The sequence below is a fragment of the Vibrio sp. SCSIO 43140 genome, assembly GCF_023716585.1.
GTDB lineage: Bacteria > Pseudomonadota > Gammaproteobacteria > Enterobacterales > Vibrionaceae > Vibrio > Vibrio maritimus_B.
The window spans coordinates 2236223-2349804 of sequence record NZ_CP071850.1 but is presented as its reverse complement, the minus strand read 5'-3'; the positions used below and the strand labels follow the sequence as shown (position 1 = coordinate 2349804).

Here is a 113582-nt window from a genome sequence, read left to right as displayed (position 1 = left end):
TCTTTTATTTCCGGGATTAATTTCTTCAATGTCTTTTTAAAAACTGCCGTTCCAAAACTACGTGATATACACTTACCTTTTGAATTATTACTTGAGTTTGAAATTAGCAGATGCTCAGAATCAGAATGAGGCCTTTCTAGTTCATAGTAGGTCTTAATTTTAATTAACATTGCTCTAGGTATATACAACGTCCGAGAACTACCTCTCTTGGCGAACAATGAGGGCAAATGATATTCAAACTCTTCACTATAGCTGTCGCGCTTCAATTCCTTCATTAAAGTTAGTATACCTTTGTACTTTCTTCTACCCTCGTAAAAATCGTTAAGAAGAAAGCCCTGATTTTCCGCTGTCCTACATCCTAAATCACCACCATTGCGAAGCACTATTTCCTCAAGTAGTGTCTCTGTATACCTATAAATAAGTTCACGCGTTTCAGGAAGCAAATATTTTACAACCAGTCTCTTCTTGTTGTTATTACGACAAATTTCTCTATTTTCAGAGAAAACGTATATTTCCTTATAGTTATTATTAAGATAGTAGTGAAGCCAGTTATAATAGCTCTTTAACGAATAAACCGCTCTTTCAACGGTAGTTTCCCCTTTACCTTTTTCCTTTATTAAGTAGTCATTTATATACGCGTTAATAACATCACTCGGTAGAGCAGTATGATTTACTAAAGAAATTTGTGAACCTAGTTTATTACGGCTTTCTACCCATTCAAGAAAGAGGCCTAACTGATTCCCTCGGACATACTGCCCTTCTGAACCGATTTCTTCTTCTTCAAAAGAGTGTTCTATTCCGTTTAGTACTCGATCTCTTTTAACACGAAGTTGTATCGAAACACCTCGTTGGTGTGTGTACCTGCTGTAGAGTGAAGGGATGATTAGGGGAATATTTTCATCGGTGAGATAAATCCAATGTCCATTTATGTCTTTGTCATACAGCCTTTGCATGTATCTCTCCTATTCCCAACTGTCACTAGTTGCTAAAGAGAGATTAGTTCATAAATGTAAACTTACAAGTATTGCCTATTTTTTATACCCTAAAGTTGAGTAATAGTGAAAATAACTGTATTGTTGCGGGTAGTTGAATGTGTGGTAGGAAAAGACATATCCATCCTCTCTATCCGAGATCATGTGGTTTATCTTCCAACCATAAGGGCTCGCTTCGGTTGCTACATCGCCTTCAACGCGGCCGTATCGGGTTCTTACTGGATTGGCATAGATTTCTATACCGGGTTGATAATCTTGCCACTGCTGCGTCTGCTCATTAAATACTTGCTTGATTATGGTGTTTGTAGCTGGGCATCCTAAATCAATGTGAGAGAAGCGACTTTTTGTACTGACGTTGCCAGCCAAATCATAGAGGTCGATGCCGATCTCATAATACCCAGCTTCAGGTGCCATTGCTTTATTTGCGGCAACGGACCCACTAATGATCACTTTTGCATCATCTTGATTAAACTGCGCATCACCGTAGACCTTGCTTCCATTAGCCTGTCTTGTCCAATATCGCGCATGAGAAATTCCCACATTGTCAGAGAGTTCCCTTACTTCGAGTTGCTTTGTGGTGCCCGTATGTCCAAAGTTATCGATCGTTGCATGATATGCATTACGAATCAGTACAAAATCACCTCCTATCGCTGGTGGTGTGGTATCCCGCGTAAACTGGTAGGACTCAGTGGTCATGACTTCATTCGATAAGTTGATGTATTCTATCTTTACGATGTATTCGGTATCTCCTTGCGCCGACGCATTAATCGCTATCTGTTTGCCGTAAAAATCCCTGCCATCGATTTCCATTCGATCACTTAAGCCCACGACTCCTGATGTTGTGTTTTCTATCAAAACGTCCTGAGAGAACACTTGAACCCTGATTTTTCGGTCGATACTTGATGAGATCGACAGAGTGATAGGGCTACTTGGATTGACCAAAGAAAAGTCTCGACCGGAATGCGACTTGGTATCACCAGTGGTATCGACATAGGTGAGTTTTTCAATGGCTGCGTGTGACAGGCAAGGTAACGTCAAAGAACACAAAATCGCGAGCGTTTTAATTTTCATGTGCGCATGTCCAAATCAAGAGTGAAGCAGCCGAATCAAAGCTGCAAATATCTCTAACCTAGCGCACTTGAGTAACCAATATCGGTATTAGAGGGACGTATTTCGTTGTTTAACCATATCAATCAGTCAAAACATGGTTTTTACCAATCGAAATGACATTTAGAGCCTTTGAGCAAAAACTTACGTCAGCGCACTTAATCAATTTCAGCCAAACGGCGCTGAATCCGCCTTCACATTTCGATAAGGTCACTCTAACAAGAGTGACGTCTTTGGATTGGCGTACCGCTCGAAGAGTGAGAGTTCTCAAAAGCTTTTTTGAAGGAAGAGCGGTCACTCGCGGTGCGAATCGCTCCCCCTCTCCCTTTGGTAAAAGCGATAATAGAAAAAGAATTCCACATCGAAACAAGGTGAGTAGAGGTTGGTGTCGGTTGTTATTTAATATCTTGAGACGGATCTTCTATTTGTCGTCGGTGCGCACATGCTGCCTCTATAGCGCTTGTCGGTTCCGCGTACAAGAACGGTAAAGGCTCAAACCCCTCCATCCCCACTTGCCATGTGCTTTCTGGTGTTAGTTCAACTCTCGCAAGTGTCGCGCCATTGTCCTTACTTACTGTGTATACCATGTCTGCTTCAGAGTAAGACACTTTGCATGATGACGTCATCTCTGCGCCATACGTAACACTAGATACCATTGCGATACCTAGCAATGTTGACATTCTAAACCTCATATCACACCTCTTTCTAAAAGCGATAAAAATGCCTGTCGTCAAACAGGCATCTTCACAATAAATGGATTCACCCAACCCTTACAGTTTGTGGAGCTATTTCGTTGAATTAAACACTTCGGTATTTGAGGTCAAACCTCACTAATCAGACTAGACAATGCTGTAAGCCTTTATCTCGATTAGTGAGCGATTTTTTGTCAGTTAACCCGTCAATGCGCTCTGGGCTATCTTTTTTATTGCAATTGGGTCTGCGACGCATATCCGAGTGAGTTCAGAAAAGGAGATGTTGGTGATTTGGCAAAACAACTTAGCGTCATCGAGTGACATGGCTTTTTTAATCGATAATGCTTGGTACCCAATCAGCGTCATCAAGTATGTTCTTTGTCGGTCATTCATCCAACGTCGAATCGTAGTCAAAGGAATGATCTTGAACGGACATTGCTCAACATTCGACGCAAGACCGAGTTCGTTATGGAATTTACTGTGAGTTTCAATCGAGAGTTCAGAAGCACAGGCCATGATTTCATCGTAGGTATGAGGCTGCGTGGACCATAACTCGTATGCCGTATCAAACAGTTCCGCCTTCGCGGGGGCTTTCTCCTGCCAGCGCTTTAACGTGTTTAGACCAATAGCACACACATCCGCAATAGCGCTTGGGTCGTGCTTCAGTTGATACGATTTAGTCATAGTCGAGACTCCAAGTTTGCTTCAGACCAGAGTATTTCAATGGCCATCAATGGTTATTGGCTAAATTAATTGACCACTCCACTCTTGCGAATAAATCATTCGAGATGTCTGGCTATTTTAATGCGTCCCTACTGTATTTTTGTACAGTATATTCTGACATACTTTCTAGGAATATCAATCACTGTTCAAAATATGTATATTAATGCTCCTCCGTTCTTGAGTCTTCTCACAACAACGGAATTGTATTACAAGGCGTTTCATAAAACAGTGACGTACGTTTACCCTTTTATCTTGTGTGACTACGCTATCACACAGACTGACATACAAGGATATTACGCCTAGGTGCTTACATCATTTTTTGAACCAAACGCATGTATATCGTACCACCACGAACAATAACCCACCGCTACCAGTGCACTTGTTAACCGCACAACAGACAACATGCGGTACGTTAACTTAACGAATGAGACCTTTCAAAACTGACCGATACAGTTCGTTACATATTGAGAAAGTAGCCTTTGCTTTGCTATCACTGTATGAGTGTAAATCTAATAACATCTTTATCAATATCTATAGTGCAGGTCTTATATTCAAAGTTTCGCAATGCAGCCATAGCAAGAAATGATCGAGGTAATACCCTCTGCTTATTCGACTGCTCTCAAATACAGACAGCATCGACGATTTCCTGTTATTCCAAATAGCCATTTCGAGAGAGCGGCCATCGTGTGATTTGGATTAAACACACTTTGAAAAGCCGTTATCAGCTCCTTTATACAACGTCTCTGGCGTGCATTAAGTAAAAATTGGTGGCGTTTAGAACCAAAAAGGCTCGCCGAAGCGAGCCTTTTCTCCTTGTTTTTTGTTTACCACTGAATGAGGAGTTGTGCTGTATGTGAATCACCCGAATCATCGTAGCCAGTTACAACTGCTAGCTCTGTTTCACCCGGTTGACGAAGTGCTGAAATGCGCGAACCTACGTTATTACGTTCATAGTCCCCTAGTTTCCAGTCGTAACGAACAATCTTACCGTCGACATCCTTACAATCAGCTGATACCTGTGCCGTCTTGTTAATCAGACGGTAGCTAAGCGAACAGACTGGTGGGATGTTAGGTAACACCTCAATTGGTACCGAAGCTTCACTTTCTTGACCAAATTTTGTTGTGACTTTCAGGGTCAATATATGCTCACCTTCATCCAGTTTTTCAAACTTGGCATAAGAGCGCTCGAGTTCAGGTTGCAACTCACCATTTAAGTACCAACGGTAATCCGCTACTCGATCGTCTGGGTGTCCTCCACGGATTGTCGGTCTCAGCATGACATCAAGAGGATAGCGGCGGTATGTATTCGAGAAGTACTCGGTCAAATCCACACTGATTGGCTCAGCCTCAATAACCTCTACATATTCCGTAAACTCATCCCAGTTACCACGGTCATCTGAAGCCACAACACTGATTGGATAGATGCCCGGATTCTTAGCCTTAAATCGAGCCCGGATACCCCAATCTTTTGTTAGCTCAAGTCGACCTCTTCCATCCCAATCGAAGTTCAAGTTTTCACGGAGGTTAGCACCTGCTGGGCGTCGTAACCAAATGGTAATCAACGATGGAGCCACCTTAACATCTTGGGTGTAGGCCATTGTGTATTGCGGGAATTGATATTTCCAGACTTGAACCTGATGGTCGTACTCGTTGTAGGTCATCGCCTTATATCCATCTAACCATGCTCTCATTGTAAATCGATGAACGTCAGCGATGGCTAGGTCTTCTTCCGTAGGGGTGAAATCAAACGTGTCACCAGGAATCACAGTACCATCTGGCAAGACCCACTCGGTCACGATGTCTGTTTCCATCTTGGTATATGGAGCAGTTACCGTAGCCACCAGCGGCAACGTCATCGTCGTTTCGATGTCCTTGTCTGAATTGACACGGATACGCACCGGTTTAGGGATTTGCGTTCTCACCGACTTCTTCTTAATGCCCCACGACTTCTCATCTGATTCGTAACCGATATAAGCGGCTCTCACGACAATCTGATTTGAACCAAGACGGTCTGCTTCATACTCAAACGTTTCAGACCCAGACTCGAAATTCATACCACCATCGGTAGACCACTCGATGAGTAGATTACCAGCATCAGCAAGCTCACCTTGGTCATACACTGTGTATGTGCCTGTCATTCCACTGATTAGGTTTGATGCTCCTTCCAACGTTAATTGAGGCACACGATAGGCCATGACCTGAACTTGGTCTGTATGAGATACCTCTCCGGTGAAGCGGTTGGTAATTTCTGCGCGAACTAGCCATGTTCCTTCCGAACGAGCAACGTAACTAAAGCGCGTACCATCACTGTATTTTTGCCAACTCGCGCCATTGTTATCTGACATATACCAAACCACACCCGCTGATGCTCGCTTGTCATCTGCTGATAAGTAGTCATATCGCACTGACGCAGACAGAGGCAGCGAACCGGTAATACGAATGGTCTTCATATTACCCTCAATCGCAGTACCTTTGAGCACCTTCACTGTTGAGCGCGATGAAATGACTGACGCTTCATATGCCGGATTCGGAGATACAACTCGCGATTGAGCGTAGTAGCGGAGATCACCGATTTCATCGTGGTCAAAATTAATATCAAAGTTATTTTGTCCACTGTCACTCACTGTCTGCCACTCAGTCAGACCGGCTAATTCCTTGTTCTCATCCTGAACTGCAATTCGGACTTGCCATTCACCTAATTTACTGTCTTCGTATACCACATCGCGGTAGAACGAGCTGTATATCCCGAACTTGGTCTTAATACTCAGTTCATCACTGGTCGACATCTCTACTTCGCTTTGCTCTGCAAGGAGTCGCGCTTTTCGTGATGGCACCGTATAAGCGATGATGGAATTGCTCACAACATTCTCAGGCTGTCTTGCATACTTCACTTGAACTTCGTAGACATCCTCTTGCCATAGACGGCGGTTGTTAGCGCTATTTTTGTCATTGATGGTTTTCGAGATGGTATGCTCAGCATAACGTCTAGATTGCGCGATGTTGTAGTCTTCGAGCGTCTGACCATTCTTAAAAATAGTGATATCAAGTGGTGATGACGAGGCCCGAATTCTATAACGGCCGATTGAATAATTGCCAAGTTCTACGGCGTTATACCCAAAGGAGAACATGTCTTTCTCTTCGAATAAGATCTCTGGCGTGATCGGTTCCTTAACGATCAATGTAGTGCTATCAGTCTTAATGAGGTTTGTACGTCCGTAGTAATCATGGACATAGATTTCTGCAGCAATTGTCGCAGCACCCGTCGCGCTGAAGGCACCAATAAGTTTCGGTGTAGAAGTATCCCACGCTTCTTCCAATCCATCTGGAATAAGCGTCCATTTCACAGAACAAGCCATGCGTGAATCATTGTTGATACTCTGAATGGCTAAGCGATCGGAATTGTACAATTTACACGACTTGCCTTTGTTCTGGTCGTAGGTAATGTCTTGGTTTTGAACATGTGCAACTTTTAAGTCGTCGATGTTCTTAAAGATGTAGTCTAGAGGCAAGAATGAGATCGAATGCGTGGTCTCTACATAGTTGTTATTTTTGTCTCTAGCTTGCACAGTAATACTGTGCGCCGTATTGGATTGCCAGTCGACTTTCGTCGTTATGTATTTGGCCTGCGGAAATTCACCCGCAAACTCAACCGGCTCTCCATCGAGCATAATACCTAGGATTTCGTTTTCAGTACTGGTATCGTCTTGAACCGTGATGACCATGTGCTCAATAAAGTTGATTTCGTCACCACTATCGAACTTAGCCCACTTGTTGTACAGGCGTATTTGAGGCGGCAAGCGGTCAAGTTCCATCTCCGCATCTATCAATTCACCTGTGTTAGAAAAGATATCTGACGCTTCCACCTTTGTTAGATATTGACCATCATTCACAGACCCTAAAGGGACGCGATAAACGAAGCTATCCCCTATTTGTTGTGGCTGGCCAAGGCTTCGGATTTCACCGCTCATGCTCGATATTTTCGTATCTTGGAATAGACGCCTAATATCTACGCCATCCAGTGTAATGAAGTCTGAGACTTGCTTAATCTCTTCATCTGCTGTGAAATCAATAGTGACTGATGTTGGTAGCCACCAGCGCTCTTCATAATCAGCACTGTGAGGCGAAGTGATCACGATAACCGCTTCATTATTTGCAAGTTCTAGCGTTTGATTCTCGACGGTGATTACAACCGGACTGTTTTCATCATTGCCTGTTGCTTTGTATGCGAATTGTTCAATAACGGGTGGGCGGTAGTCCCAAGCGTAGCGAAGTTGCTCAACTGGTGTGGAAATGAAGTCATACTTGTCTGTAACTTTAATTGAAGTAAACACCTCTCCTGTAATCGACTTATCTTCAGAAAAACCAATGTCCCCGATATTGAGTTCACATTGGGTTTCTCCTTTCGGTACCGAGCAGGATTGATTGAATTGAGTCAGATGAACCACTTGATCATAAGGTCTCTCCTCGACTTCAACTGTTGCTGTTTTTAAGCGCTCTACCGAGTTGTGCGAAACGTAAACAAGGCCACTTCCTGAACTGGTTGTAGACGTGGTATTCACATCTACCAAAACGGGTGCTGGTGGCTCTAACAACGTATAGGTTACCGAGTCTTCTACAATGGTGACTTTCTCTTTGGATGTGCCCGAAAAATAAGAAATTCGATAGGAGCGAGTATGTTCTCCTGCAGCGCCGAGCGGTCTGCCCTCTGCATTAAAACCATTGGGGAGCCAAGAGTCATCAGTATCGCCTGTCCACTCAAAGAAACACTTTAAATCGCCGCTATCAGTGGTGTAGGAATCTGGTTGATTGGCATGAAGCGTACAGCCAGAATTAGCAAGCTCTTTGGCTATCGCGGTGTACTCTTCCACACCTCGATACATTTCATCAGGGTATACCACCTCAACTTTTGGTGACACACTCTTGATGGAGCCTGATATATAGATACTCTTTGCGTAAATGCTTGTACTCAACATAGCGAGTCCAGCACTTAGCGCAATCTTGGTTAGTTTTTTCATCGCATCCTCGGCACTCGGTAGACCTGTTTTGGATAGCGTATGTAAAATTAGGTAGCAATATCGCAAACAATGGGCTTATTTTTCCCCATTAAGGTGTCAACGATACTTTTTTTAGAATTTTGTCGTGAAGGATTGTGGGTTGGTCAGCAGCATGGTTCCACCCTCAACATTCAGTGGTTCAAGTGTTACAGGTTCCCCTGTGTCACCCATCATATCCATACCAAAAGTCATTGTTGATGACCCATCATTGAAGTGAGTTTGAAAGCTAAGATGGCAGTGATGCAAACTCGGTGTCTTTGCGGGACGTTCACATACTTTTGTTACTAGGGTTAAGTGTTTTACGCCCAGGTGCTCACTAGCAAAGTCAGTCCATATTGTTTTTAGCTCCATGTCTACCTCGCTGCTTAGAGCGTTCTCTTCTCCATAAAGCGCTGAGAAATATTGTTTGGTGAAATCCACATAGCTTCTGACTTCAGATTGCTCTTGAAACGATTGGTAGGTTTGAAACCCAACATAACTTGCTAATAGCACAGTAAGACAACCCATGACGTAAATCACGGGTTTGCTTGACTGGGGAGCCTGTTGTTTTGATTTTGCGCTATTGGACATTGGTACCTGCCATGCCATTATTTGCTTCAAGAACTAGAGCGTAATCTTCAATACCTTTAGACCAACCATTAATATCTTCGCAATTTAAGCTTTGCACAGCATAGTTTTGCAATGAGGTCGCGAGCGGATGACCCACAGCGGTTGCCATGGCCACAAATTGCATTCCTGTAAGCTCAACAGATTGCTCAACAACTCTGTCATAATTTAAGCCACACTGTCTGGCTGCATATGAGGAGAGCTCTTCTATGGTTTTGGCACAGGCAACACCACACGCTTCTTCATACCTTTTAATAAGGTCATTGCTGGCAAGAGCCGGTAGTGTCATAAAACATGCTAGGGCTAAAACAATGCGGGTTTTCATACTCGTTCCTTTTAATGTGTTCTACTGCCAATTTTAAGGATTTGTTTTTGAATTTTATCGATTAGTGGACGTTTTCTGGCTCTCTAATCCAAAACACCTCCCGAAGTATCATGTTGATAAACAGTCAACCTAGAGAGGTGTATTAAAGTTAGGCAACCATGTCTTCTACGTCTTCATCTTCATCATCGTTATCCTTGTTGTCCATGTCAGTCTTAAACGATGAGACCTGCCGATCTTCTAGAATTTTGCTGATGGTCTGGTCGAGGGTATACCCTTCATTCAAGTACCGTTGCATTTCCGCTTTATCAGCAGGGTCCGTTGAGTACATTAAGAGCATCGAAGGCGGTGCATAGAACCTCACGACTTCCTTGATGTCATCCCCGGCCATAAAATAAATTTCCGAGTATTGGTTCTTACGCGTACGAATGGTCTTCAACATATCAAACTGTTGTTCACTCAAGTCAAGCAAACCATCCCGCTTCACCTGCTCAATAGTGTCCGATTTCTGATAGAGGTAACATCGGAACATACTGTTCTGAGCAATCGCTTTACCTGTTTCGGATCCATATAGGTCGGACAACATCTGTGTGATGATCCATGCACTCGCATCCACTTTACGAAAACGCCTGAAGGCACTCTCTAGGAACGACGATACTGGGTTGACTAATTGACCTGGGGATTCTTTCAAAAATTCCCAACATTCGTCTACAATCATACACTTACGACGACGTTTTGATGGGTCACTATTGGCATCACCGAGGAAGAAATGTTGGTAACACAAGTTGATGATTTGCATCAGCACGATACGTTGCAGTTCAGGCTGAGACTTCAACTCTTCAAGTTCACACACGATAAATGCGTTGTTTAGAGACGGTGGCGGCTTTTTCGTCGTAAACATCTCGCCATACATTTCGCCTTCACAGAATGGCTCTAACTGCTTACCGATGTTTTGTACTTCTGGTAGTTCGTGTTCTTTACATAGCTCAGAGAAAAGCGTGACGCTCGAGTCATGCCCGTGTTCATCCCACATCTTATTTAGGATGGTCATCATTGAACGACTTTGAAGGGTGCTCAGCGTACCATTTGGTTCGGCCATGACCTTCAACATCTCCAAGATCATACCGCCTTGACCCTCTGAGCCCTTAAAGTCGACAACTGCTGGGAATGGGTTTAACGAGAAGTCCATATTCTCGCCAAAGCTGATGAATTGCCCATTAAGCGCTTCACACAAACGAAGATAACTGCGACCCACGTCTACTACAAATGCCATTCCGCCATCTTGCTTGGCTTCTACGATACTTCTGGCAACCTTCAGCGCCTCTCTGAACTCTTGGTCGGTAAAGTCCATTTGGTATCGAAGGAAATCAGATGGCACCTTACCACTACCAAGAATACAAGTGACTAAATACTGAACCAGTACGGACTTACCTGAACCGGATTCCGCCACGACGATGCCATTCATCGACCCATCTGTTTCAAATGGATTGAATCCAAACATACTCATATCGCGGGTAACAAAAGGAATGACTGGTGCGTGCGGAGCATTACCCCGACTTGCTGAGATAATAGGCGAAAGGAACGCACAAACGTCAGAAGGTACCTGTAAGTATCGGTCTAATCGCTTGGCTGAATATGGATCTGGGTTAAACGGTAAGCAGTGTAAGAAGAGTGGAGACACTAAGAAGCGGTCTTCTTCCAGCTCAAAGCCTGCTGGTGATGAGGCCACTTTCTTAAATCGAGCAATATCGGTCTCAAGCTGCTCTTCATCGTCACCAAAAACCATGAACTGTAAATACGCGTTCACCATGCGTGACTTTTTATGATCCAGTATTCGAACCGCCTCATCATAATCACGCCGTTGATAGCGAGTCGTATCCGACCAACTTACCAACTTATTGTTGGCTTGCATCGTCATCCATGTTCGCTTCTTTTTAATTCGCGACTCAATCTTTTTGCTATCTGGATAATGCACATTAAGCACGATCATGAAGTTCGACCACGCCGTTGAATGTCCATATTTCCAGTCGGAAAAGATGTTCAGCATGTCCCCAAATCCCAAAGTCGCCGGGTACTCTTTGGGAGTCAATAACGCTATGGGTTTGTCGTCGATGAGGACTCGGCTATCGGTGAACTCTATCGACCCCCCGATTTCCTGAACTTGTGAACGTGGCATCATGCCTTCGTTCTTATTAACTCTGCCAGATCGCCATGTTGAATCAGACTTGCGATTCAACAATCTTTGCATGAAGTGGAGCCAGTCCCACTCATCCATTGGTTGGCAGAATAACCCAACTTTGTTTAGTGACTCTTCCGTATCACTGCGTAGGTTATTAAAATGCTTATATTCTTTTTTGGTCGGCCTACCATTTCGCCCTGATAGTGGCACCTTGACGATAAAGTAACAGTCGAACATCCGAGGTTTGCAGTCACTTCGTGCAAAGCCGTCTTGAGAAGCTTTCGTGAAATGCGAGAGCAAACCTTTAGAAATGGTGTTTAACCTTTCATCGGTTTCATGGTTATCTTGTCGGCCGCCATGATACTGTGTGAAGTTGCTCTTAAATGGCGATAAGTCATCGTTCGCCCAAAACAAGACCTGAATAAACGTATCTTGAGGCCACTCTGCCTTATAAATCTGCTCCAACAATTCTTGTAATTGTTCATTGACCGCAGGCACCGTTTGAATTTTGTACATTAAGCCGATGCAGTTGTCTTCGAGCTCAAAATACTTGTACTTTTTGTTGTAGTCGATAACAGGTAACAGTTGACTGAACTGCTTATCTTGGAATCGTTTGAAGAAATTTGAGATAGCACCCATAACCCTACTCCGTTGTTATTTCAAACTTTGAATTAGGTCAACGGCATTGTTATGACCTTGCTGTTTGATTTCGATGTTCGTTGGATTTGGCTGGCCGTTTCGAGACTCAACACCAATTTCACCTTGATCCGTCACATCGTAACTCTGAGTCTGGCTATCCCGACGCATGTGATAGTTCACGTACTGTGCGTTTTGCATCTTTGCACTACGATCTACTACCCAAGTACGATTTGCCGCTTCAACAAACGAGTAGCCTGGGATCTTCAACGTGTCTTTCTCATCCGTGTAAGGTCTAATCAAGATACGAACGATGTCAGCCGGTTTACGCATAGCAACAGGTTCGGGGGCGGGTAAGAGGAGATGTTGATAAGCCGCATCAGCGTGTTCTTGGGGCCCCATTTGCGCCGCTTTTGCTTGTGATTTGGAGCGTTGATAATCGGAATTAGCTTCTAGTTCAGCTTCACCGTACTTTTCTTTGTACTCTTTGGCGGTAATCAACTCACCATCTTTATCGGTAACCATCACACGAGGATCGCCAGTGGCTTTACCGTAGTCTTCCGCGTTGTTGTACACATTAGTCAATTCGTAGACCTCCTTGACAGATGCACAACTTAGCCCCGATTTAGAGCCCGGACATTCGACTTCTTCCTCTCCGATGACCGTGCAGCCTCCCAATATGCCGACGAAAGAGCCAGCAAGCAGTAATTGTCTAATCATAGGTTTATTCCTCGCATAATTACTTCGGTCAAATATGCTTTTGATTTCGGCATACCAAGAATCGACTCGGTTCCGTTGTTAAAGAAATAAGGGAATCCCAATTGCTGCGGAGCAATCATTGTCAAAGAGGTATAAGTCGCGTTGATCTGTGCAACGGCTTCCCCGCAATTATCGTTAATTCGCTTGGGGTATTGAGCTTCATCAAACTGACCATAGTAGAGAGCTCGAACAGCCTCATCAGGCTTCTCTGAGCATTGAGCGCGAATAGTGTTGCGATAATCATCTTCTGTAAAAATCGGGATCAACGCTGCACGGAATCGCTTATCGGGATGCTCCCTCTCAAGCTGCTCAATAAAGGCTTGGCAATAATCACAATTGGATTGAGATACGAACAACGTACCGCCATAAACTTCGGCATTTGGATTAATATTGAAGCCGACAAATTCTTTCTCTGCGTCGAGATTGAACGTACTCAAGTCAACTTTGGTAGATTGATAGAAATCTTCGACACTGTTGATGTATTTGGTGTGCACCGTGCTAAAGATTGAACCGCCCTTTACCAAGTACTTTCCGTCGCCAGTTGTTAACAGGAGTTCACCCGTTTCTAGCTCCAACATAATCAAATCCTTCGACTTGATACGATGTGAAGCTTTGACTTTGAGATCGCCATTGAGATAACTAGGCAAATCCGTTGATTTGGCATCACCCGCTGCCACACTGCCAAATGATGCAGCGAGCAAGCCGATAGATAGTGCAATTAAGGTCTGTTTTTTCATGGAACCCCCTGTAAGTTCCAATATTTTGAATGATAAGAAGCAGGGAAATCGGAATTAGCGGTGCTTTTTTCGTCCACTAATTTGCAATTTGTATTTATCGAGGGTGTTTTGGTGGGTTGCGCATCCAGATACGTAAATGCAAAGAATTTTGCTAATGGAAGTGACGAACTGCGCCATTTACCTCTTTTGAATATTTATAGCGATAAGATCGATATTAATTTTGACTAGAATGAGCCCTAAGATTGCACAAATAGTAGCTGCATGATATGTCCACCTTGGTCCCTCTAACTCTACGCACCAATATGCGAACACTCCGCCCAAAGCTATCACAGTCCAGGCTATGGCGGTAAAAATCCATACTTGTTTAATCGTCATTGTAATGTTCCTCTAACCTTCGTTCACGCTGCTGTCATTGAAAGACGCTCAAGAGTGGAGTTCAACAAGGGTAGGCTCAATTGTTGATCCGCTAAAATGCATTTCGACGTACCGCTTTGATTATTTCCGTCTTTCAGATCGCCCATTCCGCGCAAAGCTAAGTCAGCTTCCGCAAGAGTAAAACCATCTGCATGCTTAACGAGTAGTTCAAGACGGTCTAATGAGGGTTGTTTCAATGCCTTGGTTGGGAGCATATCAAAATAACCTATACCTCCCTCACGAGATAGCCTTCCACGAATTTGGTGTAAGGTAACCACCCCCAAGTTTTCTGGATTAAGAACCACAGCATAGGACAGCTTTGGGACCGTGATACCTACTTCTACCAATGTCGTTGCGATAAGAATTTGTGCCTCGCCCGATTTCATCGCATTGATGGCATTCTCATTGTCTTGCTTTGACAAACCACCATGGCTTAAGCGTACGAGATCGCCATAAAGTCCGTGCCAATCGTTGTAGAGTTCTTCTGCACTGGCTCTATGCGCCATATTCTCTGACTTATTAACACCTTTCATTGTTGAGATGATCAGCACTTTTTGACCTTGTTCGATCAGAGTTTGCACTTTATCGATAATCTTAACCATCTGACTTGGGTCGTACAGTCGAGTGATAATTTCTCGCTGTTTGTGGTATTTGGTTAACTTAAAGTAAGGTATTAAACCAAAGGACATCATCGCTTGCGTTCGCGGTATACAAGTCGCACTGGAGAGCAAGAGGTGCGTCTTCCCTTCTGTAATGAGCGTTTTTTCCTTGGTTTCTAGCCCAAGTTTTTGCTCTTCATCCACCCACAACAGGTCTATCTCAACATCATTATGATGATGGACTAATGCCGTTGTACCTATAACAACTCTATTCTCAGGAGTCAGTTCTTTAATACAGCGATAGCCTTTTTCTCCAAAATTTTCTTGCTCACTGTCTGACAATAAAAACTCTATGCCTATCTCCGGCCAATAACTATCAATTTCTTTGTAGATTTGTGCCCCGAGGATTAGGTTTGGCACTAGAATGACTGACACTCCACCAGCATCATAAACGTGACGAACGACAATCGCCCCACATATGGTTTTCCCCGTACCCACATCCCCAAATAATACTGATTTGGGCATTTTGTTATTGATTGCATCGAGCACGCCACAGACAGCTGCATCTTGTTCATCGCTAGGAGTAAAAGGAATAGGTGCGTTGAAGTAATCACCCTTTTTCTTAAGGCTAAGTGCTTTATCAATCGAAGGGGCTGCTTCAATGTCAGAGAACAACAAGGTAGCTGCAATGCGTTGCAATATACCATTGCATTCACGAGCCTCTTCAAACGACTCGGGGAAGTGAACTTTGAAGAGAACTTGCTCAAGTGTCAGTCGACGAGCATCAATAAGACGACGCAGTTTTGCGTTATCTAATTGAAGCTTAGCAAGTTCATCACGAATTCTTTTCGCTGTGATAGGGATGAGTTCATCTACATATTTCTCTAGAAGATCAATGTAGGCGAACCCTTTCAGCTTCTTTGTTTTCACATTGTATGTAGGTACCAAGCGTCCAATCAACTTTGATGGAAGCGCTTGCGGGTCATTAATGTATAGGTCATGGCCAACTTGTTTGGTCTTGCAGTACCAGTAGGTTGGCTCACCAATTCGACTAACAACCTCCTGCCCTTTTGCAGAGTCTTTCTTCGCAAAGATGGAAAAGGAACAAGTATGGTTATATCGGTCAACCATCGTGCCTCTGAGCATCGTTGTTCGGTTGTACGTCTCGTTGATATTGTTCGCAGCGCCAAAGAGTACTGTCTTATCGCTGGTCGTTAGGTTTCTGAAGTCATCAACGACACATCGAGTGTCTACGTAATCCATAGGCAAACGTAAAAGCACCTGCCACACAGGCAGTTTGAACGTGTCTTTGATGTACTTGATATCTAGCATTGAATCGCGGGTTTCTCTCCAGATTTTGATGCATCTGTTATACACCATCCGGCGTGGGCTTTAGCGCTTGCTTAGTGCCGGCTCATCTAAATGCAACATAGCCAGAACTTCTCTTTTCGCGTGTTGATAATCCTTAACCGTCACCATCTGATTTTGTGCAATACATCGCTCTTCAAACTCCCTAATTTCTGGAAGGTATTGACACCACGCCTTTAGCGAATTCAGCTGTTGTTCAGTCACTTCATTAAGTGGGAGATGAGTTTTCCCTAACCGTTTCAGCTCATGAATCCGGCTCCAAGCTTCGTATCGGAAATAACCGAACATCAGAAAAATAATGGATAGCAGGATAGAGAGCGCTCTATAGAATCTAAAAATGGATGGTTCCACCTCTAATATTTGCGCAATCGTGGATAGGTAGTACGCTGCGATTAAAGGGATCACCGCCATGAACCCCATCATGAGGGTATAGAACAGTTCTCGCCACCACGCTGTGTTCACAAACTCGGGGGTTTCTGGCTTCAACTCAGTCATCGTTTCGCTTTCCTTTTAACAGTGGTAAATATCGGTGGCCTATTCGTATGAGATCCATCAACGAGAATACTAACTCTGAACTACCGTGGTTCCATCCAAGTGCAATTTCGCTAAGACAACTTTTTTGGCTTGCTGATAATCACCAACCGTCACCATCTCATTTTGAGCAACGCATTTTTGCTCAAACTCCCGTATCTCTGGAAAGTAATCACTCCATGCCTGCATCGCAATTAATTGCTCATTGGACGCTTCATTGAGAGGCAAATGCGTCTTCCCTGTTTTTTGCATTTCCTTTATTCGGACTAAGTTTGAATAGCGCACGTACGCAATCAAACAACTGACGAAGGCAATAACTGACAACGCAAAGTAAAATGATATTCGTTGGCTTTTTGTGAGTCCAACTTCGGCAAATAGAGGATTTAACGTATAAGCAACCAATGGCATCACAAGGGCTATACCTAGCATAAGCAGCAGATTGATTAAGTCATCGTAGAACAACGAATTTAATGGCTTGGGTCGTTCTGGCGTTAATATGCTCATGATTCGGACCCCTCTTTTCTCGTGGCAGGCGTCAGGGTGATCACTCTCGCCGGGTGTTCATCGTCAACAAACAAACGGCGAATCGTTAATTGAACCTTCCCATCGTCTAGCGTCTCAATACGAAATTCTTGAGCTTTCGAACGCGCCAGCACACCGGATTCCGTTTCTACAATGGAAATCGGTAGAGATTTACCATCCAACTCAATCGTCGTATCCGTGATATTCAAGTTCATTTCTAACTCGCCGTCATTGCCTGACCATGAACCAGCGTATTCATGACCGGAGTTTGGTAGCATCGTGAACACTACATAGCCAATCGCGGCAACGGCACCGACGACGCCCATCGCTATACGCTTTTTGTCATATTTCATCGCACTATCCTTGCTGCTCTCGAAGCTTACTCGCGTATCGTTCTGACTTAAGTAATGCTTGGGTGTTGTCTATCCAAATGTCATCGCTAACGCATGACACGCTCTGAGTCATTGCTTCTTGAAATACTGGCAAGCCCTGTGGTGCTACACTGTTCAAAGCCAGCAAAAATCCATATGCTTGTGATTCTTGCAATACGTATTCAAGAGATTCTTGGTTATAAGGAAGGTCACATTGGTCATGCATGGTCTGTAATACGTACTGGCCGACTACCTGACAGTTTGGACACAACGTCTCCATGGCCGACAATGTATCGTTGACCTGCGCCTTTTCTGAGTTCACTGAGCTACACCCCGTCATGGCAATTGCTACCGCAATCAATAGGTTCTGTTTCATGCATGTCTCCCATTCTTCGCATATTTTGGCTGCGCCATTTGGCACATAGACTGATGTACGTTCGTTTATCGCATTAGTAATGACAGTTGTTGTCTGGCGTCATTAAGAGACGCTTTAGACGTGAAATACATGTTGTGTGTTTGGTGTTGGCTGTTTTCATACGGCGCAACATATATTGTTAATCGCCATAGAGAGTCAGCGACCTCTTTATAAGAGAGCTTATAGATAGAATTTGCGGCTATTGAGACTTGTTCTTGAGGCAGATGTACGACCTTTGAATCAGAGATTTCTATGTCATCGTTAATGAGTGATAGTCGGCGCTCAAGTTCAAGTGAGCAGAACGTTCGATATTTGTGCTCATCGCGATATCGTGACGTGGCCATTTTGAGTGCTGATTGTCTGTCACTAATATCTATCGAGTTACAATACGCCTGTTTGAGTTCATCTATTTCATTGCGACACTGAGAAAACTCTACACCTTTCAGATAAATATATGATAGCAGTCCAACCGAATGGATGGGTTCAGATAAAAACCTAACCCCTTCTTCGTGTTGCCTTGCCTGAACCAACTCGTTGCAGTTGATTGTGTCTCCCGCTACGTCGGCTTCGTAATACCTGTCCAGTCGAGTGTGGTTCACAATATCGTTAACTTCGCCGTAGAAGATAGCAATGGCAATGGCAATGCCAATGACAATGGCAATGGCCATGCACAACACACTTATTGCCTTTGTTTGTCTACGTCCTTCCGATAAATCGTCCATATTATTCCTTAGTTCTCTTAGTCCCAAAATGCTGTGCAACTGTGCTTCGGCTTGTCTTTGATGTAATCCCAAGTCTTCATGATGTGATAGAGATAATTGGTTTTGATATTGATTGTCTTTGAGTTATAGCAGCCGACTGCTTCCCAAATATTGCCCTTGGCATATCGCAAACAGTCTTTAAAGATATCAGCACTGATACTGATATTTAGTTCGGGGTCAGTAGCAACATCGACCCAATTTTTTTCTGGGTAGTTTTTCTCTATGTACTCAGCATGAATGGTGTTTATCTGCGCGGGGCCTAGATCCCAGCTCTTGTTGGTGTTTTGCTTCTTGGTACCCATTTTGCCACCTTCACCAACCACCAGCAGGTTTAGAAAGATTCGAGGAACTTTCTTGTCTTGAGAAACCTCGTGCACTATCTCGCATCGGTGCTGATGTGACAGTGCTACTTCGTTCAGTTTCTCGATATTTATATCAGGCTCTAGGAACATGAGTTCACCCGCTTAAACAGTGTTTGTTTGGTTGGTATACACACTCTGAGTGGAAATTTTAATGGGATTTTTGATCGCTTTGACGGATTAGAGGCTCGAATTTCGTCCCTTAATTAAGGTCTGGGCATGACGCTGAAGAAAATTCACTGCTCTTAACGGTCGATTTTTAGCGCTCTAATCTCTAAATCAAACCGCGATCTAATGTATAAAGTTATGGCCCTGGTCGATTTATCATAGAAAGCAAGGACTCAAGATATGAAGATTCCGTTAGTCAGCCGATCAACGCTCATCGTTACTGTCTCCGCTGTATTGTTTGGGTGTAATGACAATTTGATTGAGAACATAGTTACCGAACATACCCCCCCTGCACCAACTGTTTTCTACATGAATCACGGTCAAGAAGTCGATATTGGAGGAGAAGTTACGCAAATCGTTGGCACTGATTTCTGTGATAACGGTTTGGGTGAAGTCTTCGCTTGCTGGCAGTTCTCCCTCACTGAAGGCGATAAACAGGCGGTCCTTTTGGGTAATGGTACCTATGAGCTTTGGACTACAGTATTGAACGACGCTAATTCGTATTCTTTGAAACGCCCTAACGGTGTCATTGTTTCTGCAATCGTTGGTGATGAGGGATGTGACATCGATAGCGCTAGCGGTTCCCTTATGGCAACCCTACTCCCAAAGTCACAGGCACAGTCCTGCCCCCTTAATTAGTCAAGTATTCATAGGGTTATGTTTGATATTATTCACGCAGTTGCGGTATGTTTAATGAGATGTCGAAAAAGCGGGGCTATATGACAGGGAATCACATCGATCTAATAGGGAAACAGTTTACACGACTTCGCGTTCTTAGTCGGGCAAAGACACCCAATGGTGTTACTCATCAAGACCGGGGTTACTGGGATTGCCTGTGTTTTTGTGGCAATCGCATTGTTGTACGAACGGATATGTTAATGTCGCGCAATACCACTAGCTGTGGCTGCTTGCGTGATCAGCATTTAAGTTCACTGAACTTCAAGGACATGACTGGACAGCGATTCGGTTACTTAACCGTTGAATCAAGAGCAGAGAGACCGGCTCATCTCAAGAATCAGTCTGCTTACTGGCAATTGCGCTGTGACTGTGGCAACACGGTAGTTAAAAATGGTGGGACTTTACGAAATGGGCGCTACAAGGACCATTGTGGCTGTCGTGATTGATACCAATGGCATGAGACTCAAGCAATGGGCAGTGAGACTTATATCTACCTCTAGCCGCACCTATTGAGCATTTCAAAGATTTGCTTACCCGTTATGGTGACTTCCACTGATTCAAATTGATTTTTCAGTTCGTCTTCAGCCCTGACTCTGTTATGCGTTGTATTTGCATCATATAGCGAAACGGGTAACGGTATTTGGGGCAATAAAAATTGCTTTACGGCGATTTTTAGTAACTGTTTTGAGTCAGGGAGCAGTTGATAAAGCTCAGAGTCTAAACACAAGTCATCAAAAAGATCTCCCCCAGAGAACCCCCACTTATCAAAAAGGCAGTCACTCCTTAACGTCCATGATTCCTCATACCATTTTGTAAACGGGTCATAGTTTCTAAGCATAAATCCATTATTCCTTTAATGAGATGGTTCTATGTTCGAGAACCACCTCACCTTCTGCGTTAACTGCATGTGCGATGAACACTTTAGGGAGTGGAGGCATTTCTTCCATTGCTTCATAGTCATATTTGAGTACTAGGCTGTTATTTGCTTCTTGAACTAACCAGATTGCAGACAGCACTAACAATGCAGCCAAGATAACCATCACAATACCATTCTTTCCTATTGTTTCTTCAACTACCACGGGTATCTATCCTACTTACATTGAATCTTCGAAACGCGACCAATCATAGGGCTGATTGCCACTTTGTGTTTACTGCCTAACTGTTGAACGATGTCCAATACTGACTCCTTAAAATGCTCTTCTGACTAATTGCTTTTCAACTATTACTCTTGATACTGTTTTATACAACTTGGAGAACCATCTTTAGCAAGGCTGTTTGCTATTGGTTTAGATCAATCCAAGATATGTTGGATGATCCCCAGCGATAATTAGTATCCGTCTCGAACGCGATAATCCCATGTCCAACACGATAGACCATTACTCCTTGGTCTTGGATTGATTTTAGTGTTGCAGATAGAGTGTTATCACCAAGTTCTGCTCCCATCGCGTCATACATTGCTGCCAGTTCTGGTGCGTCATTGTTGATGTTAATAGCTACAAGGTCATTCTGTGACAGCGATGATAAAGCTTCTATTGCACCGCTGGTGGCCCAGTTCGCGATATTAAAACCAAGTTTGACATAGTTGGCATCAGCAAAGCTTCGAACGATTAGTTGGATTTCACCTTCAGGTGCCGTCTCTCTGTCCATCACCAACGTGGGTTCGCATCGTTGAGAGTCATTTGGGGCACAAGCTCTTTGTAGCACATAACGCATATCCTTTGGTGAATTTAGCCATGGTACTTCAATGCTTAACAATGCTGTCGACTCATGCTCGGATACATACTCTATTGGGACGATGGTGCCAGCTTCTAGCAAATTGATACTCACCTCTTGTGTCTCGCCGGGTTTAATTACAGTATCCAGTATTCGCAGATCAGCGACATTACTATAGTTTGAAGACACCAATATTCTGTGAGGACCGGTCGCAGAGTTACCATCACTTGTTTGCACCGGGGGAATTGCGAATGCCGTTACCAGCGTATCGTCAGGCAATCGAATAGCATTTTTTGTTGTCAGTGTTTCTCTATCTTGCTCTAGGGCGTCAGGACTATTCTTAGGAATCACCAACAGATCAAAATGACCGACCTTGTTAGAGGCACGACCATTCGTTGTAAAAAACTCGATATCTGAATGAACGCCATAGTCACTTGTTGTGGCATTAATCCTAAGTTCATTTCTATTGCGATCCAATACCATGAAGCTAGGTAAGTTAGTCGCGTTGATCGATGGTACTTGGAACCCATTGCCGCTAGAAAGTAATGCTAAATCAACTTTCGTTTCTACGTCAGCTTCTACCACTTGAGGCAATGTGAATGGCGCTCCAAGAGCATGAACGTTCATCCCAATTTTTGCATCGGTGTGAAGTCCAGAATTATCAGTTACACGGTAGAAAAAGGATTGGTCACCATCATGATCTGGAGATGGGATATATGTGAACGAGCAAGGGGGAGTCATCGTCACTGTTCCATTGGGTGGCTGTGTCGATATTGAACAAGTATGGGCATCTCCCGTATTGGCGTCCGTCCATGACCCTGAAACTTCTACGGTGTTGCCCTGCGAGATTGTGGCAGATTTGATTTCAGCAATTGGAGGGTAAAGCTGTTCGATACTTTTGTACGTCACCTGGCCCTGCGACCAGTTAAAAAATCCAAATTGAGAAGGTTCGATTTCCAAGTCGGTAATATCAAATATGGTATCGCCATCTATTTTCGCCACAATCCTATTCGGGTATATCTGAAGTTCAAAGTTATACGTCCTTCCATGTACCCAACCAACACCTTCTTTTCGCCCTAGAATAGTATTGTTGGGAACGTCCCTATCATGGACAGCCCAACCATCCGCTTTCATTGCATCGAGTGAACCATCGTAGTAGAGCAGTGTGAATCCGTCCCCACCACCTGTCGCTCCCTTCTTCCAGTCAAATAGGTAGAAACTAGAATCGGGATCGCCAAAAACAAACCCAATGTAGTCGTCATCTCCCGCCCCATCCTTTACTTGAATGCCACCTCTAAATGTCCGGTAAGAATATTTCGTCGTGCTCATGAATGCGGTTGGATGGCCATTGATTGATTGAAACACTGAGTAACCATCGGAGCTGACAGCCCATGTACCGGAAGCTGGATCACCGTATTGCTTCCATGAGTTCAAACTAATTAAGTCAGCAGCATTGGCTGACACTCCAAATGCCAGGGCAACGGCAGTTAAAGCTGGAACAGGATTTGGGAAATGAATGGTCATAGACTTTCTCACGCGATAGGTTAAGTAGCTCAGATAGTGCAACGATTATTAGGTTCACTGTCATCGAATGACGTCCAACATTCGATCACTCAATAGGTCTGTCACACATCAGGCTTTCTACAGTTCTTTCCAGTCTAAATAAGCAAAATGCCGAATTGCGCCAATAAAGGCGGTTTTTTCTTCCTTTAATCGCGCAAAAACCCTTTAAATGATGTTTTAGTTAAGGTGTACCACTTGGCTAGAAGATGGAGAACCTGCCATGGCTTTAAAAATCAACACTAGTCTGCTCAACCTTCGCGTGATGGCAGCAGTCATCCTTGGTATCAGTGCATTCTGGATTTACCAAATGACGCCAACATTTTCGGAGAAAATGGACACGACGATTAATTCCCTGTTCTCGCGCTGCAGCTCAAGTGTTCTTAATAACACTTACGATGAACTAGCCTGCGCTGAACTATTTCAGCATTACGCCAACATCACCCGTAGCGCGACGTACAGTTACATTAGTGATGATGTAATGTTTGAACTGCACAGAAGCATCCAAAACCAAGGTCATATCTTTGATATTGATCAGGCGACGAATGGCTTCCTACAACAGTTGCCTAGCGGCAAATATCACAGCACTCGACGTAATAGCATCATTGATGCCTTTATCAAATCAGACACCACCACATCAACGTCATCAGACGAGCCTGTTATCGTTCAAACCTTGTTTTGACCCAGTGGTTGGTTCTTGAGATTAAAAGCGCCCATTAGTGGCGCTTTTATTTATTTGCAGTTTTAGAAATCAACGACGGCGTAGATCGGTCTATGGTCTGGCTTTCGTTTATTGTCGTTACAATATGAGGCTTCAGGGAACATAATTTCTGAGGTTGCACTCCTGACCTCTCCAGAAAGAAATGCAAAGTCTAAAATGGAGTTGTAACCCTTATGACATCCTGTTTTTATCAAAGTACTCGGCTTAACCCATCGCCAGTCATTGTCAGCTGTAAATAGGTAGTATGACGGGTTCGCTTGACCAGTCTTTACATCTAAATCAAAATTGTAATCACCTAAAGCGATGACAGGCACAGTTTGCCCTTTAACCCACTTTTGTAGCTGTTTGGCTTGCTCTTGTCGATCGCCATTAGTTGGTCCTCTCCCGCGCATGAAATGATTATTGACGACAGCAAAGCTTTTATTCGTTACGGCATCGGTAAACCTAGCGTACACCATCTTTCGTTCGTGCTTATGCACACCAAACGGACGCTCATATGCTTCCTCAACTTTTAACCGTTTCGCATCATAGAAAATCGCCATTGCGTCAGCATTGTCTGAGACATTTTGGTTAATGACGTAATGATAGTTATCACCCAAGTGGGCTGCTATGGCCGTAGACCAACTAGCCGTTAATTCGGTTAGTGCATAGACATGTGTTGCAGGCAGTTGGTCGAGTAAAGATAGGACGGTATCTAGTTCTGCATCGGGTTTATAACCCGCCTCGATGTTATACCCTATGAATGTCACCGAGTTCGAAGAGCCGGCATGCGCACTATCGACTAGCGAAGGTGGGTTGGACTCAAACAGCTTGGCCCCGTGTACATAGAACAATACCAACGCCGCGAAAAGTAAATATTTTTTCATCTTAAGCTCCTTCTTGTGGTCTAACTCCTTTATACAGCTAATAAATCTTTCTTTTAGCGATTAACGAACGAAAAAATGGCGTATCACATAGCAAAAGAACCACGAGTACTAATGCTATGCATACTTTGAATGTCGCTCATTACAATCCATTTAGTCCGATTATCAACCTGATGTTGACCAATTCAGACAGCCTTAACGAATTGGCCTACGGGCAAATAGATCCGTCTTCTATCGCAGATGACGCCACTCGCGTTATGTTCGAGACTTGTTTTGCTCTTCATCACAACAAACAATCCGTTGACCTTAATACCATCAAAGCATTGGTCTTTAAGGAGTATGAGGAAGATGGCGTCAATGCAATCCACCAGCTGGCGATGGAGGCGCTATCGCAGCCAGCAAACATAGATGCTCTTCCTGATTATGTATTTCAAGTGCTCGATGCCCAGCACCTTAAGAGGCTTGAAAAAGAGTTGGTCAGAGTTCAACAGCTGTGTGCATCTAAATCCAGTGATGAAGTCGTGACTGAAATGCACGCCATTGTAGAGACCTATGATGAAGCGGGTTTCACGAATGAGTCTGGTCCAATGTCCTTCAAAGACGCTCTAGAAATTACGTTAGACAACATGGAAGCCAGACATAAAGGTGAAGTGGCGATTTTCCAGACTGGCTTTCAGTTTTTTGAAGATATGGGCGGTTTCCGCCCAGCGGATTACATCATTATAGCCGCTCGGCCGTCGCACGGGAAAACGACCTTGTTGCTTAATCTCATCAAAAACTCATCGAAGGGGAATGACAAGCCATTCCTGTTTTTCTCTTTGGAAATGTCGGCAGATTCGATAGCTGAAAACATGCTGGCCAATCTCTCTGGAGTGCCTATTTCAAGTATTCGGAACGGCGCGATGAGCGGAGATGAGTGGTCGGCAGTCAGCGACGCGCTGCGAGAGTCCGAAGACTATGCTTTCTCCATTGATGATGATTCGATGTCTGTGGAGGAGCTGGCACGACGTGCTCGACGGTTCTACAGGCAAAATGACGGTAAAATATCAGGCATTGGTATCGACTATCTCCAATTGCTTACTTCTGATCGCGTCGGTGGGGATAATCGGAACTTAGAAATAAGCGAAATTTCACGAGTAATAAAAGCACTGGGTAAAGAACTCGGTGTACCAGTAATCGCTTTATCACAGCTAAGTAGAGACGTTGAAAAACGTGCCGATAAGCGTCCAATGAACTCTGATTTGCGCGACAGCGGCTCACTAGAGCAAGACGCTGATATTATTGCGTTTGCCTATCGACCTGAGATGTATAACCCCAATGACGAGCCGGGGGTCGCTCATATCATAATATCGAAAGCTAGGAAGGCAAAGATAGGCGACTATAAGGTGAGCTTTAAAGGTGCCTACGCTCGAGTCGAGGACACATTACATCTCCCTTATGGCAAGAGTTATGCCTCAATGACCGCCCCATCAGACAACTCCAGCACTCCAAACTCAGTGTCCAGCAATGACAACAACAAATCCGGAGATTCAGGTTCTCAATCGGCAATAGAGTTCGTCAACTAGGTAAACCAAAGCGGTCATGACCATGGAGCAGACCACTTATTGGAATTAGAGCGCTTAAAAAGAGCCGTTAATCGATAACTTATCGGCAAAAAGTTTGTTTAATCGTAACAACACAATATGAAAGGAACATGTTATGGCCAGCTCACTCGTAGAAACAAGGTTCAAAGATAAAGCGTGGAATTTTGCGAACAATACATTTCTATCAACTCTCTCCTTCATCGTGGTAGGAGCACTCCTGTCTATAGCTCTATACAAGATTTCAACAGGAGTAGCGTATGTCGCCGCCTATTCGGTTCTCATTATTGCTTACTGGTGGACATTGCTAGGTTTACTCGCGAACCAAATAACGCGGAATACTTGCTCAGCTCTTGCATTAACGCTCATTCTCAACTTTGGATTTGACAGTCTCGTTCACACTTTTTTTGAGCCCGTCACCTTGACTCAGCATGAAAATGTTCAGACAAGTGTCGCTGGTGGATTGTTTACAGACACCTATTACCTCCACCTGCCCGAACTGGTAAAAGTCAATCGCCAAGCTACTAAGATACGTAGTCCTTACATTATCCAAGCTCGCACTAGCGATGGTCTATTTGAGAAGGTTTTCATCTGTCGTACCAAGCAAATAGATTCCAACTGTGGTATGCAGCTGTAGTACTAATTCAACTTTTAAGAGGATGACTAGAGTGATTACATTGTTGAATAAAGGTGTATTTCCATTTGATTTCTATTGGGTGTTGATTTTCGCGGTCGTGCTCTTCGGGTTGGGTGTGTACAAGTCGCATTGGGTGGCAGTGGCTCTTCCCTTATGTACTTCTGTTCTAGCTGCTCTTTCGCCTATGCTAATCAACAGTACAAGGAGCCATGTTGCTTTTCTGGATTGTATGAGTTGGTTGATATTAATCGTTTCCCTCCTCATAAGCTTTAAAGGAATTCATCCACTTTCGGTGCTTTCACTTTGCAAAAAGTATGTTAATGGGGGCCATCAGTAATGAAAAAGCCATCAATCACCGAAAAAGTGGGCTCATGGACTATCCCCATTCCTAAGTACTTTCTAGTTTGGATCGTTTTCTCTCTGTTGATAGCTATCATCAAACACGCTCATCTAACGCTTAGTTGTTAGACCATATGAGAGCCCTTGTATGGCTGCACTCCCCTTGATTTGAAGGTTTTCCCTACCTACCAATATTCGTGACCAATATGCGGCTTACACTGCGTGGCCGCTTTCTCCCACAATGAGCGGTCAAAGCCGGTTTGAATTAGAGGCACTAGAAACTGCTGCTCATTCTTCAATTGGACCTGAAACTTTTCTTCTCGCCATTGGTTATATAGCTTTGCAACTTGATTGTGATATCTGACATACCCAGACGCGTATTCCTTGGCGTCATGGTATGACTTTGTTTGTCTCACCCGCTTCTTGCGATCTCTTAATCGGTACGAGTTGATGATGAAGTAACTGGAAACTGTGTCGTAAACACCTTCGCTGTCTCGCTCGGAAATGATACTCATATCTGCCAATGCTACAAACAAGAAGGCAGGTCGATAGTGCGTTTTCAAATAGATGTCATTTCTCATCGCGATGGCAGTATTCAAGGTATCACAAACGGGCTGCACATCTTTCTTATCGATTTTCAGCTTCAGTTGCCATGAGCCACTTGGAAGTTCACTGAGATTTCTAAATCGATTCTGTTTTGCAGTACTTCTCATATCGTCCTTGTTTGGTGTTCTTGGTAGTTTTAACAATGAGTACTTTGTTGCTCGAACAGGCACATTTTGGCCACAAGTATTATACAAGGAACGATCACGTTAATAACCGTTTTCTATTACACATCTGGCTTATTAAGAATTAATCAAAACATATGTAAGTCGATAACTCTCGTTCGATGTCTATGAGTGACATTGGCGAGTGATGAATAATATATCTTTCTATCAATAACCATTATTTTGTAGAAGAGATCGTAGTTTGACGGCCTAAACGATGAATTAAATGGTGTATATCAATATCTTGATGTTACTACTGACTCAAAGGAATCGAGACCATGAGAAAATTCTTGCACATAACGTTTCTTGCGGCCGGCTACGCTTTTGGCTTCTTAGCCATCATTGATATTGCAGTGAATCCAGAACTACTGCCCATGACATTGAATACAACCCATGATGAGTGGCACTTGAATTTAATCAGAGCCTACTTGCAACCAATACTTGCATTGCTGATGTTTGGCCTTGGGTATTTAGTGGCTCCCCCGAAAAACACCTTGCGCAGCAGTTCGAGGCATTCTCTCTGACTCAACAAGCGCTATTCAGTCACAACGTACGGTAGAGAATAATCAATAAGGAAAAGCATGGTATTTAGTACAATCTTAGAAAAATTTAAACCCCGAAAAGTCACCAAGGATGAGCTGTTTCAGTTGTGGTTAGACAATCCTGTGTCTTGCTTTCATGGACAACATGGCAAAGAAATGAAGTGGCATACTGTTTATGGCCTCGCACCGATGGAAGGGATTTCAGATAGTCATGGTTACAGCATGTTTCCTGACTTAACCGTCGCACCTCAAATTGGAGACACGGCCCTTATCCTTGGGTGGGTTGAACGGATTGCGATGTACAAAGGTGGTACAGTACGTATTAAGCATTTTGCATTAGATCCCTCACAGTCAAGACAAGGTAATGGCAAGATTCTCTTTAATGCAATCCTTGAGTTGTTCAAGGCCCAAAATGCCATACGGGTGGAGTTTCATGAAGATCACAGCTCTAAAATAGCCCATTACGCAAGTTTCTTTCAAAAGATGGGAGTTGAACAAGTATCTGACCGTGTATGGCGTGTAGAGTTTTACCCTGACGGCAACATACCCCAAGACGTCGTAGACTTTCAAAACAGCCTAGTTCGAAAATAGTTTGCCGATGCTTGTGCAGCCAGAAGGATTAAGCCCTCTAATAGAAAAAGGGTAACCTCAGTTAAGGTTACCCTTTTGTATACTCACCTTTTCAATCAATGGCTAGGCAAGTGCACGCTGCCAAGTCGGAGATACTTGCTTGAACATCCCCAGCTTTTGTAGAGCACTGGTTTTGAGTTGTGTATATCGAGCACTCGATACACCAAGATGAGCCACAATCTGCTCCCGAGCTACCGGTTCACCGACGAGTCCAACTTCATTGAATAACACAAGACGTTCATTATCACTCAATGACTTTAACTTGAGCGCCAGGAAACTATTCAGCTTGTTTTGTGTACGCGTGGACATCACTGAACCCAATTCGGAATTATTTTGAGGCTTTATACCATTTTTTTGGCAATGTTCTTCGTTGTACTGATTTCCGTGCAAGCGCCTTGGCAGAAAATCTGAAGCTTTCGCCATTTCACCACTCACCTTTCCAGCATTGATTTCGACAGCTTGTGCATACGCGTTGCTGATGTCTCTATCTGAGACTTTAAGCATCAGGTGATGTTTCATCTCTTTGCGATTGATGGCCGTCTTTACTCGTGCACTAGCGTAGGTATCAAACGCAGCGACGCCATCATTACGATAGCAACGTGCAGCACGGATAATTTCTAACGCCGCCTCTTGAACGCGATCTTCAAGAAAGTCAGGATCAAAGTTATTCTTGTACAATAACTTTCTGTAGCTATTCAATGACTTTAACACCAGCAGATTGATTGTATTAAGAATTTGTTGGTACCCATCCACGGAATGACAACCAGATTCAACTAATCGAATGACAGTCTCGGCGGTTGGTTGAAAATCACTAAGGATAGTAACTTCACAATCTGTTTCAAAGAGCTCTGCAATCGTATTATGTGACTTTGAGTATCCGATGTAGGTCTCTGAACCATCTGATTCAATAAGGCTTCGTACTTTGCTGATCCACTGTTCATCTGATGTGGCGATTTCATGCATAGCGATGTTACATGCACTGCCTAATGATTGGATCAAGTCTGTTTGTGATTGTGAGACTGATTCAAAGGCTCTCGTGATGAGCCCGTGACAATTTGATATTTGGTTCATAGTTCGCTCCAGCGATATAGGTTAGGTAAGTTAAGTATTTCCCTCCCCCACCCAAATAGCAATAGATCTCCCCCCGTTTTGGTCTGAAGCCCAATAAGGAGCGAAAAAAGAGTCCTTATTTCCGATTTGAATGCTGTTTCTCTGCAAGACTAGAGTTTCACTAACACCACCAGCAGCAGGCTCAACATGAAATACAGTGCTTTAAAATTAACGATGGCTCTAGCGATAGGGTCACTATCAGCATTCACCTCAAACGTCATGGCTGAAGAATCAGCTTTAACACAACAAGAGTTCAACCAAATGTTGATTAAGGCGTTTGAAGACAACCCTGAGTTTTTGATTAAAGGGATCGAAAATGTCAGGACATACAGTCAAGAAATGAAGATGAAACGTTTCTCAGATGCCTTATATCACGACGCTGATAGCCCGGTCCTAAATAATGCGGGTGAGATCACGGTTGTTGAGTTCTTCGATTATAATTGTGGCTACTGTAAGCGTAGTTCTGAGGAACTTTCACCACTTATCGGTAAAGACAAAAGGATACGATTCGTGTATAAAGATGTAGCTATTTTGGGGGCAAATTCTACCGAATTGGCTAAGATAGCAATAGCGGTTGGACAAATTTCACCAAACAGTTATCCCGCTTTTCATAAAGAACTTATGTCAATGGATAGAGCGACGCCTGAAAAAGCGATCGGTTTGGCGGAAATGGTCGGTGTCTCCGAAGAAAAAATAAAGTCTTTGATGGAGTCTGGCAAGGTAGATTCTATCTTGGCTAAAAACAACCAGCTCTTTAGAGACTTGGGGTTGACTGGTACCCCTACTTTCTACATTGGAACGAAGAAAGTGGGAGGCGCAATCAGTCGTTCTGCGCTGCAATCAGAGGTCGCAACGCAGCATCAAGCTCTTATGGCTAAGAAAAATTAGCAGGCAGTTTGTAAGAAGTAAGCTTCGATTTGTTGTGGTTCTGTCTTACACGTTTGGTCCTAGCAAAGTCACTCCAGGGAGGGAGTGGAGCTTAATAACTAATGTAGTAAGGCATAACTACTATCACCACATGCTATTGCCCCTAATCAAACCCAAGGGGCATTTTTTTATCTGTTATCAACACCACCTCCGTTCCATTTCTTTGAACGATGCTTAAATATATATCATTTTGTCAGTAATGAATTGTCATCTACATTCTGTCGAATGTCTTTCCATTTCACTTGGTATTATTGATTAAATAAATCTTTCAACTTGATCTCAATCACAAATCTATCAAAAAGGAAAAGCTGCAAAAGGTGAATGATATATCAAGGATTTTATAAACTTCATGATTATTCATTTTCCCAAAGGGAAATGCACATTGACCTAACTAAAACCCCAACCAAACACATTTACATTCAGGCGGTGAATACTTTCTTTTACTGAAGTTCCAGTTGTAGTGTAGAGCCCAGAGGTTGGTCTCCAAAGACAGCTACAATTTGACCACTTTGTAAGTCAAGAACATGTGACCATTCGATGGTGATACTTCCCTTTGCTTCTTCAGGCAACAACTCAATATCAGTGTCTATTGTTTGTATTGTTTTCCCGATCATATTGGAGGCAACTGTAAGTGCATTTTCTAGATGAATTTCACCACCAGCGTAGTCTCGCCCACCGCCAATTGGATAATACTTTTTACCTGCAAATATTAAATATCGAATCATAAGAATCCTTTGTGCAATCCTACTAGACTTTTATCACTGATTTTACGTTGTCAGGATGGACAATCTGCTCGCCTATTGGCTGACCTGTTCGACCATTAAACGATAAATCATCTCCATATATAACAAGTGATGAGGCGTGCTTATGATTGATCGCTCTGACTGTCTTTTCTGTGCCATCAAGGAGGGTTACAAGGTAATCAGAGTACGCTTCTGGCTTAAGTAATTTTCCGCAGGCGGCACAGAAATTCGCTGTCCCCTCATCATCCCAGTGCCAGCCTTTACGGCATCTGAATCGTTTCCAAAGCCAAACCTTAATGCTTATATAAATCATACGCTATCCCAAGATTTTTTCAGTTTTCGAAGTCAATGCTAGACCAATATGCTCAAGACCAACCATTACAAAAAACTCTGGTTTCCCATTTGGATATGAGTCGTAAACTTTTGCCGCACTCGTAACGACAGTGAAGGTCTTTCCTTCAATTTGGCTTTTCAAGTAAGTGACCTTAGTGCCTACTGGATGTAATTCATTGAATTTGTTCGCTTCGTGATTTGCTGATTCGTAGCTATCAAACATCTATTAATCCTTTTATCGTGTTCACCCTAACCGTTTATACACAACTTAGTGTTCAATTAAACAAATGACGCCCGATATCTCAACTCAACTAGCTTAAACTCCTATAAGTACATTCTTGGCAGACATTTCATCTAAGGCTCAACTTGAATCTATACAAATCGACGGTCACTTATTATACTGAAGATGCTTTTTCCAAATCTTTAAAGTTACCTGCATCTTAATGCAGCTATTAAAGTTGGGGTGTTTTTCCCAATGAATTAAAACCAGAACCTAGTTCTGTCACATATTGAAGATGTAAATCTTTCACTAAACGCATCACTGCAGACTGCTTCACATAGCACTCCTAAGTGGATTAGCACCGAGTCTATTTAGGTGTGCTATGTGGTGGTAGCATGTGGTGATAGAGACAGCAAGCCGAGGACTGGCCCTGTCTCGACTAATAAAGGTTGTATCCTGGGAGGACCAACCTGGAACCAAGAAGCCCTGACTACTGTCGGGGCTTTCTTTTATTCGACTTCTCAGGTTCATCATTGAGCGATACTTTACCCGCGACGAGAAATCAACTTCTTTCCTTACTCGTTATGATTCTAGTGTCTACTACTCCATCCTGTTATCTCAGCATAGGCCGGTTCAAAAAGGTACTTTAACAAGGAGTATTGCAACATCGTGCGCACGAGTGTAGCCTATTTGTGTGATTAAAAGTTACACAACGGATGATTCATGACGGACAAAACACCTCAACAGAAAGCCCACGAAAAATACGAAAAAAAGCGAAAGGGGAAACCGCGCTTTGGTGGCTATATTACTGAAAAAGAGAAGAAAAAATTCACTGATACCGTTAATCTTGGTGACTTTGACAGCGAGAAGGAAATGGTACTTGCTGCAGTCAATGAGTTGTATGAAAAGTTGAGCAAAAAGTAAACTGACCACTTGCGGTATCGTTCGCACGATATTACAATAAGTGCATAGGTTGATAATCTGAGGGAACTGAAATGTCGGCACTAAACGCATATCAAACACAGCTAAAACAATTGCTCGTTAAGTCAACAATCACAACCGGTTCTTACTCCCCTTCAGCTTTCGTTAAAACTTGCAAACACATGGCAGTGCTAGTTGATGGTAAACCTGTTTACTTGGCTGGCGAGGCAGATTGTGAAGTTTCTACGCGAGAAGCAAAAATGTTAGCCGCCAGCGAAATATTTAAGCTAGGTCTAAGCAGTATTGGCTTAACCGGTGAACTGAGTCATGGCCCTGTTTCTGGTTCAGATATTAACTGGAAGAGTTCACACAATGCGATTGTAAGGTCAGAAACCGGTGTATTTGAAGACGGTCAAAGCTTAGGTGAGTTGATAGGCATTAACTTAACTGAAAGCGAACCATTGGGTGTATTGATGTGCGTTAACAATAGCCTTGCAAAAATTTTAGACCCTGAATGTCCAGAATTAGATAACGGTTGTGATCTATCACTTTTGGCATCAATTCACTAGGAGTATGGGCTCTAGCTTTGAGCGATGGCTGTGACAGTGAACCCCGCAAAATGATGCTTAAAGACCGGAAATTTCGTTGTATAACGGTATCGTATACAGAAAATTACTTGAGCATTGCATACCTCTTATCAAAGTCGGTTTCGATGAGGTTCTGTGGAAGGAATGCGGTGTAGCTATCTTTGGGGATATGGTGCCATTTGTATGCTGGCTAATGGGTTTCGTACGGGTCACGTTCAGGTTTTCGGCCACAAGTGGGAGTCCTTCAAGAAACGACGTAAATAAGACCTACAAGGGGTAAATAAATGGTCATTCAAACAGCTAAAGAACACCAAAACAAGCTAGTTCGAGTTGAAACGCTGATTGATAAACACAGCCTTAGCAGTGACGAAGAAACAGAGTTAAAGCAGCTTGTCGATGCTATTCAAGCCTACGAGGCCATTCATTACCCTATTGCTCAACTATCGGATACTGTGGTCAGTTCGATCAAATGGAATGATCCCGTAGGCGATGTTCCTAGCGATTGGATCGAAAAATGGACAGTTATCGGCTTTTATACGTTACGTGTTTGGTATTCATTTGGCTATTATGAAGCGTCACTAACTCACAATGAACGTGACGTTCGCTCGAGACTGGACATTGGCGAGCCAGAAGATTTAAAGGCCGCTTGTGAGAGAGCTGCCGAGGTAGCTATTAAATCGATGACCACATCCTTAATTGCTTAACGCAGGGGAAATATTCTCATGGAAAAAATATTTTACATAATGGGTCTTTCAAGTTTAGCAATGGTGTACCTAGTCTTATTCACTACAGCTATTCCTACAAAAGATAACAAGCAAAAATACGTAACAGCGGCCTTTGGATTATTACTTTCGCTTAGCTTATTTTTCGTCTTTCCCACTCTTTTGATTTAATAGGGGTAAAGTTCGTATGTTATCGAGATTTTTTGTTTGGCTTGATAAGCGATTCGTTATCAGCGAGAAAGCGCAACGATGTGCAAGTCTCTCTCAACAAACGGGTGAGTCTTTTGACCAACTTTATGACAACTATAAGTGAGGGGGAATTAGATGAGCAAATACATCGATTGCAACGGGAAGGAAGTTGAATTTAACCCATTTGGAACAGAATCGCACACTCATGAAATTGGAGGTGGCGTTTCAGGCCCTAGCTCAACATACGGACATCTGTTTGATAATGAGGTCGGTTCTATAGCCGTTGATTTTGACACCTTAATCTTAGACGTCAATGAGGATAACAAGCATGTTGTTATTCCATTACTTTTTAAGCTGGCTGTACAAGCTGAGCAAGTGAGCAAAGTACGAGAAATTTGTGAGCGAATTAACTTTGACATTGCTTGCCTTGAACGTGAAGTGAGTCCCAAAACGCTAGGCAATGCATAACCAAGGGGGAAGTTAAATGTTTGAAATATCGCAGTTACCCGACTTAGCATTAACCCTAATTGTTTACTTGGTTCTGGGGTTCAGTGTTGTCGCAATTTTAGTGACTATTGCTTGGCTCCGTCATGTTCCCTATCGAGTGATTATGAAGAATCAGAAGTGGCGACTAGAGCATAGGGAACATCTTTTTGATGATTGGTTGGAGGTCGCTAATTCTGAATCGAAGGGTGAGATCCAACAATTGGCGAGAGAAGCTTTATTTGCTCACTACAAATTTAAAGAGTTTGTATCAGGTGTTGACGTTGAAATAATCCGTGATGCAAAAGTAATCTCAGATAAGTAGGGAAAATTGCCCCTAGCGCTAAACACCACGTCTAGCGTTGTCAGTCAGTTGCCTGTACACAACATATAGGGATTTATCTGATGAACACAGATACAAATTCATACGCGCAACAGCGAAAAAGCCAAGAGATATTTAAACTCGTTCTCTCATTAATATTGCTTGTCGGCGGGTTGGTTGCTGGTTTCTTATCAGCGTTCATAGAGAGCGAACTAGGCTTGCCAGAAAAAGTGATTGGTATCCCTGCTTTGCTTGTCAATCTTCTTGGGGCTTACGGTTTAGTTCAATGGATTTTAATCGGGAAAGAGTACGTTTTTCCCCGAAAGAATACACAATAGGGGAAGTTAGACCTTACCATGTAGATCGGGGTCTGGAAAATCTACCCTGTAGATTATTATCCCGCAATAACCATTAAACTGTATATGCAAACAGTAGTGTGTTATTGTTTGCATATTGAGCTGCTAACCAACAGGTATTCATTATGAAATTCAGAGAAGTTTTTAGAAACGTTCTGACGGAATCTGAGGCCGATATGGTCAAATCAGCCAGTAACAGCGAACTTAACAAGGCCAGAATGCTCATACTTGGGATTATTGCCACTTCGGGTGTTGGTGCATACTTCCTTAGCGGCGTGATTGTTAGCGCTATTGCTACTGCACTTGCGGGGTAAATATGAGCAACATAGTAAATGACGAAACGATGCCATTTTTTCCGATAGTAGAGAATTTGGAAAAAACTCTGAATAGCACAACGGATCTCATGGCACTTATCACCGTGATCGATAAATCACAGTTCCTTGCTCTTAGAAAGTCCATTATAGCTGATTTTCAGATTGGTGATATGCCTGATTTTTCGGGTAAGTTCGGTAAGTCTGTCGAGTTTGGCGATGTCAGTGAGGCGGTTCGAGCTGTTACTTTTTCTCGCTATCCTCAAAGTACAGAAATGGATCAGCCGATTGACCTCGATGAACGCAAAGAATGGTGTAGCGCCATCCTGGAAGCGATGGATAGTGTGGCAAGCTTCTATCATTCAGAGTAACTAAAAATACGCCTAGAACAGATTAAGGGAGAACTAGCATATGTTTGAACGTGCGATAAACGTCATGGCGGTGCTTAGTATTGTTGCTATTCCCATCTTGATTACAATGTATCCCGAACAGATTTTCTCTAAGGTGGTTCTAGAGCAAATAGTTGAGTTTGTCAGTCAATTCACTATCAAAGTAAAGGATTAAGGGGAACTACCCCTTTAAAAAATATTACCAGTTTGAAATTTGCTTAACGATGAAGACTCTGAAAACTCGAACTAAAGGATAAGAAAGTGGAAAACAAATTCAGTAATAACGCGGTTGAAATTATTGCAGCTAAAGAACCTCTTGATAAAAAGTTCCTAGAGCTTGTATATCGAGCTGCCGTAAAAGTGGACTCTGACATAGAGCGTCTTGATTCGATGACGAATGGCAGTGGGTTTAAGGGCGTAGATCCTGCGTCCTCAGTCTACCGCTCAGCAATTGATACGTTGCAGATGTTTAATGACTTGGTTAATGACAGTGAGCCACTAAAAGCGTTATTTGATGATATGTGGGAAGCGGTGTACCAGTTTAAAAGTAAGGTTTAAGGGGGAAGTTCGTTGGAACGCTTACTTGAGGCACTAAAGCTACTTGGAGTTACTGACAACACTCCCTTGCACCTAATCCACAACTTACTTATGCAGGTGTCAGCGTTAGCAGTTATGAATGACGACACGGAGCTTGAGACGGCTTGCGATAAAAAAATGGCCGAAATTCATTCATCACACCGAGCAAAGGGGTAATTATCCATGTCGAACGAAGATACAAAAATCGTTGAAGTAAGGCCGAACGAGTTTGAACCTTTAAGTGAAAGCTTACTTGAACGATGTGATGGTGACACCGAAGTTGCAGGTTTCTTCCATTGCGTTGGTAAAGTTCTAAGCAAAGAGGACAACCATGTTGATTCTAAATACCTAAAATCAAATGTACCTGAGCCAGAAGCTTCTGGCAGTGAAAATTAACGTTAATAAATAACCAGAGAGGGAAGTTATCGTGGTTATATCTGAACAACTAATGAATGAAGCAATTGAGTCTTTACAAATGGTGAGTAACGTTCATCTCTCCACTGCTCAGATGAATGAGCTTATCGCGGGAACTTCGGCGGAAGAGCTTATCGTAAAATGGGAAGAAATTGACACAGAGGTTCGTGAAAAATTAGCTGACTTACTTTGTGAAAAGTTACTAAGTAAAAGTTGGCCTAGCTACAGTGATAATGTTGATACCGACCAGTTTTACAAGGAACTTCAAGAATCCGCGAAAGCCAACGGCTACAAAGTTGGTAGCTAGAGGGGAATTAGCCCCGAATTGCAGTACAGCAACCATGGATGGAGGAAATTGGAATGTCATCAAATCGAAACTGTTCAATCTCAGGTGTTGAGGGAAATATCTCTTCCGAAGAGCACTTAGTCGTGCGTGTGTTCTTGAGCTGTCATGCGGCCATAGTGTCACTCATCGTAGGAGTCTGTCTAATCGCAGTTAGCCAATTAGCACAAGGACTCTTCTTAGATACGCTTCCGCTGTCAGTAAGCAGTCCTTTAGGTCTTATGGGTGTTCTTATCTTAGCATATGGTCTCATAGTGCTTGCCAATTACGATTCGAATTGGGGTAAACTAACTAAGAAGGGAAACAGTTGATGCTGCATTTCATATTAATAATGCTTGGAATGGTTACTACGGGGTTTCTCTTGTCAACAGAGGTCAACGGCTGGTTAATTTACCCACCATCGATAGTCTGGTTTTTTCTTACTGCTACAGGTTGGATGGGAACCTTTCTTGAAACTTCCTTTAATAGCATCAATGCCAAACTAAGTTTATGATTCAGTCTCGTGTTTCAATGTTGATCCTGCCACTCATTTTAGTTGGTTTCTGTACCCACTCCGTTGCCATGCATGTGTTTGGAAAAGTGGATGGAGAAGTACTTTATCCGTTAGCTGCTTTAGTTGCGAATGTCATTCTTTCACTGTATCTGATTTATGACATAAACAAGTTACTCAAGCGTTAGAAGGAGGAGATATGGAACTCGCAACTGAAAAACAATGCAAACATTGCTTTAGTCAAATACATATAGATGCTTCACGTTGCAACCATTGTCGCTCTTGGCAATCAAAAACAGGATTAGTACCCAGGACATCTGAAATATTAGCTTTGTGCATGTTCTGTTTACTTTGTTTTGCTATTGGTGGTGCTATTGCTGTCAATAAGCTCAATGATTTCGCCAGAGATAAGTTAAGTCAATATGACCAATCGGTAGTCACTATCGTGCTCAGTGAATTTCCTGATTATAGAGAGAATGGAAGTGTTATGTTCAGCCTTAATAACATAAACATTATTAATGCTGACAAGGCCATTGGTATAGCTGAGCGTATCAGTGATGAAGTGTCTGAATTGAACCTGTCAGATATCCAATCATGCGTATTTTTAAAGCAAGAAAAGTGTGAAAATTTAGTTGTTCAAGTAAGTAACGAATCAATCATGGTGACAAAGCCTCACAATGCAAAAGACTATGCAGTTAAGTACATTACCAATGAGTTGCGCCAAGGTTTGGGCCGTGGATATAGCCAGTTGATTGCGAGTGACGAAGGGTGGAAGGTATACATTTCAGAATAGTCCAAATTAGCCAAAGCCATTATCTCAAAAACACAAAGTAGGGAAAAAACTTGAGCCGTATTTGTAAAGTGGAAGGATGTGAGAATAAGCATTACTCATTGGGCTACTGTCGCAAACATCATGCGCAGTTTAAAACACACGGGCGCATCACACCTGAGCGTGAGCAAAAGGTTGATTCGACATGTATGGCCCCAGGTTGTGATAGAAAAGCCAGGAGCAAAGGATATTGTTCAAAGCATTATGACCAAATACGTGTCCATGGTCGGCTAACGCCAGAATTAGAACGAACGAGGCATGGCTCTAAGGTCTGTTCTGTGGAAGGTTGCACCAATAAGGCAGTGACGAAGGGATTGTGCAACAAACACTACCTGCAAGTACATAATCACGGTCGTTTAGTCCCCGAGCGTGAACTATATCGACACCTTACATGCAAAGTGGAAGGATGTGCCGGAAAAGGGCCGTACGCTCGAGGCTACTGTCAAAAACACTACGTGCAGATCAAAAATCACGGGCGCATTACCAACAAATAAACCATTTATGTCCATTTTGGCAGCCGAAGATTAATACGCTTGTGGATGAAGCCGGCAAACTATTAAATATCACTCAAGCGTAGTGAAATTGGCATCTTCAATACCAAATGTATCGGCCTGCTGAGAACCCATCGATTTTAATTCGAGACGTAAGTTACTATCTAAAAGCTCCATTGGTGTCAGAGACCTATTGTTTGATTTGGCTATCGATTCAATCAATGCGTTAATCCGAGTCATTATTTGCAAAGACGGTGTTGCCCCTTTAGCTACCGACAATAACTCCTCGTGATAACGTGTGTTGCGGCTGAAGCGATGAATAATGTCGACTTCATTGATTGAAAATAGATCGATATCAAGAGCATCCATCAAATCAGAGAACTGTTGCGATGTGAGCTCTTCCCCGCATAACTCCAAGCCCTTGATCATTTCAAGTTCAGCGCGTATTTGAACTTCTACGCTCGCATAAAGTTTATTCGTAAGCTTACCAAAGTAGTTCGCGATCATTTCAATATCATCGTCAGAGGTGTACTTTGAGAGCTCAAAATTCTTACTGGTAGAATTTGATAAAGGGTATACAACAGAGTATTTCTTGAACTTACGATCGACAAATTTGCCGAATTGTCTGCTTATCTTCTTATTGAGTGTGTCAGCGTAAAGTTCTGAAATCTCATTGTCGATGACTGGAGAACCGGAGTTGTCCCCTGTTCCTGCTTTACAATATTTAAGCATTTCTTCGAGATCGCAAGTCACTGTCAAGTAGTCTTCTTTGAATGACAGTCGTCCATGGTAGCCCCATAGGTTGAATGTATATTCCTGCGAATCTTCACTGTACTTAAACTCCAACCCTTCTTTATTGCGGAAGGTGTCCTTGACCATAAGAAGCTCAAATGAGGACTTCAATAGGTGCTTAAAGTGAGTGAATTTAGATTTATGACTAGCTCCAGTCATACTACTGTGGAGCGAAGACAAAGGAGTGTCGTATTTCTGTTTCGGGCCTTTGCAGCGAGCTCTAAAGCGGAGGTAAAGGGAAAATACGATAGGTGGAACAGTCAATGCACTCTCAGGAAACGCAAATACCTGATCCTCTTCCATCAAAGCTTCAAATACTGTGTCAGGTAAAGAAATAAGGTAAATGGTTGCATCATCACCGAAGCGAAGTTGTTGTTTATCGTCTATCTCTGCCTGTTTGTCAGTTAATGGGGTGAAATACTTGAAATTCTTGTATTCCATTTTTGCATAACCGTGCAGCGTCGAATCCGCCAGTTCAACTTCAGCTAACCCATGAAAATCGAACTGTGTGTCATCGATCGCGTACAGACAATCTCGGATAACCGCATTATTTGGACCACTACGAGCTCGACCAATCATCGCAGAAATTGAATGAATGTGAACTGGCGTTAAATTCTTGGGAAGCGTACCGTTCTGCCTATGTTTTGGTAATGCCTTTTTGTGGTACTGAAAAATCAACGTATAGCAGGCATAGAGTACCTGAAGATCTTCATGGTCCATGATATTCATGTAACTACGTATCTTACATGGTACTTTTACAGTGTTTCCTTCAGCGTTGGAAACGTAAAAATGCCTTGCCTGCTCTCTATCAGGGCTTTTGTTGGTTGGAGCACTTTTGCCTTTTCGTCTGGCTACAGGCTTAACCAATTGCTCTACAGGATGATTACCTAAGTGCCTTACAACGGTCGGTAGGTTGTCTTTTGATACCTTTGGCAACGAATCTAGTTCATGAACAGCTAATAAGCGTGTGTTACGATTTCTAGCAGCTAACAATGCATTATTAGCTTTGTCAGTGTTTTCAGCGATCAGAGGAACTGCATGATTGTCGAGATATGCATTAAGATCTAATACTTCACAAACGGCTTTCGGGGGTGTTTTACTTCCATCACGATATTTAAATGGGAATTTAGTTAGCAGACTTTTAGAACGCAGTGACCTAACTCTGTTTCGAACCGTTTGTAAAGGCCAGCCGGTTTGAGCCACCATTTCCTGTATACTAACTATGGTTACATTACTGTCTTTGATGAACGAGAATAAGCAAGTTAGCATTTCTCGATTGGATACGTTAAAACCAAGTCTTTGAAGATCGAGTTCTTTGTAGAAGGTAGGGATCTTGGATAAATCCAAAACAACTAGGCTTCCATCAGAAGGTTGATGATCGACAATGATGATTTCTTGTTCCATATTAGTGATGTACGTCCATAAATGATCTTCATGAACAATCATAAGCAGCCTAAACCACAAAATCCACTTTTTTTTAGTTTTTCTATTTTGGATTTTTAAAATAACTGATCTATATGATCTTAATCTAGTGATATGTATATAAAGCTATATAGGTATATGACCTATCGATTTCTGTGGGTAACTTCCTAAGTGTTTGTTTTTATTACACCAAGCAACGCTCCTTTTTCAGATCCACATCCCGTCAAGTTAAGATCCAGTTCCCGATAGAATAAAGATCCATATCCCGACAGGAGAAGATCCACATCCCGTAATTCTAAAATCCATATCCCGACATTTACGAAAGCATGATCATGGAATGCCGGAAAGATGATCATGGTTCATTAACAGCTTGTGCACATAGTTATTATTGATTAACCTGCTATTTTTATTGAATTTAATGAAAGTTATCCACTTTATTGTGTGTATCTCAGTTGCAAGTAATTTCCAATTGAGATTTCCCAAGTAATTCTAGAACCACTCCCCTATCATTTAGTTACTGGTGCCCATTTAAAAGTGGATTTTAGGTAGATAGGGCTATGGTTTCAAAGTAGTGTAGACTCCAGATTTGATTTAATATTGTTAATTATCAGTGGTTTAATTGGTTTTCCCGCATGCTGGGTATCTCTGTTCGATTCTATCCCGAAAGGCCGTAAACTGGATTTTAGACCTCTGAACTAATCTCAGTAGTAAAAACGGGACTTTGTAATGAGGCAGCTCCTATCACAACCGCCTTCAAACAAGGCTTTGTTAGGCAGCTATACGTATCCCGATAACGTAAAATTGGATTTTTGAGGTACCAAAACCTATCCCGATAGCGGTAAAACTGGATTTTTGAGGTACCAAAACCTATCCCGATAGCGGTAAAACTGGATTTTTGAGGTACCAAAACCTATCCCGATAGCGTCAAAACTGGATTTTTGAGGTACCAAAACCTATCCCGATAGCGTCAAAATTGGATTTTTAGGCAGGCTAAACCTATCCCGATAGCGGTAAAACTGGATTTTTGGACAGGCTAAACCTATCCCGATAGCGGTAAAACTGGATTTTTGGGCAGGCTAAACCTATCCCGATAGCGGTAAAACTGGATTTTTGGGGGAGTCAAAACCTATCCCGATAGCGTCAAAACTGGATTTTTGGGGGAATCAAAACCTATCCCGATAGCGTCAGAACTGGATTTTTGGGCAAGCTAAACCTATCCCGATGGCATCAAAAATTGGATTTTGATGCAGGCTGAAGGTATCCCGATAATGTCAAAACTGGATTTTTGAGGTGCTGGAGCCTACCCCATTGCAGCTAAATCAGGACGTTAGAAGGTGCCGAACCTTATCCCGATGACTTTAAATCTGGATTTTTAAGCGTATCTTTAAAATAACCAAGACCGATTTATCCGCTAATACCATGAGATAATGCATCGTTCTTGTTATCAAATCCCCTGCTTTTATAGCATGTTATCTAGATTCACACGCCTTGTTTAACGCCTGTTCTTTGCTCCAGGTATTGATGCACACGAGTTCCCAGTAGATCCATGTCGTTGTATGGCCATGCTCTTGTTTTGAAAGTTCTTATCGTAAGGGCGTGACAATGAGAGTTGCCTATCTCTCGATTAAGGAAATCAATATACCTTTGTTTTATTTGATCTATCAGGGACTGATGGTCTTTTTGTAGAGATGTAATGGGTAACGTTAGGATGTCAAAAATCCAGTTTTCAGCCAAGATCGCGTATCTCACCCAGTTTTTTGGGATAGGTTGTACAGAGGAAAACTCATTGTGGTTTTTGGGATAGGTTTACTGGGCTAACCCTTATGTTAGGTCAGCACTGTAATCTGATGTGGTTTTTTGGGATATACACAGCTCTCCCATCATGTTTGTCTGGATTTTTGTGATAGATCTCTTATAAATTCTCATCTCATTGCGGTTTTTGGGATAGATACAATACCCAATACGTTTCTAACCCCATTTTTTGGGATATATGTGACATTGGATAGCTATCTGATCTAGTTTTTTGGGATAAATTTACCTTGTGGCGACTAGAATAGCCGCTGCGACGCACCCAAACGTTGTTATGGCCTCAAATACTCCGTTACTTGCGGGTGTCAAAGGCACACGGTACCTTTTGGTTAGGGGCCAGAAAAAGTTCACCCCTGCTTTCGTGCAAGCATCGCCAATTAGATGGCTAACGTAACCAAATGTCAGAGATAGCGCCCAAGGAAACTCAAGAGTCATAGCTCCCCATAGAACAAGCGCACAAGCTAAAAGGCTATGTAGCGCTCCTCGATGCCCAAACAGTGCTTGGATGGGGATGCTCAAAAATGGAACTACCCGCCCCACTCTGCTATGCCTTGTATCAATATCAGGCAATAGTGCACCTAACATCGCAAACCCGAGGCCAGTGAATGACATCCAACTTGTGACACTCGGGAGTGTCATCATTGCAATGTAATATGCACTGGCCGTGGTTAGCTGATGATTGATCGCTTGCATTACTGACCAACTACCTCTGTTGTTGGAACCTCGGTCAGCGTTGCGGATTTAACTTTGTCTACGCGACGCTCCAAATTATCAAATGCTTCAGTAGCTTGAGTACGGACGTCACGCATTAGGTCGTCTTGACCATCGTTATTGATGTCATACGGCATGTGAGTCAGCAGATAGACGCGATATTTGGTGCCTTCTCTCAACACCTTTGTGTCTTTGATGGTGTAGTCACCAAGCTTCACTTCAGCGACAAGTTTATCGATTGTCTGCTCTGTTAAAGAAACAACATTACTCGTATCCGTTGCCGTATTACTTGCTTCTGATGTGTAACTGCGTTCGTTACCCGAAACAATCTGACGGTATTTTTTAGCCACTTCGAACTCTGATTTGATGCGAGCCTTCGTCATAGCCATATCTAAAGTAGAACTCACACCCGTTCCGGCTGCGTAGAAACCCGCTTCATCTGAGGCTGGTGGATTTAAGTACCAGTCAGGTACGTTCGAGATCACTTCCTCGACGTTATCCATTTTCTGTTCTGTGATTTTTTGTTCGATTGCAGCTTTTTTCTCAGCTTCAGTCGGAGACGCACACCCTGAAAGAAGGACGGCAACGCTTGAAGCAATTAGTAGTGGTTTAATCAATTTCATTGTTCTTCACCTTTTTTGGTTAGATGTACCACTTTATACACAATCATTTTGGCAATTGAGAAAAAAACTAGAATTGCTGCTACCGAGGTAATTGGTATCGAAAGTGTTAACCCTATCCTCATGAGCTGTCCGAGTTGATATAGGTAGTGATTGACAGTATTCATGACTTCAGGAAATGCATTTATTCCCGTCATCGCTAAAACGTAGAGTACGCAAATTACCCAAAACAAACCTTTAACGCCTGTCTTAATGTCTTGTCCTGAAGGGAGCATATGGAGGGCGACAGAACTCATTACCCAAAGACAAACCCACTGTGTAATACCTGCGTATTCATAGAACTGAAAAAAATCGATGCTACCAAAAGCATTAAACAGGTAAGGAACAACATAGGGTGATAGCAGATAGAGAACTGCAGCTCCAGAAAAGAGAGGACCAATACTGACTAAGGTTTTTCTGATGTCCCCCGAGATACCTTCAGGTGCTACAAAGCCAACGCTACCAAGCGAACTATCGTTTAATGATGGCATTCGGAATAGGACAACTTTTTCTACACGAAAGCCGACCAACTTACATACGATGTAGTGGCCAAGTTCATGGACTGGTGTACCTACCATCCCTACGCTATACAAAAAAAAGCGTGAGTATCGATTACTCTCAATCACATAACGAGATATCGCTATGAATAACGAGATGACCATAAAATAAGACATTTTTTCAATCCCTAAGTCAGTTGGTTCAAATAGTAACGATATGAGCTCGTGAATTTCCCGATTAGTGGCGCTAATTTCTTCCACTAATCGAGATTTAGGCATTCTGACCGATCTAGTTCACATTTCTGCTGGGTTTCTAATTGTTCGATATGGTAGGTGGTACAGCTGACACCAGTGTTCTAATTGGTGCTTTCTATCGGCATGTGTCGATTCATCACAAAGAATCGCAGCCGCAGAAGCAAGTTGTATTTGTATGTAATTCAGTAAGCGCCCCGCTACTCTACCGTCATTATCATAATCGGCTTGTAAGTACTTAATTGGGTTTTGAAGGTTAGCCGAGATTGAGTTGCTGTCTAATATGATTGGTGAGTCTGAAGCTTGTTTGGCTAATAGCCTTCCAAACTTATCTGTGAGGTTTACAGGTCCTTTGTCTCTTCTGAGATCCATGACGGCAAGTACAAATGGAGCGCGAGTATCAAGTTGTCTACTCCAGACCCCATTGAGTTTGACGTTCGTGGGAAGTGACAAGGCAGAGATAATTTCCAGCATTTCTTCGTCATGCATTGACAATGGACCAAGGTTCAATCTGGTCAGTACAAAATTCTTATCTGTGTTTGACACTTCAGAGAAGCATTTCTCCAGGGCTGTTGTGATTTGCTCAGTACTGTTCCAGTTCGACCCGGTTTTAATTGGGACGTTGTAACAACTCCCAGAATGTCCTTCACATACACCAAGCCCATGAGAACGTAAGATCATTGGGACGCCGGCTCCACTGCCCTTTTTGGCACGTTGTCTACTGAACGGCAAAATAAAGTTGATGTTTAACATTGGTAGATGTCCAAGCTAGAAATTCTCAACAAGGTCATACATCAACAACGAAATAATTAATGTAAAACGATGAATTTTTAGACAAAGAAAAGGACAGTACAGCGTCATGGGAAGACATCAAAAGTAAGCTAAATATGACACTTCAAAATCACGCAAAGACATTGATATATATAGGTTTGTGTGTACTGATTAATTTTCATATCGGGGGGAGAAAATGCCTAAATTTAAGGGGGTGTGGTGTATATTTAATATACAGAAACAAACACACATTTGGAGCTCACACTATGTCAGTTGCAGAGAACTTATATCAAGATGGCGTCATGACCCCATTCGTATTCGAAGGGGCAGAAACACCTGTATTGAATGCTTATGACCAAAATCAGAAGCCAACTTGGCTAGATGAAAATGATGAGCTCATTGAAGGGATCTACATTGGCATGGAGAATGAGGTGTACCATGCCCTACCGGCTTACTCATCGTCTCAAATCAAAACGTTTATCAAGAAATCACCTGCGCACTTCTATCGTAAATACATTTCGGATATCGATAGAAAGCGTACGACTTCGCGAGCGCTTCAAAACACATTTGATGCTGGTACGTATGGCCACGAGCTTATTCTAGAGCCCCATGGATTTCATGACCGCTACTTTAGAGATATTGTTCCATCCGACTACCCAAATGCGCTGCGCACAATTGCTGATTTACAGGGCAAAATTGAGGAACTAGGTATCGCAGGGGTTCCCAAGTCAGCTGCTAAGCCACGACTAATCCAAGAGATTAGAGCGGTCGATTCAACGGTCCAGATTTGGGACGAGATTGTCGCAGATCACCAAAATCATCCTAACCATCTCAACAAAAAACCGATTGATGCGATTGTTTGGGATGATGCTCATCGCGTGGAAGAGACCTGCCGAGATAACGAAGACGCAGATATGTTGATTCAAGATGGACTACCCGAAATCTCTTTCATCGCTAAATGCCCGAGAACCGGCCTTTGGCTTAAGTGTCGATTTGACTGGCTACGTTTTGATTGTATAGCAGTTGACGTCAAAACCACGATGTCGACTGACCCAGAGGCGTTTGCACGCCAAGCAGGTAACCTTGGGTATCATATTCAAGAAGCATTCTATACGTATGTTGCAGCACTCCTGTCGGTTGATTTGAAGGCGTTTGTCTTTGCATGCATTGAATATGTTGAAGCGGATTTGTGTGAGATTTTCGACCTAGAACATAAAGCACAATCCATGCAGAAAATGATTGATGGCCTAGACGAGCTAAAAGAATGCTTAGACACCAAGGTTTGGGGAAGTCGTTTGAAGCTGTCAGGTATTACAAGTATCGAAATTCCAAAGTACTGTCGCTAGGAGGACATTGCTATGACTAAGATGAAACCAGTTGCTTTCCAAGCAATCGAAGCTGCGAAAGAACAATTTAGCAATATAGTGAAGAGCAATCATTCTGGTCTTGATGCTGAGATGGAACTTCAATATGTGCAGTTTATTGTTGAAAGCTTTGGTGAGAGTATTTACTCGCAATTGGATGGAAACTCAGTGTACTGGGCAATCCTTAACCAAGCTGAGATTGGCCTTTCTGTTGAAGAGGGTCTACGTCACGCAACTTACGTATTTCGTCATGACTATGAGAGTAACTACTATGTGTTGGAATTCATGCCTACTTACCATGGATTGATTCACTTAGCGTTTGAATCTGGTGAAATGCTTCAAGTTACTGCGGATCAAGTATTTGCTGGAGATACCTTCCGATACAACGGTTCTAGACAGCTTCCTGAACATCATAGTAATGGTAACTTTGCTGATGGGGATGTTCTCTGCTCATATGCAATTGCTGAAACCAAGAGTGGTCTAGTCTACTGTGAAACTCTCACAAAAGAGGAGTTACTGGAGATAGAGTTCAATGCTTCTATTCAATTTAGCTCAAATACCAATGTCTGGAATACAGCGTTCGTTGGTCAGATGCGAAAGAAATCGGCTATCCGACGACTCCTTCGTCTCCTGTTTAATCAGTTGGGATTCGAAAAACCTGAATACCGTCAGCGTTTGAAAACTCTCATGTCCGTCGAAGACAACATGTACGCCAATGTTAAAAGCTCTATTGGTCATGAGATTGAGAGAGCCAAGCGTGATAAAGCGCTTAATGGTGAGAGCGCGTCTGAAGCGCTTCCTGTGGCAGTTAGAGCTCAACCTGCTGTGAACCCAGAGAAAAGCAAGAAGCCATATGTGGTCGTTGCTACAGGTAAATCGGCAGCGGATCTCATTGGTAAATCAGATGATGACAAACCAGAGTTAGCGTTCACGCCAGTCAATCAATCTACTGACGCTGATTTAGAAGTGACTTCTCGTGGCTTTATGGACGGCTGGTAATAGGATAGACGTATGATCCAATTAATCTCAAACAAATCAGGCGAGGACAATGGGTTATCCATTGTTACTCGCGGTAAATCTAAAGGGGGTCTCTACTCTCACTCGACCAAGAAACAAAACGATGGTTCTGTCATCATGTGCCGAACCAATATGAAATCCGGGTCAGTGAAAGAAATCCATATGAACCAGATGCAGGCAGATGTTCATATCCACCAGCAAGTGGCTAAAAGTCTGGTTGAACATCCCTGCCCTACTTTGAGACCGTATACTTCAATGGTTGGTTTAGCCCCACAAGTAAAACATCTTAAAGAAAGAGATATTTTAGTCCGTTTCGCAGTCCCCGGTAAGTTCGAGTACCCAGCTTCCGATGTGTCGTTGTCTTTGAATGGGCTTGAGACCTGGGACTTCTACAATGTGGATAAAGCTGGAACGGTCAAACCGGCTATCTTAACAATATATCCTCGGGGCTCTGGCTACTTTGCGACACTTAAATCCAAAACTGGTTATTTAGGATTGCCAATGACACACTGGATGTCGCTTGTTCCTCTTTGGGAGAAAACGACCGAGGTGACTGAAATTGCCGTGCTTATCGATTCTGAAGGGTTACCGTATAACCGTCATTGCACACAAGACTCGAATCGTAGTGTGATCACTCCGTTGGGTATCACGACGGGTTTTTATAATGGCAATGTAGAATCATATGACTCTCATTCAGAACGCCAGTTTCTCTTGAGCCTATCGGTATTTGAAGCAGCTTCGGAGCCGGTAGCTTATAGCGAAGGCAGTTTTGGGTTTGCGTATTGTCCACAATTGTTCCAGGTCATCACCGTAGATCCAAGACAGTCGTTATTAATGGAGATATTGGATTTTGATAGCAGCAATAATTCTTGGTTGCTAGGATTTTCAGATGAGCGAGAAGCTTTGTTTTCGGTGCCGTACAATTACAGTGACTTTTATTCAAAAGGCTACCAACTGGCAGTGGTTACGACTGTAACGAATGGTGTTGTGGGTGAACTCATATCTTATCAGTTTCACGCCAGCTGCACTGAAGACGATGACTCAACGACGGCCCAGCTGTGATTTATCCATAGTCTTTTTTCAAAAAGAAAGCCTCCGTGTGGAGGCTTTTGAAGTATTTCACCGTGAAATTTCCGGCTTTTTTATTTTTACATCAGTGAGTTACGAAAAAAAAGTTTGTGGCGAGATTAGTCTTTATTGAAGCATTGATTCAAGTACTCTTCTGCTACACGTTCAAGCCCTTCAATCTGCTCCTTTGTAAGTCGACCAAACTTCATTTGAAAGCTCTGAGCATGACCGTTACTCTTAATAAAGGAACGTGGGCCATATGTCGCTACTGTTTTAAATTGAGTCGTTTTCGTCGCTTTGGGTAGAACAGGCGTATGCTTACCTAGATTGTCAATAATAAAGCTCGTGGTTAGCTTCCCTTCCTTGTTAGCGTTATCCCATGCCTCTGAGCTCATTAAGTTCGTGACGGCATCCTTAGCGGTTAGTTTTAGCTTAGATAGCTGCTTGGTTGAAAAGTCATGCAATTTTGTCCAGTGTGCGTTTGTAAGTACATCCGGGTCTGGGAAGAACACCATAAGATCGCGGTCGATTTGGTTGTACTTAAGCCCTCTAGATATTGTTGCCTCACTCGTTTGGAACATTTCAGCCAGTTCTTTTTGCTTATATCCTTCGTCCTTGAGGCTTTGCCATGTACGACCTTTTTCTTGGATGTTGTGTTCCTTTGCTGTTTGCAAACGAGCAGCGAGAATTTTAGCATCCGCTTTGTTAATAAGGTTGTTGCACACGTAGATGAGGAAATCGCATCCTGCCAATATACAAGCAGCTCGACGGCGTGAACCGTCTAATACAATAATGTTTCCATCCTCATCAATATAACCTATGGCTTCATAGTATTGACCATCTTTGATGGTCTCCATGATGTCCGATAAGCTATTTTCATCCAGTTGCTCTTGAGTTCGACCGTTGATGTCGGAAGGAACGTGAGTCACTTCTTCAATCTTGTCATGGTCTATCTTCATTCTAATGAAGTTTTCTCGAATGCCAGAATGGAGTGTAAATGTTTTGAAATCAGGGTCATTAGCAGCCTTCCCTGATTCGAATCTCTCGGCGAACTGGTCTTTAAAGTTGGTTGCCAGTAGGTTTACCAACGCCTCCCCTTCTTTAAATTGAGAGAAATTGAAACCTTCAGGGGCTTTACTCAGTTTGTTGGTGACATCATTCAATGCACCTTTGGTTTTTCTGATGAATGCACCAATTGCCGCATTTTGATTGTTTTGTTCGGTTCCGTTATTTGCAGTCATTGTGATTACTCTTCAAAAAGATGTACGTTGATGTTCTGGATAAACGAGGTGTAAAGGTCATCAATTTCCTGAATCGCTGACTTATATGGTTTATCGTTCGCTGAATTAAATAGCTGTAGAGGCAGTTTTTCATCCGACGCTTCTTCATACTTCACGTTCTCGTGAATGATAGCCATGTGCACATCAGAAACACTGTTGACACGAGCAATGTTCTTTTTCATGGCCTGAGATAGCTTAGTGTTGTTGTCGATGTGTTTAGTAACTACCGTTTTAATGCTTAGGTAACCGCCAAAGGTTTCGGGAGCTTGTTTCATCACGCCTACCATATATTGGTGGTGAGCAATGAAAGAGCGATAGTCCTGCTTGCGGCCAGTTGTACATAGCGTGACATGATTTGCTGCGTAATACTGATTATTGGTTGTTGCGTTTGGCGACGGAGACGTATCGATAATGATGAGCTCTGCCTCTTGTGTTAACGGTGTAACAACCAAATCGTTATAAATATTCTTCGCCGCTTCAGCATCTTTGGTCAGCTGATTCTGAATGATTAGTTCGATAGCAGTATCACAGAAGTCGCTAGGAACAATTCTCAAGTTATCCAAGTAGGTATCTAGGAGAACTTCATTAACGAGAATGTTGCGAATTTCTTCTTGTTTCTCAGGTGCTAAACGTTCTTCACGAGAGAGTTCAGCATTCGCTTCAATCATTGAAAGTAATGTATTGAATTTTGTTGCCAGCTCAATTGGTGCAAGCTGCTTTACAACGCTGCCCTGTGGGTCACCATCAATCACAATAACACGCTGGTCTCTAACAAAATCGAGAGCTGCGGCTACAGCCAGATGAATAGCTGTGGTCGTCTTAGCTATGCCCCCTTTCGCGGTATTGACGATCACTACAGGAACAATGAAGTTCTTGCCACTCTTGCTTCGTCTGATCTCCGGTATCGTTTTTTTACCGGCGAGCTTAGTAAGCTGCGTAGCTTGTTCCTGGCTCATAGTGTATTGATTGGAATTATTACGAACAAAGTATTCGCCATTCTCTTCCATTTGCTCGATCAGGTCTTCAACTTGCTTTGGCTTAATGCCCAATTTGTCGGCGATATCTTTCTTTGAGAATTTGATTTCTCGTATCTCTACTTCAAAGAAGTCCTCCTCAATTGGCCCGTTCTCTAGCTTATTGTAGAGCTCGAATTGGGATTCGAATATCGCTATAGCGTCGTCTTTACTGATCATTGCATATATCCTCACTATGAGATTGAATGTCAATGATATACAACGAACCTGATAAATACAACCATACTCGCTCAAAATGTGTGACTATGGTGTCATTTTCAATTCATGATACCGATATTGCTATATTTAACCAATAACGGCAATTTCCATAATCTTTGGTTTGGTGATGATTTTGCCACAAACTTTTCTGGTGTAAGTTATTGATATAATTGAGTTAAATCGTGAAATTTCACGGTGAAATACTTCTGATTTACGCAAGGCTGACTCTCCCCCCAAAAAAGCCATACCACCAGTAATCGTCTAGCCTGTCGTTCAAAACGGGGGGAGCGGTAATTTTTAGCCTTAATATCTACTCAATGACAAATAGTCGTCTGCAAGCTAAACGCATGCAGATTTCACTACATCACGGTGGAGAAATGGTTCTGATGCCCCTCCCCTGACCCAATTGAGGTGACTGAGATGGATATGATTGAAGTGCAAAAAAACATAACAAATGACGACACTAGTCGACCGTCAGAACATACTACGAAGCAAGTGGAATCCATCCAATCGGTGGATGTTGATTCTCTAAACGCTGAACAATCGACTCGTATTTTTGAGTATCTGATGGAGCAAGTGTCGTTATAGGCACTTGATCTATCAATTTCTGTCACTGACAGGAATAGCAAGTGGAATACGTTAGAACCAGAGTTTGTTCAGAGCTTTTTAGATTTGTGTCTTCTTACTGGATACTGGTTGTAGCTTATTTCGCTTTCTCATATATCGCATTTTTGGCAAAGACAAAGGCGTGTTAGCGAGCACGCGACAATTCAACAGGACTTATAGCAATGAATACAATTAGAGTCGTCGTTACTGAAACAGTTAGCGTACAACGAGTACGAACTTATGAATGTCAAGGCGTTCAATCTGAGGTTGAGGAAGCAGCAGAACAAGGGAATCTAAGTGCGGAATTTTGCATTTCCGAGAGCGACGATTTAGATGAAGCCACAGCTACTATTACCTCGATATCATCCACTGATATCACTCAAGAGAAGCTAGACCTAGAAAGGAAAGAATTAGAGATTGCAGAGCAAGAAGCAAGGTTGGCCTAAAAGAAAACCCACAGGGAGCTTCAGTCCAAGACTGTCGTTCCACCGTGGGTTTTGTGTGTTGGTTGTGCCAATTCAACCAGTTTATCGAGGCAATGTTCTGTCTAACTATTATCGTCTATCAATAATGTAAGGCAGGTTCGTGCGATTAATACCACCGCATAATCTTCATAGTCAGAAACCAAATCTTGAGGTACCTCTTCCTCATCAAGACCTAATGTCTCAACCATAGAAGCTTCAAGTTCGTCCCAAAAGTCCATGGATTGGTCATTCAATGCCTCACAATGAATGTCTTCATCATAGACAACACAGTGGTCAACTTTGTTGTTGATGTACCGTGCTGAAATGGGCATGAGTGACGAAAATACGCCATAGCTATCTATGAACTTTCGACCAGAATCCGTGTCTATAATGCCAACAAAGTGAATTGCTTCCTTATCTTCTTGCATTATCATAAGGTCGAGCCCTAAGTTCCTAAATCCTCTCGCGAGTAGTGCACAATCTCCATGAGCATAGCTATATCGGAAATCTTCTTTATTTTTAATATAAAGAGGCTTCCCAGTCTCAATCAATGTGATCACTTTCTTTAAGTCATTAAGAGCTTGAGATTGCAATCGACGATATGCATCGTGCAGGCCGTCAATCGAATGCGATAGAGCCGTCTGAATGACGACTTCACGCGTTGACAATAGATGTTGTTCTCTTAAAAGGGACTGTCTAAGTTCCTGTGCTAGATTGACCATTTTAAGACCCCTTTTTCAATCAAATTCAAAATAATGCTTTCTTGCTTTGCTACGGAGCAGTTTTTGAATTGAATCCAATTCTCTGCAGACAGTGATGAAGCAAGTTGCACTTTTGCTTGTTCGATGAGTTTTTGATACCGAGAGGCTTCGTCTTTCATACATTCAGGGCAGGTGCCGAAGCCGGTATCGTGAGATGGTGTTTGCTCGCCAGTAAAGCCATTACCGCAAGAGCCGCATGTTAATTGAGTCATAGTTCCTCCAAGGAATTTGGAGCGCACTTATACCCTAATGGGCAATCAGTACGCCCAGGTTAGGGTTAGTGTCATAGCATGACGTTAGGTTTGTTTGTTAATCACAGTGTGTCGGAGAGTTCCCAGAATCCTTTTTCAGCTAGCAAAGCTTTGTTGCAGGCTATGGATTCACAGGTTGGTTCAGGATGCTTGCTGCGCCAGTTATCTAGCAGTGCAATTGTCCTTTCATACTCGAACACATCAGTGAGGTTCTCACCAAACAGAGGGTGTTCACATTGCTGAATTAAATCGCGTGACACTCTTTGATAGTCTTCTTCCGAGTTAATAACGGTTTCCATACTTTCGTTCTCCCTATATCTTTAGTCATCGTCATTCAATGATGATGAGGCTTTACAGCCCATATGCTGACCGTTGACATCTAAACGTGGTGTTAAACCGCCATCACGATATGAAAGGTACTGACATCCTGACTTATAGTCTGTCCTTACCGTTAGTTGTGAACGCGTTCCTTCTTCGATGTTGTCAGTTTCGTCAAAACCAAGACCGAAAGAGTTGGCAACATAACCAATAATGGCAATGCAGATAAGAGTGAAAACTACACGTTTCCACAGGCTCATCCAGACGGCTCCAACAACATTATCAACAAAGGTCTCTTGTTCAGGCGTTAATTGTGTTTTACTCATGTTTCCTCCAAAGGAATGACAATGAACAATAAGGCGCACTTGTCCCTGTAGGACTGGTGTTGCGCCCTACATTCGGGTGGGTTAGGTGGGTTATTGACTAACAGATATGACGCCGCTGCCATCGATAGCAATGGAATATGTACCTGCATCCAGTAATGTTCTCATTGACTCAGAATTGAAGGCTTGCTTTATGGCTTGCTCTAATAATTCAGTTGTCGATGATGTGGTCAGTTGGCAAAGCAAAAATATGAGTTTGTCCTCATCGTGTTCAAATTCAGTTTCTTGATAAACACCGTGTTCACACTTAAAATCACCCAACATGGCCAGTGCAGATTCAGCACTCTCATGTTTTGGGATAACGATTAACGGCGTAAATGGCGTTTCTGACTCAATAACAATTGCACAATTATTGACAGTGACCGTACCAAGTGGACCTGCGAGTTTAAAGTCATCACATACCAATACTTCAAAATCATAATGACCGCTGAAATCAGCCGAGGTTGATGAAGCATTAATGGTGTGACTTACCTCAAGGGACGCCAAAGGTTGCACATTCATGCTGTGTATCCAGTGGTTACTCTCTAACCCGGAGGTGTTAACAAAATAGACATTTGATTGATTCATTAGATAGACAATTTTGTCATTGGGATCTAAATCATCGATTGCTGGTATTTCAAATAGCGCGGTAGCTTCTTCTAAAGTCTCACGACTTACTACGTTACTGAAATGATTGCCACTATCTATCTCACGACGACCAAGTGTATATTCGCTAGAACTGGTCACGATGGATGTGTCAACATAATCAAGGTCATTTAATAGACTAGGGCAGTACTTCTTTGCTATTTCAAAGATACAAGTTTGCACCATACTATCCAGGCTATCGAATTCCTCTATATCCTCTAACAGTTCATTTCTGATGAGAGACACGAGTTCATTATTGATAGCGTCCTTGATGGATTGTTCTTCAAGTAAGTTTTCACGATCAGGCATACGAGCTGGTGTGCTTTCATTCAAATGAACTATATGGTGACTACCAAATTGTTCCAGAATAAGCGCCCCTTGCAAATATGCTTTGAATTGAGTGTCTTTCTTCTTTGGATTGAAGTAGATGACACCATGTTCAAACTGATGCTTGATTAGATTGGGTTGCTGTTCGAGTAGGGTAATGGAATGACTCTGGGATAATAGAGAAGACTCTCCGTTGAGGGACAGTTCAATCTCAATGTCATAGCCTAATCCAAGTAAACGAATTGACGTTTCCCCGAAGTAAGATTGACGAGTTATCCTCACGTAATCATGTAATTCAGCATTAATACCACGCATCACAATAATCGTCCCGTCATAGGAGTCAGTATCGACGATATCAATTGGCATTCGACCAATGATCTCTTCACGAGTTGCTTTAAACATCTTACCTTTCGAAATAACTTCAATCGTGTCGCAACCGAAAATAGCGCTCAAAAATCCCATACCATAGGGGTTTGCTTTGAGTGTATCTCCAGTCCAACCAGTGTCAGCAATCGTTAGCAATTTCTGCCAGTCTTGGATGCCACATCCATTATCTGAGATGTACAGACAATGCTGGTCATTTTCTGTCTCCAATTCAAAGGTAATGCGGGTAGCATTGGCACGGGCAGCGTTTTGACAAAGCTCATTCAGTACCTTCTTGGAAGAAGTAAAAATAGAACCAAGGTTGTTCAAAAAGCCGTTTTCATTGATAGACATTTGGATTTGAGAGTTCATTGTTAGATTCCTCGTGTGGGGTTGAAAGCACTGCAGTTGCAGGCTTGGGTTAGGTATTAGCGTTCGAATCGTGATAACTGGTGGAAAACAAAGCCACTGATGAATGAAATTGCACTGACAATGAGCACAAGCTCGAGCAGCTGCATCACATAATGGACTCTATTTAGTAGGCCAGTTTCGATTGCTGGGAGTTCTGCTGAGTAAAGAGTTATCAGTAGAAACAAAATCGAAAGAACGAAGGTAGAAGCGGATATTAACTTGATAAGGTTCACTAGGATTTCCTCCAAAAAGTTTGTCACAAGACGCACTGCAGGGCAGGGGGGTAGCATCGAGAGACTGGGGTTAAAATAGGTATTTTTTGTGCGAAGCACGGGTGTTGATTGACTCAGGGAGTCATTTGATAGAGCGCGAGGCCTATGAGGTTAATGTCAACTGGATAGTGACGATTTGGGCATATCAAAGATATGGGAGAATTTCGGAAGCTCTCCAACTTTGGAGAGAAACAATCACTTTAAAAAAGTGACAAAGTTTCTCGGGGTAAACACTCGTAGTAAATCACAGAAACTGAAACTAAATGCGGAATAGAGGGACGTTTTTTCCATTTTCGTCCGTCAATGATCTTAAGAATGTCTATTTTCGCGTTCGGGGGGAGATTGCTAGGTGTTCCCAGGTACCGGGTATATGATGAAATCACCAGATAAGACACAAGGAATGATTTTGAATTATCACCCACACATTCATCAATATCGTTTGATAAACCAGCTGGTTTCTAGCACAGAAAGCGCTCTCGCGTATATTACGCAGTGCTCGATGCATAGCGATGAGTTCATTGATGAGTTCGCACACAAAAACTGCTTTGTCTTGTGTGATGGGTTTCTGCAGTGGGGGCGTCAAATCAATATGGAGATCAAGGGCGTAATAGTGAAAGAGAATGGAGTAGCGTTGCATTACTTCAATACTTTTCAATTACATGGAAAGACATACTACCTTGACGCATATGGCTTGTTTGATTCACTCGACCCGATCAAGTCGAGATACAAAATTGATGATGAATTTTTTGGGGTTCATGTGTTTACTTGGGAACAGTTCACTGCTGGTGGAACTGACGACATGAAAGTGATGCAAGATGTACTTAAACGTATTAGAGATGATCTTGGTGGGATAGGGCAGTACCAAAGCTATCGAAATTGCGCGTGTCGATTATTGATGTCCAGTCTTGTCGGATTTTTAGGAGAGTAAAGATGAAACAGTACTTAGAAACGATCGATAAAGAAGTAGATAAACTGATCGAGTCAGGGCTCAATGAAGAGCAGCAACGGGTCGTGATGTCTTTGATTACCAAGGCGAGCCAAGAGGTACTTGAGTTAACAACTCGAAGTCAACGTGCCGAGGTTCAACTTCAAATAGCGAACGATAAACTCGATGCTATGGAGCTTGTTACCATGCCAACAGTGGGTGGCATGCATTAACGAAAAAGGGCCGCTATAGAGTTAGCGGCCAAATACGTGTGTTGCACTGGGTTTATTATTATTCGTTGGCCAATCTATTCATCTCTTCGACGGTCATTAACTCAGCAATCATATTGATTGGTACTTCTCCATCTACCATTGCTTTAGGGATGACAGTAATGCCTTGTGCGTTCAATATCCTAATCATGTTTTTGTTATATTGATTAATGGCATTCATGTTGTAGCCTTGAGCCTTTAACATTGAGACCACATCGTCGTACGGATAGAATCTCAATACGACGGTATCATTGCGAAGGTTAATCAATTCAGACTCTAACGCAATTGTCTTGTTTTGTAGTTGCATGACAATGGACCCAAGCACTACAAGACCCCCTGTCAGTATTCCTAAAAGCAACCACGTTACATTGAATCTTGCTTTTGAACGCCTTTTTTGGGGCTGGTCAGTTTCTTTCACTTCGCCTTCAATCACAGTCGCTTCCTCAATGGATGGTTCATTGGATGAAGGAGACGCGTTTCCGCGCTCCTTATTCGTTGCTTCTACGTTCGGGGAGGCTGTGTCACTTGATGGTTCTGTGTTGGACTTACCACCGTTGAGCATTTTATTAAGCTCTGATGTGGACTCCTGCCCTTTAGTTTCGTCGACAGTCATAGTTATATTTCCTTGAACTGGAGCTTCAACGGCGCTTGTAGGATGAATGTCACTTCTGTCATTGCATCTACTTGGATAGTCGGCCAGATTTCATCTAAAAGCTGAACGTAGTAATCCGCAATTTTATCCAGCGCAGTTGCCCCGCCATTTAGCGCTGCAGATGCCCCCATTGCAGAAAGGTCAGGTGTCTGGAATCCATCACTGGCACCGATATCCACCCCAACAACACGATTTGGAGCGATACCTTTGGCTAAACCACTGAAAAATCCTGCCCACATTGACCCTTTAAGCACTTCACCATTTCGTGCGATGAGCGTACCGGGAATGCCAGCTGAACCATCTTTACCCGTTGCGAAACCTTGGGCTGCTGCTTCCGCAGTTAGTCCTTCTTCATCAATGCATACGACTTTCTCTAAACGCATGTATGCTCTTCGGTCAGACAGTTGACCGATGCCTGAAAGGAGAGCTTGGCAGTCTCGTAGGTCTGCACGGTAGTTATTTGGTAATAGAGCGTCCAACTTGATTCGCATAACGGCAGGTAATGGCTCTCGAGAAGCACCGATCGCGGTCGGGGCTTGCATACCTGATAGCAATGTACCTGTTACGAGCGATGTGGTTGGCAGAGAAATGGAATAGCCCTTACTTTGCGGCTTCGCTCTGGCGTTCGCTAATGATGCCGCCAGTTTCTTTTCTCTTTCATCCATCATTGCGCGACGCTGAGAGGCATTCAGTTCAGTTGACTCATCCATGATTTGGTTGGCTTCCACCAGCGTTTTAACCTGTCCATTCTGTAGAAGAATGGCATCGTTGGCTTCATCAACAGTTCGGATGCCTGCAATAGCGGGAGCAGCCTTTTGTTGAGGTCTAGCACTTGATGGTACTGGGGTACCATTGGTCACTGGGGGTTGTGTTTGCGGTGGATCCATGGATGTTGTTTGTGTCTTGCGACCATCAGCAATTTGATTAGGGTCGTAGTTCACTCGCTCCAGTCTCTTTTTCCCAGAACGCCAGTCATTAATTTCCGCATGTTGAGTGGCAATATCTTTACGCATTTGCTCGACGTCTTGTCGTAACAAATCTAACTCATAGTTATCGTTAGTCGCGTTTGCTTGTTTCTCGATTTTGGAAATATTCGATAGCTCTCTTCGAACGGCCGCAATATCCCTTGCCTCTAATTGAGTTTCAATCGCGGTTGGGGTATACACTCTCTCGATTCGAGTAGCGTTGCGGTCTGGCACGGAATAGTCGCTTTTGTGGATCATTGGAACGACCACAAACGCAAGTGGAATGATAGCCACAATAGCGACGCCGATGCGGAAATTTTGGTTAGATTCCCATTTTTCTTTAATGTCTTTAAAGTTCATGGTTCCCCCCTTAGTCCAACAGTGACGGACGTTCGTTGCGAGTTTGTATACGTTGGTAATGCAGACGATCACGCATGACATATACCTCCGTTTTCTCATTTGGCTTAAGAGTGGACTTATTCAAAATTCCAGTTGCAATGACGTCATCATCAACCCAGCATTCATCTTCTCTTAGAATGACGTTGTGATTGCGTTTATTCGTGACAAGAACGATATCGACGATTTGACGAGATGAGATAAGTCTTTGTTGAGTCTCCGCGAAGGCCCCAAATCGACATGGGTAACGTGCGCTATCAGGAATATTGGTTTGCAAATCAAATCCGGACGGGTTATTGCGACCAGCAATGGTGGCGAAAATCGTGTTGATACGTTCTTCATAAGGCGCGTTTGTCATCTCTGGCTGACTCGCTAACGCTAATTCAGATTCCATATCACGGATGCGTTCTTCTTGTGCATGCTCTTCTTGTTCACGTTCTTTAATGACTCTCGCAACCTTTGCTTTTAGTGAACGGTTGTAGGCGACATCAACATGTACCATGGCAGGCATAACATCAAGTGGCCAAATAGTCAGGTTTACTTGTGTTTCGGGTACACCTTTTTCGAACAAAATGAGGTTAAATGGGGCCTCTGAATTTGACGTAAAATAGATGAACGAACCTTCAACCTTCATGACAACATTTGGATCGGAACTTCGAACTTTGATTTCTTCAAACGACGTTCTGATACTGTTCAGAATATACTTCGCTGCAGGGATAGTGATGTTATCTGAAGGACGCAACTTGTATTTCTGTACAGGTTTGAATTTCTTCGCCATTTGACGCTGCATTTTTTCAAACGCAGATAGCTCGGGTTTAACTCGTGAAGCTGCAGGTTGGGCCTGTTGGGGGGTACCTTGGATGGTTCCAGTACCATTGGCTGTTTTGTTTACAGCACGACCAAATTCGTCAACGGCAGAATTGACTGCAGCCGTTTGACTTGGCGTAGCTGGCTTCGGTATATACTCGTTTAACGATTTCTGTTTGGATGCCGGTAATGAATCAACAACTTGGCTGATCATTTGATTCACCGTGTCTTTACTTGGTGCCGTTGTAGTTGTCGAGTCAGAAGCAGCTGGCTCAGCACTTGATTCGACTTTTTGCACCTCGACCTTTTTCCCAATAGGTTGGATAGGTAACACCTCTATATCCGCATACGCAGTGGAGGTTGCCCCAAAGGCAGCGAGGAGGGTAGTGGCGAGTAATTTTTTCATGGGGTACTCCTTATCGCTCTAGTCGATTGCGTTCCATATTTGGAGCGCCTTCGTATTGAACGATGTTAGCCAGCTTTGGTTGGCCATTTTGATTTTTTATATTTAACTCATAGGTGTAACGAACTGGACGATTGGCATCGTCAGAGTTTCGTTTTTTACGCTCAGTGAGTTTCATTTCCCCATAGACAATTACCTTGTCATATTTCTTGTCGTAGAATACATCGAGAGTACTGAACTCCTGTACCTGGTCACGAATATCAAGAGCCTTCACATAAGCTTCTACCTGACCGGCTAAAACGTCGTAATCACGCACCGACAACATTGGTTTCAAAATATCCAATACCAAAGGGAGATTTCGAACAGACACATTCCCCAGCGTCTCAGCAATGAATACTCCCCATTGCTTTTTGTAACTAGAACTTGCCTGATTTCCGATAAGGGTTACCGATTCACTAAAATTGGGGGGTGTAGTGGTCGTAATGGGTTTGGTTGTTAAGATCTTAAAAGCGAGCAATAGAATGACAACAATCGCTAATCCAAGTAACTGCGTCATTCTTTTTGATTGGTCAATCGCTGCTTGCCAAGACATTTGGGTGTTTGAGTTCGGATCTACAAGGTCGCCAGTTGTTGCGGCTTCCTGATCCTTCTTTTTGGAAAAGTTGAATAATCCCATAGCAATATTTCCTCATTGCTGTTTGCAACACGTTGTATTTCAAAAAAAATCCGCTTAAAAATTTAGCGGTAAAATTTACGTTGATAGGTGTCAGGGAATGACCGTGTTCTGGCTGGGTTATACAGTCCATTCCACCACAACATGTGTCGAAGTACGCCTCGTGGATAGTGGTCTTTGACATAGGAATTGAGCATTCCGAATCCAATTCCTATAGCGATTCCCAGTAGGAATGCCTTGAAAAAATACCCAAGACCCGCACACATAAACAGCACACCTGCTGTATCTGCCTCCATGCCAACGATGCTTTGGATATCATTGATTCTCAACGGCAGGTAAGTTTGGTTTTTTGGTAGGACAGGTCGATTGTCCTCGTTGATGTCTAACTTGCTCATGTGGAAACCTCCAAATCTGACCCACCCGAAGGCGGGTCATGAAATGGTGAATTGCTACACTGGAAGACCAGCCTGCAACATACCAGTGATGATTGTTTGAAGTTGACTTAGAACAATCATGATCACGATAGAGACACCTAGACCGATCAGGTTCGGACGTACCATCGAAAATATGATTACGCCTGCGAACGAGCAGAACGCAATGATTTGGCCTGGTAGACCTTCCGCGAATGAGATGAGTTCATCGAACACACCTTGGAACATGTCACCGCCCGAGCCAGCAATGGCCTGAAACGCAAATAGAGTGATTAGGGAAGCGAACACCATGTTGATGGTCGCTTTGTGGTTTTGCAGTGAATTTTTGATGTTTAGCATAGTGGTTCTCCAAAATGTGGTTTTTTAACCTGTTCCGTTCAGGTGGAATAATCATTGCGGAAAAAAAGGAGAAAAATATCGATTAGTGGCCGTATTTTTCGCTTTTAACGCTGCAATTGGAGAAATGTGAAATTAAGGCAAGCGATCTTGAACGTAATAGAAGAGGGGGTTTCGTAATCAGGTTCACGTTTTTGGGGGGTACAAACAATGAAAAATGTCTGCATCTCAGGCACAAAAAAAGGCCAGCCCAAGCCGGACTGGCCACTAGCATTTGCTACAACAACATTGTCTGGAATTTCCATATTAACCAAACAATTCATGCGTCGGTTCACCAACCGACTAGCGATAGAAACCCTTCACCACAAAGGATATTAGATCTATCGTCCTAACGAATATAAATTACTGGGAATTTTACGCAACCCACTTTTGTTGATACTAGTTTGCAATAATGTTTTTGTCAGTTACGCATTAACCAACATTTACGCTGATTATCTCGGAAATTTATATTGTTATTGGGTTATTTACCTAATCATTGCTGATTTTATAAAGTAAAATTCTGGATTATGAAATTGCGCCAAAGTTCACAATTTCTATACAACAGGGCGTGTTCTAACTGAAATTTCGATAGCTAAATATAACGAAAATGATATATTCATCTATTGGTAATATTGTCAGTATAGGTTGTTACGATTACTCATCATTTCACTGTCCCCGTAAATCTCTGAATATTTCCGTTGCTCAGATCGTTTATTTCGACGCCTCTTTTTCACTTCTTGAGTTTGGGTCTCGGATTCAATAGCGTGTTGATGCTCTTCCGCAGAAGCTTGGAACTCTCGGTCCCTCATCGCAAGCTTACGCGCTTCGTTAACTTGTGCTATTCGTTCGCTCAACTGCATAGTGTGCCTCCAAAATATAACCTTGAACTTGTTATACAACTTGGTCGTGCAGATTAAGTCTGACCCAAAAATATTATCGATTGCGCGATTAATGGGCGTTTTTTTAAGCATTAATCAGGAAACTGAATGATCTTTTTGCTTAGAATCAGAGAACAGATATGCAATCGGAGTGATAGTCGTGGAGATCCTATTTGATGAGATGCTTGCGCACGTATACAACCATTATCCATTTCTAGCCGCCATTCCACTGAAACCGCTAGCTCTTGGTTCAGGGACGGTGATAGCGGCTTGCTTGGTGAATCACTATAAACAGGCAGAGATTGATGAGTTTATTCAATATTTCTTCTCGAGACGGGAGTACAAACTGGCTCTGATCAACACTCATAATGCCGACCCTACTCGATATGATGTTCATGGGTTCCCAACGTCAGGGGTAGTAAATCAAAATGAAATACTAGGACTTGCAAGACATGGTATGTTCAAACGGACCAACGGCCTGTTACCACCAGCCAAGAAGTTGGTAAAGACACAGCAAAAGTATGTCATCAAGAGACATAAATTGTTGAAGCGCAAAGTCTATAAACTAAAATCCTATGGTTTTTCTGATGAGTTTATTCTTTCGAGATTAGGTAACCGAACGGAACCAATACTCAAACTCTATAAATCAGTGAAACCGACCCTCAAAAATGGTGATTTGAAAGAAGCGAAGCTCATGCAGCAGCAAACCATTCACTTGAGTAAAAAAGAATTAAAGGTATTTCAACGCAAACTGTTCCGAGAGGGATTTCCAGTCCCGCTTATCCTCACCGCGTCGAACCATTATGAACCGCTCTTGTTTGAGCTAATCCTTCCAGAGTTATCCAGTTCTAAATTAGCGTCAGCTTAGCCGAAAAAAGATGTTCTCAACAGACACGAAGATACCCTAGTTCAATTGAGCTAGGGCTCTTGTCGTTTTTCTGCCTAGGCTACCAATGCATCGCTTTCTGGGTAATCGGAAAAGTTCGCTGTTATTAGTGCTCTGACCAAAGGAGGACACACGCTGTTACCCAGCTTATGGACTTGTTGAGACTGAGTGAGCGGTTTACCAGAGTCGTCAGATTTGAATTGATATGTTGAGGGGAAACCATGTGCTGCATACATTTCAGCAGGCTTCATCATTCGAAGACCGACATCAACAAGTTCATAAAGGTTACCAGAACGGCTCAATACTAAGTTCCCGAGGTACAATTTAAATTCGATTTCATTGTGTTTTTCTGGCGCGACTAAACTTCCAATTTTTCGGAGCCATACAGTCACTAAACCCATATGGTTTCCGTTGGCAGATATGGTATGGATAGGGCTTCTGGTAGCAAAGCCAATGTTTGAACCTCTCATCTTGGTGTAGAACGAGAAACAGTGAAGTTCGCTTTCAACCGGTTTGACATCGAGAGAGTTAAGCGGGGTAGGGCTGATGGTAGTATCTATCACTGAATCGCAACCAGAAAAGAAGGTCTTCAGAAACGCTTGAGAACCACTAATAGGACGATCGGGGCGTTGTGCTGTTTTGTTCTGTATCATCTGCGGTGCTCGTTGTGGAGGAACGACATCTGGCAGTTCATTATGAATGACAAAACGATCGAAACCTCTTGCGAGTCGCAGCATGGTTTTAGGTGCGAGCTCTCTTGGACGTGCAAATATTGACGTGGTTGCTAGGCTCCAATCAGTAACATCATTGGCAACTTTAATTGGTTGGTATTCAGGCAGAGACTCTGAGTTCCCGTGCGTTGGTGCTGGCCAACGTATGGGCTCACCATCGTTTCTCATGACAACAAACAAACGCCTGCGAGTGGTCGCAGCTCCGTACCTGTGAGCTTCAAGTTCGCGTACCTCTGCTTTGTATCCCAACCCTCGATATAACCTAAGCTTCTGTTTTACATCAAACTCAATACCACAAAAGCGAATGGCTTCTTGCCACGAAGGATCCGTTGGCTTCAATCCAGTGGTAAAGGCTTTGATGTAATCTCGAAAGGTCTCGCCCCGTCGCTCTGGGTCTGGGAACATCTGACCGTGTTCATTTTCCTTCAATGGTGACCATGAGCTGAATTCTCTGACATTCTCTATGGCGTGTACACGGATTGGGACCTGTAGGGACCATTTAAGCGCGACCCATGCCTGTCCTCGAATATTCCTTTCTACCGGCACTCCAGCTCTCGCAATAGAGAAGTGTGTGCAAGAGGGAGACCACCATGCGAGCCCGATGCGCTTACCGCCTGCATCCCTGACGGCTTTTGTTGGGTCTACATCCCATATGTTGGAGTTGTAATGTTTGGTGTGGGGATGGTTAGCTCTGTGCATGGAAATGGCGACGGCACAGTGGTTTACCGCGATGGTCACGGGCACACCAAACGCTTCTTCCATACCTGTCGATGCCCCACCTCCACCAGCGAAAAAGTCAGCTGTAATTTCATCGTCATTCAATGACACTAGAGAATTTCTTTCGAACATGTCTGATGCCCACCTTCAAGATAATCGGTGTAACAACGTTAGCAATCTATGATCAGCTTCCCCCCTATATTCCCTGAACCTTCGATATTTACTAATTAGATTGAGTCTTTGGGGGGAGAGAGTGTAAGTGGTCTTAGACTGATAGCTCATCTAATGGTAACCCCATGACCTGGTATTAGGTTTTGAGGTGTTTACTGATGTCAGAGAATGAAACCAGAAGGGAGGTGAGGTGACATGAAAACTCCATGGAATCCATCCAAGCGAGCTATTAAAAGGGTCAAGAACCCACTGCCGGTTCCAAAGACCTGTTGTTACTGTGGGTCGAGCGTTGGGATCTTGCATCACAATGACATTTATGGACGTGAGTATGGCGATTGGCCGTGGGTATACGCCTGTAGCTGTTGTGATTCCTATGTTGGGCTTCATCCTTTCACCGACATTCCTCTTGGTACCTTGGCAGACAAAACACTGAGAGACACACGAAATCAGTGCAAGCGTTTCTTTACTCGGCTGCATACTTACCACGGTTTGTCGCGCAATGACGCGTACCATCGTCTTGCTTCTGAAATGGGAATAGACAAAGAATCCTGCCACTTTGGCTGGTTCGATATCGAGCAATGCGTGAAGGCAAAGAATGCCTGCCTGCGTATTGCTGAAACGCTAACCACTTAGATGTCAACGGGGTACCACTATGTTAGAGAAATTTATTGATTGGCGTCCGAGTAAGCGTTCATCAGCAATAGTTGAAATAGCCAACTGTATTATTGAAGATTATGAATCGGATGGATACACGCTCACTTTGCGTCAGCTTTACTATCAGTTTGTAGCTAGAGACTTGATAGAGAACAGCGAGCGTAGCTACAAAAATCTCGGCACAACGATCACCAAAGCGAGAATGTCAGGCATGCTTTCATGGGAGTCAATTGAAGACCGAAATAGAGAGCACAACGAATTCTGGTTTCAGGAAGATGACCAAGCGGTAGTCGATCGTTTAGCTAACTATATTCGCTTCGATCGCTGGGCACGACAACCTTGTTATGTCGAGGTCTGGGTCGAAAAAGAAGCACTTGGAAATGTAGTGTCACGAGCCTGTTCACCATTACTTGTACCGCATATGTCTTGTAAAGGGTATTTGTCTAGCTCGGAGGCTTGGCGAGCCGGTAAACGTTTTGAGCAGCAAATTGAATATGGTAAGGAGTGTGTATTGATTCATTTGGGAGATCATGACCCAAGTGGTATTGATATGACAAGAGACAATAGAGAACGTGTGGACCTATTCAGTCACTTCCCAAGTTACGTTGATGTTCGACGAGTCGCATTGAACCTTGACCAAGTATCTCAATTCAACCCGCCTCCAAACCCAGCAAAAATCACGGACAGTAGATATAAAGAGTACATCAAGAAGTTCGGTAAGACGTCTTGGGAGTTAGATGCACTTGAACCGCAGGTTCTTAATGAGCTAATTACGAACGAAGTGGAGCGGTATATAGATTGGGCGCTCTGGGAAGAAGTTGAAGAAGAGGAAAAGGCAATGGAAAACCTACTCTCTAAACTGGGTCGAAAATGGCCTGATATCAAAGCTTCACTCTAGCTCCTTCTTTTACATCCCCCCTTTTTCTTGTTCAACATGCGTCATTACAGGACTGTCTGTCCTGATGGGGGGATGCGTGTCTATGGCAATTAGACTAGTCATAACATTTCACTTAAGGATTTATTATGACTTTCCCCAAATGTTACGAAGTTCAAGGTGACACCATTACAGTCGATGAAGCTGACCATCGAGCTCTAAACATACTTGCTGGTCGTTTTTATGCTCTTCATGGAAACCGGCATATCGAGGATTTTGACTACGCGGCGTCCACTCATCCAATGGAAAAGATGATGTATCAACTAGCGTTAGAAGCCATGTTTTATCAGCAAGAGACCGGTGCTTTGGACGGATAAGAGAGGTCATATGGAACTAGTGTCAAAATCAACGCTCAACGCATACCGTAAATTACCCACAATCCAAAGCCAGTTACCCGTGCGGTTCGAAGGCCATGAGGACTGTGTAATAGACGAGGTACTAGCGAGTTGTCCTGTCTGTGGCTCCGCTTCTCACCATGATCATTTCAGAGGTAATGTGTCGAAAGGGGAGTCATATCTTCGGATCTCCGGTCATGCGATTTGTTTTCAGTGTCAGATCTTTTACCCGATAGTACTGACATGCAAGGCAGAGCAGAAGGATATACGCGTTCAATTTTTAAACAAGAATGGTGAGTGGGACCATGTGATATGGGCTCGTAGCCCTTGGATGAAAATCAAAGACAGCATCAGTCAATTTCTTGCAAATTTCAAACGATAAGCCACTGCAGAACAACAAGACCAAGGAGAGTAATATGTGTGATCTTAATAAACCAATGTCATTCGTAGCTAAGGCTGTTATGACCACAGAGCTTGAGTATAAAGGGTCAGTGACACTTCAAGACCTGATTGAAATGGATTACCTAGAGGAAGGTGATGTGCAGAATCAAGAAGCCGTAAACAGAGCTCTTTATCTCTATTCAAAAGACTTAGATGGCGGATATTTTGTCGAGAGAGAAGGGATGAATAGTGAAGGTTGGCATTTAGATAACGCGAGTTTCGTGTAAACACCCTACGAAGCATACAATCTTGAATAGGCTGCGACACCAGTTCGCAGCCTTTCTCTTTTTAAAATAGTGGTTTAAAGCGGGTAGAGGCATCGATAACGCGTACTATTGCTTCAGTAGCACCGTTGGCGTAGGTCGCTTCCAAGAACTCCAGCTCTTGATTTCTTTCTGATTTGGTCACCAATTTGTACCAGACCCGTTCATCGGTTTCCCAATCATAGTCGGCTTTACTCAGTTGATCCTTGACCGCGTATGGGCTGTTGTTAGCAATGATTAATTGCCACTCCATCAGTGACGCTGTAATAAGGGCAGCGAAATAAGAGGGGTCTGTCGCAAGCAGCACTGTTGTTGCAACGGTATCAGAACATGCTCGATGAGCCTCGTAGGTAAAGCCTGATTTCATGCAAAGATATTCTAGTGAACGAGAGCTGTAGCCTTTGTCATACCAATCAATGTCTGCGATCGAACAGCACCATCCCAAGTTGGTCATGTCTGGAAATCGCTTGTCAAAGAAACGGCGGTCAAACTTGGCGTTGTGCGCCAATACAAAGTCACACGCTTGGAGCATACGCTTTACGCGTTGGTCATCAATATGATGGCCCTGAACCATTCCATCAGTGATTCCATTCACCTTAACCGCGTCAGCAGGTATGGGTTTGCTCGGTTCTTCGAAACACTGGTAGTTATCGACAATCGCGACGAGTTGCTTAAGAGAGGGAGAGTATGAAGCGATAGTGATCCCGATTTCGATGATCTCTTCACTAGACGCATCAAAACCGGTTGTTTCCAGATCAATGATACCGACGTAACGCTCATCCCCTACCGGCTCTATAAACTGGTAGTTCTCAACTCCTATCTTTCTTAGGAACGTAAAGTTTTCTGGATTAGCAGTTATCTCAGATAACACTGGTGGGTTTAAGTTAAGTTTCATGGACATACCCTAAGTGATACTCCCTCGATGAATGGAGGGAGTATGGTGGATTGGTGATTAGTACTGTTTACGAAAATCCATCGATCGTTCTTTGTTGCGGTCATACGGTGTCGCTGAATGAGGTCGACTTTTCAACCCTGGACGACGATGCTGTTTTTTGGCTTTCTTAACTCTGTGATTATTAGGTCTGAACCAGTCTCGCTCTCTTGGCTGGACAGTTAGGACATGGTTGTTATCGCGGTTAACCACAAAAACGATATCAAACTGTTCATCGATTAAGAACTTGGCATCAACGTCTGGATAAGCTTGTGCAACATCGGCGATGAATGCAGAATTGTTGTATATCCTTTTGTCTTCTTTGGCTTGGTGAATTCGTTGGCATAGCCAATAGTTGACATTAGTTTTGATTAGGTGACCGAAGTGCTCAAGAGCGCGATCTTTTGCATGCTTCCTGAACGTAAAGAATTCGTCTTCATTGTAGTCAGCGGCATAGTATAAAAAACAGCGAATGACCTCGGTACCTTTGAGTACGTATATACAATGCTTGGTGGCCACGAAGTGACAATCATCAATATTGTGATGGCGCTTAACACTTCGTACGATTTTTTGATTTCTTTCCGCGATGTTGAACGGTTTGGCCTTTAAGTAGTCGGTAAGTAGGTTTAGCTCGATACCATCACGAACGAGCCTTGGATTGACGTGCTGCTCAAAATTCTGAATCGCGTATGGGTGAAAGCCATATTCATAGGCTGGGTTGAATGGCATAACACGCACAATTTTGTCACCAATTGCGATGAACAGGAAGTCCCGACTAACAAAACAATCGAGTTTCTGGTCCCCATAAGCATGCTGAGCCATGGATTGGATCCCAGTCATGTCCTCAATAGCCACAGGAAAGCACTCTTCAAAAGCATGCTCAATGGTTTTCATTTTACCAGTTACCGGGCAACGTTTATTCGGTACCTCAGAGTCATAAGCTTGAATAGCAGAAATCGTAAAGTAGTAGCGACTGTACATATAAAATTCTCCTTGTGCGCCAACCAAAGCATTAATGGTGTTTTGTCGACGTCTAGTCCTCTTAGTTTGGGAAAACCCATCCCCACCTAAAATCCGGCTTACAGTAAGTGTTTCACTTAAGTTGCCAATTAATTCCAAATAGAGGTCCTTTTTTCCCTCGTTAACAGTTTCAGTATGTCGTCATCGGCTAGCCTTCCCCCCACCTATGTGAGAGAGGCGGATAAATCGTGGTTTGCAAGAGTAAAAGGGGGGAGAAGAGCATAGGGAGTTAAGAATGGTAGGTACCATTCGGGACATATCTGAGGGAAATATGAGTAAAGCACTAGAGAATCAATTGAAATCGCTGGTGGAATCTCTGCGATACAAAACCGGAACTCACCAGGCTCTCGATCTGTACATCCACCAGCATGCTTATTTAATTAGTGGCGTGTATCCACTGGATGAATCTCGATTGTCGCTCATTGAACGCGATGATCTAGCTCCAACCTTTGCTGCGATGTCGAAAATCATTCATGAGCTCGGCGTACAGAAAGGGATTACAGATCCCATTGGAAACTTGTTGTGCGAGTTTTCTAGTTTGGCAAAGGACTCGAGTTACTTTCCTACTCCGAAAGAATTGGGGAGACTGATGTACGCGTTGACCCTTGGTGATGTGACCAATATATCCGAGCCCATTACGTTATCTGAACCTTGCGCCGGCAGTGGTGCTATCTCTTTGGAGATTTTAGAAGAGATTGTGAATGCACATCCAGAGGTTGATAACCCGCTAGAGCACGTATCCATATTCGTTGAAGAATTGAACCCATTGCTTTGTAAGGTGTACTTTATCCAGCTCATGATGAAGCTTAGCCACCTAGAACTTATTCTTGGTCGTCGGGTAGCTCCGAGCAAAGTACAGATAAAACAAATGGATGTCATTTCGAGACAAGAAGGACCAGTTAGCTACTTGTTAGCATCGTTGTAGTAATATAGATACATTACCGTTCTATGTGGTAATGAAGTGACCCAGACGTGGTAAAGGAATGACCTTGGGCTCTGTGGTAACAAACAAACGTAACCTTAACTTCAAGCCAAATTCAAGATAAACGAAATCCCACATTGCGAACAATGCGGTGGTATGGATTTCGTTATCTTAATATTACAGACAAATGTTGTTGTAGTAATTTTTCTTAGTGTAAGACACGTACTTCTTCTTGTGCATTCATGTGATCTGTTGCCACGATGTTGTTATACACGAAGTAAACGTGAATGGTGTTCACATACAGTTCGTTGGCTTGTGACCATTGACGGAATGTGAGATCGCTAGACGCAGCTTTACACGCTTCGGCATACTCAGCATTTAGGTAGGCCATCATCGCTTCAAAGCTGAAGTCAGAGATATTCTGTGCGTCAAGATGATTAATCACATCTTGATCAAATGCATCAAACGGCTTGTCGATAAGACGCTGCGTTTGAAGATGTTGAGCTGTAGTTTGGTGTAAAAGCATTTTTTTTCCATTTTTCATTGCTAATGCAAATTTTTCGTAATCTTCTTTTGGATGATCATTTAAGAAAAAAGTTTTTTACCTTAGATACTTCTTCAAGTTCTAGTACGGCGCTTTTAACCATCTGACGTAATTTATGTGTAACATGAATGTTACATCTTATGGTTATTACATTAGCCCATTCTATCACCGCGAACAACGAATAGATGTCTCATAAGTGAGACTGTCAGCACAACACATTGTCCGAGACTTTTCTTTTTTACACACAATCACACGTACTGTTTTAGTTCGAATAGATTGTCGGTGCAAACCAAAAGCTTTTTTTTTGAAGTAAGGTCAGTTTTTCTACACGTTGTAATGCAACTACTTGCACCTCTTCTTCAGTTTTTCCAGTATAAATTCAATCTACTGATATTTAAAGGTTTTGCCACCAGCCCAAATGGGTTTTAGCTATGATCTTAGTGGTAATTTAGAGATTTTTTGCGTAGTTTTAACAAAAAACCGATCCTTGTCATCGTAGCGTTAAATCCATTTAATATCAGATACTTAACTCACACGTAAGAATCTGTATATCTTATAAGCCTCTGTTATATAGAAACTTTTATCTTTTTCCGTTTCTGTTAACTAGATGGTAACGCCTTGTTAAGTAACTAGTGACGTCCACCCAGTTATGATTGCGTGTTTTTTAAAACAATTTCATGATTAAGCGGCGTTTTTTTGCAATTTCGAATGTAACAAGTCTCAAGGTAACCGATTACATTAACTTTCCGTTGACATTTTTCAACTCTTTACAAACGTGCTTGTATTTTTTTACAAAAAAAAAGAAATTTGTCGGTTTACTCTAGTTTTTTTTCTTCAATTTAGGTGTTTGACACTGAAGGACTATCCATACGTTGTGTGATCTACTTTTTCTTTATTGGATGACATTGATAATAAGTTTACTTTGGATACCTGAACTGTTGATTAATATATCCATTATTTAAACAAAGATTGGGGCATAACCCTGTTAGGTCTATCAGTTCTACACTTTGTGGCACAATTACTATCTACAAAATTCAAAGTAATGACAGGCGATTCAATGCTTCACCTCGAGCTGGTGGCACAAAGCCTATCAGGTGCTCTGTTATCTCTCTGGTCTTTCCTTGAAAAAGAAATCTTAATCACATTAGGTTTTAAAACGACAGGTTCAGTTCCGCCGTTAAACACCCCTTAATCTAGCGTTATGTTAGTCAAGTTCCCCCCTTTTTATTGTCGACCCTAGAGGACGAGCATTCATTTCTCACAATTGGGGGGAGGGAGTGTTTGTGCACAGATACTACCCATACCAAGTCATTAAATGAGTAATCAATATGGAACCGTTGAAGCAGGGAATGATGCAGTTATGTGTACAACAACTGAAAGATAAGATTAGTGAAGGCGACACTGCCTCTATCTTGTTTAACAAGGATGGGTGGCCCTATGCATACACGGTAGGCAATGCGATCAACACGAAGAACCGTTTCGAGTTGTTTACAGTAGGACTGATACCACCTTTCATATTTGCTGCTCATGCAGACATTCTTGAGTATCTTCGAAACAACGAAGTCGTTATCAGCACATCGAATCAGGCTCATATCCTAAAAGACGCGCTACCAATCCCTGTTGCGCTAGTTAAGGCTCCTGAATCAATTACGGAAGAAGCCTTTCCATTGAGTAGTGCCATCCATTCTGCGGATGCGTGTGTTCCACATTACCAATTGGTCTTATCAGACAACAAAGGTCGATTTCCGTGGGACAAAGAATGCGATAACGAATGTCGAGTCATGCAGTCCCTTTTTATTGACCTAGACCAAGTGGTCGTTAACTAACCTTTTCACTCTGAACCCAGTCAAAGGTCAAAGTTCACTTTGGCCTTTTTCATTTCCCCCCTAATTGCTAGTGGAGCGTTGTTATCGCTGATCTCATGTTCGTATTGGGGGGGAGGAGGAGTATGGACATGTACTCTAAAGCTATCAGAAACATTATCAAAAAGGAGATACAAGATGGGTATGTTTTGGGGGAACTGTTGGTACCAAGTTGTGCATGAGGAATTAGAGTACTGTGGGACTTTAATGCTTTCTAAATATCCGAGTGCGCATGGTGGTGTAGATAGTAACGGCAATGAACTAACCGAAGTGATTATGCCTTCACTGGAGGGGTCAGGGTTTACCTTGATAGCTCATAAAGATGAGCGAACGGCGACTCTAGCCTCTAAACGTCATGTCCTTGAACGAACAAGAATGGACTTAATGTCCTCCCTCTATGTTATCGATGATGCCCAATGCGACTTGGACGACTACCGCCTTCAACTCAAGATGGATCTTGATGATAAGCAATGGTTAGAAATTAAAATCAACAATCTCAAGCAAACCATTCTTGATTTCAAGGCAAAAGTCAAAGAGTTACGACGACTAAGAAAGGCCAAACCTACTGAGTTTCTTGAGAGTCAACTTGTCGCAATCGCGGAGAAAATGACGCAGTAAGGACCACGTTACGCAGAAACTGGTTGTCACTCTAACGCAACCAGTAGAAATAGGCTTTAGAACGGAGTACGAGCAATGAAACAGCCTTACATAGTAGTTACCCATGCTGAGGGGTACGAGCCAGATTCTTATCTTGTCTACGCAGAAGATGAAGAGAATGCTTGGGAGTTGGTTCTGAATTGGCTCTCAGAGCAGAAATTGCTACATGAAACACGCGATCAGTATCTCGATCATGTGAAGTCAGTGAGTGAAATGCAAAAGACTGCAATTGGTGCTCCACATACTGGCCATTCATTCACGGTCACTGAGTGAGTGCCAAGGCAAGCTAAAGAAGGTCGTTTCACCTAACTGTGTTGCTTTGGAGAGGCGTTCTCTCACGACGACATTTGCTCGGGGGGAAGTGGTATTCCCCTTATTTTTCGGAGGTGTCATGAAAGTTGACGTATATCTGAATCTTCATCGATCAACTGATGCGGAACGCGTGTATTCGATCCGATCGCGGGAGAAGGCCACATATGGGAAAGTGATTGCTTACAGCTCAAAAATTTCATTGAGGGACTGTCAGTTCGTTGTGAGTGCGAAAGGGCAGGCGCGAGTACGAAAAGAAAAGTCCAAGCTCGTGCACGCAGTCATCCGAGGCACGCTCATTGACTTTGAGCCGCTGGTTAATGCTCGTTACGTAGGGTATTGCCCTTATCAATCTACAGAACCTTCCTTTTACTTTCTAAGCTCACCAAATTTTCGATTAGCGGCTGAAAAAACGGCCATTAATAAGGCACAGCGAGTGAATTGTTTGGCAAACTTTGTTGTAGCCATTCAGTAAGTAAAGAGGCATATGATGATCTATCTGCAGCGTTATGGAACTCCAGCTAGGCTGGGGAGAGAAGAACAAGCGGTTTATGCTCACTGTGTCAAGGAGCGACTGCCAGTTCGATATTTTGAAGCCGGTGAGCTCAATAAAGACATGCTTCGAGAAGCTAGCTTGGTTGTTGGTAGTGTGGAATCGTACACCCAGGCTCTTAGTCTGTTGGGTGTGGATGCCGGTCGCCCAAATTACTATCCGTCAGAACTTGCCCCATTTCTAGGTCGTGACGTGAAATTAGAGTTGATGGCTCAGCTTAGACAAGACGTAGTTAACGCGCCCGTTTTTGCTAAACCTGCCATGAAATACAAGTTATTCAATGGCGATGTGTTCACAACGCAGAATATTGGAGAACTAGACCATTTCCATGAGGATACTCCTGTTTGGATAAGCGAAGTGGTTGATTTCCGCTCAGAGTTCAGAGTCTATGTTCTAGAAGGGGAGATATTAGCTTGTTGTCAGTACATGGGAGAGGTTGACGACACGCCAGACATGACGATGGTTGTCCAAGCCGTTTCTCTGATGTCAGAGAATGATGGCCCAACAGCTTTCGCGATTGACGTTGGCAATGATGTAAACGGTCGAACAAAGCTGGTGGAGTTCACGGATGGGTTTTCGTTAGGCTTTTACAAAGGACTGAGCAATGCAGATTATTTTCAATTGCTTCAATCGAGATGGAATGATTTTCAAACTAACGTTCCCTCACAGTGTCCATCCTGCGAGGGCAAATTCATAACAGAAACGCTGTATGGTTGGATATGCGCTGATTGTGGGCGAACTAACGAGAGTTACTAGTTTCGCCGCTACGCCGAGAATTTTAAGGACAATGGGGAAGTATAGATGCCTATATCATTTTGGTTTTTACTCAGCTTATGTGTAGTGAGTTGTTACGCTTGTGGTTATGCAAGTAAAGATATGCCCAAAAGGAAAAAAGTCGGTATTGCTGGAATCGTTGGTTTTTCAGCATCAATTTTTGGCATTTTTATTGTTTAAAGGGGAACCAGACATGCCACAAAAATGGATTGCTATTGCTGATGAAACTCCAGAGGGTGGCCAAGCTTGCCGTGTGCTCTTTGAAGATGAAACAGAGTCAGAGGCGACTTACTTGTCAGACCTTGGAATTTTTTGCCTAACAGGGGCGCTAACCTCATTTGGTGCGCAAGAAGTCACGCACTGGATGCCAAACTAACAGGGAGAGTTTATGGACATTATCAGTTGGGTTACCAGTGTATGTTGTGCTGCAGCAATAATCATCATCCACATATTTCGATGTAGGCTCATAGCAAAAGCAGTAACGTTGAACGAACGTATATTGCTTGAAGTCGGTGTATTAATGGCCTGTGTGAATTTTGCCATGTACTTTTTTGCAACTGTACTAAAACCTTTACCCCCAGAGCGTTCGATCTCTCCATTTATTCTGATGCTCGGTCCGGTGCTCAGCTTGATCTTAGTATCAACGTTATCCCTGTATTTTAGAGTGAAGCGATAGAAGGCAGTTCAAACAACCAGCGAGAAAACAATGATAGAACGTATCGAATTTAATGTCCTTGGATGTGGCCTAAACACCAGAACGTCAGCGAACGAATTGCTGGTGGATATTGCACACGAGAGGTTGAATAAATGGTTCAAAGAGAAATCCGTATCGATTGTCAATATTGAGTCTATTTATGAAACCAATAAGGATAGTGGGGCTAGCAGATTTATTTGTTTGCGGGTTTGGTATACTGGCTAACCAATCTACTCTAAGACAAGGAAAAACATGTCGAAGTTGGTTCGTGTTCATCGCTGTATCAAAGGCGTCCCTGAACAGTACTATAGCCGTGATAAAGACGAAATCGACCGTCTTAAGAAAGAGTTATCGATGAGAGTCAGTGAGCTCACTTTTCCGTGGGGCGTTAACACCGTCAAACGGAAGGATGCCGATCAAACACTGCCGCAAACTATGCACATAAAAGTGGTTAGAAAAACACTCAATGATGGTAGTGTGAGTGAGTATAGAAAAGTGATTATCATCATTGATAGGCCGAAACTAAAACTCTACAAGACTTTTTCGCGCCGGTTTGGCACGACGCATACATTCGAGCAAGCCATCGAAGATGTCATTGCCAGGGCGACGGCGTGGTGGAATGACAGTGAGTATGCAAGCTCCGGCAATGCTATTTCGACATATGTCGTCAAAAAAGGGAGATAACAAAACATGGAAAGAGAGCAGGAAACACGCCGTTTGGAATCGGCTCGTAACAAAGGAAGAGCCAAGGCTCGACTTAAGTCTGAGAAAAAACATCACTCTGAAAGCCGGTCTCACAATGACAGTGAGTATGCATCCACCAGCATTGCTATTTTGACATCTGTCATCAATTAGGGCGCTGACTATATATGGGAAGGGAGCAGGAAACACGTCTTTTGGAGTTGGCTCGTAACAAAGGAAGAGCCAAGGCGCGACTTAGGTCTGAGAAACAACATCGCTCTGAAAGCCGGTCTCACATAGACAATAGTCTTTCAAGTGTCTTTTGGTTTGCGATTATGTGTGCTTTGGGGCTTCTATTGGTTCGTTGAAATGAAGGTGACAGCTATATTAAGCTACTGAGTTAATATGGGAATGGAGTTAGCGAGAACAGGAGAGTGAATGGCGGTTTATTTCTATGATGTTGGTGATCACTTGGCTGGATTTGTGGGTTATCGAGCCATAACCTCGGTAGGGACAAACAGTGATATTCGTCAGCGTTACTTTAGTCTAAATGACTACTCCCACACCAGGGCTGAAGAATTGGCCACCCAGCTTGATGAGAAGTGGAAGCAAGAGGCAAAGGAGCTGAAAAAGAAACTGGTGCTCGGTACGTCCCCGCAACAACCGACGACAGTTTGTAAAGGTCTGTTTACTCAAATTGTCATTGAAAGAAAGCGACGAGGAGGGGCCGTAAAATGTTACTACATATGTTGTTAAAAGCATAACCTGTCCCAATAAAACCATAACTTGTCCTTTTAAAACCCTTAAAGTGTCCTAAGCTTATTTTGGTTGTTTTGTTACAACAAAAGGGACGCATATGTATATTCGTAATCTTCGCAAGCCATCGCCTAATAAGAACATCTACAAATTCTCGAGTCTCAAAAACCGAGATGCTGTCATGTGTGAGGGTAGTCTGGAGAGAGACTGCTGCTATCATTTCGAATATGATCCAGATGTAGTTCACTACGAATCTCAGCCAGAGGGTTTCTACTATGACTTCCATGGGAAAAAGCGCCCTTACACTCCTGATTTCCTAGCTACCTATGTTGACGGTACATTCAAGTATGTGGAAGTCAAACCACACTCGAAAACGTTATCTAAGACGTTTAAACAAGAATTTGCTGCTCGTAAAGAGGCTGCCAATCGAAAAGGATTTGGTCTTGTTTTGGTGACTGATAAGCAAATTAGAGATGGGTACTTTCTTAAAAACTCAGAGTTGGTACATCGGTATAGTGGATGTATCGAAGGCGATGAGCTTACATTCAAAGTGCATTCGTATCTGATTTCACAGGAAACAATGAAAATCAGTGATCTAGCCGTCTCAATTGGAGAGTCCGTCGGTCGGGTGTTCGCTTCTGTTTTAAAACTGATTGCAGTAGGAAAAGCCGGTGTTGATTTAGATATCGCTGTGTTGAATGGAAGTACAACTGTTTCGGTGAGATGAAGTGGTTGGTCGATTCCATGACGAGTTCGAGCCCGAGTACAACGAAGATTCTGAAATAGAACATGAGCTTTTGCCTGAAACTCAGAGCGAACGTCTTAAGTACTCGAGATTACAGTCGACACAGATTATTGAGCGAGACCTCTCTTCATATCCTGAGGAGCAGAAGAGCAAAGCGCTCGAAAGGTATAAATTGCTATCCTTAGTTGCGAATGAACTGAGCGGAGGTTGGACTCCTAAAAACCTCAACCCACTAATTGAAAAACACTTCTCCAAAACACGTCTTACCAAGAAACCTAGCTATAAATCACTGCAACGTTGGCACAATTCATTTGTTGACTCGAATGGAAGTTTTACTAGCTTGGTCGATAAAAACCACCTTAAAGGTAATCGAGAAGCCAGGGTTATTGGCGATGAAAAATATTATGATGAAGCCCTGAAGATGTTCCTAGACGCAAGGCGACAGTCGATTAGAGCGGCATTCATCTTTTACAGCGACAGGATAACAGTAGCTAACGATAAGATAGTCGCCGGAAAAATACCCAAAGTCTCATATGAAGCGTTTAAGAATCGTATTCGCAAAGAGGAACCATACAGCGTCGCGCTCGCTCGGCATGGGAAATACTACGCAGATAAGCTCTATAACTATTATCAATCTGTGGATATGCCGACTCGAATTTTGGAACGAGTCGAAATGGATCATACCCCCTTGGATTTGATTCTATTGCATGATGACCTCATGGTGCCGTTGGGTAGAGCACATTTGACACTGCTCGTAGATGTTTTTAGTGGGTGCATAATCGGCTTTCATCTAGGCTTTAAAGCTCCTAGTTATGTGTCGGCATCCAGAGCCGTTATTCATGCGACAAAAAGTAAGAGCTACATTTCTGAAATGCCTATTTCATTCAACAATGAATGGCTTTGCGAGGGGAAAATAGAGAACTTGGTGGTCGACAACGGTGCGGAGTTTTGGTCAAAAAGCTGGGAGGATGCATGCTTGGAGGTTGGGATAAATGTAGTTTATAACAAGGTTCGCAAACCATGGTTAAAGCCATTTGTTGAACGTAAATTTGGTGAAATTGTTCAAGGGATTGTTGGCTGGGTGCCGGGTAAAACATTCTCTAACGTGCTGGAAAAAGAAGACTACAAACCAGAAAAAGATGCAGTCATGCGTTTTAGTACCTTTGTAGAAGAGTTCCACCGTTGGATAGTAGACGTGCACAATGTTAATGCTGATAGTCGTCATAAAAGAATACCAAACCTTTACTGGAAGCAAAGCTATGACGTTTTACCACCATTAAAACTCTTACCCGATCAGGAGCAAGCATTTAGCGTAGTTATGGGAATTCTTCAGCATAGAAAGCTGACTGACAAAGGCATTAAGTTCATGCATATAGACTATGACTGTGTAGCGTTGTCTGATTATAGGAAGACGTACCCCCAAACAAAAGAGTCGTTGAAAAAGAAAATAAAAGTAGACCCAGATGATTTATCCGCTATCTACGTATACCTCGAGGAGCTTAAAGGATATGTGAAGGTTCCAAGTAAGGATCCAATTGGTTACACCGTTAGATTGAGCGTTTGCGAGCATGAAAAGATTTTGGCGGCTCATAGAACCTACATAAAAGGAGAAATAGATGTATTGTCATTAGCAAAAGCTCGACTAGCTCTGCATGACCGAATCGAGTCAGAACAATCAGACCTAATGCAGCTAACACATTCTGAACGTAAACGGAAAGCGAAATCTACCAAGAAAGTTGCAGAAATATCTAGTGTTAACAGCGATACCCCTCACTCCAAACTGAGTGATAGAGCGCCAAAATCAAGCTTTAGTATCTCAGATTCGGAAAGCAATTCTGATACAACTCCGCTAGAGAGCTTTAGGTCTAAATGGAACGAGCGCAAAAACCGGAGGCAATAGTTGTGACAACAGTGAGTAGGAATTTGGAGCGGGATGAAGTTTTAGCAAACTATCATGACTCTTTTTCAATTTACCCGGAGGTTGAAAAAGTCCTCTCTGGACTCGAGTGGATAATGAGACGCAGGAAGTTTGGCACTTTTGCGCCTTCAATGCTTCTGACAGCTGGCACCGGTGCAGGAAAGACAGCCACAATTAATCATTTTATCGAGAAAAACTTATCAAGGAATGAAGTTCTTACTACTCGTGTAAGACCCACGTTACTTGAGACTTTACTATGGATGGCCAAAGAACTTGGAGCTTATAGAAATAGCAGAGCTAAGCCTTCAGAGATCGGATTAACGGATTGTGTGATTGAAACATCGAAAAGAGTTGGGCTTAAATTTTTAGTGATTGAGGAGTGCCAAGAGTTATTTGAACGAACCAGTCATAACCAGAGGCAGGATATTAGAGACCGTCTCAAAATGATTAGTGATGAGTGTCATTTGCCGATTGTGTTTGTAGGACTTCATAGTGCTGGGCTAATTTTAGAAGACTCTCAGTGGAATAGGCGAATTATGGTTCGACGCACACTCCCTTACATTAAGATCACAGATGAGTCTGCAATTGACAATTATTTAGATGTTTTAGATGCTCTCGAAAAGGCAGTGCCTTTAAGATTCAAGGTGCCGTTGACAGACGTTGATTTCGCAATGAGATTGTTATCGGCAAGTAAAGGTGTACTTGGTGAGATTAAAGAGTTAATTGCTGCCGCACTAGAGGTCGCTTTGGAGAAAAAGAAGGACTGTATTGACGAGGACGACTTTGCTGCTGTTTACGAGAAAATTAACGATCCCAATGATACAAATCCTTTCACTGTGCAGATAGATGCTCTAACTATAGAGCAAATAGCTTCTTATGAAAATTATGTCACCGATGCCGAGACTGGTGAACTTTGCTTTGTAAAGCAGGTGTTTAGCAAATTATCTATACAGCAACTTGTTGGTTAGTGAACCATCTTGCTTAGAGTTAACTAGGTTGTGTCAGTTTTTCTAATAGGGTCGCCTTCTCTTCATCACTCAGCTTATCAATCGCACACGCCAACTCAGCACTCAATTCATTCCTACAGAAAAAGTAATTCAGCGGCACATCTAACTCTTCAGCCATGCGTTCAAGCGTACCAATATCTGGTACGTGCCTACCTTTCTCATAATGATTCATTCGCCCACTAGCAGAGCTTGGTTCCATACCAATTTTCACCCCTAAATCTTTTTGGGTGATCTTGGCTTTTTTACGCGCAGCTTTAAGCCTCGCTGGGATTGGGTTGTCTTTTTGCACTTAGACATTTCTTATCAACCTTTCGATAACTTAGATTGTCTAAGTTTTACTGATTTTTGTATACTTAGCAATCCTAAGTTTTTATGCGTATGAATGATCAAATGACACAGCCCCAAAAAATCAATGCCTACATGTTTAACCTACTGATAAAAAAAGAGATGGATAACTTTTCGGTAACAGAGGCAAGAGATGCTTTGATGGACCTAAGCGAAGAATTTAAAAACCATCAGGAAGCTAGGAAGTATGTCTATCGGCAAATTTTGGCGTTTGAGCGCAAAGGTTGGCTAGTATCCAAGGGGCACAATAGATCTAAAAAGTATCGAAAAACTGAGTTGATGAAATCTCTCTTTTTGACTCCGCGTAAGCTAAAAAGTGATTTAAGTGAAGCTGTAGCCGCACCAAGTACACTAGAACACGTTGATCTGAGGGTTTTACAAAAAGAGAAAAGCAAGTATGAAGGTGAGCTTGCTATTGTGCTCAGTGAAGTCGAAGAGTATCAATCTTTGATGGAACGATTTCCGAAGAAAAAAGATATGTTTCTGACCATGTTTACTGAAAGTAAGGAGTATTCAGCTAAGTTGTTGGGCAAGATTAATGCTTTATCTAAGGTTCTATTGGTGTCCAAAACAGAAGGCTCATTCTCATGTTGAGGTTGTGGCAGGAAGAGTGTGTTGCCGCTGCACTCGAAAAGTATATGACTTCAACAAGACACTTTTTTTGCCAAGCGACGCCCGGTGCCGGTAAAACGGTGATGGCAGCTGAACTGACGAAGTGCTTAATTCGAGAGGACAAAATTGACCTTGTTCTCTGTTTCTCTCCGTCTTCCATCGTCGCACTTGGAATTAAAGAGACGTTTGCTAGGCATTTAAATTGTTCTTTTGATGGTGGTATGGGAGCTATGGGCGCTTCCTATACGTACCAGTCTATCCGTTTTTTAGATGATGCTTTTTGGAACACCATAAGAAAGTATCGCGTCTTGGTTGTTTTTGACGAGATCCATCACTGTTCATTTGATGACGAAGGTCGTTCAAATGCTTGGGGTGAGCAAGTTATCACAAAGATACAAGGCCTTGCTCGCTATACATTGGCATTATCGGGGACCCCATGGCGTTCAGATAGCGTACCTATAGCGATGGCGGAGTATACCGACCCCGACGGTTGTTTGCTTTGCGATTATCAATACGAGTTAAGGCGTGCAGTACAAGAGAGAGTATGCCGTGCTCCCAAGATTGTCTTGGTAGACAGCGAGCGGCTTTCACTAACGGAAGGTACCGAAGTTATAAAGTACGCATCTATTTTGGAAATGCTCAAGCAATCAAACGCTTCCTACCGTAGTGTGATTCAAAACGATTCAGCGATGACCCACTTACTCGAACTAGCCGTTAACAAGCTGAATGAGATTCGACAGAGCTCTCCGGAGGCCGGTGGGCTTATCGTCGCTGCATCTGTACAACATGCTAAGACTATTCAATCACTATTGATTCAACATTTTGGTCAATCAGCGAGTATCGTAACGTACCAGCATGAGAACCCGTTGGAGGAGATAGAGGTTTTTCGACACTCAAGTACTCAGTGGATTGTCAGTGTCGGAATGATAAGCGAAGGTACAGATATTCCAAGGTTGCAAGTTTGCTGTCATCTAAGCGCAGTAAAAACCGAGTTGTATTTTAGGCAAGTGTTAGGGCGAGTTTTGAGGGTCAATAAGGCTTCAAACCAAGAAGCTTGGCTGTATACCTTTGCCGAAGAAAAGCTAATAGGTTTCGCTGAGCGAATTGAGCAAGACATCCCAGAGACATGTTTGTATCTAAAACAACACGTTAAGGAATTAAGAGGCTTTACCGGTAAGGTAGAAGTGGGCGTTAGTGTACGTGCAGGTGAGACTCCATTTCAAACATCTAGTTCCTATCTCAATTGGCAAGACTTAGAAGCACAGTCGGCAGGGGTATCGACTTCAACTCTATCGCAAGAAGATCTGAAACTTGGCCGATTCAAGCAACGTGTTATTTCGGCGTTTTTTGATAGTTAAGTTAAAGCAGTCGTGCTTCTGTATATAGCGGAAATGTGATTGATAAAACAACATGTGCAGCCTTCACCAAGCGCTTCACCGAATGCTAGCTGTCGCTGGTATGAGCAATATATTGCTTATTGGCAGGTATAAAAACGCTCCCGCTGTAGCCCTAGAAATATTATCTCGGACTTGTTGACGCTTAGGTACCGCTTTAGTTATGTAAGATGCAACAGATAGCCTTTATAACGTGTTTGTGGACATAAATACGTTAGGAGCAATTACTCTAAAGAGTTTATGTAAGATTAAAAAAAGTATCCCAAATTACTCCAAGTAACGGATTGAGGTGAGGCTACCTGGAAAGAAAAAGACGCCCCTTTATTTGATAGAGCAACTAAATAACCTGACATCTACTATCCAAATATTTAATCGAGGTCACGCGAATACAGAGGTGAGCGTTCTGACGACACCTCTGTAGACTTAACTGAAGCTACTTAAGGCTCAGTGATTTCACCATACCTGCTTCTGCATGACCGGGTATATTACATGCCAACTCAACGTTAGTGTCTCCGTGGAAGTGCCACAGCAACTGCTTTGCTTTTCCAGGTTTAACCGTCACTGTACTACCACTATCATGGGCGTGGCTTCCCATGTTTTTCATCATCTCACGATGTTTAAGCTGCTCTTCTTTGCTGCCTATTGAAAACTCATGGTCAATCTTACCGGTATTGAGAACGACAAACTGAACAACATCATTCGGTTCGATTGTGACATCACGTTTAAACGTAATTTTCATATCATCACTCAAGATAACATGAACCACTTTGTCTGGCTTAGCACCGCTTGCAGGCATGCCAACCGCTGACATCCCCTCCATATTCATCATATTACTGTGATCCATCTTGCTTTCTTTCATCGACCCATGGTTCATTGCACTGTGATCCATTTTAGAGTGGTCCATCTCATCGGCATACAGGTTCATTGAAATCAAAGCCAAAGCTGTGGTTAGTAGTGCTGTCTTCATAATAATATCCTTTTGTGTGGGTAGTGGATCTCTTGTTTCAATCATGGTTCAAGAGATCCTGTGTTGAACTATTGCGTTTCTTTAGATTTCCAGAGTTTGAAGATCGCAGGAAGAACCAACAACGTAAGAAGCAGTGCTGACGCCATCCCTCCAATCATTGGCGCAGCAATGCGTTGCATCACCTCCGAGCCAGTACCTGAGCCGTACATTATCGGGATAAGGCCTATGATAACTGTCAATACTGTCATCATAACGGGACGAACACGTAAGCCGGCCCCTTCTCGAATAGCATCCGTAAGCATCTCTGGAGTGACTTTCTTATTACTTTCTTGTGCAGACAGTTTTGCTGCATGCCAAGCTTGATTGAGATAAACCAGCATTATCACGCCAATTTCCACAGCCACACCAGCCAAGGCAATGAAGCCTACGCCAACAGCAATCGAAAAGTTGTAATTGAGGTAGTGCATCAACCAAAGGCCACCAACCATTGCAAGTGGTAGAGTACCCATGATGACAAAGACTTCACCAAAGCGACGGAAACTCAAGTAGAGCAATAGCATAATGATGGCTAGCGTCACTGGCACAACGACACTCAATCGCTGTTTTGCGCGCTCCATATACTCGTACTGACCTGACCACGCCAATGAATAACCTGCAGGCAACTCCAACTGGTCAGCGACAACTCTCTGAGCTTCTGTAACATATGAGCCTAAGTCCCTCTCGGCGATATCAACAAAGACCCAACCATTAGGTCGAGCATTCTCAGTTTTAATCATTGGCGGGCCATCTTCATATCGAATATCAGCGACGTCAGCCAGTGCGATTCGAGCTCCGTTAGGAGTAACGAGAGGTAAATTCTGCAGCTTAACTACAGAGTCTCGGTAGTCTTGTGGATATCGAACGTTTATGGGATAACGCTCCAATCCTTCGACACTCTCTCCCACATTCATCCCACCAACGGCGGTGGAAATGACTTGCTGAACATCATTGACATTTAATCCGTAACGAGCTGCTGCCACACGCTTGATATCAATCGTAACGTATCGTCCTCCAGCTACGCGCTCCGCGTACACTGAGACTGTACCTTGTACACTATTCAAAATAGGCTCGATATCTGCTCCTATTTTTTCAATAACGGATAAATCAGGTCCGGCAATTTTGATACCTATTGGGGTTTTGATCCCCGTTGCTAGCATATCGATACGTGTTTTAATTGGCATGACCCAGGCGTTAGTTAAGCCAGGAAACTGGACTAAGTCGTCAAACTCTTTACGAAGTGATTCTGTAGTGACGCCTTCTCGCCATTGCTCTCGAGGTTTCAATTGAATTGTGGTTTCAATCATGGTCAGAGGCGCAGGATCTGTAGCCGTTTCAGCGCGACCTATTTTGCCCCACACACTTTTGACCTCGGGCACGGTCTTGATGAGCTTATTAGTCTGTTGCAGTAGCTCTCTGGCTTTACCTATGGATATGCCAGGGTAAGTAGTAGGCATATACATCAGATCACCTTCATCCAGAGGTGGAATGAATTCACTGCCTAGCTTTGAGGCAGGATAATAGGCAGAAGCCATCAGACCCAACGCAAGAACAATCATCGTTTTAGGAAAACGAAGGCTAAGGTTTAACATTGGTCTGTAAAGTGCGATAAGTCCTTTGTTTACCGGATTTTTATGTTCTGGCAAAACCTTACCGCGAATAAAGTACCCCATCAGAACGGGAACTAGGGTTATTGCAAGACCGGCAGCTGCGGCCATAGCATAAGTTTTCGTGTATGCAAGAGGCGAAAACATCTTACCTTCCTGTCCTTGCAGTGCAAATACAGGCACGAAACTTAACGTTATTATCAATAGTGAGAAAAAGAGTGGTGCACCTACTTCCTCTGCTGCTTTGCCAATGATCTGCCAACGGTTTTTATCTGTCAAAGGCGTCTTTTCAATGTGCTTATGGACGTTCTCTATCATAACAATAGCACCATCCACCATTGCCCCTATCGCAATCGCAATTCCCCCCAAAGACATTATATTGGCGTTAATGCCCTGCCAATGCATGACAATAAATGCCGATAAAATCCCGACAGGTAGACTTATTGCAATAACTATCGAAGAGCGAATATGGAACAAGAATAATGCACAAACGATAGCAACAACGATGAATTCCTCAGCCAGTTTTTTCCATAAGTTTTCGACTGCTGCATTGATCAATGTTGAGCGGTCATACGTTGGAACTATTTCAACGCCTACAGGCAAGCCACGTTGAAGTTCCTCCAGCTTAGCCTTGACATTATCGATGACCTCACTTGCGTTTTCGCCAAAACGCATGACAATCACACCGCCTACAGCCTCTCCCTCACCGTTAAACTCAGAGATGCCTCGACGCATTTGTGGTCCTAGGTCGATATCTGCAATATCACCAAGTAGCAGAGGCGTACCCTTACTCGTCACTTTAAGCGGAAGAGCCTTAATATCATCGATACTGGTTAAGTAGCCGGTCGTGCGGACCATGTGTTCGGCTTCAGCCACTTCTATAACAGATGCACCAGACTCTTGGTTACCATTCTTAATTGCGCTGTTGACTTGCTGTAAAGTTAGGTCGTATGCACGCAGTTTTGCAGGATCAATTTGCACCTGGTATTGCTTGACCATACCGCCAACAGTCGCTACCTCAGAAACACCTGCTACGGTTTGTAATTCATATTTAAGAAACCAGTCTTGAATACTGCGAAGCTCGGCTAGATCATGGTTCCCCGTTTTGTCTTGTAGAACGTAGCTATAGATCCAACCAACACCTGTTGCGTCTGGCCCCAGCGTCGGTTTTGCTTGTGAAGGTAAGTTAGGTGCGACCTGACTCAGATACTCCAAAACTCGCGAGCGCGCCCAATACATATCTGTATCATCATTAAAAATGATATAAACATATGAGTCTCCGAAGAATGAGTAACCTCTAACGGTCTCTGCTCCCGGAACTGCGAGCATCGCTGTCGTCAATGGGTAGGTGACTTGATCTTCAACAACTTGAGGTGCTTGACCAGGATAGCTAGTTTTTATAATGACTTGAACATCTGAAAGGTCCGGTATGGCATCAACTGGCGTGTTTTTGACGCTATAAAGACCAGCGAGAGTTAAGAAACACGTCGCAACTAAAACAAGAAATCGATTATTGATAGACCAGCGAATTATTGCTCCTATCATAGCTACTCTCCTCCTTGCTTGAGATCAGAAAGGACAAAATCGCTACCACTTTTTAATATCAAGAACTGAGCTACTTCCCCCTCTGAAAATCGTGTTAGATCCAATGACCCGTCTGTTGAGAAATTAATTTCTCCTTCACCCCAGCCCCATTCAGGCACCTCACCATGACGAACGGTGATCATTCCAAAGTCAGCCATGAGCATTGTAATTTCACCATCGACCCAAATCTCACGTGGCATGTTGCTCTCGCTGTTTTTTACGTCGGCGACTATATATTGACCATCCGGTGATTTAACCATCTCAAATTCAATGCTCTGACCAGAAGCGAGATTATTTAAATCAACATCTGACTCGACACTAAAATCCATCGTCATACCCGGCCAATTCCATTCTGGGACTGGTTGGTGGTTAATTGTAAGCATTGAGTGTTCAACCATTACATTGGTGATTTCGCCTTTAGCCCACACTGAATCTAGTGATGATTCCACGCCATTGATACGTGAAAGGTCCGCACTTTGACTAGACTCTGAATCGAGCATGAACTGAGCTGACGTTACTACAACATCTTCAGGTGTAAGCCCTTTGAGCACTTCCACTCTATCTCGAGCTTCTCGACCAATATTTATTCTAGCCGAACGGTATTTTCCATCCCCTTCAGAGAGCACTACTCTCGTCATTCCACCTGAGCGTATGACGCTCGAACGTGGTATGGTAAGCACCGCCTCTTCTGTCTTGGGTTGAAGTGCAATATTGGCAAACATATTGGGCTTCAATTGAAAATCAGGGTTAGAGAATTTAAGTCTAACTCGAAGTGTGCGTGTTGCAGGGTCAAGGATAGGATAAACATAGTCAACTTCACCACTCCACTCTTTCCCTGGAATTGCATCCAGAGTCATAACTGCTGCACTACCAGATTTAATCCATTCAGCTTGACGCTCAAAGACTTCAGCATCGACCCAAACTTCATTAATAGGTCCAGCACTAATAACAGATTGAGCTGGAGACAGGTAACCACCTTCTCGAACATTCAAAGTAGCCACAACTCCTGTTCCAAGTGCTTTAACATCAACAGTTTGCGAAGCTCTACCTTGTTTTACAATCTCTCTAATTTGCGTTTTATCTACACCCAATGTTATTAGCCGCTCTGTTGCCCCCTTGATCAAAGAGCTACGTTTAGTGCGGTAAGCATTGAGTAACTCTTCCTGAGCTTTAACTAATTCCGGAGAGTAGAGCTTAAACAACACATCCCCTTTGCTTACTCTTTCGCCTACTGCATTTATGTAGAGCTTTTCCACCCAACCTGAAACGCGAACATTAGTTTGCCAAAGCCGACTTTCATCAAAAGCGATATACCCGACGGTCTCGATACGGGGCGATAGCTTCGCTATTTCGACTTTTTCTGTCTTTACACCAAGATTATTCTCCACAGAAGGGTCAATTTTTACTGTTCCTGGCTTATCATTGTCACCGTTCAAGTCATCTGCATAAACAGGTATGAGGTCCATACCCATAGGTGATTTCCCAGGTTCATCTCGCTTGTAATTGGGATCCATGGGGGCGACCCAATATAGTGGTTCATTCACATCCTTCTTAGAGGTAGTGTTTGACGCAACAGACATATCATGTCCAGTTAAAAATTGTGTGCTCACATACCCAAGACCCGCGCCTACCGCGAGAGCCAGTAGCGCTATATTTAGCGTTTTCATTTTACTTACCTATGTAATTATTGGTTTTTCGTCGGTTTTGATAGCTCAGGGGTATCTGCCTGAAAATCGAATCCATTCAAGAAGTAAGACAGGTTGCTATTCACGACATTTAAATCAGCTTCCAATCGTAGCGCTTCTATCTCGATATCTAGCTCTTCACTAGCCGCGGTGATGACATCACTGAATTGAGCGGTATTGTTCTCATACCCCCTTTCTACGGCTCCAGTTCGAGCTTTCGCCTGAGGTAATAAGCTTCGTTGATAGCGTTCAAAGCGCTCTTGGAGATTCTGTCGATCCATAATCAATGCACTTACCTTGGCGTTCATTTGAGCCAGAAGAGCATCTTTGTTGGATTTGGAGGCGACAACTTGATATTCCGCTGCCGCATGGTTTTTGTCCTGGCGGTTACCAGTGAACAGCGGGATATCCATTGTGACATAGGCACTTAATAAGTCCGGTGCGGTTGTCCCTCGCATATTCGGGGCTTGTCGGTGGGCATACATAGCCTCAATCCCGAATTGAGGTTTGTAAGCCTCCTCCGCGATCGAGACTTGTGTCTCACTAGCTGCAATTTGCATGTCAGCAATGCGAACCATTGGGTGCTGATTCAGAATCGGAAAGAAGCTGGAATGACTTTGACTACCTAGTTGCTCTTCAAGGCGCGACCAATCAAGCGATACATTAGCAGACAGCTCAGGCTGACTTGATAACCAACCAGCCCCTAGCCATTCCGATAGTTGGGATAGGATACGAGCTTGCATTTGTCGGTTAGCATGTAACTTTTCATCCAATTTTCCTACTTGCAGTTGTGCACGGATTAGGTCTTGAGATTCACTGTTGCCGATAGCGTAGTTGGTTTGAATGAAACGCTCCATCTCCTGCATCAGCTGACGGTTTTCAAGCAAAACACGTTCTGAGTGTTGCGCAAAACCTAATTCAAGCCAAAGTTGAGTAATGTTGTTTACGATTTCTAGTTCTCGGACACCGACCTGAAACTCAACCCCGTCAGCTTGCTGCTGAGCTTTTTTACTCTGAAGCTCCAAAGTAGAACCTCGTCCAAATTGTTGCATTAAGCCCACTGAAATATTGGTCATTGGGTCTTCGTCAAATCGAAAACTATCGGTAGGTAAACCTCCAACTCCCAGTTTGAGTACAGGGTCATTAAGTGTAGAACTGGCTATCCCTGATTCTCGCATTGCTTCCGATTGAGCGTAATATTGCGTACGACTAGAATCGTTAGAAAGCCCTACAGCAATAAGCTGCTCAAGCGATACGTTAACCGACTGGATCAAGGTTTGCTGCTTCACTCCAGATGTACTCGTAGCATGAGCAACTGGCGCTATGGATAGGATTGCACTCACAGCTAGTACAACCGGTCTAAAAGATATATTCACAATTATTTCCAAATCTACGAGCCTGCGTAGCAGGCGCGAAAAAAAACTCCTCTAGACCTGACGGTCAGAGGGATATGAATTGGGAATAATTAGACCCTGGGGGGGCGTTCGAACTGACTTGCTATCTGATTTGGTTGTCCAGCAGCGGCTTCGCTGTGTTTTAAAAGTCGAGCGTTATGATGGACCAGAATGATGGGGGAGGGAGAAAGACCAAACGCAGTACCGCAAAGTGTAGTACAACATGCGTGAACCCCTTCTTGTCCCTGGGAACAATTGTTCTCGTCGGAGATGTCTGCGTGACTGGCGTCTAGTGCATGCTCACCAAGAAGCTCATGGGTATGTGCCATTTCACAGTGAGCGGCCATTTCTTGCGCTTCGTTGTTTAGACCCATGGCCATAGACGGCATTGCAGACACAAACGTAGATGCTACGATTGCAACAATACTCACTAATGTAATCCATGTTTTATGGTTAACGTAGATGCGCATAAGAGACCTTTCTTTAATTAGATAGAAGTATAAACGTACTCCTACTAGGTTTGTCAACTAAATCACTCTAAATTAGTATTCTTCGTTAATATCGTTACTACCTGCAGCCTATACCAATGACAAGTTATTGCTTATCACTTCAAATAACCTAAATTAAAGTCAATAAGCTTAAAAAAGGGAGTAACGTGATGATGCTTAAAGGACTAAGTGGAAAGACTCTTGTACTAATCTACACAATCTTTGTGATATGCGTCTTTACCATTGCATCCATAGGCATTTTAGGTCGTGAAGCCCAGAGCGCTATTAGCTCTCTCCAGAACAGTGGAACCAAACTAGAATTGCACGCAGCTAAACTGTTTGTAGAAGAGTACCTTGATAACGCCAAAGCTCGTGTTCAATTAGCATCTAGCAACAAAGACATTATCTCTCTTCTCAGCGATGACAAAGAGATAAACTTAGATGCAACGCTACATCGCTATGAGGGTGACAACAGATCAGTTCTGTTCGCAGTCTTTAACAAAGACCGAAAAGTGCTTTATGAAGACAAATTTCGACACCCCTCTCGAGCCAACGAAATTGACATTTTTAATACCATGAAAGCTCAAGCATCTGATTTATTGAAGCCCCCACCGGTCTACTTATTACACAATGACACTGAGCATATTTGCATTAAAATATTCATGCCCATAATGGTAGGCGACAAATTTATCGGAATGGTATTTGGTGAGACTCCTGTTGATTATGACGAGCTTTTCGGGGAACTCATTGATCCCAAGGAGCGCTGGTACGCGCTGACACAAGGCTCCGTTTCAGACTACGTGCGCCAAAATGCTCTTGAGTCTTGGCTTGTGAACGATGTAAAAATTGCTACCGCTGGTTTAACTCTAATGCAAGGTCTCAATCCCGCTTTCATCAAATCACAAGTCGATCACTTTATGACTCACATCTATACGGCAATAGCGATCGTGATTGGAGTAAGCTTCGTGTTAGTGCTGTTTGCCGGTAATAAAGTTCTTGTAAATCCACACCGAGAGTTAGAAGCATCTCAAAAGGAACTTGCACAAAAAAACGCTGAACTAATTGAAAGAGAACGAGAGAGCAAGTTACTCGCTACAGTTGTTAAAGCTGCACGAGATGCCGTTGTAATAACAGACAAAAAGGGAACAATAGAGTGGGTAAACCGTGCATTTGAGGAAATGACAGGCTACGCACTAGAAAGTGTTCAAGGTAAAAAGCCGGGGCACTTTCTCCAAGGAGAAAAAACCGAAGAGTCGACTAAACAAAGGATTGCTAAATCATTAGCTAAAGGCCTACCAATTAAAGCTGAGATTTTAAATTATGATTCGCAAGGTCGAGAGTATTGGGTTGACATAGATATCACTCCTATTTCTGATGAGAATGGTAACCTTGACCGCTTTATTGCTATTGAACGAGATGTAACAGAGTATAAAAAGCTTGAGAATACGCTTACAAATACGGCCAGAGTTGCCAATGCAGCTAACGAGGCTAAGTCCGCTTTCTTAGCAACCATGAGCCATGAAATAAGGACGCCAATGAACGGCGTTCTGGGACTTACTCAAATTCTAGAGAAAGAAATTACAGACCCTAACCATCGAGAGGTTCTACAGTTAATCTTGAGCTCAGGCAATCACCTTGTTTCCATTTTAAACGATATACTCGATATTTCTAAAATCGAGAATGAAGCTCTCACACTAGAGCACTCTCCGTTCAAGATGACAGAGATTCTATCGCCCGTTAAAAATACGTATCAGAGTCTCTGCTCTGAAAAAGGATTACTATTCGAAGTCATCGACAATACACCTCCAAGTACTCAGTTCATCGGTGACCAAGTAAGGTTAAGACAAATTCTGCTCAACTTGGTAGGTAACGCTTTAAAGTTCACACAAAAAGGAAGTATCGTTATCAACGTTGAGGTCACTGGCGGTGGGATGTGTCGGTTTGAAGTAAAAGATACAGGCATTGGTATTACACCAGAACGATTAGATAGTGTTTTTGAGAAGTTCGAACAAGCTGAAGCGTCTACTACGCGCCAATTCGGAGGGACAGGCTTGGGGCTATCGATTGTCAGAAGCCTCGTCGAACTTATGGGAGGCGAAATTCTGGTTGACAGTAAAGTAGGACAAGGTTCGACATTCACAGTTTTGCTCCCACTCCCCTCCATTGTTAACGAAAAGAAAAACGAGGAAACCCATGAGGTCGCACACGTCGACTTTTCTTCTTATCGTGTTCTACTCGTTGATGACAACGCTATAAACAGGATAGTTGCAGCGAAATTTTGTCAATCGTTGGGTATCGAAGTAGAGAGTTGCTCAAATGGCGCAGAGTGTCTAGAGATGTTTAATCCTGCACGATTCAATTTGGTTATTCTAGATAACCACATGCCAGTAATGAATGGACCAACGGCAGCATCAGAGTTAAGGAAACGTTATGGAGAACAGATACTTATATTTGGTTGGACCGCTGACGTGATTAGTGAGAATAGAGAAGAATTCGTGGCTAGCGGTGTAGACACTGTGATAGCCAAACCACTGATAAAAAGAGACCTTGAGGTCGCTCTGAGGAATTATTTAGTTGAGAGAAGAATTAAAAAGATATCCTAGCAGTGGATTGAGAGTTGCAACATATAGTGCTCTTTCTGATTTTACGACCGAGGTACCTAGGAATAAGGACTATTTCAATAATGCACAAGCAAAAGCCTTCTTGCCCCAGAGCTGGAAAACGTTGAGGTTCAGCTTGATGAGACTACAATAAGAGATCATTGTTACTTGCCTTAACTGCATAGGTGGGATGTTCGCTATGTTCCTTTAGTGGAACCGTGTGCTGCGTTAGGGCTTCCTCGGAGTTATTGAACAGTTCGATGACAGCAATCGGCAAGATATGCTGCGCTGTTTCGGCCAACGCACTGTCATACATTTCCGTAAAATGCTTATCCAACGCAAAGTAAAGCAATATCGAGAGAGATATAAGTAAAACAACGCATAGCCAAACCAAGTGACGGCTTAATTGATACGGTAAGCTGCTCTGTGACATTTTAACTATTACCGAATCGATAACCCAGCTCACGAACCGTTTTATCGAATCAAACAAGGCGTGGTTACAAAGTCTCTTGGATGGCCAGCACTAGAAATGGATGCCATGTTTGGCTTCAAAAAGCATATGGCATATCTCCCCCTAAGTCAGTAGAGGTGCACCCGACAGGTATTCCAACTGAATCTACTTTAGACTGGGCCGGGAGCGTTGCAGAGAAACTCTAGTGTTTTTAGCTATGTTGTTAGGCGATTCGTGGCACTATCTGAATCCGAAAAAACCCCAAGCCATTTAGAGTTAATGTTCATTACATTATTGTAATTAGCTTCCAATTCATCCCTCATCAATAAAATTCCTCTTAAATTTTTTCTCAATATGCTTGACCTATGTCTAACACATAGGTTTTAAGCTACAACTAATACACATTAGCAACGAATTGGAGAGAATTATGAGTTGTTGTAACAAAGCCCCAAATGGTGGGAGCAGTGACCCTAAATTGTTGTTAAAACTGTTCATCGGGTTATTTATGATTATATTTTTAGTCGCATTGATTTTTGGCTAGCAACATAAACGAATAAAGTCTCATGCGCATTAAACCTTCAGAGGAGTTTGTTATGTTGACAACTGAAATTGCGAGAGCAGCAGGTGTGACCGCTGAAACAGTCAGGTTTTACACTCGAAAAGGTCTTCTTTATGCAGAGAGAGATCCTAACAATGGCTACAAGATATACCAGCAAAGTGCGGTTAGTCGCCTGAAGTTCATTTCTCATGCAAGAACTATTGGTTTTAGCCTTAGTCAGATTCAAGAAATCATTGATTACTCTGAGCAAGGGCAGGCTCCTTGCCCTGCTGTTAGGCAAATGCTGACTGATAAAATCGTAGAAACCAAGCAAAAGATCCAAGAATACCAACGCCATTTAGCCATGATGGAAGCGACTTACACAGAGTGGGATGAAAAACCGGATATGGAGCCCAACGGCAACGCATTGTGTTGCCTAATCGAGGACTGGTCTGAGAAGCACCATCAAGTTTTACCCGAGGAAAACTAACATGAACACCACACAGTATTCTCTAGCACTTTCCGGCGTTAATTGTGGCCGATGTGTCGCTAAAATTGTAGATGGGTTACGTGAAAGAGACCCGGATGTATCTTTCACTATTAATGATACAAAACACAGAGCAGAGCTTATTACCACGTTAATGCCGGAAAGCGCGATAGAAGTCATTGCAAAGCTAGGGTATGTGGCTTCAATACCTATGCAACAAGAGTATCGTACATCAGTATCTAATGTTACTTGCCAACACTGTGTAGGTAAAATCACTAATGCAATAGCTGAACTGGACGCTACTGCTCAAGTCGTTGTTGATTTAAACAAGCAAACATTGGTGGTGAATAGTAGTTTGAACGGCGATGAAATTGAAAGCGTATTAGTCGAACAGGGTTATAGCGGCAGCACTGATGACACACATTCACAAGCTACGGATGTCATTAAATCGAATAAAGTGAAAACAACACAGGCGGTGGATGTCAGTATTGAGCTATCATTAATCGGTGTCACTTGCGCAAGTTGTGTTAATACGATTGAAGGTGCGCTTATATCGGTGTCAGGAGTCGGCTCTGTTGACGTGAACTTTGCGAATCGCACGGCGACTGTGGTTTCAAGTCAGCCTGCCAGCGTACTAATTGAGGCGATACAAGGCGCAGGATATGACGCAGAAGAAATTGTCGATCAGGCGTTAGCAAGCGACCTCAAAGAAGAGCGTGAAGCTGAGGAGTATCGCTTTAAAGTAAAACAAAGCGTTATTGGTCTTGGTCTCGGCGTGCCGTTGATGGTATACGGCCTGTTCGGCGGACCAATGAATGTCAATACGCAATCTGAGCAGTTGCTGTGGTTGGCCGTAGGTTTAGTGACATTTTTCATTTTAGTCCGTGCGGGCAAGCACTTTTTTACTGGAGCTTGGAAGGCCTTTCTGAACCGTAATGCGAACATGGATACGTTGATAGCGCTGGGAACGGGTACCGCCTGGCTCTATTCAATGGTGGTCGTAGTCGGGCCGCAGTGGCTTCCAGAAAGTGCAAGGCATCTTTACTTTGAAGCTACTGCCATGATCATTGGTTTAATCAATTTAGGACAGGCGCTTGAGTTAAAGGCGCGGGGCAGAACTTCGCAGGCTATCAAGCGTTTGCTTGATTTGAGAGTCAAAACTGCCATGGTGATTCGTGACGGCAAAGAGATATCTATACCGATTGAACGAGTTATCGCAGGCGACTTGATCCGCGTTAGAGCCGGTGAAAAAGTTCCTGTTGATGGTGTGATTGTAGAAGGTGAGACAACGGTTGATGAGTCTATGCTCACTGGAGAGCCAATTCCTGTTGTTAAACAAGTGGGCAACTCAGTGTCTGCAGGGACGATTAATGACCACGGAAGTTTCGTTTTTGAGGCGCAGAAAGTGGGCAGTGATACCGTTCTTGCTCAGATCATCAGTATGGTGTCGAACGCGCAAAACTCAAAGCCACCAATCAGCCATCTAGCCGATAAAGTGTCTTCGGTGTTTGTACCAACCGTGATGATTCTATCGATTCTGACAGCGCTGACTTGGTATAACTTTGGCCCCCAACCTTCTTTAGTTTATATGATAGTGGCAGCTACCTCGGTGTTGATCATCGCATGCCCATGTGCACTTGGTCTAGCAACGCCGATTTCTACTATGATCGGTGTCGGTAAGGCTGCCGAGTTTGGTGGGCTAATCCGAAATGGAGAAGCGCTGCAAAGAGCCAGTGAATTGGATGTCGTCGTATTGGATAAAACCGGCACGATTACTCAAGGTAAACCTGAAGTAACAAATTTTGTCTCGTTGTCAGAGGATTCAGAGCTTCTGCCTCTGGTTAATGCTTTGGAGAAAGGGTCTAACCATCCACTAGCTAAAGCGTTAATCGCATTTACTCAAAATGAGGTTCTTGATGAAGCGAGCCTACCAGAAGTATCAGATTTCGAGTCATTAACCGGACTTGGTGTTCAGGCTCAGTATGAGAGTCAACGCGTGTTGCTTGGCAATCGCAAGCTGATGAACCAGTTTAACGTCAATGTTGAATCGGTAACAGAGCATGCATTGCAGTGGGAGCAAGAAGCCAACACAGTGGTGTATTTTGCGATAGGCGATCAAGTACAAGCGCTGTTCGGTATCAGTGACCCGATTCGAGATGATGCTCGAAGTGCGATAAATCGTTTTCATCAGCAAGGCATCCATGTCGTGATGCTAACGGGGGATAACCACAATACAGCGAAAGCGGTGGCATCACTCGCGAATGTTGATGAATATCACGCGGAATTGATGCCTGAAGATAAGCTTCACTGGATTAAGCAGTTGCAAGCGCAAGGGCATGTTGTTGGCATGGTCGGTGATGGTATCAATGATGCGCCAGCACTTGCTCAATCAGACGTTGGCTTTGCTATTGGCAGTGGTACGGATGTCGCAATTGAAAGTGCCGATATTACCTTGATGCGCAGCTCGCTCCACGGCATCTCAGATGTGATTGGGATCAGTACTGCCACAATGAAGAACATCAAGCAGAACTTGTGGGGGGCATTTATCTATAACAGCTTAGGTATTCCTGTGGCAGCAGGGCTTCTGTTTCCGTTCACGGGTTGGTTATTAAGTCCGATCATCGCTGGGGCAGCGATGTCACTGTCCTCTGTTACCGTCGTAACCAATGCGAATCGCTTGCGCTTGTATACACCACCTCCAGCCCCTACAACCAATGAGGAGTAGTATCATGTTAGTCAATTTTTTAGGTCTTACAGCAATCATATTTATAGTCTGGTGGTTTTGGGGTAAGAAGAACCGCTAAGATGACAAAATTGTCATGAACCCCTCCCCATTACTGATCTAAGTGCTGCGATAAACTGTGTCTCAGTTAAACGAGTTAGAGTAACTTTGGAGAGCATGAGAATGAAAAGCAAAAAGTCTGATTGTCACAAGAATGGTCATCATAAAGGTCATGGATGGATGATGATTCTATGTGCGTTATTAATGGTAGGTATTCCAGTGTTTATTCTCTCTTCTAGTCAAGAGGTGTTTAGTTGGGCATACCTGAGTAGTGCGATTGTTCCGTTAATCATCTGTTTAGCGATGCACGGTTTAATGATGAAGATGATGATGCCAAGTGAAAAGAAAGACGCCGAAACCAACGAGCAATCGGTGGCAAAGATTGAAAACGATCCACAGTTCAAAGCATAAGTAAGGGGTAGGTGATTTTATGAAAAAGTTATATATATCAGTGTTATTAAGTGGCTTAGTTGCGATGCCAGTGCTAGCGACAAGTTCCATCGATGATCAGCATCGAGACCACCATGCCGTGCAGAATGAGAAAGTACATGTTAATCGACCTCATACGGATCAAGTGAAGGATCACGAAGGGATGATGGAACACATGCAAATGATGCAAAGCATGAACATGGAAGACATGCCAGAAGAGTGCAAAAAAACGATGAGTAGCTGAACCAATGAAATACTTGGAATCAGAAAAAGTGATGCCCGTTACTTTTTTTAGTAAATAGGAGCCGCCAGCGCTAGCTGGGCGGCTCTTTATTGTTTAGAGCTACAAGATTCATCTCAGTTACTGCAAGGCTGCTTATTGAGTTGCTTGGTTTTGTTGCGGTGCGGTGAAAAGTCTATTGTTTATCTCCCACCTAAATCTCAAAATGACAAAAGTGTCATGTTTGAGTGCCGAAAACAGTCACACTGGTTTGGTTAAACTGAAGGCACCAAAACAGAGAAGGAAATAATAATGAACCCATTAGTCAAAACTCTATTAACTAGTTTTATTATACTTACCAGTGCCGCAACATTTGCACAGCCATTGTCTTCCGGTGGTAATTATGTGAGCCGAGTTGTTCATAGAACAGTTTCTATTGATGCCGTGAGCTCTAAACAACAAGCATACACATTAGGAGCTGAAAAACTGTCAGAGTTTAAGGGTATGAGCGGGCCAGATTTCAGTGCTCTGGTTCCTTTCATATCTTATGGTGGTGCACGAAATAAAACTCACCTAGAAGATGAAGGGTATGTCACTGTTCAGGAAAGGTTGAATAATCAAGGTCAGATAGAGTATGTAGCCAAAGTACATCTTAATGTTCATTATCAAGGACGAGATAGCAACAACTAATCTCAGTAGAGCTCCTAGAGCATCAATTTGCTCTAGGAGCTAAGGAGCAACTATGATTGATAAAATTTCGGTAATATTACAGGAACAAAAGCTTGAAGATATAGAACGTATCCTTTCAGAGGAAGGTGTTCGAGACTTCACGATTTATCAAGTACAAGGGCGTGGAAGTCATGCGAACCTAATTGATACCCATGCTTTAAACACACATTATCAACTAGATATTTTCATTGGTCATAACCATACTCAGACTTTAGTTGGTGCATTACTAGATACTCTATGTGTGTCAAAAGAAGGAAATGGGGTTACCTCTGTCATAAGAAATGTTTTATTATTTGATAATAATAGAAAAAATCAAATTTCTAGCCCATCATATAATCACAAGCTCGATGTATAACATCCTAGGAAATCAAGGCATTTTTCTAATATGAAGTTACTTGTTGTAGAAGATGAAGAGAAAGCAGGAGCTTACCTTAAAAAGGGCTTAATTGAATCAGGCTACACTGTAGATCTGTCTACCGACGGTGTTGATGCTCTATACTTAGCTACCACCAATGATTATGACCTGATAGTCTTAGACATTATGCTACCAAAACTGAATGGGTGGCAGTTATTGCAGACGCTTCGCAGCAGTGACATTCCTACACCTGTTATTATACTGTCTGCTAAAGATCAGGTTGAAGATCGAGTAAAAGGACTTGAACTTGGAGCGAATGATTACCTTATTAAGCCTTTTGCCTTTATCGAATTACTTGCTAGGGTCAAAAATGCCTTACGTCATCAAACTACCACAATCAAAACTGAGTCTGTTCTATGTATTGCTGATTTGAGCCTCGACTTGCTTAAACGAAAGGCAACTCGTAACAATGACACGATCCCTCTGACAGCAAAAGAGTTTTCTTTGTTGGAATATCTATTTGCGAAAAGAGGTCAAGTCGTCACTCGCACTCAGATAGCGTCCGCTGTTTGGGATATGAACTTTGATAGTGATACGAATGTCATTGATGCAGCAGTGAAAAGATTGAGGTCGAAAATCGACAAACCTTATCAGATCAAACTTATCCAGACCGTGCGAGGTATGGGGTACAAGCTTGATGACGCCGAAGAATGAAAAAATTACTAAATCAATCAATCGCACGCAAACTGGTGTTTATGTTTGTCACAGCCTCTTTTGTGGTTTTAGTCGTGTTTGCTTTAACGATCCAACACGCTATCAAGAACCACTTTAATGAACAGGACTATAGGCACCTAGAGACAAAACTCCGCCCTTTGATAGATACTGTTGAGCGTGATCTAGACTTGTTCCATTCTTGGGATATTTCCGCCTGGATATTAAACAACAAACAGGTGGTGCAAACAAATAATGAAACTATTGACTTTCCTATTGAGCTGATAGGCAGCTCCTCATATGAATGGAGTGTAGGCAATAACCGTTTTCATGCTTTTAAGTTTGATTATCCAGAGATAGAAGGTGGCGCGGTTGTTCTTGCAATGGATGTGACTCACCATAAGGTGTTTTTCGACAAGCTAAATACTATTCTATTTTGGACATTAGTTTTGACACTGAGTTTGTCGGGTGCTTACGCATTAATTATTGTTAGAAATGGACTACAGCCACTGAAACAATTAAAAGAGTATATCGCGCAAGTGAACACAAGCAACCTCAGCATGCGTATACCAAGTGACGCACTTCCGAAGGAGTTAAGCAACTTAATTATTTCTCAAAATGAAATGTTAGAGAGGTTGCAAGAAGGTCACCTCAGGTTGAGTGAATTTTCATCCGATATTGCTCATGAGTTAAGAACACCGTTGAATAATATCATGACCCAGACTCAAGTGGCACTTGGTATGGAGCGCTCCATTGAAGAGTACCAAGACATTTTAGTATCGAACATCGAAGAGCTAGAACGATTCAATAAGACCATTTCGGATACACTGTACCTAGCTAAATCTGAGAATAGGCTTCTGCATAAGAACGAGGCAGAGTTAGAGTTGGGAGAAGTAATTAACCCTTTACTTGAATACTATGAGGTGTTGGCGGAAGAGAAAAACGTTCGACTTACGCTCGATGGTTCGTCAACTCTGTTCGGTGACAAAGATATGCTTCAACGCGCATTTGGCAATGTATTGTCTAATGCGTTGAGGCACTGTTTTCATAATACGGATATATCGATAGTAATCTCCGAATCAGAAACGAGCAACAAGGTGACAATCAGCAATGTTGGTGAGCCTATTCCTGTAAGCTCTTTGCCCTATATATTTGAACGGTTCTATCGTTCCGATAAATCGCGTGTTCATAACGGAAGTGTTGGTGCTGGATTAGGGTTACCGATAGCGAAAGCGATCATGAAAGCGCATAGCGGGGATATCTTGGTGAATGCGAAGGATGAGCGAACTGAGTTCGTCTTTATTTTTAACAACTCTTAATTCCAACAAGTTTTAAAGAACACTATTGCCCGACAGTTTCTATACTGTATTATGAACGCATAGTAAAAGGTACGACATGACAAACACTCTGAGACAGACAAGCATTTTGATTATCAGCATCTTAGCAATGTTGATGTCTAGCTATGTCTCGAGTATGCCAATGATGGACATGAGTCCAATATCGACCTCTTCACTTCAACCTAAACTTTCTCATCATGAATCGATGGGAATGACTGAGAAAACAGCAAGTCATCATGCGATGATAGACTGCCAACCGATGGAAATGGCAGAGAGTGAAAGCTCTACTCATTGTGATAGCTCGTCTGTATTTGGTGGCGATTGCTGTAAAAGCGTGTGTTCTAGCGTATTCTTTCCACTCTCATCTTCTCGCTTAATCAATATATCTGAACCTGATTTAGCTCTGCGTCACCCAATCAAAATAGGCGTTACAGTAACTCGTATTCAAAGCTTACTGCGTCCACCCTCTGTTTAATTCAACTATCATAACTATTTAACCCTCAATTCTTTTTGCTAGAAGGCAGAGGGTGAGGTATGTCCATATCGTTTTATCGTAGATAAACAACAATGGGTTTTGAATTAAACGGCTTCAGAGCAGTCACCCCCCTGAGTCTTGGGGGTGCAGTTGCACTTTTGAAAAGCCTGCCCTGTCTCATATGAGGTCGAACGTGACTCCACAAACTATCGCTGCTTCGACGTAGCAGTTGAATGCAATATTCCAGGGCGCGCAGAAGCAGGCATGATTAAAAAAGTGAGTTTATAGGCGCTATATAGGAATCTGATGATGTTAAAGCGTTCATTCATGCTAGTAGCAGGTATGTTTAGTTTGAGTTTGTACACCTATGCTTCGGAATACACAATTTCAGCTGGTGAGTCCACTTTTCGTACTATTGGGGGATATGGATGTATTGCGTGTCATGGGCTTTATGGTCAAGGGGGAGGTAACGTTGGTGGGAACATCAGAGGTAGCTCCTTAAGTGAGCTGAAATATAGCCTAGAGCATGAACAAACAATGAAGCTTTTAGGTAACGCACTAAGTGAACAAGATAAGATAAATCTAGCAGACTACATGGAGTATCTTGGAACGTTTCAATTAGTGGATTGGATGTATGAAGGTACCAAGGGGGCGCTACTCTCAGTTTCTATAGATAGCGGCAAGAAGAGTCAGTTGGTGGTACTAAACAAAACGTTTGAGGCAATGTCAATTGATCTCTCCCCTTTGGCTGGTAAACATTTAACACTGCGTGTAGAGCCGTATGAAACTCAGCACTTTGAGTGGCTTCCTGAAAAAGGAGTGTATGAGTTGAGTTATGGTGATGAAGCCATCAGTATTAACGTAAAATAAATTTTAGTTAGGTAACTTTATGAGTAAAAAATTGAGACTTATTGCATTTTCATCTTTGATTTTAAGTTTTAACGTCTTTGCCAAGCCTGTTATAGAGCTTTATAAATCGCCTACGTGTGGTTGCTGTAAGGAATGGGCAGCAATTATGGAGAAGAAAGGTTATGAAGTAAATGTTAACCATGCTCGTGATTGGAGTAATGTCAAACAAGAGTTTGGTATGCCTAATCAATTGATGTCCTGCCACACAGCTGTCATTGATGGTTATATGATTGAGGGGCATGTTCCTGAATCTGACATCAAACGTTTGCTTGAGGAGAGACCTGAAAATATTTCAGGAATTGCCGCTCCTGGTATGCCGCAGCATTCGCCGGGAATGGCACGACCTGGGCAAGAGTACAAAGACTTTAACGTGGTGTCTTTTGACAAGACAGGCAACATGAAACTTTACAACAAGTACTAAAAGTCGATTAAGCATTTGGGGCTCTTGAGGTAAGAGAGGAGCCCTTTTATTTAAATAATCACTTACACTAACTCGAAACGAGCCCCATCATTTCGCTTTATCCAAAAATTTGCTGAACGAAAAGCTAACAAGCAATGGGGCAATTTCGTGTTAAACGTTCCAGCCAGCGCTGTACTCTTTTAGATAAAAGCAAGCTAGGCTTGTGTGTCAATAGCATTCAGCCAACCAGGTTGGGATAGTCATGAAGATTGTTACAGCTTAGTGTGATGCACCAGATCAGGTTAACAGATTTGCAGACTTTAATTTGCTTTTTGTACCAAAGAATCTAACACTAAAACTTAGATATTCTAAGTTTTAGTGGTGCTGTATGGATACGAACATAGAGCTTTACTCTGATGAATCGCTTGAAAGCTATTTGTTGCGCTTGAGCCAGCATCAAGGTTATGAGCGTTACTCTCACTTCGCAGAAGATATTTGGTATGAGACGCTAAACTCAAATGAAGCCATTCCCGGTGCTTTCCCACTAGAGCTCAATCGTGTAAATATCTATCACGCTCAAACCACAACTCAAATGCGGGTTAGAGTGCTTATCCAACTTGAAAAGCGACTTAAGGTTAATAATTATGGCGTACTTAGGCTTGCGTTAAACCACTCTAAATCTGGGTTCTCTCCTGATTATAAAGCTGTTCACCGTTTTGGAATCGATTACCCCTTCGCTTTTCTTCGAAAACGTTTTACGCCGGTTTGTCCACTTTGCTTGGCTGAAGAACCTTATATTCGACAAAGCTGGCACTTTGTTCCTATCCAAGCTTGTGAAAAGCATAAATGTGAATTGATTGATCGCTGTCCTGAGTGCAAATCGTTACTTGAATATCAAAACACCGAGAGCATCACACATTGTGAATGTGGTTTCGATCTGCGAGAAAGCGAGGTTAAAGCAGCACCGAACGCGGAATTAATGACGGCAAAGTGGCTAAGTGGAGAGAATAGCTTAGAAGCAGGTTTGATGAGCAAAGCAATGACCATATCAGAGCGATTCGGTGTTCTTCTTTGGTATTTAAATCGGTACGGTGACACCGATGATATTAGCTTTGACTCATTTGTTGATTACTGCTCAGCCTGGCCTAGTAGTCTTGAGCAAGAGCTCGATTCGTTGGTTGAAAAAGCGGACGTTATTCGAATTAAAGACTGGAGAAAGGTGTTCTTCTCAGAAGCCTTCGGTAGTGTACTGAAGGATTGTCGTCATCTACCGAGCCGAGAGTTAAGTAAAAATGTAGTTTTGACGGAAATGCTCAATAAGCTTTCTAAGCTTGTGGCGGACAATCCAGCGTCATCGAAGGGAAACATCGCAGATGTGCTATTAAGCCCTTTAGAGGCATCTACATTGCTTTCTTGCACAACGGATGAAGTGTATCGGTTGTATGAGTTCGGTGAGATCAAGGCGGCTATCAGGCCGCGTATGCACACCAAAATAGCCAGCCATGAGTCCGCCTTCACTCTAAGAAGCATTGTAGAAACAAAGTTAACTCGTATGTGCTCGGAAACCGATGGGCTTAGTGTTTATTTACCGGAGTGGTAAGCATGACTAAATTAGCAGATTTGCTGGTAATCGAAGATGTTGCGGTAAAACAAGCGGCAATGAAAAAATGGTTCATGCCTTACACTGCCGACGTAGATGTTGATGGGCTTGAGGAAGAGGCGTTAACGGTACTAGCTAACCTCAGCTCTCATCATAAAGGCGATCAATGCAAGGATTGGTTAGATAAAGTTCGTGCGAAGCACCATTTGAGCGATTCAGAAAACATAGAGTCATCATTGGCAGAGTTGAAATGGTTTCACTCGCACAATTTGAAGTTTCCGGACTGTCGCGTAAGAGAGCAAAGGCTCATCGCAAAACCGCTTCCAACGGATGAAGTGTTTATCTCCGGAAGAAGTCTTGAACCAAGTTTAGGCTGGTCGCACAACTCAGCATACTACCGACATGTATTGTGGTTATTGAATCCTTTTCGTTGGCAATCCAAATCAACCAATGTTCTCACGCTAGTGCGAGAAGGGCAGCCGATTTGGTTGGCGTTATTGAAAGAGTTTGGATTAGAGGTCAAATCGCTCGTCGCTTTGCAAAAGGCGATTAACACACAAGTGCCAGATTCAACCTTTCCAACATCAGTTAGCTCGTATAGCAAGCAATTACGATTTCCGTACGGTGATGATTATGTTGGTATCACGCCAGTCGTGAATAATTCAATACAGCGAGAGTTAGAAGTTCGGGCTCGTAATAAAGATAGTAAGTTTAGTTTTGTGACGTCATCACTGCCCAACTCTGCCAGTATTGGTAGCTTGTGTGGAAGTCTTGGGGGCTTTATGAAGGTGATGAACTATCCGCTTGAGATAAAATCAGCACCACAAGGGACGCTAGCGGCAAGTCGTAACAAAACAGGGCATTACCTTGACGACTATCAGGTGACGAATTATCAGATTTGTCAGGTGCTCAATAGGATGATTGGCGCCGAACCCCTTAAAACCAAAAAGCAAAGAGACAAAGCACGTAACGTTCAAAGCAAGATCCTAAGAAAGCAGATAGCGTTATGGATGCTGCCATTGATTGAACTGCGAGACCGAGCCGATTTAATCCCAAGCGAGCAGCTTTTAGAACATGACGATCCTTTAGCTCATGATTTTTTGACGCTGCCAGAAGTAGAACTGAAATCACTCGCAACGCAATTTAACCATCGGCTTCACTATGCGTTTCAGGAGAATAAATTTACTCATAAGTTCGCCTACCACCCAAGGCTGCTACAAGTTGTTAAAGCTCAGATAGTATGGGTACTTAGCCAACTGAGCAAACCAAGCACTAGTAATGAGACGGTCCAAAGCGAGCAATACATTTATCTTTCTTCCATGCGAGTTCAAGATGTCGTAGCGATGAGCTGCCCATATTTGTGTGGCGCACCATCACTTACGGCCATTTGGGGCTTCATGCACCACTATCAAAGAGAGTTTAATCTGTTGATAGGAAGCGACTCTCCGTTTGAATTTTCAAGCTTCTCATTTTTCGTTCGAAGTGAAGGTATACGGTCTACTGCAAAACTGACCGAGCCGAACTCGGTTGCAACCAAACGAACGGTTTCAAACGCCAAACGCTCAACGATTCGCAGTGAGAGGTTAGCCGATTTAGAGATAGATATGGTGATTCGAGTCAATGGTAGCGAGCGATTGTCGGACTACTTATCTGAATTAAAAGCAACGTTACCAACGGCCTTTGCGGGAGGATATTTATTTCAGCCGCAGATTTCAGCTGAAGTTAATTGGTTGACAACGTTTAGCAGCCAATCTGAACTGTTTCATATTATCAAGGGTACTCCGGCTTATGGGCGTTGGCTGTACCCTATTGAGCAGCAACCGATTAACTTTGATGAACTTGAAGAAATGATTGTCGATGATAGCGATAGCATCCCTGTTTCCCTTGGTTATCATTTGTTAGAAAAACCGGCAGTCCGTGCGAACTCGATAATGGAACATCATGCCTATGCTGAGAATGCGATAGGGATTGCAAAGCGAGTAAATCCGATCGAAGTTCGATTTAGTGGGCGAGGTCACTATTTTGAGCGAGCGTTTTGGTCGCTAGAATCCAGTGGCGAAACTATTCTTATAAAAAACTATAGGAATTAGATGCTTATGGATTTGTGTAGCCAGCTTAATTATGTTCGTTCTCTGTCCTCAGGGAAGGCGTATTTTTACTACTTATCAAAGAATGATGAGATGTGCCCGATTGGTGTTGATAGAACACGATTACGAGCACCAAAAGGCGGATATGCCGAAGCGTATAAAGGCAGTAATTTCTCTCCTAAAAACGTGGCCCCTCAAGATTTAGCTTACGCCAACATTCAGTATATTGAAGAGTGTTACGTTACCCCTGGGGTAGATGATATTTATTGCGCTTTTTCTCTTCGTATTCGAGCCAATTCCCTAAGCCCTGAGCTTTGCAATGATGATGGTGTTCGCGATGCGTTGCTGTCGCTGGCCGCTACCTATAAAGAGCTCAATGGCTACCAAGAGTTGGCGCACCGTTACGCCAAAAATATTTTGTCAGGTAAATGGCTGTGGCGAAATGAAGAGTGTAGAGGTTTGTCGATTGAGGTGACGACGAGCGACAAAGAAGAAATAGTGGTGGAGGATGCCACTAGGCTCTCTTGGTATAGTCAATGGGATGAAGCATCTACGCAAAGCCTTGAGCTGTTGACGGCTTATCTTACTCGCGCGTTGTCAGAGCGTTCTGAGTATTTCTACATGGATATTCGAGCCAAATTGTCTGTTGGATGGGGAGATGAAATATACCCGAGCCAAGAATTTCTAGACAGCAGTGAAGATGGGGTGCCGACTAAAAAATTAGCAACGGTAGAACTGCAAAATGGTAAAGAAACCGTTGCGTTTCACGGACAGAAAGTTGGCGCTGCATTGCAATCCATCGATGATTGGTGGCATGAAGATGCAGACAAACCTCTACGGGTGAATGAGTATGGTGCTGACCGAGAATATGTGATTGCGAGAAGGCATGTTGCGCTAAAAAATGACTTCTATCATTTGATCAAAGACACAGAGGCTTGGACTAAAACAATGAACGAAACCCAAGTTATTCCCAATGAGGTTCACTTCATTATGGCCGTATTGGTCAAGGGTGGCCTTTTTAATGGTTCAGGTAGTAAAAAGAGCAAAAAAAAATGAGAGCCGACATGAAACAAAGATACTACTTCTGTATACGCTACCTTCCAGCACAGGTAGACAGTGGCCTACTTGCAGGGCGGTGTATTAGCCAAATGCACAAGTTCATGGTCAATAATAAACAGTCCATGAACCAGATAGGGGTAAGCTTTCCGAATTGGAGAGTAGATTCCATTGGTAATACCATCGCTTTTGTTTCAGAAGATAAAGAGCTTTTGATTGGATTGTCTTTTCAGCCTTACTTTTCTGTTATGAAAGAAGAGGAACTATTTGAATTATCAGCAGTGAGCGAGGCTCTAGAAGGGGCTCCTGAAGTGAGATTCGTCCGAAATCAGAGGATAGGTAAAAGCTTCATTGGTTCTAAAAAGCGAAGAATGAAGCGCAGTATGGCTAGAGCAGAACTAGCAGGTGTAGAATCATTACCCGTTGTAGATGAAGATCGCGAGATTGAACATTTCCATCGAATTCCAATTTCTAGTGGCTCATCTAGGCAGGACTTCATTTTACATGTTCAAAAAGAACGTGTTAGCGAGCGCGTCCGTGCTAGTTTTAATAGTTATGGCTTCGCCACCAACCAAGATAAACGAGGAACCGTACCTGATATTCACTTTTGACCCTTTTTTAAGACTAATATTTTAGTTCTAATAAAAACAGTGAGTTAAAAAGATGGCGTAGAAAAGGATATTTGGGGTTTCTGTGACGTAAATATAGGACTATCAGGCGGTTATGGTCTAAAGTTTATTTTATAGTGATCTGCCGCATAGGCAGCTAAGAAATCAAGGAGATCTAGGTTTCGGTACACTTGCTGGTGATCTGCCGCATAGGCAGCTAAGAAAGACGACAGTTTGTAAAGGTCTGTTTACTCAAAGTGACCTGCCGCATAGGCAGCTAAGAAATGAGAATGACCCATTACACGCAATTTTAGGGTGTGACCTGCCGCATAGGCAGCTAAGAATAGGTCAGGAGGAAAGCAACCTGCCTGCTGAACAAGCAGTAGATAATCAAAACCATTGAGTTTCGGCTCGATGGTTTTTTGTTAGGTAGTGGCGCAATTCCATGAAGAGTGAGGCGTATTGAGTGTTGCTAACAAAAGAGTGAATGTGGATGTTCTTTGGTTAATATGTTATCGCTTTTTGCTCAAAGTGTGAGAGAGTTTTGTTTATCAGGTATACTTTGAATCATCGTTATTTACAGAGGTAAGCCAGAAGCCAGCATGACAAAACCTCTTTCGACTGCAAATAGCAACATTCGAACACTAGCACTTGAAATTTTTGGTAGTCACTCATTGGCTGAAGAATGGTTGCAAAAACCCATTCCAGTTCTGTCAGGACGCAAACCAAGCGACTTAGGTCATGACCAGTTAACGCAGTTACTAAATAGCCTTAAATACGGCGACTTCAGTTAGAAAGTTGACCCGCCTTTGAAGGATTTTTTCGTAAAGAAATCACTTCTGTCTAGATTCGAGCTAGTTACGTCTGGCTAGCTCAGTTCTGCCCCATTGTAAGTTACGTGAAGCGTCTGCTTGACCTACTTTTTGTTATGAGTGAAAGTGGCTGAAGATCCCCTTTTTTTTGCTAACTTGTTGTTGATATGAAAACTAGTTTAAGTATTCGCACTTACACAAAGAGCCTTAGTCGCCATGTTCACGATAGCTATCATCAACTGGTACTGCCTATTCAAGGTAATATTCATATCGATATGGATGGTTTTTTGGGTAAGGTGAGTGTCGGTGAATGCGTGGTGATCCCAAAAGGTGTAGCACATGGGTTTAATGCTGATGAAGCAGCGCGATTCATTGTAGCTGATCTTGATGAACTACCTTCTCATTTGATCAGTGAGAAACTTGCTGTTTTTTCGACCTCTCCCCCTCTGTTGAGCTTTATTCACTTTGTTGAAAAGCAACTTGAATATCAGGTGGATAGCGCAATTGAAGCATCGATGGTAAATATCTTCATCTTATTGCTGGGACAACAAGAGTTGTCTCGAACTAACGATCCACGGATTCGAGCAGTGCAGGTGATGATCAATGAACAGTTATCAGAGCCTCTTACCATTCAGTCGCTTGCTAAGGTTGCGTATCTTAGTCCAACTCAGTTCAAGAAGCTCTTCAAAGAAAACATAGGGATGAGTGTACTCAAATACATCACTGAGCAACGTATGGAGAAGGCTAAGGCACTGCTAACCCATACTGACTTACCTGTGCAGTGGGTAGCTGAGCGAGTAGGATACAGCGACCTTTCAGCTTTTAGCCGACGCTTTTCCGCCCACTACGGAATGTCTCCAAGGGAGTTCGCACGTTCTTGAGTTCGTCTACTTAAGCAACTATTGCGTCCTTTTAGCAAAAATATGATGTGATTAATCGCCTAAAATCTCTGCCTTGTTATGAGTTTTTCGGTAGATATAATTATGTTGTACAGTCGCTATACTTCCTATCAGCTTGGCATTTTCTCTATACTGTTTGCTTCAGTCTTATGGGGTACTACAGGTACAGTCGCTAGTTTAGCTCCAGATATTAGCTCTCTAGCAATAGGCGCTTTTTCAATGGGTGTTGGTGGGCTTTTTCAAGCCGCACTATCTCGCAAACAGTTGCTAAATGATTTCAAAAAGATTCTGAATCACAAGAGAAAATTAGCGATTGGCGCAATCGCTTTGGCTGCCTATCCATTAGCATTTTATTCCTCGATGAGGCTGGCTGGTGTCGCAATTGGTACCGTAATTTCTATTGCCACAGCACCGTTTTTTTCGGCCATACTTGAGTGTCTATTTAGCAAAGATAAAAGAATCACGAAAAAATGGTTGCTAAGCTTCTCTGTCGGAATTTCAGGCATCATGTTGTTGATTTTCTCTGAGTCACCTGCAACCCATACAAGTAATAACTTGAGACTGATTGGCATCTTGTTGGGTTTTATTGCGGGTTTGTGTTATGCCGTCTATTCATGGATTGCTAAGATACTGATTGAGCAGGGTGTCCAATCCCAATCGGCTTTAGGCAGTGTTTTTGGGGTTGGTTCGTTAATATTGCTCCCAACACTTTTGGTTACTGGAGATAATCTTTTTGCATCAACAACCAATATTCTGGTAGTTGGCTATATGGCGTTGATTCCAATGGGGTTGGGTTATATTGCTTATGGATTTGGCCTAAGGTTTGTAACAGCCAGTAGTGCAAGTTTGATTACACTTTTTGAACCTGTTGTAGCAGCTGCTTTGGCAGTGGTGGTGGTTGGCGAGTCGATACCAATACTTGGATTGAGTGGCATCGGTTTAATCCTAATT

122 protein-coding genes (2 of these 122 running past the window's edge) are annotated in these 113582 nt (G+C 43.0%); 66 read left to right on the top strand and 56 right to left on the bottom strand.

Annotation, left to right across the window (positions count from 1 at the left end):
- From J4N45_RS11255 to J4N45_RS11175, 17 genes are all read right to left on the bottom strand, one after another.
- Window positions 1-953, bottom strand: partial view of a site-specific integrase gene (locus J4N45_RS11255; RefSeq protein WP_252011154.1) — the 5' portion only. It extends 304 nt beyond the left edge of the window; 953 of the gene's 1257 nt are visible here — the first part of the coding sequence; its start codon is at window positions 951-953; its stop codon lies off the left edge, out of view.
- A 75-nt stretch (window positions 954-1028) separates the two neighbouring features.
- Window positions 1029-2063 carry a DUF4165 domain-containing protein gene (locus J4N45_RS11250; RefSeq protein ID WP_252011503.1) on the bottom strand — a complete coding sequence of 345 codons (1035 nt, stop codon included), beginning with the start codon at window positions 2061-2063 and terminating at the stop codon, window positions 1029-1031.
- Window positions 2064-2494: 431 nt separating this feature from the next.
- Window positions 2495-2779, bottom strand: a complete 285-nt coding sequence (locus J4N45_RS11245) for a hypothetical protein (RefSeq protein ID WP_252011502.1) — start codon at window positions 2777-2779, stop codon at window positions 2495-2497.
- A 210-nt stretch (window positions 2780-2989) separates the two neighbouring features.
- Window positions 2990-3475 (bottom strand): hypothetical protein, encoded by a 486-nt coding sequence (locus tag J4N45_RS11240; RefSeq protein WP_252011501.1) that lies wholly within the window; start codon window positions 3473-3475, stop codon window positions 2990-2992.
- A gap of 863 nt (window positions 3476-4338) precedes the next feature.
- A complete protein-coding gene (locus tag J4N45_RS11235; protein WP_252011500.1) occupies window positions 4339-8529 on the bottom strand; it encodes an Ig-like domain-containing protein in 4191 nt (1396 codons plus the stop codon).
- Window positions 8530-8640: 111 nt separating this feature from the next.
- Complete coding sequence (locus J4N45_RS11230; RefSeq protein ID WP_252011499.1) at window positions 8641-9138, bottom strand: hypothetical protein; 498 nt, start codon at window positions 9136-9138, stop codon at window positions 8641-8643.
- Window positions 9128-9499, bottom strand: coding sequence for a hypothetical protein (locus J4N45_RS11225; protein WP_252011498.1), 372 nt, complete (start codon window positions 9497-9499; stop codon window positions 9128-9130). The genes J4N45_RS11230 and J4N45_RS11225 overlap by 11 nt, the downstream gene beginning before the upstream one ends.
- 148 nt (window positions 9500-9647) lie before the next feature.
- A complete protein-coding gene (locus J4N45_RS11220; RefSeq protein ID WP_252011497.1) occupies window positions 9648-12314 on the bottom strand; it encodes a TraC family protein in 2667 nt (888 codons plus the stop codon).
- A gap of 15 nt (window positions 12315-12329) precedes the next feature.
- Entirely contained in the window at window positions 12330-13031 is a 702-nt protein-coding gene (locus tag J4N45_RS11215; RefSeq protein ID WP_252011496.1) for a TraV family lipoprotein, read from the bottom strand.
- Window positions 13028-13807, bottom strand: coding sequence for a thioredoxin domain-containing protein (locus tag J4N45_RS11210; RefSeq protein WP_252011495.1), 780 nt, complete (start codon window positions 13805-13807; stop codon window positions 13028-13030). The genes J4N45_RS11215 and J4N45_RS11210 overlap by 4 nt, the downstream gene beginning before the upstream one ends.
- A 398-nt stretch (window positions 13808-14205) precedes the next feature.
- A complete protein-coding gene (locus tag J4N45_RS11205) occupies window positions 14206-16152 on the bottom strand; it encodes a helicase-related protein (RefSeq protein WP_252011494.1) in 1947 nt (648 codons plus the stop codon).
- A gap of 60 nt (window positions 16153-16212) precedes the next feature.
- Entirely contained in the window at window positions 16213-16683 is a 471-nt protein-coding gene (locus tag J4N45_RS11200; RefSeq protein ID WP_252011493.1) for a hypothetical protein, read from the bottom strand.
- Window positions 16684-16752: 69 nt separating this feature from the next.
- Window positions 16753-17223 carry a hypothetical protein gene (locus tag J4N45_RS11195; RefSeq protein WP_252011492.1) on the bottom strand — a complete coding sequence of 157 codons (471 nt, stop codon included), beginning with the start codon at window positions 17221-17223 and terminating at the stop codon, window positions 16753-16755.
- Window positions 17220-17594, bottom strand: a complete 375-nt coding sequence (locus tag J4N45_RS11190; RefSeq protein ID WP_252011491.1) for a hypothetical protein — start codon at window positions 17592-17594, stop codon at window positions 17220-17222. Before J4N45_RS11190 ends, J4N45_RS11195 begins: the two co-directional genes overlap by 4 nt.
- Window positions 17595-17598: 4 nt before the next feature.
- A complete protein-coding gene (locus J4N45_RS11185) occupies window positions 17599-17988 on the bottom strand; it encodes a hypothetical protein (protein WP_252011490.1) in 390 nt (129 codons plus the stop codon).
- A gap of 65 nt (window positions 17989-18053) precedes the next feature.
- On the bottom strand, window positions 18054-18749 hold the full coding sequence (locus J4N45_RS11180; protein ID WP_252011489.1) for a hypothetical protein: 696 nt from the start codon (window positions 18747-18749) through the stop codon (window positions 18054-18056).
- A 17-nt stretch (window positions 18750-18766) separates the two neighbouring features.
- The gene (locus tag J4N45_RS11175) at window positions 18767-19240 is read right to left on the bottom strand and encodes a lytic transglycosylase domain-containing protein (RefSeq protein ID WP_252011488.1); all 474 of its coding nucleotides are present in this window, start codon (window positions 19238-19240) and stop codon (window positions 18767-18769) included.
- 255 nt (window positions 19241-19495) lie between these two features.
- Between J4N45_RS11175 and J4N45_RS11170 the strand changes: the two genes are divergently transcribed.
- Together J4N45_RS11170 and J4N45_RS11165 are read left to right on the top strand one after the other, a co-directional pair.
- Window positions 19496-19954 (top strand): hypothetical protein, encoded by a 459-nt coding sequence (locus J4N45_RS11170; RefSeq protein WP_252011487.1) that lies wholly within the window; start codon window positions 19496-19498, stop codon window positions 19952-19954.
- A gap of 239 nt (window positions 19955-20193) precedes the next feature.
- Window positions 20194-20439 carry a hypothetical protein gene (locus J4N45_RS11165; protein ID WP_252011486.1) on the top strand — a complete coding sequence of 82 codons (246 nt, stop codon included), beginning with the start codon at window positions 20194-20196 and terminating at the stop codon, window positions 20437-20439.
- A gap of 50 nt (window positions 20440-20489) precedes the next feature.
- Here J4N45_RS11165 and J4N45_RS11160 read toward each other — a convergent pair whose 3' ends face one another.
- The 3 genes from J4N45_RS11160 to J4N45_RS11150 form a co-directional block, all read right to left on the bottom strand.
- Complete coding sequence (locus J4N45_RS11160; RefSeq protein ID WP_252011485.1) at window positions 20490-20831, bottom strand: hypothetical protein; 342 nt, start codon at window positions 20829-20831, stop codon at window positions 20490-20492.
- A gap of 7 nt (window positions 20832-20838) precedes the next feature.
- Window positions 20839-21072, bottom strand: coding sequence for a hypothetical protein (locus tag J4N45_RS11155; RefSeq protein WP_252011484.1), 234 nt, complete (start codon window positions 21070-21072; stop codon window positions 20839-20841).
- A 199-nt stretch (window positions 21073-21271) separates the two neighbouring features.
- Window positions 21272-23230: an Ig-like domain-containing protein gene (locus J4N45_RS11150; protein WP_252011483.1), complete on the bottom strand. Its 1959-nt coding sequence runs from the start codon at window positions 23228-23230 to the stop codon at window positions 21272-21274.
- Window positions 23231-23489: 259 nt separating this feature from the next.
- Here J4N45_RS11150 and J4N45_RS11145 point away from each other — a divergent pair, with 259 nt between their 5' ends.
- Window positions 23490-23948: a hypothetical protein gene (locus J4N45_RS11145; RefSeq protein WP_252011481.1), complete on the top strand. Its 459-nt coding sequence runs from the start codon at window positions 23490-23492 to the stop codon at window positions 23946-23948.
- Between the two features lie 62 nt (window positions 23949-24010).
- On the opposite strand, the gene J4N45_RS11140 is transcribed toward J4N45_RS11145, so the two are convergent.
- Window positions 24011-24853, bottom strand: a complete 843-nt coding sequence (locus J4N45_RS11140) for an endonuclease/exonuclease/phosphatase family protein (RefSeq protein WP_252011480.1) — start codon at window positions 24851-24853, stop codon at window positions 24011-24013.
- A 116-nt stretch (window positions 24854-24969) separates the two neighbouring features.
- On the opposite strand from J4N45_RS11140, the gene J4N45_RS11135 reads away from it, so the two are divergent.
- Window positions 24970-26415 (top strand): replicative DNA helicase, encoded by a 1446-nt coding sequence (locus J4N45_RS11135; protein ID WP_252011479.1) that lies wholly within the window; start codon window positions 24970-24972, stop codon window positions 26413-26415.
- A 133-nt stretch (window positions 26416-26548) separates the two neighbouring features.
- Window positions 26549-27067, top strand: coding sequence for a hypothetical protein (locus tag J4N45_RS11130; protein WP_252011478.1), 519 nt, complete (start codon window positions 26549-26551; stop codon window positions 27065-27067).
- Window positions 27068-27591: 524 nt separating this feature from the next.
- On the opposite strand, the gene J4N45_RS11125 is transcribed toward J4N45_RS11130, so the two are convergent.
- Window positions 27592-28119 carry a hypothetical protein gene (locus tag J4N45_RS11125; protein ID WP_252011477.1) on the bottom strand — a complete coding sequence of 176 codons (528 nt, stop codon included), beginning with the start codon at window positions 28117-28119 and terminating at the stop codon, window positions 27592-27594.
- A gap of 635 nt (window positions 28120-28754) precedes the next feature.
- Between J4N45_RS11125 and J4N45_RS11120 the strand changes: the two genes are divergently transcribed.
- A complete protein-coding gene (locus J4N45_RS11120; RefSeq protein WP_252011476.1) occupies window positions 28755-29306 on the top strand; it encodes a hypothetical protein in 552 nt (183 codons plus the stop codon).
- Window positions 29307-29408: 102 nt separating this feature from the next.
- Here J4N45_RS11120 and J4N45_RS11115 read toward each other — a convergent pair whose 3' ends face one another.
- Entirely contained in the window at window positions 29409-30416 is a 1008-nt protein-coding gene (locus J4N45_RS11115) for a hypothetical protein (RefSeq protein WP_252011475.1), read from the bottom strand.
- 186 nt (window positions 30417-30602) lie between these two features.
- On the opposite strand from J4N45_RS11115, the gene J4N45_RS11110 reads away from it, so the two are divergent.
- Entirely contained in the window at window positions 30603-31343 is a 741-nt protein-coding gene (locus J4N45_RS11110) for a DsbA family protein (RefSeq protein WP_252011474.1), read from the top strand.
- A gap of 479 nt (window positions 31344-31822) precedes the next feature.
- Here the strand turns inward: J4N45_RS11110 and J4N45_RS11105 are convergent, their stop codons facing one another.
- From J4N45_RS11105 to J4N45_RS11095, 3 genes are read right to left on the bottom strand one after another with little or no spacing between them, the layout of a single operon-like run.
- The gene (locus J4N45_RS11105; RefSeq protein ID WP_252011473.1) at window positions 31823-32107 is read right to left on the bottom strand and encodes a hypothetical protein; all 285 of its coding nucleotides are present in this window, start codon (window positions 32105-32107) and stop codon (window positions 31823-31825) included.
- A gap of 22 nt (window positions 32108-32129) precedes the next feature.
- Window positions 32130-32438 carry a hypothetical protein gene (locus J4N45_RS11100; RefSeq protein WP_252011472.1) on the bottom strand — a complete coding sequence of 103 codons (309 nt, stop codon included), beginning with the start codon at window positions 32436-32438 and terminating at the stop codon, window positions 32130-32132.
- Between the two features lie 3 nt (window positions 32439-32441).
- Window positions 32442-32681, bottom strand: coding sequence for a hypothetical protein (locus J4N45_RS11095; RefSeq protein WP_252011470.1), 240 nt, complete (start codon window positions 32679-32681; stop codon window positions 32442-32444).
- A gap of 720 nt (window positions 32682-33401) precedes the next feature.
- Between J4N45_RS11095 and J4N45_RS11090 the strand changes: the two genes are divergently transcribed.
- The 13 genes from J4N45_RS11090 to J4N45_RS11030 all read left to right on the top strand — a co-directional run bounded on the left by J4N45_RS11090 (window position 33402) and on the right by J4N45_RS11030 (window position 39574).
- Window positions 33402-33602: a hypothetical protein gene (locus J4N45_RS11090; RefSeq protein ID WP_252011469.1), complete on the top strand. Its 201-nt coding sequence runs from the start codon at window positions 33402-33404 to the stop codon at window positions 33600-33602.
- 71 nt (window positions 33603-33673) lie between these two features.
- Window positions 33674-34168, top strand: a complete 495-nt coding sequence (locus J4N45_RS11085) for a hypothetical protein (protein WP_252011467.1) — start codon at window positions 33674-33676, stop codon at window positions 34166-34168.
- Window positions 34169-34470: 302 nt separating this feature from the next.
- A complete protein-coding gene (locus J4N45_RS11080; protein ID WP_252011466.1) occupies window positions 34471-34890 on the top strand; it encodes a hypothetical protein in 420 nt (139 codons plus the stop codon).
- 342 nt (window positions 34891-35232) lie between these two features.
- On the top strand, window positions 35233-35565 hold the full coding sequence (locus J4N45_RS11075) for a hypothetical protein (protein ID WP_252011465.1): 333 nt from the start codon (window positions 35233-35235) through the stop codon (window positions 35563-35565).
- 16 nt (window positions 35566-35581) lie between these two features.
- Window positions 35582-35905, top strand: coding sequence for a hypothetical protein (locus J4N45_RS11070; RefSeq protein WP_252011464.1), 324 nt, complete (start codon window positions 35582-35584; stop codon window positions 35903-35905).
- 80 nt (window positions 35906-35985) lie between these two features.
- On the top strand, window positions 35986-36240 hold the full coding sequence (locus J4N45_RS11065) for a hypothetical protein (RefSeq protein ID WP_252011463.1): 255 nt from the start codon (window positions 35986-35988) through the stop codon (window positions 36238-36240).
- Between the two features lie 143 nt (window positions 36241-36383).
- Window positions 36384-36572, top strand: a complete 189-nt coding sequence (locus J4N45_RS11060; RefSeq protein ID WP_252011462.1) for a hypothetical protein — start codon at window positions 36384-36386, stop codon at window positions 36570-36572.
- Between the two features lie 2 nt (window positions 36573-36574).
- Window positions 36575-36940: a hypothetical protein gene (locus J4N45_RS11055; RefSeq protein WP_252011461.1), complete on the top strand. Its 366-nt coding sequence runs from the start codon at window positions 36575-36577 to the stop codon at window positions 36938-36940.
- Window positions 36941-37219: 279 nt separating this feature from the next.
- Window positions 37220-37516: a hypothetical protein gene (locus J4N45_RS11050; RefSeq protein WP_252011460.1), complete on the top strand. Its 297-nt coding sequence runs from the start codon at window positions 37220-37222 to the stop codon at window positions 37514-37516.
- A gap of 201 nt (window positions 37517-37717) precedes the next feature.
- Window positions 37718-37930 carry a hypothetical protein gene (locus J4N45_RS11045; RefSeq protein WP_252011459.1) on the top strand — a complete coding sequence of 71 codons (213 nt, stop codon included), beginning with the start codon at window positions 37718-37720 and terminating at the stop codon, window positions 37928-37930.
- 52 nt (window positions 37931-37982) lie between these two features.
- On the top strand, window positions 37983-38255 hold the full coding sequence (locus J4N45_RS11040; protein WP_252011458.1) for a hypothetical protein: 273 nt from the start codon (window positions 37983-37985) through the stop codon (window positions 38253-38255).
- A 53-nt stretch (window positions 38256-38308) separates the two neighbouring features.
- On the top strand, window positions 38309-38602 hold the full coding sequence (locus J4N45_RS11035; protein ID WP_252011457.1) for a hypothetical protein: 294 nt from the start codon (window positions 38309-38311) through the stop codon (window positions 38600-38602).
- A gap of 378 nt (window positions 38603-38980) precedes the next feature.
- Window positions 38981-39574: a hypothetical protein gene (locus J4N45_RS11030; RefSeq protein WP_252011456.1), complete on the top strand. Its 594-nt coding sequence runs from the start codon at window positions 38981-38983 to the stop codon at window positions 39572-39574.
- A gap of 599 nt (window positions 39575-40173) precedes the next feature.
- On the opposite strand, the gene J4N45_RS11025 is transcribed toward J4N45_RS11030, so the two are convergent.
- The 5 genes from J4N45_RS11025 to J4N45_RS11010 form a co-directional block, all read right to left on the bottom strand.
- Complete coding sequence (locus J4N45_RS11025) at window positions 40174-42297, bottom strand: replication initiator protein RctB domain-containing protein (RefSeq protein WP_252011455.1); 2124 nt, start codon at window positions 42295-42297, stop codon at window positions 40174-40176.
- Window positions 42298-44349: 2052 nt separating this feature from the next.
- Window positions 44350-44817: a metal-dependent hydrolase gene (locus tag J4N45_RS27275; protein WP_353505870.1), complete on the bottom strand. Its 468-nt coding sequence runs from the start codon at window positions 44815-44817 to the stop codon at window positions 44350-44352.
- Window positions 44817-45458, bottom strand: a complete 642-nt coding sequence (locus J4N45_RS11020) for a hypothetical protein (RefSeq protein WP_252011454.1) — start codon at window positions 45456-45458, stop codon at window positions 44817-44819. The genes J4N45_RS27275 and J4N45_RS11020 overlap by 1 nt, the downstream gene beginning before the upstream one ends.
- Entirely contained in the window at window positions 45455-46168 is a 714-nt protein-coding gene (locus tag J4N45_RS11015; RefSeq protein WP_252011453.1) for a hypothetical protein, read from the bottom strand. The genes J4N45_RS11020 and J4N45_RS11015 overlap by 4 nt, the downstream gene beginning before the upstream one ends.
- 117 nt (window positions 46169-46285) lie before the next feature.
- Window positions 46286-46996 carry a hypothetical protein gene (locus J4N45_RS11010; protein WP_252011452.1) on the bottom strand — a complete coding sequence of 237 codons (711 nt, stop codon included), beginning with the start codon at window positions 46994-46996 and terminating at the stop codon, window positions 46286-46288.
- 284 nt (window positions 46997-47280) lie between these two features.
- On the opposite strand from J4N45_RS11010, the gene J4N45_RS11005 reads away from it, so the two are divergent.
- From J4N45_RS11005 to J4N45_RS10995, 3 genes are read left to right on the top strand one after another with little or no spacing between them, the layout of a single operon-like run.
- A complete protein-coding gene (locus tag J4N45_RS11005; protein ID WP_252011451.1) occupies window positions 47281-48360 on the top strand; it encodes a PD-(D/E)XK nuclease-like domain-containing protein in 1080 nt (359 codons plus the stop codon).
- A 12-nt stretch (window positions 48361-48372) separates the two neighbouring features.
- Window positions 48373-49377, top strand: coding sequence for a recombinase RecT (locus J4N45_RS11000; RefSeq protein WP_252011450.1), 1005 nt, complete (start codon window positions 48373-48375; stop codon window positions 49375-49377).
- Window positions 49378-49389: 12 nt separating this feature from the next.
- Window positions 49390-50457: a hypothetical protein gene (locus J4N45_RS10995; RefSeq protein ID WP_252011449.1), complete on the top strand. Its 1068-nt coding sequence runs from the start codon at window positions 49390-49392 to the stop codon at window positions 50455-50457.
- A gap of 125 nt (window positions 50458-50582) precedes the next feature.
- Here J4N45_RS10995 and J4N45_RS10990 read toward each other — a convergent pair whose 3' ends face one another.
- Together J4N45_RS10990 and J4N45_RS10985 are read right to left on the bottom strand one after the other, a co-directional pair.
- Window positions 50583-51704 (bottom strand): ParB N-terminal domain-containing protein, encoded by a 1122-nt coding sequence (locus tag J4N45_RS10990; RefSeq protein ID WP_252011448.1) that lies wholly within the window; start codon window positions 51702-51704, stop codon window positions 50583-50585.
- A 5-nt stretch (window positions 51705-51709) separates the two neighbouring features.
- Window positions 51710-52936 carry a ParA family protein gene (locus J4N45_RS10985; protein ID WP_252011447.1) on the bottom strand — a complete coding sequence of 409 codons (1227 nt, stop codon included), beginning with the start codon at window positions 52934-52936 and terminating at the stop codon, window positions 51710-51712.
- 465 nt (window positions 52937-53401) lie between these two features.
- On the opposite strand from J4N45_RS10985, the gene J4N45_RS10980 reads away from it, so the two are divergent.
- Both J4N45_RS10980 and J4N45_RS10975 read left to right on the top strand, forming a co-directional pair.
- Window positions 53402-53563, top strand: coding sequence for a hypothetical protein (locus J4N45_RS10980; protein WP_252011446.1), 162 nt, complete (start codon window positions 53402-53404; stop codon window positions 53561-53563).
- A 200-nt stretch (window positions 53564-53763) separates the two neighbouring features.
- A complete protein-coding gene (locus J4N45_RS10975) occupies window positions 53764-54027 on the top strand; it encodes a hypothetical protein (protein ID WP_252011445.1) in 264 nt (87 codons plus the stop codon).
- A gap of 101 nt (window positions 54028-54128) precedes the next feature.
- Here the strand turns inward: J4N45_RS10975 and J4N45_RS10970 are convergent, their stop codons facing one another.
- The 5 genes from J4N45_RS10970 to J4N45_RS10950 all read right to left on the bottom strand — a co-directional run bounded on the left by J4N45_RS10970 (window position 54129) and on the right by J4N45_RS10950 (window position 57444).
- A complete protein-coding gene (locus tag J4N45_RS10970; protein ID WP_252011444.1) occupies window positions 54129-54767 on the bottom strand; it encodes a hypothetical protein in 639 nt (212 codons plus the stop codon).
- Window positions 54755-55018: a hypothetical protein gene (locus J4N45_RS10965; protein ID WP_252011443.1), complete on the bottom strand. Its 264-nt coding sequence runs from the start codon at window positions 55016-55018 to the stop codon at window positions 54755-54757. Before J4N45_RS10965 ends, J4N45_RS10970 begins: the two co-directional genes overlap by 13 nt.
- A gap of 101 nt (window positions 55019-55119) precedes the next feature.
- A complete protein-coding gene (locus J4N45_RS10960) occupies window positions 55120-55356 on the bottom strand; it encodes a hypothetical protein (protein ID WP_252011442.1) in 237 nt (78 codons plus the stop codon).
- Window positions 55357-55377: 21 nt separating this feature from the next.
- Complete coding sequence (locus tag J4N45_RS10955) at window positions 55378-55701, bottom strand: hypothetical protein (RefSeq protein WP_252011441.1); 324 nt, start codon at window positions 55699-55701, stop codon at window positions 55378-55380.
- Window positions 55702-55791: 90 nt separating this feature from the next.
- Window positions 55792-57444 (bottom strand): ATP-binding protein, encoded by a 1653-nt coding sequence (locus J4N45_RS10950; protein ID WP_252011440.1) that lies wholly within the window; start codon window positions 57442-57444, stop codon window positions 55792-55794.
- A 681-nt stretch (window positions 57445-58125) separates the two neighbouring features.
- On the opposite strand from J4N45_RS10950, the gene J4N45_RS10945 reads away from it, so the two are divergent.
- Together J4N45_RS10945 and J4N45_RS10940 are read left to right on the top strand one after the other, a co-directional pair.
- Window positions 58126-58683, top strand: coding sequence for a hypothetical protein (locus J4N45_RS10945; protein WP_252011439.1), 558 nt, complete (start codon window positions 58126-58128; stop codon window positions 58681-58683).
- A 2-nt stretch (window positions 58684-58685) separates the two neighbouring features.
- On the top strand, window positions 58686-58913 hold the full coding sequence (locus J4N45_RS10940) for a hypothetical protein (protein ID WP_252011438.1): 228 nt from the start codon (window positions 58686-58688) through the stop codon (window positions 58911-58913).
- A 58-nt stretch (window positions 58914-58971) separates the two neighbouring features.
- On the opposite strand, the gene J4N45_RS10935 is transcribed toward J4N45_RS10940, so the two are convergent.
- The 7 genes from J4N45_RS10935 to J4N45_RS10905 all read right to left on the bottom strand — a co-directional run bounded on the left by J4N45_RS10935 (window position 58972) and on the right by J4N45_RS10905 (window position 64511).
- Window positions 58972-59562 (bottom strand): hypothetical protein, encoded by a 591-nt coding sequence (locus J4N45_RS10935; protein WP_252011437.1) that lies wholly within the window; start codon window positions 59560-59562, stop codon window positions 58972-58974.
- A gap of 2 nt (window positions 59563-59564) precedes the next feature.
- Window positions 59565-60926: a TrbI/VirB10 family protein gene (locus J4N45_RS10930; protein WP_252011436.1), complete on the bottom strand. Its 1362-nt coding sequence runs from the start codon at window positions 60924-60926 to the stop codon at window positions 59565-59567.
- A 10-nt stretch (window positions 60927-60936) separates the two neighbouring features.
- Window positions 60937-62175, bottom strand: a complete 1239-nt coding sequence (locus tag J4N45_RS10925) for a type-F conjugative transfer system secretin TraK (protein ID WP_252011435.1) — start codon at window positions 62173-62175, stop codon at window positions 60937-60939.
- A 10-nt stretch (window positions 62176-62185) separates the two neighbouring features.
- Window positions 62186-62848, bottom strand: coding sequence for a TraE/TraK family type IV conjugative transfer system protein (locus J4N45_RS10920; protein ID WP_252011434.1), 663 nt, complete (start codon window positions 62846-62848; stop codon window positions 62186-62188).
- A gap of 62 nt (window positions 62849-62910) precedes the next feature.
- Window positions 62911-63240, bottom strand: coding sequence for a type IV conjugative transfer system protein TraL (gene traL / locus J4N45_RS10915; protein WP_252011433.1), 330 nt, complete (start codon window positions 63238-63240; stop codon window positions 62911-62913).
- A gap of 54 nt (window positions 63241-63294) precedes the next feature.
- On the bottom strand, window positions 63295-63615 hold the full coding sequence (locus J4N45_RS10910) for a hypothetical protein (protein WP_252011432.1): 321 nt from the start codon (window positions 63613-63615) through the stop codon (window positions 63295-63297).
- A gap of 671 nt (window positions 63616-64286) precedes the next feature.
- The gene (locus tag J4N45_RS10905) at window positions 64287-64511 is read right to left on the bottom strand and encodes a hypothetical protein (RefSeq protein ID WP_252011431.1); all 225 of its coding nucleotides are present in this window, start codon (window positions 64509-64511) and stop codon (window positions 64287-64289) included.
- A gap of 178 nt (window positions 64512-64689) precedes the next feature.
- Between J4N45_RS10905 and J4N45_RS10900 the strand changes: the two genes are divergently transcribed.
- Window positions 64690-65397: a hypothetical protein gene (locus J4N45_RS10900; protein WP_252011430.1), complete on the top strand. Its 708-nt coding sequence runs from the start codon at window positions 64690-64692 to the stop codon at window positions 65395-65397.
- 74 nt (window positions 65398-65471) lie between these two features.
- Here J4N45_RS10900 and J4N45_RS10895 read toward each other — a convergent pair whose 3' ends face one another.
- Window positions 65472-66995 carry a DNA cytosine methyltransferase gene (locus J4N45_RS10895; RefSeq protein WP_252011429.1) on the bottom strand — a complete coding sequence of 508 codons (1524 nt, stop codon included), beginning with the start codon at window positions 66993-66995 and terminating at the stop codon, window positions 65472-65474.
- Between the two features lie 234 nt (window positions 66996-67229).
- On the opposite strand from J4N45_RS10895, the gene J4N45_RS10890 reads away from it, so the two are divergent.
- The 4 genes from J4N45_RS10890 to J4N45_RS10875 all read left to right on the top strand — a co-directional run bounded on the left by J4N45_RS10890 (window position 67230) and on the right by J4N45_RS10875 (window position 69625).
- Window positions 67230-67667, top strand: coding sequence for a zinc-finger-containing protein (locus J4N45_RS10890; protein ID WP_252011428.1), 438 nt, complete (start codon window positions 67230-67232; stop codon window positions 67665-67667).
- 19 nt (window positions 67668-67686) lie between these two features.
- Window positions 67687-68586, top strand: coding sequence for a hypothetical protein (locus J4N45_RS10885; protein WP_252011427.1), 900 nt, complete (start codon window positions 67687-67689; stop codon window positions 68584-68586).
- Window positions 68587-68711: 125 nt separating this feature from the next.
- Window positions 68712-68939 (top strand): hypothetical protein, encoded by a 228-nt coding sequence (locus tag J4N45_RS10880; RefSeq protein WP_252011426.1) that lies wholly within the window; start codon window positions 68712-68714, stop codon window positions 68937-68939.
- Window positions 68940-69373: 434 nt separating this feature from the next.
- Entirely contained in the window at window positions 69374-69625 is a 252-nt protein-coding gene (locus J4N45_RS10875) for a hypothetical protein (RefSeq protein ID WP_252011425.1), read from the top strand.
- A gap of 61 nt (window positions 69626-69686) precedes the next feature.
- Here the strand turns inward: J4N45_RS10875 and J4N45_RS10870 are convergent, their stop codons facing one another.
- Window positions 69687-70556 carry a 3'-5' exonuclease gene (locus tag J4N45_RS10870; protein ID WP_252011424.1) on the bottom strand — a complete coding sequence of 290 codons (870 nt, stop codon included), beginning with the start codon at window positions 70554-70556 and terminating at the stop codon, window positions 69687-69689.
- Window positions 70557-70613: 57 nt separating this feature from the next.
- Window positions 70614-71573: a hypothetical protein gene (locus J4N45_RS10865; RefSeq protein WP_252011423.1), complete on the bottom strand. Its 960-nt coding sequence runs from the start codon at window positions 71571-71573 to the stop codon at window positions 70614-70616.
- 310 nt (window positions 71574-71883) lie between these two features.
- On the opposite strand from J4N45_RS10865, the gene J4N45_RS10860 reads away from it, so the two are divergent.
- Window positions 71884-72537 carry a hypothetical protein gene (locus J4N45_RS10860; protein WP_252011422.1) on the top strand — a complete coding sequence of 218 codons (654 nt, stop codon included), beginning with the start codon at window positions 71884-71886 and terminating at the stop codon, window positions 72535-72537.
- 205 nt (window positions 72538-72742) lie between these two features.
- On the opposite strand, the gene J4N45_RS10855 is transcribed toward J4N45_RS10860, so the two are convergent.
- Window positions 72743-73060, bottom strand: a complete 318-nt coding sequence (locus tag J4N45_RS10855) for a hypothetical protein (protein ID WP_252011421.1) — start codon at window positions 73058-73060, stop codon at window positions 72743-72745.
- Between the two features lie 1346 nt (window positions 73061-74406).
- Here J4N45_RS10855 and J4N45_RS10850 point away from each other — a divergent pair.
- The 12 genes from J4N45_RS10850 (at window position 74407) to J4N45_RS10795 (ending at window position 82995) form a co-directional block, all read left to right on the top strand.
- A complete protein-coding gene (locus tag J4N45_RS10850) occupies window positions 74407-74904 on the top strand; it encodes a DUF4262 domain-containing protein (RefSeq protein WP_252011420.1) in 498 nt (165 codons plus the stop codon).
- 243 nt (window positions 74905-75147) lie between these two features.
- Window positions 75148-75558, top strand: a complete 411-nt coding sequence (locus J4N45_RS10845) for a hypothetical protein (protein ID WP_252011419.1) — start codon at window positions 75148-75150, stop codon at window positions 75556-75558.
- Between the two features lie 75 nt (window positions 75559-75633).
- A complete protein-coding gene (locus J4N45_RS10840; protein ID WP_252011418.1) occupies window positions 75634-75870 on the top strand; it encodes a hypothetical protein in 237 nt (78 codons plus the stop codon).
- A gap of 118 nt (window positions 75871-75988) precedes the next feature.
- The gene (locus tag J4N45_RS10835; protein WP_252011417.1) at window positions 75989-76381 is read left to right on the top strand and encodes a L5-gp82 domain-containing phage-derived protein; all 393 of its coding nucleotides are present in this window, start codon (window positions 75989-75991) and stop codon (window positions 76379-76381) included.
- 12 nt (window positions 76382-76393) lie between these two features.
- Window positions 76394-77215, top strand: coding sequence for an ATP-grasp domain-containing protein (locus J4N45_RS10830; RefSeq protein WP_252011416.1), 822 nt, complete (start codon window positions 76394-76396; stop codon window positions 77213-77215).
- Between the two features lie 211 nt (window positions 77216-77426).
- Window positions 77427-77609, top strand: coding sequence for a DUF551 domain-containing protein (locus J4N45_RS10825; RefSeq protein WP_252011415.1), 183 nt, complete (start codon window positions 77427-77429; stop codon window positions 77607-77609).
- A gap of 570 nt (window positions 77610-78179) precedes the next feature.
- A complete protein-coding gene (locus J4N45_RS10820; RefSeq protein ID WP_252011414.1) occupies window positions 78180-78611 on the top strand; it encodes a hypothetical protein in 432 nt (143 codons plus the stop codon).
- A 6-nt stretch (window positions 78612-78617) separates the two neighbouring features.
- Complete coding sequence (locus J4N45_RS10815; RefSeq protein WP_252011413.1) at window positions 78618-78782, top strand: hypothetical protein; 165 nt, start codon at window positions 78618-78620, stop codon at window positions 78780-78782.
- A gap of 264 nt (window positions 78783-79046) precedes the next feature.
- Window positions 79047-79364, top strand: a complete 318-nt coding sequence (locus J4N45_RS10810; protein WP_252011412.1) for a hypothetical protein — start codon at window positions 79047-79049, stop codon at window positions 79362-79364.
- A 100-nt stretch (window positions 79365-79464) separates the two neighbouring features.
- Window positions 79465-80091, top strand: a complete 627-nt coding sequence (locus J4N45_RS10805) for a TnsA endonuclease N-terminal domain-containing protein (RefSeq protein ID WP_252011411.1) — start codon at window positions 79465-79467, stop codon at window positions 80089-80091.
- Between the two features lie 70 nt (window positions 80092-80161).
- Window positions 80162-82009, top strand: coding sequence for an integrase catalytic domain-containing protein (locus J4N45_RS10800; protein WP_252011410.1), 1848 nt, complete (start codon window positions 80162-80164; stop codon window positions 82007-82009).
- On the top strand, window positions 81979-82995 hold the full coding sequence (locus J4N45_RS10795; RefSeq protein ID WP_252011409.1) for a TniB family NTP-binding protein: 1017 nt from the start codon (window positions 81979-81981) through the stop codon (window positions 82993-82995). The genes J4N45_RS10800 and J4N45_RS10795 overlap by 31 nt, the downstream gene beginning before the upstream one ends.
- Window positions 82996-83014: 19 nt before the next feature.
- Here the strand turns inward: J4N45_RS10795 and J4N45_RS10790 are convergent, their stop codons facing one another.
- Complete coding sequence (locus tag J4N45_RS10790; protein ID WP_252011408.1) at window positions 83015-83323, bottom strand: helix-turn-helix domain-containing protein; 309 nt, start codon at window positions 83321-83323, stop codon at window positions 83015-83017.
- Between the two features lie 101 nt (window positions 83324-83424).
- On the opposite strand from J4N45_RS10790, the gene J4N45_RS10785 reads away from it, so the two are divergent.
- Both J4N45_RS10785 and J4N45_RS10780 read left to right on the top strand, forming a co-directional pair.
- The gene (locus J4N45_RS10785; RefSeq protein ID WP_252011407.1) at window positions 83425-83973 is read left to right on the top strand and encodes a VspR family transcription factor; all 549 of its coding nucleotides are present in this window, start codon (window positions 83425-83427) and stop codon (window positions 83971-83973) included.
- The gene (locus J4N45_RS10780; protein ID WP_252011406.1) at window positions 83967-85349 is read left to right on the top strand and encodes a DEAD/DEAH box helicase; all 1383 of its coding nucleotides are present in this window, start codon (window positions 83967-83969) and stop codon (window positions 85347-85349) included. The genes J4N45_RS10785 and J4N45_RS10780 overlap by 7 nt, the downstream gene beginning before the upstream one ends.
- 469 nt (window positions 85350-85818) lie before the next feature.
- Here the strand turns inward: J4N45_RS10780 and copI are convergent, their stop codons facing one another.
- From copI to J4N45_RS10755, 5 genes are all read right to left on the bottom strand, one after another.
- Complete coding sequence (gene copI, locus J4N45_RS10775; RefSeq protein WP_252011405.1) at window positions 85819-86352, bottom strand: copper-resistant cuproprotein CopI; 534 nt, start codon at window positions 86350-86352, stop codon at window positions 85819-85821.
- Window positions 86353-86420: 68 nt separating this feature from the next.
- The gene (locus tag J4N45_RS10770; protein ID WP_006072857.1) at window positions 86421-89540 is read right to left on the bottom strand and encodes an efflux RND transporter permease subunit; all 3120 of its coding nucleotides are present in this window, start codon (window positions 89538-89540) and stop codon (window positions 86421-86423) included.
- Window positions 89541-89542: 2 nt separating this feature from the next.
- Window positions 89543-91246 carry a copper-binding protein gene (locus J4N45_RS10765; protein ID WP_252011404.1) on the bottom strand — a complete coding sequence of 568 codons (1704 nt, stop codon included), beginning with the start codon at window positions 91244-91246 and terminating at the stop codon, window positions 89543-89545.
- Window positions 91247-91263: 17 nt separating this feature from the next.
- Window positions 91264-92640, bottom strand: a complete 1377-nt coding sequence (locus tag J4N45_RS10760; protein WP_503055115.1) for a TolC family protein — start codon at window positions 92638-92640, stop codon at window positions 91264-91266.
- An 89-nt stretch (window positions 92641-92729) separates the two neighbouring features.
- Window positions 92730-93128 (bottom strand): hypothetical protein, encoded by a 399-nt coding sequence (locus J4N45_RS10755; protein ID WP_252011403.1) that lies wholly within the window; start codon window positions 93126-93128, stop codon window positions 92730-92732.
- Between the two features lie 188 nt (window positions 93129-93316).
- Here J4N45_RS10755 and J4N45_RS10750 point away from each other — a divergent pair, with 188 nt between their 5' ends.
- A complete protein-coding gene (locus J4N45_RS10750) occupies window positions 93317-95749 on the top strand; it encodes a PAS domain-containing hybrid sensor histidine kinase/response regulator (RefSeq protein WP_252014684.1) in 2433 nt (810 codons plus the stop codon).
- 142 nt (window positions 95750-95891) lie between these two features.
- On the opposite strand, the gene J4N45_RS10745 is transcribed toward J4N45_RS10750, so the two are convergent.
- Window positions 95892-96179 (bottom strand): hypothetical protein, encoded by a 288-nt coding sequence (locus J4N45_RS10745; protein WP_252011402.1) that lies wholly within the window; start codon window positions 96177-96179, stop codon window positions 95892-95894.
- 611 nt (window positions 96180-96790) lie between these two features.
- Between J4N45_RS10745 and J4N45_RS10740 the strand changes: the two genes are divergently transcribed.
- From J4N45_RS10740 to J4N45_RS10655, 18 genes are all read left to right on the top strand, one after another.
- Window positions 96791-97225 carry a MerR family DNA-binding protein gene (locus tag J4N45_RS10740; RefSeq protein WP_252011401.1) on the top strand — a complete coding sequence of 145 codons (435 nt, stop codon included), beginning with the start codon at window positions 96791-96793 and terminating at the stop codon, window positions 97223-97225.
- A gap of 1 nt (window position 97226) precedes the next feature.
- On the top strand, window positions 97227-99947 hold the full coding sequence (locus tag J4N45_RS10735) for a heavy metal translocating P-type ATPase (protein WP_252011400.1): 2721 nt from the start codon (window positions 97227-97229) through the stop codon (window positions 99945-99947).
- A 180-nt stretch (window positions 99948-100127) separates the two neighbouring features.
- Window positions 100128-100415: a hypothetical protein gene (locus J4N45_RS10730; protein WP_006072868.1), complete on the top strand. Its 288-nt coding sequence runs from the start codon at window positions 100128-100130 to the stop codon at window positions 100413-100415.
- A 19-nt stretch (window positions 100416-100434) separates the two neighbouring features.
- Window positions 100435-100677, top strand: a complete 243-nt coding sequence (locus tag J4N45_RS10725; RefSeq protein WP_252011399.1) for a hypothetical protein — start codon at window positions 100435-100437, stop codon at window positions 100675-100677.
- Window positions 100678-100965: 288 nt separating this feature from the next.
- Window positions 100966-101343, top strand: coding sequence for a DUF3316 domain-containing protein (locus tag J4N45_RS10720; protein ID WP_006072866.1), 378 nt, complete (start codon window positions 100966-100968; stop codon window positions 101341-101343).
- Between the two features lie 52 nt (window positions 101344-101395).
- Entirely contained in the window at window positions 101396-101737 is a 342-nt protein-coding gene (locus tag J4N45_RS10715) for a P-II family nitrogen regulator (protein WP_252011398.1), read from the top strand.
- Between the two features lie 30 nt (window positions 101738-101767).
- A complete protein-coding gene (locus J4N45_RS10710; protein ID WP_252011397.1) occupies window positions 101768-102451 on the top strand; it encodes a heavy metal response regulator transcription factor in 684 nt (227 codons plus the stop codon).
- Window positions 102448-103767: a heavy metal sensor histidine kinase gene (locus J4N45_RS10705; protein WP_252011396.1), complete on the top strand. Its 1320-nt coding sequence runs from the start codon at window positions 102448-102450 to the stop codon at window positions 103765-103767. Before J4N45_RS10710 ends, J4N45_RS10705 begins: the two co-directional genes overlap by 4 nt.
- A gap of 76 nt (window positions 103768-103843) precedes the next feature.
- Entirely contained in the window at window positions 103844-104260 is a 417-nt protein-coding gene (locus tag J4N45_RS10700) for a hypothetical protein (RefSeq protein ID WP_252011395.1), read from the top strand.
- A 309-nt stretch (window positions 104261-104569) separates the two neighbouring features.
- Window positions 104570-105130: a hypothetical protein gene (locus tag J4N45_RS10695; protein WP_252011394.1), complete on the top strand. Its 561-nt coding sequence runs from the start codon at window positions 104570-104572 to the stop codon at window positions 105128-105130.
- 19 nt (window positions 105131-105149) lie between these two features.
- Window positions 105150-105590 (top strand): DUF411 domain-containing protein, encoded by a 441-nt coding sequence (locus J4N45_RS10690; protein ID WP_038222657.1) that lies wholly within the window; start codon window positions 105150-105152, stop codon window positions 105588-105590.
- A 367-nt stretch (window positions 105591-105957) separates the two neighbouring features.
- Window positions 105958-107169 (top strand): TniQ family protein, encoded by a 1212-nt coding sequence (locus tag J4N45_RS10685; protein ID WP_252011393.1) that lies wholly within the window; start codon window positions 105958-105960, stop codon window positions 107167-107169.
- 2 nt (window positions 107170-107171) lie between these two features.
- Window positions 107172-109259, top strand: coding sequence for a type I-F CRISPR-associated protein Csy2 (locus J4N45_RS10680; RefSeq protein ID WP_252011392.1), 2088 nt, complete (start codon window positions 107172-107174; stop codon window positions 109257-109259).
- Between the two features lie 6 nt (window positions 109260-109265).
- Window positions 109266-110312 carry a type I-F CRISPR-associated protein Csy3 gene (gene csy3 / locus J4N45_RS10675; RefSeq protein ID WP_252011391.1) on the top strand — a complete coding sequence of 349 codons (1047 nt, stop codon included), beginning with the start codon at window positions 109266-109268 and terminating at the stop codon, window positions 110310-110312.
- 8 nt (window positions 110313-110320) lie between these two features.
- Window positions 110321-110923 carry a type I-F CRISPR-associated endoribonuclease Cas6/Csy4 gene (gene cas6f, locus J4N45_RS10670; protein WP_252011390.1) on the top strand — a complete coding sequence of 201 codons (603 nt, stop codon included), beginning with the start codon at window positions 110321-110323 and terminating at the stop codon, window positions 110921-110923.
- A 599-nt stretch (window positions 110924-111522) separates the two neighbouring features.
- Window positions 111523-111714: an antitoxin Xre/MbcA/ParS toxin-binding domain-containing protein gene (locus J4N45_RS10665; protein WP_252011389.1), complete on the top strand. Its 192-nt coding sequence runs from the start codon at window positions 111523-111525 to the stop codon at window positions 111712-111714.
- A 185-nt stretch (window positions 111715-111899) separates the two neighbouring features.
- Window positions 111900-112613 (top strand): helix-turn-helix domain-containing protein, encoded by a 714-nt coding sequence (locus tag J4N45_RS10660; RefSeq protein ID WP_252011388.1) that lies wholly within the window; start codon window positions 111900-111902, stop codon window positions 112611-112613.
- 102 nt (window positions 112614-112715) lie between these two features.
- Window positions 112716-113582, top strand: the 5' portion of a protein-coding gene (locus tag J4N45_RS10655; RefSeq protein WP_252011387.1) for a DMT family transporter. 30 nt of this gene lie beyond the right edge of the window; 867 of the gene's 897 nt are visible here — the first part of the coding sequence; its start codon is at window positions 112716-112718; the stop codon falls past the right edge of the window.

What these genes read in the sequence shown, in the direction of transcription:
- J4N45_RS11250 (WP_252011503.1), bottom strand. Translation starts at nt 2,063, where the DNA reads ATGAAAATTAAAACGCTCGCGATTTTGTGTTCTTTGACGTTACCTTGC.
- J4N45_RS11245 (WP_252011502.1), bottom strand. Translation starts at nt 2,779, where the DNA reads ATGTCAACATTGCTAGGTATCGCAATGGTATCTAGTGTTACGTATGGC.
- J4N45_RS11240 (WP_252011501.1), bottom strand. Translation starts at nt 3,475, where the DNA reads ATGACTAAATCGTATCAACTGAAGCACGACCCAAGCGCTATTGCGGAT.
- J4N45_RS11235 (WP_252011500.1), bottom strand. Translation starts at nt 8,529, where the DNA reads ATGAAAAAACTAACCAAGATTGCGCTAAGTGCTGGACTCGCTATGTTG.
- J4N45_RS11230 (WP_252011499.1), bottom strand. Translation starts at nt 9,138, where the DNA reads ATGTCCAATAGCGCAAAATCAAAACAACAGGCTCCCCAGTCAAGCAAA.
- J4N45_RS11225 (WP_252011498.1), bottom strand. Translation starts at nt 9,499, where the DNA reads ATGAAAACCCGCATTGTTTTAGCCCTAGCATGTTTTATGACACTACCG.
- J4N45_RS11220 (WP_252011497.1), bottom strand. Translation starts at nt 12,314, where the DNA reads ATGGGTGCTATCTCAAATTTCTTCAAACGATTCCAAGATAAGCAGTTC.
- J4N45_RS11215 (WP_252011496.1), bottom strand. Translation starts at nt 13,031, where the DNA reads ATGATTAGACAATTACTGCTTGCTGGCTCTTTCGTCGGCATATTGGGA.
- J4N45_RS11210 (WP_252011495.1), bottom strand. Translation starts at nt 13,807, where the DNA reads ATGAAAAAACAGACCTTAATTGCACTATCTATCGGCTTGCTCGCTGCA.
- J4N45_RS11205 (WP_252011494.1), bottom strand. Translation starts at nt 16,152, where the DNA reads ATGCTAGATATCAAGTACATCAAAGACACGTTCAAACTGCCTGTGTGG.
- J4N45_RS11200 (WP_252011493.1), bottom strand. Translation starts at nt 16,683, where the DNA reads ATGACTGAGTTGAAGCCAGAAACCCCCGAGTTTGTGAACACAGCGTGG.
- J4N45_RS11195 (WP_252011492.1), bottom strand. Translation starts at nt 17,223, where the DNA reads ATGAGCATATTAACGCCAGAACGACCCAAGCCATTAAATTCGTTGTTC.
- J4N45_RS11190 (WP_252011491.1), bottom strand. Translation starts at nt 17,594, where the DNA reads ATGAAATATGACAAAAAGCGTATAGCGATGGGCGTCGTCGGTGCCGTT.
- J4N45_RS11185 (WP_252011490.1), bottom strand. Translation starts at nt 17,988, where the DNA reads ATGAAACAGAACCTATTGATTGCGGTAGCAATTGCCATGACGGGGTGT.
- J4N45_RS11180 (WP_252011489.1), bottom strand. Translation starts at nt 18,749, where the DNA reads ATGGACGATTTATCGGAAGGACGTAGACAAACAAAGGCAATAAGTGTG.
- J4N45_RS11175 (WP_252011488.1), bottom strand. Translation starts at nt 19,240, where the DNA reads ATGTTCCTAGAGCCTGATATAAATATCGAGAAACTGAACGAAGTAGCA.
- J4N45_RS11170 (WP_252011487.1), top strand. Translation starts at nt 19,496, where the DNA reads ATGAAGATTCCGTTAGTCAGCCGATCAACGCTCATCGTTACTGTCTCC.
- J4N45_RS11165 (WP_252011486.1), top strand. Translation starts at nt 20,194, where the DNA reads ATGTCGCGCAATACCACTAGCTGTGGCTGCTTGCGTGATCAGCATTTA.
- J4N45_RS11160 (WP_252011485.1), bottom strand. Translation starts at nt 20,831, where the DNA reads ATGCTTAGAAACTATGACCCGTTTACAAAATGGTATGAGGAATCATGG.
- J4N45_RS11150 (WP_252011483.1), bottom strand. Translation starts at nt 23,230, where the DNA reads ATGACCATTCATTTCCCAAATCCTGTTCCAGCTTTAACTGCCGTTGCC.
- J4N45_RS11145 (WP_252011481.1), top strand. Translation starts at nt 23,490, where the DNA reads ATGGCTTTAAAAATCAACACTAGTCTGCTCAACCTTCGCGTGATGGCA.
- J4N45_RS11140 (WP_252011480.1), bottom strand. Translation starts at nt 24,853, where the DNA reads ATGAAAAAATATTTACTTTTCGCGGCGTTGGTATTGTTCTATGTACAC.
- J4N45_RS11135 (WP_252011479.1), top strand. Translation starts at nt 24,970, where the DNA reads ATGCATACTTTGAATGTCGCTCATTACAATCCATTTAGTCCGATTATC.
- J4N45_RS11130 (WP_252011478.1), top strand. Translation starts at nt 26,549, where the DNA reads ATGGCCAGCTCACTCGTAGAAACAAGGTTCAAAGATAAAGCGTGGAAT.
- J4N45_RS11125 (WP_252011477.1), bottom strand. Translation starts at nt 28,119, where the DNA reads ATGAGAAGTACTGCAAAACAGAATCGATTTAGAAATCTCAGTGAACTT.
- J4N45_RS11120 (WP_252011476.1), top strand. Translation starts at nt 28,755, where the DNA reads ATGGTATTTAGTACAATCTTAGAAAAATTTAAACCCCGAAAAGTCACC.
- J4N45_RS11115 (WP_252011475.1), bottom strand. Translation starts at nt 30,416, where the DNA reads ATGAACCAAATATCAAATTGTCACGGGCTCATCACGAGAGCCTTTGAA.
- J4N45_RS11110 (WP_252011474.1), top strand. Translation starts at nt 30,603, where the DNA reads ATGAAATACAGTGCTTTAAAATTAACGATGGCTCTAGCGATAGGGTCA.
- J4N45_RS11105 (WP_252011473.1), bottom strand. Translation starts at nt 32,107, where the DNA reads ATGATTCGATATTTAATATTTGCAGGTAAAAAGTATTATCCAATTGGC.
- J4N45_RS11100 (WP_252011472.1), bottom strand. Translation starts at nt 32,438, where the DNA reads ATGATTTATATAAGCATTAAGGTTTGGCTTTGGAAACGATTCAGATGC.
- J4N45_RS11095 (WP_252011470.1), bottom strand. Translation starts at nt 32,681, where the DNA reads ATGTTTGATAGCTACGAATCAGCAAATCACGAAGCGAACAAATTCAAT.
- J4N45_RS11090 (WP_252011469.1), top strand. Translation starts at nt 33,402, where the DNA reads ATGACGGACAAAACACCTCAACAGAAAGCCCACGAAAAATACGAAAAA.
- J4N45_RS11085 (WP_252011467.1), top strand. Translation starts at nt 33,674, where the DNA reads ATGTCGGCACTAAACGCATATCAAACACAGCTAAAACAATTGCTCGTT.
- J4N45_RS11080 (WP_252011466.1), top strand. Translation starts at nt 34,471, where the DNA reads ATGGTCATTCAAACAGCTAAAGAACACCAAAACAAGCTAGTTCGAGTT.
- J4N45_RS11075 (WP_252011465.1), top strand. Translation starts at nt 35,233, where the DNA reads ATGAGCAAATACATCGATTGCAACGGGAAGGAAGTTGAATTTAACCCA.
- J4N45_RS11070 (WP_252011464.1), top strand. Translation starts at nt 35,582, where the DNA reads ATGTTTGAAATATCGCAGTTACCCGACTTAGCATTAACCCTAATTGTT.
- J4N45_RS11065 (WP_252011463.1), top strand. Translation starts at nt 35,986, where the DNA reads ATGAACACAGATACAAATTCATACGCGCAACAGCGAAAAAGCCAAGAG.
- J4N45_RS11060 (WP_252011462.1), top strand. Translation starts at nt 36,384, where the DNA reads ATGAAATTCAGAGAAGTTTTTAGAAACGTTCTGACGGAATCTGAGGCC.
- J4N45_RS11055 (WP_252011461.1), top strand. Translation starts at nt 36,575, where the DNA reads ATGAGCAACATAGTAAATGACGAAACGATGCCATTTTTTCCGATAGTA.
- J4N45_RS11045 (WP_252011459.1), top strand. Translation starts at nt 37,718, where the DNA reads ATGTCGAACGAAGATACAAAAATCGTTGAAGTAAGGCCGAACGAGTTT.
- J4N45_RS11040 (WP_252011458.1), top strand. Translation starts at nt 37,983, where the DNA reads ATGAATGAAGCAATTGAGTCTTTACAAATGGTGAGTAACGTTCATCTC.
- J4N45_RS11035 (WP_252011457.1), top strand. Translation starts at nt 38,309, where the DNA reads ATGTCATCAAATCGAAACTGTTCAATCTCAGGTGTTGAGGGAAATATC.
- J4N45_RS11030 (WP_252011456.1), top strand. Translation starts at nt 38,981, where the DNA reads ATGGAACTCGCAACTGAAAAACAATGCAAACATTGCTTTAGTCAAATA.
- J4N45_RS11025 (WP_252011455.1), bottom strand. Translation starts at nt 42,297, where the DNA reads ATGGAACAAGAAATCATCATTGTCGATCATCAACCTTCTGATGGAAGC.
- J4N45_RS27275 (WP_353505870.1), bottom strand. Translation starts at nt 44,817, where the DNA reads ATGCAAGCGATCAATCATCAGCTAACCACGGCCAGTGCATATTACATT.
- J4N45_RS11020 (WP_252011454.1), bottom strand. Translation starts at nt 45,458, where the DNA reads ATGAAATTGATTAAACCACTACTAATTGCTTCAAGCGTTGCCGTCCTT.
- J4N45_RS11015 (WP_252011453.1), bottom strand. Translation starts at nt 46,168, where the DNA reads ATGTCTTATTTTATGGTCATCTCGTTATTCATAGCGATATCTCGTTAT.
- J4N45_RS11010 (WP_252011452.1), bottom strand. Translation starts at nt 46,996, where the DNA reads ATGTTAAACATCAACTTTATTTTGCCGTTCAGTAGACAACGTGCCAAA.
- J4N45_RS11005 (WP_252011451.1), top strand. Translation starts at nt 47,281, where the DNA reads ATGTCAGTTGCAGAGAACTTATATCAAGATGGCGTCATGACCCCATTC.
- J4N45_RS11000 (WP_252011450.1), top strand. Translation starts at nt 48,373, where the DNA reads ATGACTAAGATGAAACCAGTTGCTTTCCAAGCAATCGAAGCTGCGAAA.
- J4N45_RS10995 (WP_252011449.1), top strand. Translation starts at nt 49,390, where the DNA reads ATGATCCAATTAATCTCAAACAAATCAGGCGAGGACAATGGGTTATCC.
- J4N45_RS10990 (WP_252011448.1), bottom strand. Translation starts at nt 51,704, where the DNA reads ATGACTGCAAATAACGGAACCGAACAAAACAATCAAAATGCGGCAATT.
- J4N45_RS10985 (WP_252011447.1), bottom strand. Translation starts at nt 52,936, where the DNA reads ATGATCAGTAAAGACGACGCTATAGCGATATTCGAATCCCAATTCGAG.
- J4N45_RS10980 (WP_252011446.1), top strand. Translation starts at nt 53,402, where the DNA reads ATGATTGAAGTGCAAAAAAACATAACAAATGACGACACTAGTCGACCG.
- J4N45_RS10975 (WP_252011445.1), top strand. Translation starts at nt 53,764, where the DNA reads ATGAATACAATTAGAGTCGTCGTTACTGAAACAGTTAGCGTACAACGA.
- J4N45_RS10970 (WP_252011444.1), bottom strand. Translation starts at nt 54,767, where the DNA reads ATGGTCAATCTAGCACAGGAACTTAGACAGTCCCTTTTAAGAGAACAA.
- J4N45_RS10965 (WP_252011443.1), bottom strand. Translation starts at nt 55,018, where the DNA reads ATGACTCAATTAACATGCGGCTCTTGCGGTAATGGCTTTACTGGCGAG.
- J4N45_RS10960 (WP_252011442.1), bottom strand. Translation starts at nt 55,356, where the DNA reads ATGGAAACCGTTATTAACTCGGAAGAAGACTATCAAAGAGTGTCACGC.
- J4N45_RS10955 (WP_252011441.1), bottom strand. Translation starts at nt 55,701, where the DNA reads ATGAGTAAAACACAATTAACGCCTGAACAAGAGACCTTTGTTGATAAT.
- J4N45_RS10950 (WP_252011440.1), bottom strand. Translation starts at nt 57,444, where the DNA reads ATGAACTCTCAAATCCAAATGTCTATCAATGAAAACGGCTTTTTGAAC.
- J4N45_RS10945 (WP_252011439.1), top strand. Translation starts at nt 58,126, where the DNA reads ATGATGAAATCACCAGATAAGACACAAGGAATGATTTTGAATTATCAC.
- J4N45_RS10940 (WP_252011438.1), top strand. Translation starts at nt 58,686, where the DNA reads ATGAAACAGTACTTAGAAACGATCGATAAAGAAGTAGATAAACTGATC.
- J4N45_RS10935 (WP_252011437.1), bottom strand. Translation starts at nt 59,562, where the DNA reads ATGACTGTCGACGAAACTAAAGGGCAGGAGTCCACATCAGAGCTTAAT.
- J4N45_RS10930 (WP_252011436.1), bottom strand. Translation starts at nt 60,926, where the DNA reads ATGAACTTTAAAGACATTAAAGAAAAATGGGAATCTAACCAAAATTTC.
- J4N45_RS10925 (WP_252011435.1), bottom strand. Translation starts at nt 62,175, where the DNA reads ATGAAAAAATTACTCGCCACTACCCTCCTCGCTGCCTTTGGGGCAACC.
- J4N45_RS10920 (WP_252011434.1), bottom strand. Translation starts at nt 62,848, where the DNA reads ATGGGATTATTCAACTTTTCCAAAAAGAAGGATCAGGAAGCCGCAACA.
- traL (WP_252011433.1), bottom strand. Translation starts at nt 63,240, where the DNA reads ATGAGCAAGTTAGACATCAACGAGGACAATCGACCTGTCCTACCAAAA.
- J4N45_RS10910 (WP_252011432.1), bottom strand. Translation starts at nt 63,615, where the DNA reads ATGCTAAACATCAAAAATTCACTGCAAAACCACAAAGCGACCATCAAC.
- J4N45_RS10905 (WP_252011431.1), bottom strand. Translation starts at nt 64,511, where the DNA reads ATGCAGTTGAGCGAACGAATAGCACAAGTTAACGAAGCGCGTAAGCTT.
- J4N45_RS10895 (WP_252011429.1), bottom strand. Translation starts at nt 66,995, where the DNA reads ATGTTCGAAAGAAATTCTCTAGTGTCATTGAATGACGATGAAATTACA.
- J4N45_RS10890 (WP_252011428.1), top strand. Translation starts at nt 67,230, where the DNA reads ATGAAAACTCCATGGAATCCATCCAAGCGAGCTATTAAAAGGGTCAAG.
- J4N45_RS10885 (WP_252011427.1), top strand. Translation starts at nt 67,687, where the DNA reads ATGTTAGAGAAATTTATTGATTGGCGTCCGAGTAAGCGTTCATCAGCA.
- J4N45_RS10880 (WP_252011426.1), top strand. Translation starts at nt 68,712, where the DNA reads ATGACTTTCCCCAAATGTTACGAAGTTCAAGGTGACACCATTACAGTC.
- J4N45_RS10875 (WP_252011425.1), top strand. Translation starts at nt 69,374, where the DNA reads ATGTGTGATCTTAATAAACCAATGTCATTCGTAGCTAAGGCTGTTATG.
- J4N45_RS10870 (WP_252011424.1), bottom strand. Translation starts at nt 70,556, where the DNA reads ATGAAACTTAACTTAAACCCACCAGTGTTATCTGAGATAACTGCTAAT.
- J4N45_RS10865 (WP_252011423.1), bottom strand. Translation starts at nt 71,573, where the DNA reads ATGTACAGTCGCTACTACTTTACGATTTCTGCTATTCAAGCTTATGAC.
- J4N45_RS10860 (WP_252011422.1), top strand. Translation starts at nt 71,884, where the DNA reads ATGAGTAAAGCACTAGAGAATCAATTGAAATCGCTGGTGGAATCTCTG.
- J4N45_RS10855 (WP_252011421.1), bottom strand. Translation starts at nt 73,060, where the DNA reads ATGCTTTTACACCAAACTACAGCTCAACATCTTCAAACGCAGCGTCTT.
- J4N45_RS10850 (WP_252011420.1), top strand. Translation starts at nt 74,407, where the DNA reads ATGGAACCGTTGAAGCAGGGAATGATGCAGTTATGTGTACAACAACTG.
- J4N45_RS10845 (WP_252011419.1), top strand. Translation starts at nt 75,148, where the DNA reads ATGCTTTCTAAATATCCGAGTGCGCATGGTGGTGTAGATAGTAACGGC.
- J4N45_RS10840 (WP_252011418.1), top strand. Translation starts at nt 75,634, where the DNA reads ATGAAACAGCCTTACATAGTAGTTACCCATGCTGAGGGGTACGAGCCA.
- J4N45_RS10835 (WP_252011417.1), top strand. Translation starts at nt 75,989, where the DNA reads ATGAAAGTTGACGTATATCTGAATCTTCATCGATCAACTGATGCGGAA.
- J4N45_RS10830 (WP_252011416.1), top strand. Translation starts at nt 76,394, where the DNA reads ATGATGATCTATCTGCAGCGTTATGGAACTCCAGCTAGGCTGGGGAGA.
- J4N45_RS10825 (WP_252011415.1), top strand. Translation starts at nt 77,427, where the DNA reads ATGCCACAAAAATGGATTGCTATTGCTGATGAAACTCCAGAGGGTGGC.
- J4N45_RS10820 (WP_252011414.1), top strand. Translation starts at nt 78,180, where the DNA reads ATGTCGAAGTTGGTTCGTGTTCATCGCTGTATCAAAGGCGTCCCTGAA.
- J4N45_RS10815 (WP_252011413.1), top strand. Translation starts at nt 78,618, where the DNA reads ATGGAAAGAGAGCAGGAAACACGCCGTTTGGAATCGGCTCGTAACAAA.
- J4N45_RS10810 (WP_252011412.1), top strand. Translation starts at nt 79,047, where the DNA reads ATGGCGGTTTATTTCTATGATGTTGGTGATCACTTGGCTGGATTTGTG.
- J4N45_RS10805 (WP_252011411.1), top strand. Translation starts at nt 79,465, where the DNA reads ATGTATATTCGTAATCTTCGCAAGCCATCGCCTAATAAGAACATCTAC.
- J4N45_RS10795 (WP_252011409.1), top strand. Translation starts at nt 81,979, where the DNA reads ATGGAACGAGCGCAAAAACCGGAGGCAATAGTTGTGACAACAGTGAGT.
- J4N45_RS10785 (WP_252011407.1), top strand. Translation starts at nt 83,425, where the DNA reads ATGACACAGCCCCAAAAAATCAATGCCTACATGTTTAACCTACTGATA.
- J4N45_RS10780 (WP_252011406.1), top strand. Translation starts at nt 83,967, where the DNA reads ATGTTGAGGTTGTGGCAGGAAGAGTGTGTTGCCGCTGCACTCGAAAAG.
- copI (WP_252011405.1), bottom strand. Translation starts at nt 86,352, where the DNA reads ATGAAGACAGCACTACTAACCACAGCTTTGGCTTTGATTTCAATGAAC.
- J4N45_RS10770 (WP_006072857.1), bottom strand. Translation starts at nt 89,540, where the DNA reads ATGATAGGAGCAATAATTCGCTGGTCTATCAATAATCGATTTCTTGTT.
- J4N45_RS10765 (WP_252011404.1), bottom strand. Translation starts at nt 91,246, where the DNA reads ATGAAAACGCTAAATATAGCGCTACTGGCTCTCGCGGTAGGCGCGGGT.
- J4N45_RS10755 (WP_252011403.1), bottom strand. Translation starts at nt 93,128, where the DNA reads ATGCGCATCTACGTTAACCATAAAACATGGATTACATTAGTGAGTATT.
- J4N45_RS10750 (WP_252014684.1), top strand. Translation starts at nt 93,317, where the DNA reads ATGATGCTTAAAGGACTAAGTGGAAAGACTCTTGTACTAATCTACACA.
- J4N45_RS10745 (WP_252011402.1), bottom strand. Translation starts at nt 96,179, where the DNA reads ATGTCACAGAGCAGCTTACCGTATCAATTAAGCCGTCACTTGGTTTGG.
- J4N45_RS10740 (WP_252011401.1), top strand. Translation starts at nt 96,791, where the DNA reads ATGTTGACAACTGAAATTGCGAGAGCAGCAGGTGTGACCGCTGAAACA.
- J4N45_RS10735 (WP_252011400.1), top strand. Translation starts at nt 97,227, where the DNA reads ATGAACACCACACAGTATTCTCTAGCACTTTCCGGCGTTAATTGTGGC.
- J4N45_RS10730 (WP_006072868.1), top strand. Translation starts at nt 100,128, where the DNA reads ATGAAAAGCAAAAAGTCTGATTGTCACAAGAATGGTCATCATAAAGGT.
- J4N45_RS10725 (WP_252011399.1), top strand. Translation starts at nt 100,435, where the DNA reads ATGAAAAAGTTATATATATCAGTGTTATTAAGTGGCTTAGTTGCGATG.
- J4N45_RS10720 (WP_006072866.1), top strand. Translation starts at nt 100,966, where the DNA reads ATGAACCCATTAGTCAAAACTCTATTAACTAGTTTTATTATACTTACC.
- J4N45_RS10715 (WP_252011398.1), top strand. Translation starts at nt 101,396, where the DNA reads ATGATTGATAAAATTTCGGTAATATTACAGGAACAAAAGCTTGAAGAT.
- J4N45_RS10710 (WP_252011397.1), top strand. Translation starts at nt 101,768, where the DNA reads ATGAAGTTACTTGTTGTAGAAGATGAAGAGAAAGCAGGAGCTTACCTT.
- J4N45_RS10705 (WP_252011396.1), top strand. Translation starts at nt 102,448, where the DNA reads ATGAAAAAATTACTAAATCAATCAATCGCACGCAAACTGGTGTTTATG.
- J4N45_RS10700 (WP_252011395.1), top strand. Translation starts at nt 103,844, where the DNA reads ATGACAAACACTCTGAGACAGACAAGCATTTTGATTATCAGCATCTTA.
- J4N45_RS10695 (WP_252011394.1), top strand. Translation starts at nt 104,570, where the DNA reads ATGTTAAAGCGTTCATTCATGCTAGTAGCAGGTATGTTTAGTTTGAGT.
- J4N45_RS10690 (WP_038222657.1), top strand. Translation starts at nt 105,150, where the DNA reads ATGAGTAAAAAATTGAGACTTATTGCATTTTCATCTTTGATTTTAAGT.
- J4N45_RS10685 (WP_252011393.1), top strand. Translation starts at nt 105,958, where the DNA reads ATGGATACGAACATAGAGCTTTACTCTGATGAATCGCTTGAAAGCTAT.
- J4N45_RS10680 (WP_252011392.1), top strand. Translation starts at nt 107,172, where the DNA reads ATGACTAAATTAGCAGATTTGCTGGTAATCGAAGATGTTGCGGTAAAA.
- csy3 (WP_252011391.1), top strand. Translation starts at nt 109,266, where the DNA reads ATGGATTTGTGTAGCCAGCTTAATTATGTTCGTTCTCTGTCCTCAGGG.
- cas6f (WP_252011390.1), top strand. Translation starts at nt 110,321, where the DNA reads ATGAAACAAAGATACTACTTCTGTATACGCTACCTTCCAGCACAGGTA.
- J4N45_RS10665 (WP_252011389.1), top strand. Translation starts at nt 111,523, where the DNA reads ATGACAAAACCTCTTTCGACTGCAAATAGCAACATTCGAACACTAGCA.
- J4N45_RS10660 (WP_252011388.1), top strand. Translation starts at nt 111,900, where the DNA reads ATGAAAACTAGTTTAAGTATTCGCACTTACACAAAGAGCCTTAGTCGC.